General features: G+C 56.3%; 95 protein-coding genes, 4 tRNA genes and 2 pseudogenes (2 of these 101 only partly in view). 38 read left to right on the top strand and 63 right to left on the bottom strand.

What is annotated here, in order from left to right; genetic code table 11:
• Positions 1–537: pseudogene (locus ABD013_RS02810) on the bottom strand (IS5 family transposase); it reaches 435 nt to the left of the window's first position.
• A gap of 99 nt (positions 538–636) precedes the next feature.
• Positions 637–918: pseudogene (locus ABD013_RS02805) on the bottom strand (anti-phage BREX system Lon protease BrxL); the annotation flags it as partial.
• Positions 919–1,029: 111 nt separating this feature from the next.
• On the opposite strand from ABD013_RS02805, the gene ABD013_RS02800 reads away from it, so the two are divergent.
• The gene (locus ABD013_RS02800) at positions 1,030–1,422 is read left to right on the top strand and encodes a hypothetical protein (RefSeq protein WP_343801967.1); all 393 of its coding nucleotides are present in this window, start codon (positions 1,030–1,032) and stop codon (positions 1,420–1,422) included.
• A gap of 424 nt (positions 1,423–1,846) precedes the next feature.
• Here the strand turns inward: ABD013_RS02800 and ABD013_RS02795 are convergent, their stop codons facing one another.
• The 17 genes from ABD013_RS02795 to uvrB all read right to left on the bottom strand — a co-directional run bounded on the left by ABD013_RS02795 (position 1,847) and on the right by uvrB (position 25,144).
• Positions 1,847–2,701 (bottom strand): hypothetical protein, encoded by an 855-nt coding sequence (locus tag ABD013_RS02795; protein ID WP_343801964.1) that lies wholly within the window; start codon positions 2,699–2,701, stop codon positions 1,847–1,849.
• Between the two features lie 2 nt (positions 2,702–2,703).
• Entirely contained in the window at positions 2,704–4,194 is a 1,491-nt protein-coding gene (locus ABD013_RS02790) for an ATP-dependent nuclease (protein WP_343801961.1), read from the bottom strand.
• Between the two features lie 197 nt (positions 4,195–4,391).
• Positions 4,392–7,541, bottom strand: a complete 3,150-nt coding sequence (locus ABD013_RS02785; RefSeq protein ID WP_343801958.1) for a type I restriction endonuclease subunit R — start codon at positions 7,539–7,541, stop codon at positions 4,392–4,394.
• A gap of 142 nt (positions 7,542–7,683) precedes the next feature.
• Positions 7,684–9,348 (bottom strand): DUF262 domain-containing protein, encoded by a 1,665-nt coding sequence (locus ABD013_RS02780; RefSeq protein WP_343801955.1) that lies wholly within the window; start codon positions 9,346–9,348, stop codon positions 7,684–7,686.
• Between the two features lie 9 nt (positions 9,349–9,357).
• Positions 9,358–10,296 (bottom strand): GIY-YIG nuclease family protein, encoded by a 939-nt coding sequence (locus ABD013_RS02775; protein ID WP_343801952.1) that lies wholly within the window; start codon positions 10,294–10,296, stop codon positions 9,358–9,360.
• A gap of 33 nt (positions 10,297–10,329) precedes the next feature.
• Positions 10,330–11,748 (bottom strand): restriction endonuclease subunit S, encoded by a 1,419-nt coding sequence (locus ABD013_RS02770; protein ID WP_343801949.1) that lies wholly within the window; start codon positions 11,746–11,748, stop codon positions 10,330–10,332.
• Positions 11,748–13,763, bottom strand: a complete 2,016-nt coding sequence (locus ABD013_RS02765) for a type I restriction-modification system subunit M (protein ID WP_343801946.1) — start codon at positions 13,761–13,763, stop codon at positions 11,748–11,750. Before ABD013_RS02765 ends, ABD013_RS02770 begins: the two co-directional genes overlap by 1 nt.
• 231 nt (positions 13,764–13,994) lie before the next feature.
• Positions 13,995–14,071: transfer RNA gene (locus ABD013_RS02760), tRNA-Val, on the bottom strand.
• A gap of 139 nt (positions 14,072–14,210) precedes the next feature.
• The gene (locus ABD013_RS02755) at positions 14,211–14,864 is read right to left on the bottom strand and encodes a response regulator transcription factor (RefSeq protein ID WP_343801943.1); all 654 of its coding nucleotides are present in this window, start codon (positions 14,862–14,864) and stop codon (positions 14,211–14,213) included.
• Positions 14,861–16,231 carry a cache domain-containing protein gene (locus ABD013_RS02750; RefSeq protein ID WP_343801940.1) on the bottom strand — a complete coding sequence of 457 codons (1,371 nt, stop codon included), beginning with the start codon at positions 16,229–16,231 and terminating at the stop codon, positions 14,861–14,863. Before ABD013_RS02750 ends, ABD013_RS02755 begins: the two co-directional genes overlap by 4 nt.
• Positions 16,232–16,294: 63 nt before the next feature.
• Positions 16,295–17,584 (bottom strand): TRAP transporter large permease, encoded by a 1,290-nt coding sequence (locus ABD013_RS02745; protein ID WP_343801937.1) that lies wholly within the window; start codon positions 17,582–17,584, stop codon positions 16,295–16,297.
• A 14-nt stretch (positions 17,585–17,598) separates the two neighbouring features.
• Complete coding sequence (locus tag ABD013_RS02740; protein WP_343801934.1) at positions 17,599–18,135, bottom strand: TRAP transporter small permease subunit; 537 nt, start codon at positions 18,133–18,135, stop codon at positions 17,599–17,601.
• 81 nt (positions 18,136–18,216) lie between these two features.
• Positions 18,217–19,290 (bottom strand): TRAP transporter substrate-binding protein, encoded by a 1,074-nt coding sequence (locus ABD013_RS02735; protein WP_343801930.1) that lies wholly within the window; start codon positions 19,288–19,290, stop codon positions 18,217–18,219.
• A gap of 166 nt (positions 19,291–19,456) precedes the next feature.
• Positions 19,457–21,187: a sensor histidine kinase gene (locus ABD013_RS02730; RefSeq protein ID WP_343801927.1), complete on the bottom strand. Its 1,731-nt coding sequence runs from the start codon at positions 21,185–21,187 to the stop codon at positions 19,457–19,459.
• Complete coding sequence (locus ABD013_RS02725) at positions 21,177–22,322, bottom strand: substrate-binding domain-containing protein (RefSeq protein WP_343801924.1); 1,146 nt, start codon at positions 22,320–22,322, stop codon at positions 21,177–21,179. The genes ABD013_RS02730 and ABD013_RS02725 overlap by 11 nt, the downstream gene beginning before the upstream one ends.
• A 34-nt stretch (positions 22,323–22,356) precedes the next feature.
• A complete protein-coding gene (locus ABD013_RS02720) occupies positions 22,357–23,094 on the bottom strand; it encodes a sulfite exporter TauE/SafE family protein (protein WP_343801921.1) in 738 nt (245 codons plus the stop codon).
• Between the two features lie 37 nt (positions 23,095–23,131).
• Positions 23,132–25,144, bottom strand: a complete 2,013-nt coding sequence (gene uvrB / locus ABD013_RS02715) for an excinuclease ABC subunit UvrB (protein WP_343801918.1) — start codon at positions 25,142–25,144, stop codon at positions 23,132–23,134.
• A 199-nt stretch (positions 25,145–25,343) separates the two neighbouring features.
• Between uvrB and ABD013_RS02710 the strand changes: the two genes are divergently transcribed.
• The 6 genes from ABD013_RS02710 to ABD013_RS02685 all read left to right on the top strand — a co-directional run bounded on the left by ABD013_RS02710 (position 25,344) and on the right by ABD013_RS02685 (position 33,894).
• Positions 25,344–26,531: a pyridoxal phosphate-dependent aminotransferase gene (locus tag ABD013_RS02710; protein WP_343801915.1), complete on the top strand. Its 1,188-nt coding sequence runs from the start codon at positions 25,344–25,346 to the stop codon at positions 26,529–26,531.
• A 55-nt stretch (positions 26,532–26,586) separates the two neighbouring features.
• Positions 26,587–27,759: a GGDEF domain-containing protein gene (locus ABD013_RS02705; protein WP_343801912.1), complete on the top strand. Its 1,173-nt coding sequence runs from the start codon at positions 26,587–26,589 to the stop codon at positions 27,757–27,759.
• Positions 27,760–27,837: 78 nt separating this feature from the next.
• Positions 27,838–28,449, top strand: coding sequence for a TetR/AcrR family transcriptional regulator (locus ABD013_RS02700; RefSeq protein WP_343801909.1), 612 nt, complete (start codon positions 27,838–27,840; stop codon positions 28,447–28,449).
• Positions 28,450–28,467: 18 nt separating this feature from the next.
• The gene (locus ABD013_RS02695; RefSeq protein ID WP_343801906.1) at positions 28,468–29,523 is read left to right on the top strand and encodes an efflux RND transporter periplasmic adaptor subunit; all 1,056 of its coding nucleotides are present in this window, start codon (positions 28,468–28,470) and stop codon (positions 29,521–29,523) included.
• On the top strand, positions 29,520–32,576 hold the full coding sequence (locus tag ABD013_RS02690) for an efflux RND transporter permease subunit (protein ID WP_343801903.1): 3,057 nt from the start codon (positions 29,520–29,522) through the stop codon (positions 32,574–32,576). The genes ABD013_RS02695 and ABD013_RS02690 overlap by 4 nt, the downstream gene beginning before the upstream one ends.
• Positions 32,577–32,598: 22 nt before the next feature.
• Positions 32,599–33,894 carry a TolC family outer membrane protein gene (locus tag ABD013_RS02685; RefSeq protein ID WP_343801900.1) on the top strand — a complete coding sequence of 432 codons (1,296 nt, stop codon included), beginning with the start codon at positions 32,599–32,601 and terminating at the stop codon, positions 33,892–33,894.
• 60 nt (positions 33,895–33,954) lie between these two features.
• Here the strand turns inward: ABD013_RS02685 and ABD013_RS02680 are convergent, their stop codons facing one another.
• The 7 genes from ABD013_RS02680 to ABD013_RS02650 all read right to left on the bottom strand — a co-directional run bounded on the left by ABD013_RS02680 (position 33,955) and on the right by ABD013_RS02650 (position 42,247).
• The gene (locus tag ABD013_RS02680; protein WP_343801897.1) at positions 33,955–34,746 is read right to left on the bottom strand and encodes a hypothetical protein; all 792 of its coding nucleotides are present in this window, start codon (positions 34,744–34,746) and stop codon (positions 33,955–33,957) included.
• A gap of 30 nt (positions 34,747–34,776) precedes the next feature.
• Positions 34,777–35,424 carry a hypothetical protein gene (locus ABD013_RS02675; RefSeq protein WP_343801894.1) on the bottom strand — a complete coding sequence of 216 codons (648 nt, stop codon included), beginning with the start codon at positions 35,422–35,424 and terminating at the stop codon, positions 34,777–34,779.
• A gap of 21 nt (positions 35,425–35,445) precedes the next feature.
• Positions 35,446–36,012, bottom strand: a complete 567-nt coding sequence (gene dcd, locus ABD013_RS02670) for a dCTP deaminase (protein ID WP_343801891.1) — start codon at positions 36,010–36,012, stop codon at positions 35,446–35,448.
• A gap of 112 nt (positions 36,013–36,124) precedes the next feature.
• Positions 36,125–37,222 (bottom strand): iron-sulfur cluster carrier protein ApbC, encoded by a 1,098-nt coding sequence (gene apbC, locus ABD013_RS02665; RefSeq protein ID WP_343801888.1) that lies wholly within the window; start codon positions 37,220–37,222, stop codon positions 36,125–36,127.
• 66 nt (positions 37,223–37,288) lie between these two features.
• A complete protein-coding gene (locus tag ABD013_RS02660; RefSeq protein ID WP_343801885.1) occupies positions 37,289–40,753 on the bottom strand; it encodes an acyl-[ACP]--phospholipid O-acyltransferase in 3,465 nt (1,154 codons plus the stop codon).
• Positions 40,746–41,357 carry a TetR/AcrR family transcriptional regulator gene (locus tag ABD013_RS02655; RefSeq protein ID WP_343801882.1) on the bottom strand — a complete coding sequence of 204 codons (612 nt, stop codon included), beginning with the start codon at positions 41,355–41,357 and terminating at the stop codon, positions 40,746–40,748. Before ABD013_RS02655 ends, ABD013_RS02660 begins: the two co-directional genes overlap by 8 nt.
• 104 nt (positions 41,358–41,461) lie before the next feature.
• The gene (locus tag ABD013_RS02650) at positions 41,462–42,247 is read right to left on the bottom strand and encodes an EAL domain-containing protein (protein WP_343801879.1); all 786 of its coding nucleotides are present in this window, start codon (positions 42,245–42,247) and stop codon (positions 41,462–41,464) included.
• A gap of 187 nt (positions 42,248–42,434) precedes the next feature.
• Here ABD013_RS02650 and ABD013_RS02645 point away from each other — a divergent pair, with 187 nt between their 5' ends.
• The 3 genes from ABD013_RS02645 (at position 42,435) to ABD013_RS02635 (ending at position 44,787) form a co-directional block, all read left to right on the top strand.
• Complete coding sequence (locus tag ABD013_RS02645; protein ID WP_343801876.1) at positions 42,435–42,989, top strand: peptidylprolyl isomerase; 555 nt, start codon at positions 42,435–42,437, stop codon at positions 42,987–42,989.
• A gap of 185 nt (positions 42,990–43,174) precedes the next feature.
• The gene (locus tag ABD013_RS02640) at positions 43,175–44,149 is read left to right on the top strand and encodes an amidoligase family protein (protein ID WP_343801873.1); all 975 of its coding nucleotides are present in this window, start codon (positions 43,175–43,177) and stop codon (positions 44,147–44,149) included.
• Complete coding sequence (locus ABD013_RS02635; RefSeq protein ID WP_343801870.1) at positions 44,122–44,787, top strand: gamma-glutamyl-gamma-aminobutyrate hydrolase family protein; 666 nt, start codon at positions 44,122–44,124, stop codon at positions 44,785–44,787. The genes ABD013_RS02640 and ABD013_RS02635 overlap by 28 nt, the downstream gene beginning before the upstream one ends.
• 63 nt (positions 44,788–44,850) lie before the next feature.
• Here ABD013_RS02635 and paaE read toward each other — a convergent pair whose 3' ends face one another.
• From paaE to paaA, 5 genes are read right to left on the bottom strand one after another with little or no spacing between them, the layout of a single operon-like run.
• Positions 44,851–45,951: a 1,2-phenylacetyl-CoA epoxidase subunit PaaE gene (gene paaE / locus ABD013_RS02630; protein WP_343801867.1), complete on the bottom strand. Its 1,101-nt coding sequence runs from the start codon at positions 45,949–45,951 to the stop codon at positions 44,851–44,853.
• Between the two features lie 9 nt (positions 45,952–45,960).
• On the bottom strand, positions 45,961–46,500 hold the full coding sequence (gene paaD, locus ABD013_RS02625; protein WP_343801864.1) for a 1,2-phenylacetyl-CoA epoxidase subunit PaaD: 540 nt from the start codon (positions 46,498–46,500) through the stop codon (positions 45,961–45,963).
• Between the two features lie 25 nt (positions 46,501–46,525).
• Positions 46,526–47,290 (bottom strand): 1,2-phenylacetyl-CoA epoxidase subunit PaaC, encoded by a 765-nt coding sequence (gene paaC, locus ABD013_RS02620; protein ID WP_343801861.1) that lies wholly within the window; start codon positions 47,288–47,290, stop codon positions 46,526–46,528.
• 34 nt (positions 47,291–47,324) lie between these two features.
• Positions 47,325–47,618 (bottom strand): 1,2-phenylacetyl-CoA epoxidase subunit PaaB, encoded by a 294-nt coding sequence (paaB, locus tag ABD013_RS02615; RefSeq protein WP_010325399.1) that lies wholly within the window; start codon positions 47,616–47,618, stop codon positions 47,325–47,327.
• Positions 47,619–47,632: 14 nt separating this feature from the next.
• The gene (gene paaA, locus ABD013_RS02610; RefSeq protein WP_343801824.1) at positions 47,633–48,574 is read right to left on the bottom strand and encodes a 1,2-phenylacetyl-CoA epoxidase subunit PaaA; all 942 of its coding nucleotides are present in this window, start codon (positions 48,572–48,574) and stop codon (positions 47,633–47,635) included.
• A gap of 226 nt (positions 48,575–48,800) precedes the next feature.
• Here paaA and ABD013_RS02605 point away from each other — a divergent pair, with 226 nt between their 5' ends.
• On the top strand, positions 48,801–49,082 hold the full coding sequence (locus tag ABD013_RS02605; protein WP_343801822.1) for a hypothetical protein: 282 nt from the start codon (positions 48,801–48,803) through the stop codon (positions 49,080–49,082).
• Positions 49,083–49,097: 15 nt separating this feature from the next.
• Here the strand turns inward: ABD013_RS02605 and ABD013_RS02600 are convergent, their stop codons facing one another.
• The 8 genes from ABD013_RS02600 to ABD013_RS02565 all read right to left on the bottom strand — a co-directional run bounded on the left by ABD013_RS02600 (position 49,098) and on the right by ABD013_RS02565 (position 56,457).
• A complete protein-coding gene (locus ABD013_RS02600) occupies positions 49,098–49,862 on the bottom strand; it encodes a metallophosphoesterase (RefSeq protein WP_343801820.1) in 765 nt (254 codons plus the stop codon).
• Between the two features lie 187 nt (positions 49,863–50,049).
• Entirely contained in the window at positions 50,050–52,071 is a 2,022-nt protein-coding gene (locus tag ABD013_RS02595) for a methyl-accepting chemotaxis protein (protein WP_343801818.1), read from the bottom strand.
• Positions 52,072–52,394: 323 nt separating this feature from the next.
• A tRNA-Ala gene (locus ABD013_RS02590) sits at positions 52,395–52,470 on the bottom strand.
• A 28-nt stretch (positions 52,471–52,498) separates the two neighbouring features.
• A tRNA-Glu gene (locus ABD013_RS02585) sits at positions 52,499–52,574 on the bottom strand.
• Between the two features lie 21 nt (positions 52,575–52,595).
• A tRNA-Ala gene (locus tag ABD013_RS02580) sits at positions 52,596–52,671 on the bottom strand.
• A gap of 89 nt (positions 52,672–52,760) precedes the next feature.
• Complete coding sequence (gene gltX, locus ABD013_RS02575) at positions 52,761–54,245, bottom strand: glutamate--tRNA ligase (RefSeq protein WP_343801815.1); 1,485 nt, start codon at positions 54,243–54,245, stop codon at positions 52,761–52,763.
• Between the two features lie 89 nt (positions 54,246–54,334).
• A complete protein-coding gene (locus tag ABD013_RS02570) occupies positions 54,335–54,712 on the bottom strand; it encodes a diacylglycerol kinase (protein ID WP_343801812.1) in 378 nt (125 codons plus the stop codon).
• Complete coding sequence (locus ABD013_RS02565) at positions 54,709–56,457, bottom strand: sulfatase-like hydrolase/transferase (protein WP_343801809.1); 1,749 nt, start codon at positions 56,455–56,457, stop codon at positions 54,709–54,711. The genes ABD013_RS02570 and ABD013_RS02565 overlap by 4 nt, the downstream gene beginning before the upstream one ends.
• A 213-nt stretch (positions 56,458–56,670) precedes the next feature.
• Here ABD013_RS02565 and ABD013_RS02560 point away from each other — a divergent pair, with 213 nt between their 5' ends.
• Positions 56,671–57,885 carry an OprD family outer membrane porin gene (locus ABD013_RS02560; RefSeq protein WP_343801806.1) on the top strand — a complete coding sequence of 405 codons (1,215 nt, stop codon included), beginning with the start codon at positions 56,671–56,673 and terminating at the stop codon, positions 57,883–57,885.
• Positions 57,886–57,986: 101 nt separating this feature from the next.
• Here ABD013_RS02560 and zapE read toward each other — a convergent pair whose 3' ends face one another.
• The 4 genes from zapE to ABD013_RS02540 all read right to left on the bottom strand — a co-directional run bounded on the left by zapE (position 57,987) and on the right by ABD013_RS02540 (position 62,190).
• Positions 57,987–59,102, bottom strand: a complete 1,116-nt coding sequence (gene zapE / locus ABD013_RS02555) for a cell division protein ZapE (protein ID WP_343801803.1) — start codon at positions 59,100–59,102, stop codon at positions 57,987–57,989.
• Positions 59,099–59,935 (bottom strand): ion transporter, encoded by an 837-nt coding sequence (locus ABD013_RS02550; RefSeq protein ID WP_343801800.1) that lies wholly within the window; start codon positions 59,933–59,935, stop codon positions 59,099–59,101. Before ABD013_RS02550 ends, zapE begins: the two co-directional genes overlap by 4 nt.
• A gap of 71 nt (positions 59,936–60,006) precedes the next feature.
• Positions 60,007–61,875: an alkaline phosphatase D family protein gene (locus ABD013_RS02545; protein WP_343801797.1), complete on the bottom strand. Its 1,869-nt coding sequence runs from the start codon at positions 61,873–61,875 to the stop codon at positions 60,007–60,009.
• 129 nt (positions 61,876–62,004) lie between these two features.
• Positions 62,005–62,190: a hypothetical protein gene (locus ABD013_RS02540; RefSeq protein ID WP_343801794.1), complete on the bottom strand. Its 186-nt coding sequence runs from the start codon at positions 62,188–62,190 to the stop codon at positions 62,005–62,007.
• Between the two features lie 287 nt (positions 62,191–62,477).
• Here ABD013_RS02540 and ABD013_RS02535 point away from each other — a divergent pair, with 287 nt between their 5' ends.
• Positions 62,478–62,681, top strand: coding sequence for a hypothetical protein (locus tag ABD013_RS02535; protein WP_343801791.1), 204 nt, complete (start codon positions 62,478–62,480; stop codon positions 62,679–62,681).
• A 135-nt stretch (positions 62,682–62,816) separates the two neighbouring features.
• Here the strand turns inward: ABD013_RS02535 and ABD013_RS02530 are convergent, their stop codons facing one another.
• The 6 genes from ABD013_RS02530 to ABD013_RS02505 all read right to left on the bottom strand — a co-directional run bounded on the left by ABD013_RS02530 (position 62,817) and on the right by ABD013_RS02505 (position 70,561).
• Entirely contained in the window at positions 62,817–64,706 is a 1,890-nt protein-coding gene (locus ABD013_RS02530; RefSeq protein ID WP_343801788.1) for a propionyl-CoA synthetase, read from the bottom strand.
• Positions 64,707–64,792: 86 nt separating this feature from the next.
• Positions 64,793–65,707: a 3-hydroxyisobutyrate dehydrogenase gene (gene mmsB, locus ABD013_RS02525; protein ID WP_425543387.1), complete on the bottom strand. Its 915-nt coding sequence runs from the start codon at positions 65,705–65,707 to the stop codon at positions 64,793–64,795.
• Positions 65,708–65,768: 61 nt separating this feature from the next.
• A complete protein-coding gene (locus ABD013_RS02520; protein WP_343801782.1) occupies positions 65,769–66,866 on the bottom strand; it encodes an enoyl-CoA hydratase/isomerase family protein in 1,098 nt (365 codons plus the stop codon).
• Positions 66,867–67,028: 162 nt separating this feature from the next.
• Positions 67,029–67,805, bottom strand: coding sequence for an enoyl-CoA hydratase (locus ABD013_RS02515; protein WP_343801778.1), 777 nt, complete (start codon positions 67,803–67,805; stop codon positions 67,029–67,031).
• A 13-nt stretch (positions 67,806–67,818) separates the two neighbouring features.
• The gene (locus ABD013_RS02510; protein WP_343801775.1) at positions 67,819–68,973 is read right to left on the bottom strand and encodes an acyl-CoA dehydrogenase family protein; all 1,155 of its coding nucleotides are present in this window, start codon (positions 68,971–68,973) and stop codon (positions 67,819–67,821) included.
• Positions 68,974–69,067: 94 nt separating this feature from the next.
• The gene (locus ABD013_RS02505; RefSeq protein WP_343801772.1) at positions 69,068–70,561 is read right to left on the bottom strand and encodes a CoA-acylating methylmalonate-semialdehyde dehydrogenase; all 1,494 of its coding nucleotides are present in this window, start codon (positions 70,559–70,561) and stop codon (positions 69,068–69,070) included.
• A 206-nt stretch (positions 70,562–70,767) separates the two neighbouring features.
• Between ABD013_RS02505 and ABD013_RS02500 the strand changes: the two genes are divergently transcribed.
• Positions 70,768–71,673, top strand: coding sequence for an AraC family transcriptional regulator (locus tag ABD013_RS02500; protein WP_343801769.1), 906 nt, complete (start codon positions 70,768–70,770; stop codon positions 71,671–71,673).
• 66 nt (positions 71,674–71,739) lie between these two features.
• Here the strand turns inward: ABD013_RS02500 and hemH are convergent, their stop codons facing one another.
• The 6 genes from hemH to ABD013_RS02470 all read right to left on the bottom strand — a co-directional run bounded on the left by hemH (position 71,740) and on the right by ABD013_RS02470 (position 77,682).
• Positions 71,740–72,825, bottom strand: a complete 1,086-nt coding sequence (gene hemH / locus ABD013_RS02495) for a ferrochelatase (RefSeq protein WP_343801766.1) — start codon at positions 72,823–72,825, stop codon at positions 71,740–71,742.
• Positions 72,826–72,971: 146 nt separating this feature from the next.
• Positions 72,972–73,898, bottom strand: coding sequence for a branched-chain amino acid ABC transporter permease (locus ABD013_RS02490; protein ID WP_343801764.1), 927 nt, complete (start codon positions 73,896–73,898; stop codon positions 72,972–72,974).
• A gap of 10 nt (positions 73,899–73,908) precedes the next feature.
• Positions 73,909–74,796: a branched-chain amino acid ABC transporter permease gene (locus ABD013_RS02485; protein WP_343801761.1), complete on the bottom strand. Its 888-nt coding sequence runs from the start codon at positions 74,794–74,796 to the stop codon at positions 73,909–73,911.
• Between the two features lie 108 nt (positions 74,797–74,904).
• A complete protein-coding gene (locus ABD013_RS02480; protein ID WP_343801757.1) occupies positions 74,905–76,104 on the bottom strand; it encodes an ABC transporter substrate-binding protein in 1,200 nt (399 codons plus the stop codon).
• A 49-nt stretch (positions 76,105–76,153) separates the two neighbouring features.
• Positions 76,154–76,864: an ABC transporter ATP-binding protein gene (locus ABD013_RS02475; RefSeq protein ID WP_343801754.1), complete on the bottom strand. Its 711-nt coding sequence runs from the start codon at positions 76,862–76,864 to the stop codon at positions 76,154–76,156.
• On the bottom strand, positions 76,861–77,682 hold the full coding sequence (locus ABD013_RS02470; protein WP_343801751.1) for an ABC transporter ATP-binding protein: 822 nt from the start codon (positions 77,680–77,682) through the stop codon (positions 76,861–76,863). The genes ABD013_RS02475 and ABD013_RS02470 overlap by 4 nt, the downstream gene beginning before the upstream one ends.
• A 320-nt stretch (positions 77,683–78,002) precedes the next feature.
• Between ABD013_RS02470 and ABD013_RS02465 the strand changes: the two genes are divergently transcribed.
• The 12 genes from ABD013_RS02465 to ABD013_RS02410 all read left to right on the top strand — a co-directional run bounded on the left by ABD013_RS02465 (position 78,003) and on the right by ABD013_RS02410 (position 89,565).
• Positions 78,003–78,407 carry a MerR family transcriptional regulator gene (locus ABD013_RS02465; RefSeq protein WP_343801748.1) on the top strand — a complete coding sequence of 135 codons (405 nt, stop codon included), beginning with the start codon at positions 78,003–78,005 and terminating at the stop codon, positions 78,405–78,407.
• Positions 78,408–78,449: 42 nt separating this feature from the next.
• Positions 78,450–79,616 carry an isovaleryl-CoA dehydrogenase gene (locus tag ABD013_RS02460; protein ID WP_343801745.1) on the top strand — a complete coding sequence of 389 codons (1,167 nt, stop codon included), beginning with the start codon at positions 78,450–78,452 and terminating at the stop codon, positions 79,614–79,616.
• Between the two features lie 56 nt (positions 79,617–79,672).
• A complete protein-coding gene (locus ABD013_RS02455) occupies positions 79,673–81,283 on the top strand; it encodes a carboxyl transferase domain-containing protein (RefSeq protein WP_343801742.1) in 1,611 nt (536 codons plus the stop codon).
• Positions 81,284–81,319: 36 nt separating this feature from the next.
• Entirely contained in the window at positions 81,320–82,120 is an 801-nt protein-coding gene (locus tag ABD013_RS02450) for an enoyl-CoA hydratase/isomerase family protein (protein WP_343801739.1), read from the top strand.
• Between the two features lie 6 nt (positions 82,121–82,126).
• On the top strand, positions 82,127–82,255 hold the full coding sequence (locus ABD013_RS02445; RefSeq protein WP_343801737.1) for a hypothetical protein: 129 nt from the start codon (positions 82,127–82,129) through the stop codon (positions 82,253–82,255).
• Complete coding sequence (locus tag ABD013_RS02440; RefSeq protein WP_343801734.1) at positions 82,248–84,242, top strand: acetyl/propionyl/methylcrotonyl-CoA carboxylase subunit alpha; 1,995 nt, start codon at positions 82,248–82,250, stop codon at positions 84,240–84,242. The genes ABD013_RS02445 and ABD013_RS02440 overlap by 8 nt, the downstream gene beginning before the upstream one ends.
• A complete protein-coding gene (locus ABD013_RS02435; RefSeq protein ID WP_343801731.1) occupies positions 84,242–85,150 on the top strand; it encodes a hydroxymethylglutaryl-CoA lyase in 909 nt (302 codons plus the stop codon). Before ABD013_RS02440 ends, ABD013_RS02435 begins: the two co-directional genes overlap by 1 nt.
• A 49-nt stretch (positions 85,151–85,199) precedes the next feature.
• On the top strand, positions 85,200–85,778 hold the full coding sequence (locus ABD013_RS02430; protein WP_343801728.1) for a peroxidase-related enzyme: 579 nt from the start codon (positions 85,200–85,202) through the stop codon (positions 85,776–85,778).
• Positions 85,779–85,836: 58 nt separating this feature from the next.
• Complete coding sequence (locus ABD013_RS02425) at positions 85,837–87,525, top strand: AMP-binding protein (RefSeq protein ID WP_343801725.1); 1,689 nt, start codon at positions 85,837–85,839, stop codon at positions 87,523–87,525.
• Between the two features lie 54 nt (positions 87,526–87,579).
• Entirely contained in the window at positions 87,580–88,392 is an 813-nt protein-coding gene (locus ABD013_RS02420; RefSeq protein ID WP_343801722.1) for a class I SAM-dependent methyltransferase, read from the top strand.
• Positions 88,393–88,637: 245 nt separating this feature from the next.
• Positions 88,638–89,216, top strand: a complete 579-nt coding sequence (locus tag ABD013_RS02415; protein ID WP_343801719.1) for a hypothetical protein — start codon at positions 88,638–88,640, stop codon at positions 89,214–89,216.
• 145 nt (positions 89,217–89,361) lie between these two features.
• Positions 89,362–89,565 (top strand): hypothetical protein, encoded by a 204-nt coding sequence (locus ABD013_RS02410; protein ID WP_343801716.1) that lies wholly within the window; start codon positions 89,362–89,364, stop codon positions 89,563–89,565.
• Between the two features lie 128 nt (positions 89,566–89,693).
• Here ABD013_RS02410 and ABD013_RS02405 read toward each other — a convergent pair whose 3' ends face one another.
• Positions 89,694–90,677, bottom strand: a complete 984-nt coding sequence (locus ABD013_RS02405; RefSeq protein ID WP_343801713.1) for an OmpA family protein — start codon at positions 90,675–90,677, stop codon at positions 89,694–89,696.
• Between the two features lie 158 nt (positions 90,678–90,835).
• On the opposite strand from ABD013_RS02405, the gene atpD reads away from it, so the two are divergent.
• The 11 genes from atpD (at position 90,836) to cspE (ending at position 102,291) form a co-directional block, all read left to right on the top strand.
• A complete protein-coding gene (atpD, locus tag ABD013_RS02400) occupies positions 90,836–92,257 on the top strand; it encodes a F0F1 ATP synthase subunit beta (protein WP_343801710.1) in 1,422 nt (473 codons plus the stop codon).
• Positions 92,254–92,664: a F0F1 ATP synthase subunit delta/epsilon gene (locus ABD013_RS02395; RefSeq protein WP_343801707.1), complete on the top strand. Its 411-nt coding sequence runs from the start codon at positions 92,254–92,256 to the stop codon at positions 92,662–92,664. The genes atpD and ABD013_RS02395 overlap by 4 nt, the downstream gene beginning before the upstream one ends.
• Before the next feature lie 2 nt (positions 92,665–92,666).
• Positions 92,667–92,954, top strand: coding sequence for an AtpZ/AtpI family protein (locus ABD013_RS02390; protein ID WP_343801704.1), 288 nt, complete (start codon positions 92,667–92,669; stop codon positions 92,952–92,954).
• Positions 92,947–93,660, top strand: a complete 714-nt coding sequence (locus tag ABD013_RS02385) for a F0F1 ATP synthase subunit A (RefSeq protein WP_343801701.1) — start codon at positions 92,947–92,949, stop codon at positions 93,658–93,660. The genes ABD013_RS02390 and ABD013_RS02385 overlap by 8 nt, the downstream gene beginning before the upstream one ends.
• A complete protein-coding gene (gene atpE, locus ABD013_RS02380; protein WP_425543378.1) occupies positions 93,653–93,928 on the top strand; it encodes an ATP synthase F0 subunit C in 276 nt (91 codons plus the stop codon). Before ABD013_RS02385 ends, atpE begins: the two co-directional genes overlap by 8 nt.
• A gap of 16 nt (positions 93,929–93,944) precedes the next feature.
• Entirely contained in the window at positions 93,945–94,691 is a 747-nt protein-coding gene (locus ABD013_RS02375; RefSeq protein ID WP_343801698.1) for a F0F1 ATP synthase subunit delta, read from the top strand.
• Entirely contained in the window at positions 94,681–96,180 is a 1,500-nt protein-coding gene (locus ABD013_RS02370) for a F0F1 ATP synthase subunit alpha (protein ID WP_343801695.1), read from the top strand. Before ABD013_RS02375 ends, ABD013_RS02370 begins: the two co-directional genes overlap by 11 nt.
• Positions 96,177–97,022 carry a F0F1 ATP synthase subunit gamma gene (locus ABD013_RS02365; protein WP_343801692.1) on the top strand — a complete coding sequence of 282 codons (846 nt, stop codon included), beginning with the start codon at positions 96,177–96,179 and terminating at the stop codon, positions 97,020–97,022. Before ABD013_RS02370 ends, ABD013_RS02365 begins: the two co-directional genes overlap by 4 nt.
• A 661-nt stretch (positions 97,023–97,683) precedes the next feature.
• The gene (gene nhaA / locus ABD013_RS02360; protein ID WP_343801689.1) at positions 97,684–99,033 is read left to right on the top strand and encodes a Na+/H+ antiporter NhaA; all 1,350 of its coding nucleotides are present in this window, start codon (positions 97,684–97,686) and stop codon (positions 99,031–99,033) included.
• A gap of 270 nt (positions 99,034–99,303) precedes the next feature.
• Entirely contained in the window at positions 99,304–101,589 is a 2,286-nt protein-coding gene (gene ptsP, locus ABD013_RS02355) for a phosphoenolpyruvate--protein phosphotransferase (RefSeq protein ID WP_343801686.1), read from the top strand.
• A 492-nt stretch (positions 101,590–102,081) separates the two neighbouring features.
• The gene (gene cspE / locus ABD013_RS02350) at positions 102,082–102,291 is read left to right on the top strand and encodes a transcription antiterminator/RNA stability regulator CspE (protein ID WP_343801683.1); all 210 of its coding nucleotides are present in this window, start codon (positions 102,082–102,084) and stop codon (positions 102,289–102,291) included.
• Positions 102,292–102,822: 531 nt separating this feature from the next.
• On the opposite strand, the gene fabV is transcribed toward cspE, so the two are convergent.
• Positions 102,823–104,019, bottom strand: a complete 1,197-nt coding sequence (gene fabV / locus ABD013_RS02345) for an enoyl-ACP reductase FabV (RefSeq protein ID WP_343801680.1) — start codon at positions 104,017–104,019, stop codon at positions 102,823–102,825.
• Positions 104,020–104,119: 100 nt separating this feature from the next.
• Positions 104,120–104,803 (bottom strand): TetR/AcrR family transcriptional regulator, encoded by a 684-nt coding sequence (locus tag ABD013_RS02340; RefSeq protein ID WP_343801677.1) that lies wholly within the window; start codon positions 104,801–104,803, stop codon positions 104,120–104,122.
• Between the two features lie 172 nt (positions 104,804–104,975).
• Here ABD013_RS02340 and ABD013_RS02335 point away from each other — a divergent pair, with 172 nt between their 5' ends.
• Positions 104,976–106,190, top strand: a complete 1,215-nt coding sequence (locus tag ABD013_RS02335; RefSeq protein WP_343801674.1) for a multidrug effflux MFS transporter — start codon at positions 104,976–104,978, stop codon at positions 106,188–106,190.
• On the opposite strand, the gene pbpC is transcribed toward ABD013_RS02335, so the two are convergent.
• The 5 genes from pbpC to ABD013_RS02310 form a co-directional block, all read right to left on the bottom strand.
• Positions 106,159–108,468, bottom strand: coding sequence for a penicillin-binding protein 1C (pbpC, locus tag ABD013_RS02330; protein ID WP_343801671.1), 2,310 nt, complete (start codon positions 108,466–108,468; stop codon positions 106,159–106,161). The two genes, ABD013_RS02335 and pbpC, sit on opposite strands and share 32 nt — an antisense overlap.
• 24 nt (positions 108,469–108,492) lie before the next feature.
• Positions 108,493–113,382 carry an alpha-2-macroglobulin family protein gene (locus tag ABD013_RS02325; RefSeq protein ID WP_343801668.1) on the bottom strand — a complete coding sequence of 1,630 codons (4,890 nt, stop codon included), beginning with the start codon at positions 113,380–113,382 and terminating at the stop codon, positions 108,493–108,495.
• 88 nt (positions 113,383–113,470) lie between these two features.
• Positions 113,471–114,685 carry a YbfB/YjiJ family MFS transporter gene (locus tag ABD013_RS02320; protein WP_343801666.1) on the bottom strand — a complete coding sequence of 405 codons (1,215 nt, stop codon included), beginning with the start codon at positions 114,683–114,685 and terminating at the stop codon, positions 113,471–113,473.
• 101 nt (positions 114,686–114,786) lie between these two features.
• Positions 114,787–115,194: a MarR family winged helix-turn-helix transcriptional regulator gene (locus tag ABD013_RS02315; RefSeq protein ID WP_343801664.1), complete on the bottom strand. Its 408-nt coding sequence runs from the start codon at positions 115,192–115,194 to the stop codon at positions 114,787–114,789.
• Positions 115,195–115,280: 86 nt separating this feature from the next.
• Positions 115,281–115,343, bottom strand: the final stretch of a protein-coding gene (locus ABD013_RS02310; RefSeq protein WP_343801662.1) for an acyl-CoA dehydrogenase C-terminal domain-containing protein. It continues 1,716 nt past the right edge of the window; 63 of the gene's 1,779 nt are visible here — the last part of the coding sequence; its start codon lies off the right edge, out of view — the gene reads right to left on this strand; the stop codon is at positions 115,281–115,283.

The raw sequence follows: 115,343 nt of genomic DNA, 5'->3' as shown, positions 1-115,343 counted from the left end.
GAGCTTTCAAGCCGAAATGCCACTGATTGCCTTTTTTGGTCTGATGCATCTCCGGATCACGCTCGCCCGTTTTGTTCTTGGTAGAGCTGGGGGCTTCGATGATAGTGGCCTCAACCAGTGAGCCCTCTTTCAGAAGGACACCGGCCTCAGACAGCCATTGGTTCACCTCTTTAAAAACCTGTCGGGCCAGATCGTGGCGTTCGAGCAAGTGCCGGAACTTCACAATGGTGGTGTGATCGGGGATGGCTTTATCCAGTGACAAGCCTGCAAATAGCCGTATTGAAGCAATCTCGTACAGTGCATCTTCCATGGCTGGATCACTGAGGTTATACCACTGCTGCATGCAGTGAATCCACAGCATAGTAGACAACGGATATGGCCGGCGGCCGTTGCCAGCTTTGGGGTAGTGAAGCTCAATAACAGCTTCAAGACGCGCCCATGGGATCAGCTAGTCCATTCGGCCTTGAACTTTTCCTTGCGGGTCTGGCGGCGCTTGTTGCTGAATTCGCTGTCCGCGGATGTAAGTTGCTGATCCATCCTATGCGTCCTCGACCATGTGCAGCCAGCATTATCCCATGTGGCGGACTTGATCACACCTTCCCTAAACAGGAGGAGTCCATATACAAAGCGGACACTGACGAAATCGATCAGTTTGGCCGCGCCCTTCTTATAGGCGCGAGCCTTGAACAGCTCCTTTTCACCGGCATGTACCGTGCGGGAGGCCAGCTGGCGCTGAACAATTTCCAGGCCCTCTTCGATCTCCTCGGGATGGGTGGAAGCACAGTAACGCCCCAGCATAAACTCGACCACATAGGTCGGCACCGGAAACTGGCGGGCAAAGGTCCGCACCAGATCCTTGCGCACGATGTAGCCTTCAAAAACCTCTGCGGCCTTGTTATCCAGAGCATCCAGTTCCACGTATCTCTCTCCCAGTCTTATTCGTCACCGACCCGTGTCGGCTTTTTCGCCAGCACGTTGCCGCTTTCATCCAGCAGCACTAGTACCCAAAGTCAGGTGGCCAGATTCACTATGCCACTACACCTGCTTCTGATGGACTTCGCTCTTCGCTATCTTGCTCAATACGGGGTTACCGCTGAGCTGTTACCCGACAACCGGGTCAGGTTGACTCCACTTAGTGCCGTTAGCGATGACGTGGTTCGTTTCATGGGGGCATGGAAGCCCCAAGTAGTCCATGAGCTCATCAACCACGATCCGTTACATGATCTTTCACTATTGCCAGAAGACCGGCAGTTCATTGATGCTGTGCTGGTTGGTAAAGGACATCAGGCACGTATAGCGGCACTCGAGGAATACCGGAGACGTTGGATCACTGGCGCTGCGGAGTATGGCCTCAAATCCCATGAAAGAGATAACGCAGGCCGGTATGCGGCGAATACTTGGTTGAGAAACTTACTGCATTAAATAAACAACTCTATAAATTTTACTGTTATGGTTATACCACAAGTTATCCAGGAACTGTCTTACCAAGTATACACTCCAGACCTTAGGTGAGGCATCAATGGCTTGATTAGATCAGTATTTACTGAGTTTCATACTCACAGTATGGCTTGCAATAGACTTTGCTATCTATCACTCATCATCACGCTTATAAAATCATACCCTTGTAGTCAGAACAAAGCCTGAACTGATCTACTTCGAGGTGGGCGTGGACTTTGCTCCCGGACTATATTTTCTCTCTGCTATATCAAATAATCACTCTGAATATCCGTTAAAATCGTAGATTCAACCCAATGCATTCATAAATGCATGCGCCAGGTGAATACTATCACTGTATAGTGAACACTAAAAACAAATAAATTTCACACATAATTCTAATCAATATGGTTTATATTCTTTTAAACTTCATATATCCGCCAGAACAATACCAATCATTTTTATACAAAGCTTCATAGAGAGCAGTTTTCCAATGATTCATATCATTTTGGCGCTCTGAATCATATCGATCCCATAATAATCTTTTTATTTTATTTCTTTCATTTATGCGCTTTAATTGACCTACTATACCAGATAGCTCTTGTGCAGATAGAATACAATAAAGCTTATTAAGATTAAAAACTTCGAAGTTTTTTATAACTCTCTTTTCTAAATCAACATAAAGACTATCATTTATTTTAACAAAGAAGTTAATACTTGGCGCATCACCCTCTTTGACAGTAGCATATAACCAGCGCACTGCATCAAAGTCGTCATAATAAGGATGAAAAAGCTGTTCGTCTGCCTTGTTAGAAAATTGATTACCTTTAACCGTGTTACAAGCCTCACAGCAACCTACCAAGTTATTTGGAATAATAGCATATGTAGTATAATTTGATTTAGGAAGGTAATGATCCAGCGTAGCAACTGGCCTGTTGTTACAAAAAGGACACAAATCAATATCAGGTAAGCTTTTTAGCTCATCATATATATTTCTCCCCCTCCCTCTGACTATATGATTTTCATATAAATCTATGATTTCTTTATTCATTATCTTGCATGTCGGAAATTCATCATGATTTTCTATCATATATAAAATGGAAAGATATCCGTACAATCTATATATTTTATTAATTGCCCTAAAAAAACATTCCGATTCTTCAATTCTATACTTTCTATTAAATGACCTTTTATCATCCCTTATTAATTTAAATTCTTCATAAAGATCATCAAAAATATCATTCCGTGGTTTTTTAACAGACTTCATTGTCAGAAATCCTTATCATCAAGTGCGTAATAGATTGACATTGCTTCAGAGCCTAGTTTCGACTTTAATCTACTACTAACCATAATATCCAAGTTATCTTCTACGAATTTATAAAATCCACTTTTCTCAACTTCTAAACCAAATACATCCCTAGTTAAAGTACCAACATTTTCACCAAATGTTTCCATCGTCGGTCGGTGGGCTTTTATTATGCTACCATGCCTTTTAAGTCGCCATACACAGTTCATTGGTACTTCTTGAAGTATGACAGGAGAATGCGTTGCGCAGATTGCTATAGCATTCACAGAGCTTAATAAATCTGATAGAGATCTAATAAATGCTGATAGCAAAGGTGGATGTAGATGTGTTTCCGGCTCATCTATTAAAACCAAAGTAGACTTTTCAATTTTTCTTATTAGCCCAACCATCATGAGAAGAACAATAAAATGTCCACTACTCAATTCATTTAGCAATTTTCTTGCTTTACTTATATCTATATTTTCATTAACACCAGGACTATTCATAATACCCATCAAATCTTCCCGATATTTATTAAATATTTGATCCGAACTCAAAAAATATAAGGCTCGTTCAATTTTGTATTTTTTACCAGAAACAACACATGCCTCAAGGTCTTTTATAAAAACCTCTCTTATTTCTTCATTGGTAAGTAAGGAAGAGGAATTACCTCCTAGCGATACAGGCTTCTTTAAACCTATATAAGTATATCTACACCTTTTTGCTTCTATAGTATCTTCAGCTAGTGGTAAAAATGAATCCAATGCACTAAAAGAAATTGTTATAACTCCTGAGAATATATCTAAATTACCTTTTTCGTCATATATGCTTAAATCATATCCTTCCTGCTCTAACAATATTTTAGAAATGGAATCTATTAAATAACTTTTACCAACACCATTACTTCCTATCAAAACATGAATATTAGTTGGAATAATACTATTTTCTTCACTACCAAAACTCATCTTTAGATTATTTTTTTTGCTCTCGATATAAAATTCAAAATTCTCCTTTTCTTTCTCCCCAAAAAAACTGAAATAAACATTTCTCATATTTTCTTTTATGGATTTCTCACTTACAAATCTTGTTAGCGATGTTACAAATACATTTTCCTTATTAATAGCGCCTATTAATTCTTTTTTATACACAAGGTCATTTAATGCTGAAAGGATTTTCCCGGAGAGATCACCAGGCAAGTTTCTTATAGCGTTATAATATTCTTCATCTTGACCTAAAGAAAAAAACATTCCCCCCAAACTTTCAAAATTTTGCTCAAGGCTATCTCTTGTTGCGCTTGGACTAATCTGTCCTTTATACGCAATTTTCACAGCACCAATTTCATATCGATTAGATTCTTTATCAAAAACAATCAGATTAAATAAAGTTTCAAACCCGAAGTCATCCCAGTTATTTATCACAAGGTGCGCTGAGTTTTTACCACTATCAGGAAAGTACCGCTCTAAGAAAAATCGCATAATATTAATATAAACCTATAGTTCTAATGTTTTTTAAAAAGAGAATCAAAATATCTAGAAAAGTAAAAATAAATCGTTATATATTTAACCCCACACTAAAAAAGAACCGCGCTCGCAAACCTCGCATTAGTTAAATATGCCAGAAGTACCTTACATCGCCTCAACAGTTCCAGCCTGTATGGGAACAAGGTGGGCAGCTATACCGCCCCACCCTCTCCACCAAACAGCTGCCTGCGCAGCAACTCCAGAACCATCCTTTGAGTTGCACGTGCCAAGTCAGGGCTATTCAGATAGTCAATGGACATGTCCTGTTGCACATCCATACGCTCAATCACTGCAGCATCCATTGCCTTGGGAAAATCACCGTTCATTACGGCATCATCAGAATTGTGACGAAGCTGATCGACTACGTTTTCATTTTCGCTGATCTTGCTTACCATGCCCTGCAGCCAATCCAGCTTGTCGCCTTCAGTAGTTTCATTCCCGTACAGCTCGTTCATCTTCTCCAGAATCTGCGACAGCAGGTCCTTCTCGGGTTCTTTGGGCTTGCCTGTGCCAAGGCCAGTGATACCAGTCAGGTATTTGCCTTCACCGTCTTTAAGCTTCAGGTCCTGAGTGCGCTTTTCCCGCAGGTTGTAGTGGCTCATCACGACGGCAGAGAGGTCGATCTCGTCCTCTTCGATCACTTCCTGGCGCAGCAGCGGCAGCAGGTGTCGGCAGTAGACGTTGAGCTGTTCCAGTGCAGGGTCCTCGAACGGTGTGATCTGGCTGACGAACTCATAGAAACGGATATAGCTGTTCACGTCCTTCTTGAACAGGTCCAGGCCGTCGCGGTTTTCTTCGGCGGCTTTAACACATCGTTCCGCATTGGCCCGCTCGGTGTCAGTGCCCGACTGTTTGAAGCGTTTCAGCTGGGTGCGAGCATCGCGTAGCACTTCGTTGGCATGTCGGTAGCGCTGGACGAAACGGTCCACTGCTGGCTTGATGTATCCGGTAAGCGCTTCTGCACCGCGTTTGGGATCGAAATAGGCATCCGCAAAGGCTTCCACCTCATGCCACTGAATAATGGTGCTGTCGGTCAGCTTGTGCTGCAAATCGTAGACCAGGTTCGGGTCTGAAGTCTGATCAATCTCGGCGGTTTCGTAGTATTTCTGAAACTCCTCCAAAACCTCAGCTGGTTCATTGACGAAGTCCAACACGTAGGTGGTGCCCTTGCCCGGATAGGTACGATTAAGCCGTGATAAGGTCTGAATACAATCCACACCGATCAGCTTCTTGTCTACGTACATGGCGCAAAGCTTGGGTTGGTCGAATCCGGTCTGGAACTTGTTCGCCACCAGCATCACCTGGTAATCGTCGGTGTCGAAAGCCTTTCGCATGTCACGCCCCATGAGGTTAGGATTCATGTTGCGCTCAGTGAATGGTTCTGGGCCGCTCTCCAGGTCATTCACTTCGCCAGAGAACGCCACCATTGCTTCAATACGTTGATAGCCCTTCTCACGCACGTATTTGTCAAACGCCAGCTTGTAACGCACTGCTTCCATGCGACTTGATGTCACCACCATCGCCTTGGCTTCACCCGCCAGCAGGTGCTTTACGTTTTCTCGGAAGTGCTCAATGATTACCTGCACTTTCTGACCGATGTTATGCGGGTGCAGGCGTACCCACCGTGACAGGCGGGTTTTGGCCTTCCTGCTGTCCACCTCTTGATCGGCTTCCTGCTGCATCGCCAGTCGATAGGCTAGCGAATAGCTGGTGTAGTTGCGTAGCACATCGAGGATAAAACCTTCTTCGATTGCTTGGCGCATAGAGTATACGTGAAAGGCTTGCGGCGGATTTTCTTTACTGATCGGAAGAGTCAGGTCATCAGGGCGTCCGAACAACTCCAAAGTCTTGGCTTTCGGCGTGGCGGTGAAAGCGAAGTAGCTAATCTTGTCGGAACCCCCACGGGCGGCCAACGTCGCGTTCATCACATCCTCGGCGGATAACTCCTCGTCATCCTTCAACTGCTCAGCCATCAGCACTTCACGCAGCTGGCGCGCTGTGCTGCCGGTCTGGCTGGAATGAGCCTCGTCTGCAATAACAGCAAAGGTACGATCCTTTAACCCGGTGCTTTCTTGTATCGCCTTTAGCACGTAGGGGAAGGTCTGGATAGTGACGATGATGATTGGCGTACCCCGGCTAAGAGCCTCGGCCAGCTGGGCTGACTTGCTGCCGTCGCCTTCTTCACGATTGATACGGCTGACGACACCGGACTTGTGCTCGAACTGGGAGATAGTTTCCTGCAACTGGCTATCCAGCACGGTACGATCAGTAATGACGATGACCGAATTGAATACCTTGTTACCCTCTACATTGCACAGGCTGGAGGCTTGATGCGCCAGCCAGGCAATGGAATTAGACTTGCCGGAGCCTGCCGAATGCTGGACCAAGTACTTTTCTCCGGTGCCTTCATCGCGCACCGCCCCAAGCAGCTTTTGCACCACCGCCCACTGGTGATAGCGCGGGAATATCATCGTTTCCTTGGTCTTGATATGCCCCAGCTCGTCGAATACCTCTTTCGACTCCAAATGCACATAGCGGTGTAAGATCTTGAGCCAGTTATCGGGCTGGAATACCTCGTTCCACAGGTACTCTGTAGCATAGCCTTCAGCTGGTTGATCGTTACCAGCACCACCGGCCGCCGTGCCCCGGTTGAACGGCAGGAAGAAGGTGTCTTTGCCAGCCAGCTTGGTGGTCATCGCCACCTCGAACTGGTTTACTGCAAAATGCACCAGCGCCCCGCGCTTGAACTTCAGCAGCGGCTCATCCTTGCCGTTGGTCTTGGGTTTGCGGTCGTAACGGTACTGCTTCTTGGCGTTTTCCAGGCTCTGCTTAAAGCACGACTTCAGCTCCAGTGTGGCAACCGGCAGGCCGTTGACGAACAGCGTCAGATCAATTCGACCATCATAGCCGTACGGGCTGTAGATCAGTTCCGGCACTACACGTAAGCGGTTGGCAGCATAGCGCTGGCTCAACTCCGGGTTGAGGGTGTTGTCCGGCTTGAAGGTGGCGACCTTGAGGCGCACGCCTCGGTCCTCAATCTGGTTACGCAGCAGCCAGAGTGTGCCACGACGATTCAGGCTGCGCTCGGCCGCCCGCAGCAGGTACTCTTCGGGTTTATTGCCATAGATCTTGCAGAACTTGGCCCAGGCATCCGGCTGGGTCTCCTGCACATAGGCGATCAGATCTTCCGGGTAGAGCGCACGGTCGCGGTCGTACTGGCCCGACTGGCCCACACGCCAGCCCTGTCGCCCCAGGGCGGCTATAATATCGTTCTGAAATGCCAGTTCGCGGCTGTCGGCCATGACGGTTCCTCTTCCATGTATCTGTTGTTGGTAACGCGGGATGCGCCTGCTGGCTGCTGTTGAAACAGGCACACCCTTCACACAGTGCCATTCAGGTTAAGCGCTCACTCCGAGTTCAGATGCGCTTCATAGCACGCGTGGATCAATGAAGTTTCCACACATAGTCTGCCACTTTGGCCAAGGCTTTCTGCCTTTGCTCTATCTGTTTGATGCCCCAGGCAGCATGTTTGGGCAGCTTCCGCGTCAGTTTGATTTTTGAACCTTTATAGAGATCGATCTTTTCCTTGAACACACGGTTGGACGCTGAAATATTAAGCTTTCCACCCAGCAGCGTCAGGTTACCCCACCGATTGACATAGAGTTCGTGCTGCTCAAGGTCATCGCCTAATTCATCGCGCCATTCGCTCGACAAGGTCTGCGGCATAATGTGCTCAATATGAACCCGCTGCGTGTTTTGTAACGTCTTTTCTTCGGGCTCCAGGTAGTTTTCCAGCCCTCGGAAAATGTAATTGACGATGTAATGGCGCCCCATCGTTTGATGCTGAAAGGCAATCCGAAACTCTTCGCTGGTTGGGGAAGCCGCCTGAAGCGTTTGGATCGCATCGTTCAAGCCCTCCTCACCTCGGGTAGCAAGGGCTTTCGCCGCATTGTGGTACACCCGCTCCAACTCTTTCGAGTCCTTGCTGCAGATTGTGCTGTATCGGAATGTAAGCACCTCGCACAGCCTAGCGAAATCCCTGAGCTGATCGGCCTTCAGTACCGGTGATGCAGCCAAAAGTGCTGAATAACACATGGTTGCCCGCAGGGTATTCAGGTTCTGATAGACCTCCCGCACACCGGCGTTGGAAACAAGCTCCGGTTTCACAAACTGGCCGTAGAACCGAGACATCTGCTTGAGGTCTTTGATCAGCTTTTTAATACCATGCGATGTCAGCTCTTTCTTGAAGAGTGTGAACACATCGTCTTTCTGTACTTTGGCATAGCTGGTGAGTAGGTAGTGACGCAGGAAGCGAGTGATGTCACCACCCTCAAGGTTATTGATGATGGTATCCCAGTCCTCGGCCAGTGTTTCTACCGACTCATTGACCTTGGCCGCTGCCGCCAACAGATGGTTTTTCAGCAGATCGCCCGCTGATAGTGCCAACCCTCGGTCATTAAGGGTCTCAAAAATGATGAACGCATTGGCAATATCCGGTACGTCAATCACGACAAATTGCAGGCCGGTCATGATTTTATGCTCAAGACACTCAAGCTCCTGCACCGGATTATGAGCTAGCTCCAGGTGCTTCGTAAGATAACCCGCTAGACGCTCACGATTGTCTATCAAGTTGCGGTTACGATTGAGTTCATGGCTATCCAGCTCAGCAACAGATGCCCAGTTGCGACGAGATGGACTGTCTGGAGCATGCAAAACAAAGTCAGTAAAGACACGCAGATTTGAGTTGCCTGACCGGAACTTAAACCGCATATCAGGCGCAGCATAAGAGTTCTCCAAGAACATCTGCACACGGCCTACCAACTCAGGCTTCAAAGCCTGGTACTGATCGCGAATAAGCGCCAGCAGCAGCACAATGCTGGTCAGTCGTTGCTGTCCGTCAATCACTTCCGGCCGTTGTTCATCTGGCGAACATAGCACTACTGAACCCATGAAGTGGCTTGAATCTAATGTATCGGTAATATCGTGCCAGAGTTCATCGATCTGTTCCGACTCCCACGCATAAGGACGCTGATAAGGCGGGATAGTCAGTTGACGGTCGGGGACGCCAAGCAATTTCTTAAGATTAGTTTGATCAACTTTGATATTCATCTGACTTCCTTAAACGTTGTCTGTATCGATGTTGTCGTACTCTTCATCCACCTGTGCAGCCTGCCAGTCACCATAGGTTTGGCCTGTCGCTGCTACCTTCCACTCTGCACGACCATTTGCTCTTCGTCCTGCAATTACTGCAGCAGCAGCACTTGGCGCGGAAAACCCGTAGTCCTGTGAAAATACTCTGAGTCCTGATGAATCTAGTTGTAGCACTCCGTCTTCACACAACTGCTCATGCAGGTTTCTGTAACCATGTGCATCACCCGTCCATTTCGCCTTGGCATGAGACCCAGCCAGAACAACAAATTCCCCGTCCATTTCTTGAGCCTTGGAATAAAGGTTGTACTTTGGCAGTCTCAACTCAAACACAGGTGAGGCATCTGGCTTACCAGCTGAAGGCACCTCTGATTTGGCCTTAGTCGCAGGCTCGCGAAGGAAGTCAAACCCCAACACCGGCAGGATGGTGCGGATTTGCTCGATGAAGAACGCCATATCAGCCTGATCGGCTTCCGGCAGGTTGATATATTCGTGGGCGGTGCCGTTTTTCAGGCCGCAGCGGCCGGAAGCAGTGGCCAGTGCGATCAGCTGGCTTTCCAGATACTTCACATGGGCCTTGGTCAGGTTCTGGTCCTTGCTGGTGATCAAGCAGACCCGTTCCCAGAAGTCCTTGCCGCCTTTCTCTTCTGGCTGGTTGTGCTGCTTGAGTCGCTTAGCGACATCATCGGACTCGCCAATATAGACCAGCGGCCGGGCGGTGTTGTCCGGGTCAGGCCCGACCAGGAAGTAGATGCCGGTGCGACTACACTCCGGGCGCTTGACCAGCTCCGACAGGCGGGTACGCGGGCCGGTCAACGCATGACCAGTCCAGTTCATGATCTCGGCGGTCAGTAACCCGTTGGGGCTGCCATCGACCAAAAATAGGCGAATGCTGCGTCCTTGCGTCATGGTGATTCCTATACTCGGTATTCGGCGGATTGCTCAGGCCATAGGCAGATCGGGTTCGGCGGCTTGAGTACTGGTGCTTGGCTGCCAGTTGCGCACATCAATCTTGCCGGTGACGGCAGCGGAAATCAGGGCGGTGCGGCGCTCTTGAATTAACTTGATTGCTAATTCAGCTCTTTCAATAAGGTGTGTCAATCGGTCTTGGCTTTTTCTGATATAAGAAACTATCTGTGACTGCTCTCTCAACGGCGGGATAGTTATAAGCCACGACTTTATGTGGCCCTGTGACACTTTAGCCATTGTCATGCTAGATCCCCTAGCATCAACTTCAATTTGCATCCTGCCATAGTTCGAAAGTAGCCAGAAGCAGACGTAACTATTTTCGACCATGTTGGTAGTAATCAATCGATAAACCAGATCACACATCATGGTTGGGTTGCGAGGCTCCTGCTCAACAATGCATGAGTCCGCAACAAGAGATGGAGTATTGGCTCTTGTGACCAACAGATCACCAAGTTTTACCTTAAAGCGCGGCTCATAGTCAGCGAAGGAGTCCAAGGTTTTGGACTCGACTTCTATGAAGCGGCCTTTCTTTACAGAGCTAATTTTCAGTACACCATACTCCCCTGTCTCAGGGGAGCGGTTTTGTGCAACGGGGCTAGCACCTTGCTCTATTTTTGCCAGAACTCTTTGTATAGGAAGTACCTGCCAGTGCTCTGGCACCTGCCCCAGCCACTCGACGCCAGAGTCTTTCATCGGCACATTGGGATCAAGGCCCTTGGTGACGGCATGGGAGATCACCGCCTGCCGCTTCTCCTTCAGCAATTCGATCAGCCGCTGCTGCTTTTCGATCAACCGGTCGATACGGGCGGTTTCGTGGTCGAGGAAGGCGGCGATGGTGCGTTGTTCTATATGGGTAGGTAAAACAAGAAAGACATTTTTCAGAATTTCTTGAGTGATGCTAAATACCTTCACTCCTTTGACAGCAAGCCTAATCTGGTTTCTGCTTTCGGGAGTGTCGAAGGCATACGCCAGATATCGGGGGTAGTGCTGTCCTTTGGGCCTCAGGATGACAGTATGGTAACCAGCAAAAAGCTGTCCTTCGCCGACAAACTGAGTGAAGTTTCCGGCACCATCAATGTCTTCTGAAGTATCAGCGAAAACAAAGTCTCCTGGGGACAACAAAGAGCGGGAGGAGTCGCTGAGATAATTACTGCTGACGCACTTCAAGACATGCCGGTTTGGATCAACCTCAAACGCGTACTTAGAGTGCACCTCACCATAGCTCACACATGCAACACCGGTATCTTCAAGATTTGCTTTTGTGATGTTGAGCCCACGGCCAAAAGTAAAAAGATAGTTAACTCTCTGAGTTGACCAATGAATTGGGATCGCGTTGAAGCTACTGATTCCCGAGTCAGCGTACTCTGGATACGCCTGATACTTCCCCTCCATCAGCTATGTACCTCCGCCAAAAGTTCCATGATCTCCCGGCTGACCTTGTCCAGGTCAGCGTCGATCTCTCCCAGTGAGCGTGGTGGCTGGTATTGGTAGAAATAGCGGTTGAACGGGATCTCGTAGCCGACGATGCCCACCTGGCCATCCTTCTCATCGCATTTGCTCTCGTCGATCCAGGCTTCCGGCACATGGGGTAGCACTTCGCGGGTAAAATAGTCGTGGATATCTTCGCCCAGCGGCACGTTTTCGTTATCGCGCAGGTCCGGGTTGGGCTCTGGCTGACCTTTGGTCTTGCAGACTTCCGCTTCGTCGCCCTGTTCGCCGATATGCCTGCACAGCAGTTTGAATACGGGCGCGGGTAGTTTGGTATCGCCCAGCAGGGTGGTGAGCTGTTTCTTGAATGTAGTGCGGGAGAGCAGCCTGTCCTCTGCAAACTGGCTCAACGCATCCAGGATAGCGCTTTGCAGGCCCCCATCCAGCTTGGCCCACGCTTTGTCGGCCTGCAAGGCGACGATGCGCTCTTCATCGTGGGGGTAGAAGGCCAGTTTCAGCGGGCGCTCTACAGTGATGCGGCGGTAGCCGAAATCGGTGGTGTCGAACACCTTGGCGACGCCAGAAGCTTCCAGCTCAGCGCTGTCGTAACGACTATACAGGCCGACGATCTTTTCCAGCGCATCTTCACTGAGCTGCTTGCGCTTGGAGCCCAGCGACTTGCGCATGGGTATGTGCAGGTCGCTGGCGTTGATCAGCAGCACTTTGCCCTTGCGCTCAACAGGTTTGTGGTTGGACAACACCCAGATATAGGTGGCAATGCCAGTGTTGTAGAACATATCCGTGGGTAGCGCGACGATGGTATCGAGCAAGTCCTGTTCCAGGATGTAGCGACGAATCTCGCTCTCACCACTGCCAGCCCCACCGGTAAACAGCGGCGAGCCGTTGAGGATAATGCCGATACGGCCACCGGGACTGGTCTCGGTCTTAGGTGCCATCTTGCTGATCAAATGCAACAGGAACAGTAGCGAGCCATCGGAGACACGTGGCAACCCTGGCCCAAAGCGGCCGTTGTAGCCCTGCAGTTTGTTCTCGTCCTTGATCACCTTCTCCACCTTCTTCCAGTCCACGCCGAACGGTGGGTTGGAGAGGCAATAGTCGAAGGTTTCACCGCGCAGTTGGTCGTTGGAGAGGGTGTTGCCCAGCTTGATGTTGTCGATTTCCTGCCCCTTGATCAGCATGTCCGCCTTGCAGATGGCGTAGGACTCAGGGTTCAGTTCCTGACCGAAGGTCTTGAGGCTGGCGCGTTCATTCAGCTCCAGCAGATACTCCATGCCGCTAGAGAGGAAGCCGCCCGTTCCCGCCGTCGGGTCATAGATGGTCTTGATGATGCCCGGCTTGGTCAGCGCATCGTCATCAGCGGTGAACACCAGTGAGGTGGTCAAGCGCACGATGTCACGCGGGGTGAAGTGCTCACCGGCGGTCTCGTTGGAGCTTTCCGCAAAGCGACGGATCAGGTCCTCGAATACCAGCCCCATCTCGTAGTTGCTCACCGCTTCCGGTGACAAGTCGAAGTGCTCGAACTCCTGCACCACACGGTAAAGCAGGTCGGCTTCATCCAGTTTGCCCAGACTGCTTTCGAAGTTGAAGTGTTCGAAGATCTCCCGCGCCTCCTTGGAGAAAGCACGCACGTAGCTGTCCAGGTTGTCGAAGATGTGAGTCTCGCCCAAGTGGGCCAAGTCCAGCTGGGACGTGTTGTAGAACGCCTGACCAGAGGCGTTGAGCAATACCTTGTGCCGTGCTTCATCCGGCATCGCCTTGCTGCTTTCTGCCAGCGCCAGCACCTTGTCCTTGGAGGGTGCCAGCACGCACTCCAGACGACGTAGAACGGTGAATGGCAAGATGATGCGGCCATACTGGGATTGCTTGAAGTCGCCGCGCAACAGATCGGCCACTGACCAGATCAGTCCAGCCAGAGAGGAGATATTCGAATTCATGGAAAGCGGTTTCTCAGACAACATACATACATCCTTGTTGATGATGAGACCGGACAGCCTTGGCCCGATAGTTTCAACTGTAGCAGGATGCCATCATAACAGACGCAGCCAACGCTTCACGTCAGCCTGGAATGATGCATTTGAAATAATAAGAGAAAAGCAGTCGAATCTGCTGACTTATTGCTGACTTTTAAAAGCACAAACAAAAACAGCCACCCGGCTTAACCCGTAAGTGGCTGTTTCTGCTGTAGAATTTGGTAGGACTAACTGGATTCGAACCAGCGACCCCCACCATGTCAAGGTGGTGCTCTAACCAACTGAGCTATAGTCCTTCGATGTGCTGCGTATTATATAGATGAACTTTCGGCGTGCAAGCCTTTTTTCAAATTTTCTCGTTCTTTTTCATAAGGATGCAACAACTGAGCAGTGACTGATCAATCCCGCTCAAGAAACGACCAGGTATTACTCCTTTTATGACAGCTGGACCAGATTGTGCTCAATCGCATACCGTGTCAGGCCCGCTGCAGTGTGAATATCAAGCTTGGCTTTGATGTTCTGACGATGGGTTTCCACGGTACGTACCGAAATACCCAGCACCCGTGCAATCTCCTTGTTGTTATGTCCTTCAGCCAACAGCTTGAGCACAGTCTGTTCGCGCTGTGTCAGTTGGGTATCCTGACGCCCCTCGGCCTTACCTGGCTGGTCGAAACTGCTGAACAGGGTCTGGGACGCACTTGCGCTGAAGTAGGTGCCACCGTGGTAAACCGTCTCTACTGCCTTCACCATTTCAGCCGCGGAAACGTCCTTAAGGATGTAGCCTTTGGCACCCGCCTGGATCAGCTGGACCATGTATTCCCGGTTGTCATGCATGCTGAGAATCAGTACACGGATATTCGGCGATTCCTGACTGAGAATGCGTGTTGCCTCCAGCCCGTTCATCACTGGCATGGAGATATCCATCAGCACTACGTCCGGTTGCAATTGCTGGCTGAGCGTAATCGCCTCCTGACCGTTGCCACCGCGACCAACCACATCAATATCACCTTCGTCTTCCAGGCGCGCCTGAATGCCATCGATAACGAGGGGGTGATCATCCACCAGTAATACGCGTATCCGTTGTGTCATTCATTCATGCCTTTTTGCTGCAGTGACAAACCTACCAACAGGGTAGCACCCTGCCCCGGCTTCGACAGCAGGCGGAACTCGCCGCCCAGCAACTCGACCCGCTCTCGCATGTTGCGCAAGCCAATGCCTTCAAACCGCTCCAGCACTTCGGTATCGAAGCCACAACCATTATCCTGCAGGCGCAGCCAGAGCATACCCGATTGGCCCCAGAGGCTCAGTTTCAACAGGCTGGCATCCGCATGGCGCTCGACGTTGGTCAGCCCTTCCTGAACCAGGCGGTAGATGGTGATTTCCACATCTTCCGGCAGCACCGCAACCGGCAGGCGGATATCCACCTTAAGACGGATTCCGGTGCGCTCTTCGAAGCGACTGAGCAACCCTTGCAAGGCCGCTTGCAACCCCAGATCATCCAGCAAGGTCGGACGCAGGTCGTGCGAGATACGACGCACTTCCTGAATCGCTTCATTCAGCACTTCGTAACCTTTATCCAGATCCTCCAGGCCACTGTCGTCCCCGTTCTTCAACTTGCGTTTGGCCAGCTCAATCCGATACAGCACCGACACCATCAGCTGATTAATGCCATCATGCAGTTCACGTGAAAAACGCCGGCGATCGGCGACGTTAGCCAGCACCGAACGGTGTGCCAGCAGACGCAGCCTACTGTCGGCCATTCGATTTTCATGCAGATTGATCGCAATACCCACCAATACGACCAGCACCACGGCGACCGACATGATTACCAGCACGGTGAAAAAGGTGTTGCGGATATTGCGCGTTACCTGGCCCCGAATCTTGGTCACTTCGCGGCTGATATCATCCAGGTAAAGCCCCGTACCCAGCATCCAGTTCCACTTGGGCAGCAGCACGACATAGCTGAGTTTGTCGATCTGCTCCTGCCTGGATGGCTTGCGCCACAAATAACGATGATAGCCCCCTCCCTGCTTCGCCTGTTCCAGCAGGTTTCGGATCACATAATCGCCACGACTATCTTGCAGATCATACAGGTAGCGCCCGACCAGTTCGGGTTCGGTGGGGTGAACCAGGTTGGTCCCATCCAGCGTGTAGACGAAAAAATAGCCGTCCTTCTCCTGACCGAAAGTCATGTCGGTGAGTATTTTCTTCACCTCAGCCTGTGCCTGCTCATCATCAGCACCGGCGTTATTGACGATATGTGCAATAGAAGTCAACGCTATGCTGACATAGTTTTCCAGCTCACGCCTTTTCGACGCCAGCAGGTGCTCTTCGAACAGCTGGATCTCGTCCTCCGATAACTGGCGCGCTTGGTTTAGACCGATCCAGGTTACCGCCGAGGTCACCAGCATCATCGGAATGAGGGAGAGGAGCAGAATTTTGAACTTGAGCGGCATATTGCTGCACCCGCTTCAGCAAAAGCAAGAAAGCCCCATGCGAACACATGGGGCTATATGAGTTTAAACCAGTCCGTAGAGTTCTGGGAACAGCAGAATCGAGATGACGATCAGGACCTGCAGCAGGATGAAGGGAATGACACCCTTATAGATATCCAGCGTACGTACCTGAGGCGGCGCCACGCCTTTCAGGTAGAACAGACTGAAGCCAAATGGCGGGGTCAGGAAGCTTGTCTGCAGGTTCATCGCAATCAGGATGGCGAACCACACCGGCGCAATACCGAGCACATCAGCCGCCGGCAGCAGGATCGGCACGATGATGAAGCTGATCTCGACAAAGTCGATAAAGAAGCCCAGGATCATGATTGCCAGCATCGACAGCAGCAGGAAACCCATAGCCCCACCCGGCAGGTTGGACAGGTAATGCTCCACCACTTCTTCGCCACCGGTGTAGCTGAACGCCATGGAGAACGCCGTGGCACCCAGCAGGATAGCAAACACCATCGCCGTCACCTTCACCGTTTCGGTCGCGGCATCAAACACCATTTTCCAGCTGAACTGGCGGTAGATCAGCGCCAGGAAAAGCGCTCCCACACCACCCAGTGCAGACGATTCAGTCGGTGTTGCGATACCGGCAAAGATGGAGCCCAATACCACCAGAATCAACGCCAGCGGCGGAATGATCGCCTTCAGCGCCTTGAACACCTGCTGTTTGCGCGTACCGTCATTCGGGTCCATCGGCAACGCCGGCGCAGCTTCAGGCTTCAGGTAGGTGTAGATCAGGATATAGATCACATAGGCGCCAATCAGGATGGCGCCCGGCAGAATCGCTGCCTGGAACAGGTCACCAACCGGAATGCCCATGACATCACCCAGAATGATCAGGATGATTGAAGGCGGAATGATCTGACCCAGGGTGCCGGATGCGCAGATGGTGCCGCAGGCCAGCTTCTTGTCGTAGTTGTATTTGAGCATCACCGGCAGCGAGATCAGCCCCATCGCCACCACGGAAGCGCCTACTACACCGGTCGAAGCCGCCAGCAACGCACCCACCAGCACGGTGGAAATGGCCAGACCGCCACGCACACCACCAAAAAGCTTGCCCATGGACTCGAGCAACTGCTCGGCCAGGCGGGTTTTCTGCAGCACGATACCCATGAATACGAACAGCGGCACCGCCATCAGCACCGTGTTTTCCATGATGCTCTGGATGCGGAATGGCATGAACGCGAACATGTCTGGACCTTCAGCATAAACGCCAAACCAGAGCGCCACCCCGCCGAAGATAAAGGCCACCGGGAAGCCGATCAACAGCATCACCAGGGCCACGAAAAACATTGTAATACCGATCATCGTGAAGTCCTTCCTCAGTGCTGGGTCGGGATATAGTCATCGCTCTTGTGATGACCGTTCAGGGTATTGATCGCCCGCAGCAACAACCCCACACCACTGATGAAGGTGCAGAAGAAGGCAAAGGGAATCACAGCCTTGATCACCCAGCGATAGGGCAGACCACCCGGGTCACCCGACCCCTCGCCAAGCTCGAACGACTCGCGCGCAAAGTCTACGCCATACCAGGCCACCAGCAGGCAGAACGGAAACAGCAGCGTCAGGGCGCCGAAGAGATCGATCCAGGCTTTCTTTTTCAGGCTCAGACCTTCATAGATAAGGTCGACGCGCACATGACCGCCGGCTCTCAGCGTGAAGGGCACACCGAGCATGAACATGGCAGCAAACAGGTGCCATTCCATCTCCTGCATGGCGATGGAAACATCGTTGAACAGGTAGCGCGTGATAACGTCGTAGAAGACGTTGAACAGCATCAACACGAATAGCACAGCAGAGATCTTGCCCAGCCAGTCTGAGAAAGCGTTGATCGTCTGCTCAAGGCGTAACAGAAACATGTGGAGTCCTCGCGGATAGGGACTGCAGACAAATCGTCTGGCGGTTGAACGGGGCCCGCCTAGCCGGGCCCCGGAACAGGCTTACTCGAAGCTGTTCAGGTAAGCGCGGTCAGCAATGTCGGTCCACTGACGCACAACCCCCATGTACTCGGCCTGGGAATCAAGGATTTCCTTGGCCAGCTCATCGTTGGCAGCATGCTCAGCCAGCAGATCGTCGTTAGCCTTGCGCAGCGCCGCCAGAACTTCCGGCGGGAAGGACTTGACCTGTACGTTCGGGAACTCGGCCTTCATGGTGGCCCAGTTCTGACCAGACTCATGATGGGACTTGACCGTCATGTCATAGGCTGCCACACGCATGGCCGATTTCAGGATTTCCTGCAGGTCGCCCGGCAGCTTGTCGAAGGTGCGCTTGTTAACCAGGAACTGCAGCTCTGTACCCGGCTCATGCCAGCCGGTGTAGTAGTAAGGTGCGATCTTGTGGAAACCCATGCGCAGGTCCATGGACGGACCCACCCACTCGAGGGCATCGATGGTGCGACGCTCCAGCGAGGTATACAGCTCACCCGGCGGGATGTTGGTCGGGTTGGCGCCCAGCTTGGCCAGTACTTCACCGGCAAAGCCTGGAATACGCATTTTCAGACCCTGCAGATCCTCAACCGTGTTGATCTCTTTCTGGAACCACCCCCCCATCTGTACGCCGGTGTTGCCGCCCGGGAAAGACATGAGGTTGAATGGCTCATATACCTTCTGCATCAGCTCCATACCACCACCGTAGTAGAACCAGCCGTACTGCTCGGTTGCAGTCATGCCGAAGGGCATAGTAGTGAAGTACAGGGTATTGGGAACTTTGCCCTTCCAGTAATAGGAAGCCGAATGGCCCATGTCATACTGGCCGGCACGCACCATGTCGAACACGCCAAACGCGGACTTGTGCTTGTTGGCTGTGTCGATGCGGATTTCCAGGCGGCCATTGGACATCTTGTTGGCCAGGTCGGCCATGCGGCGGGCAGGCTCACTGAATACGCCGAAGTTGGTCGGCCAGGTTTCAGCCAGCTTCAATTTGTAGACTTTCTCGGCCGCTTGAGCCGGGCTGATCAATACAGCTGCGCAGGCTGCAGCCGCCATGATTTTACGAGCAAAGGTCAGTTTAAACATTGTTTTTATCTATCCTCTGTTGTCGTTCTGACCGGCACATCGGACATGTCACCGGTAGTGGACAGTATCGACACGACAGAGTAATAAAAACATTCGAAATACCCCGCAAACGCCTGCAGAGACTACGCAGACGATGCAGGCAATAACCGCAATTCTCTCAGCAATATTACGTAGAAGCCAGCACCTCGCCGGACACTTCATTGTCATAGGCGTAGCAGGCCGGGATGAACAACTCGACACGCACCCCTTCATCGGAGCTGATGCTCAACTCCGCATGCATGTGCTCGGCACGCTCACGTATCCCCAGCAGACCGAAGCCCCCCGTTCGGCTCGCGGAAGCCCCTCCTAACCCCTCGCCATCGTCTTCGATGATCATGCGCAAACCGCTGTTTTCATCCGTCAGCTTGACCAGCACATAGGTCCCACCAGCATGCTTGATCACGTTGGAAAGTGCCTCTTGGGCAATACGGTAGAGATTCGACATCAACTCCTTCTGCAGTGGTCGGGACTGGTCAATATCAAACTCGACCGCATAATCCAGCTGCTCCAGTATCTTGACCGCTGGCAGCGACATCAGACTGACCCCCAGACCGAAATCATTCAGTTCAAAGGGCCGCAGCATGCGAATACGGTTGTAGACGGTATCGTAGATGGTGTTAACCAGCTCAATCGCCTGTTCAAGATTATCCGGCGAAGGATCTCCCTTCTGCAGCTCTTCGCGATGCAACTGCAGATTCATCTTCACCGCCACCAGCAGTTGTGCCATATCATCATGAAGCTCATTGGACAGACGCAGACGCTCCCGCTCCTGCGCCTGAATCAGGTGTTGCAGGATCTGACGTTTCTCTGCGTTATTCTGTGACAGCTGAAGATTAAGCCCTTCCAGCTCATCCTCCCGCGCTTTCAAACAATTGACGATACTGACAACCTCTTCGCCGATCTGGTTGAACTCGCGAATGCAGATCTGCGGCCAGCGTGTATTGCGGTTACGGTTCGCCAGGCGGGTAAAGGTGATCAACTGCTGCAACTGACGATCGACCGCAGCTGACAGCAACAGGGCCATACCCAACGAAACCACCAGCGCCAGCAGACAGCCGTAGGCCAGCGTTTCGATCAGCACTTCACGCAACTGGACCTGGGCCAGATCCGTGGAAATCAGACCAATGCGGATTTCGCCTCCCAAAGGCGTTGCCTGCTGCGAGAAGGCGATCCTTCCCCCCTGCAGCAGCTCCACGTCCTCACTAACTCTGTCCAGCTTCGCCAGCGCCTTCTCGCCACTGAACAGCCCAAGCATCTGCAGGCCATCGGCCGGCATCAGCAACTGGTTGAGCAGGTATCGGTTGCCTTTCAAGCGAAGACCAACCATTAACTGGCCAACGATCTTGCCGCTGCTCTTCAAATCCAGTGGCTCGGAGTATACGGCCAGCCACTCACCATCAATCTGCACCTGGCGCCAGCCATAAGTAGTGAAATGGGCTCTGTTCTGCACCAGTTTTTCACAGGGTAAAATACTCAGTTCCGGGACATAGCTACGTGACAGGGAACAGCTCTGATCCTCGAACATAGCTGCCGCCACAAAATCATAATGGATATTCTCATAGCCCTCCTCCCAGTGCGTAAGGCTTGTGTTGAAACTCAACTGGTCACCGGCATACAGAGCCTCGACACGCTCAGCACTGGCCGAGATGGCGTGCGCTTCCTCTTCCACCAGCTGGAAATATTCATTCAGACGCTGCAGATAGCGCGCGGCAAGCGCACTGTTATAGCCTTCCGCCTGGCGTTCGATCACCGCTCTGGACTCGAAGAAAGCACTGCCCACAAAGACCGCCAGAAAGACCAGTGAAGACGCCAGTGTCAGCAAAAAGGTCAGGACCTTGAATCTTGGTTTACTGAGCACTTTCGCCTCCAGAATAACGGTGCGCGTGTGCCTCGTAGCGGCGAATCTCGTCCTCCGACATCTGGTCATCCAGCACGACAAAGCGGCCTGAATATACTCGGGGCACCGGCTGGCCCAGGAGTTCACGCCGGATCGCTTCCGCAATGGCCATGCCGGCTTCATCACTCAGTCGCATCAACACGATCGGCAAATGGCCTGCGCGTAACTGCTCAATCTCTTCCGGTCCGCCGCCCCAGCCGTTGACCATTACGTCGTTGCGCTGCAGCTGCTGCAGCGCATCCAGGGTCCCCAGCGCCACATCCGTCGAGCACGCGTAGATATAGTCCAGTTCAGGGTGCTCTCGCAGCATGCGTAATGCAGCACTACGCCCCCCTTCACGACTGGAGTCGGAATAGTAGCTGCTGCGCAGCTGGTGCTCAGCGGGCAGCGCCTGAATGAAGCCTGAGCCTCGCATCTGACTGACCAGCCCTTTACTGCGAAACAGCACGCCGTAATTTGCATCAGGGAAGCGCCTCGCGAAGTGGTATGCCAGCAGGCGCGCGCCTTCGGTGTGGTCAAAGCCAACGTACATAAGCGGCTGGCGTTTTTCCCAGGCTTTTAACGGCGTAGTAATGTTCTGCAGAATCAGGCGGGTGTCGGTATTCTGAATCAGCCGCTCAACGAGCTGTTTCTGACGGGGCGAGTCCAGCGTATAGATGAGGTAATCCGGCTGCCAGTTGAGCAGTTCACGAATCTGGCGAATCTGTTCACCCAGCTGGGTATTGGGGCTGGTGTAGCGTGTTTCCAGCTGGTATTCGATCCCCAGGTCGGCCAAACGGCCGGTCAACGCCTTTTCACTGTCCGACCAGTAACTGGACGCCTGCAGGCCGGGATAGACCTGAGCAATGCGCACCGGACGCTGCTGAATGCCGGCCGGCAGCAGCACTGGCTCTTCCCGCACCGCTTGCCCCAGCTCTGCCAGCCATGGAAGTTGCTCCGGGTAGCGATCATAGTACTGATCAAGCGTCCAGTAATCGCCTGCTCCGGCCGCCTGTACCGGGATGCCGGCTACAGCCACCAGAAGCAGGACAAACAGCCATAATTGGCCCAATAGCGTCCATCCGAATGGACGTACTCCCTGTATTGCTCTTTGCATCCTTAAATACCGGTTCCCTGTTCGTTTCTATCCATTAAGCACGAGCAAAAAAGATCGCTGTCATGACCAGGCCCACGAGGACCACGAACGCCTTGACCCACTTTGCGGGCAAACGCCGTGACAGCGCGGCTCCCTGATAACCACCCAGAGTAGCCGCCAGCATCATCACCACCGCTTCCGGCCATAGCACTTTACCTGCAATAGCAAAGGCCAGCACTGAGATCAGCGAAATGACAAACGAAATCCAGTTTTTCAGGCCGTTCATCAGCAGCATATTGCTCATGCCCGCTGCGGCAAACATCGCCAGCAACATGATTCCCAGCCCACCATTAAAATAGCCGCCATAGACGGCAACGGCAAACAGACCAGGCAACAGTGGCAACGGATTTTCACTTGTGCGAATCCGCGCCAACAACTGCTGACCAAAGGCAAACATCAGCGTCGCCAACAGCAAGAGCGCCGGCACCACCTGCGAAAACAGTTCGGCCGGCGTCACCAGCAGTAACAGCCCCCCGCAGAGACCACCTGCCAGCCCAACCAGCGACATTTGCAGATGCTGCCGTCGACTCAACTCACGCAATTCACGACGAAAGCCTGCCGCCCCTCCCAGATAGCCGGGCAACACGGCCACAGCACTGGTGGCATTGGCCGTAATCGGCGGCACACCGGCCCACACCAGCGCAGGAAAGGTCAGGAAAGACCCTCCGCCGGCGATGGCATTCAGTACACCGGCAAGATACCCGGCCACCACCAGCACACTCCACTCCAGCATCAACAACTCCTTGATCCTTGTTCGTCAGTGACCGAGCTCAGCCACTGTGCTTGAGCCGCTCAAGCTCATCCCGATAGGCCGCCGCCTTTTCGAACTCCAGGTTCTTGGCCGCTTCATACATTTTATCTTCCAGCCGGCTCATCGCCTTGACCAGTTCGGCTGGCGAAAGCGCCGCGGCATCGACACTATACTCCGCTGTTGGCTCGGCCACCTTGCGTGCGGCACCCCGTCCCTTACGGCCCGGTACCTGCTGAGCGCCTTCCATGATGTCCGCTACTGACTTGCGAATGCCACGCGGTGTGATGCCATGTTCCGCATTGAACGCCATCTGTTTTTCCCGGCGGCGTTGGGTCTCATCCAGTGCACGCTGCATGGAGCCGGTAATGCGGTCGGCATAGAGAATAGCCCGGCCGTTGACGTTACGCGCCGCACGCCCAATGGTCTGGATCATCGACGTATCCGAGCGCAGAAAGCCCTCCTTGTCGGCATCCAGGATCGCCACCAGCGCCACTTCCGGCATGTCGATCCCTTCACGCAGCAGGTTGATCCCCACCAGCACGTCGAACTCGCCGATACGAAGGTCGCGTATGATCTCCACTCGCTCCACGGTGTCGATATCGGAGTGCAGGTAACGCACCCGCACATTGTGTTCAGCCAGATACTCGGTCAGATCCTCGGCCATGCGTTTGGTCAACACCGTCACGACCACACGCTCCTTGCGTGCCGCCACCCGGTTGATCTCTTCCAGCAGGTCGTCCACCTGCGTACTGGCCGGGCGAATTTCGACGACGGGGTCGACCAGGCCGGTCGGCCGCACCACCTGCTCGACGATCTGCTGAGCATGCTCACCTTCATACTTGCCCGGTGTCGCCGACACGAAGATCATCTGCGGTGAGATGCGCTCCCACTCCTCGAATTTCATCGGCCGGTTATCCAGTGCCGAGGGCAGCCGGAAACCGTATTCGACCAAGGTTTCCTTGCGCGAACGGTCTCCCTTGTACATGGCCCCGATCTGCGGCACGGTCACGTGAGACTCATCGATCACCAGCAGCGCATTGTCGGGCAGGTAATCGAACAGCGTCGGTGGTGCGGAGCCAGGATCACGTCCGGACAGATAGCGTGAGTAGTTCTCGATGCCCGAGCAATAGCCCAGTTCCAGAATCATCTCGATATCATACAGGGTGCGTTGTTCCAGCCGCTGCGCCTCAACCAGTTTATTGTTATCCCGGAGCTGTTTCAGGCGTTCGCGCAGCTCCTCCTTGATATGTTCGGTGGCTTCCAGCAGGGTCTCGCGCGGAGTTACATAGTGGGTTTTCGGATAAATGGTGGCGCGCGGCACCTTGCGCAGCACTTCGCCGGTGAGCGGGTCGAACCAGGCAATCTGGTCAACTTCATCACCAAACAGCTCGATGCGGATCGCCTCTTTTTCCGATTCCGCCGGGAACACATCGATGACGTCGCCGCGCACCCGGTAGGTGCCGCGGTGGAATTCGATATCGTTACGGGTGTACTGCAATTCAGCCAGACGACGCAACAGGTCGCGCTGGTCGATCATATCGCCCCGGTCCAGATGCAGCATCATCGACAGGTAGGACTGAGGGTCACCGAGGCCATAGATCGCCGACACGGTGGCCACGATGATGGCGTCATCCCTTTCCAGCAGTGCCTTGGTGGCGGAGAGACGCATCTGCTCGATATGGTCGTTGATCGAGGCATCCTTCTCGATAAAAGTGTCCGAGGCCGGCACATAGGCTTCCGGCTGGTAGTAGTCGTAGTAGGACACGAAGTACTCCACCGCATTATCGGGGAAGAACTCGCGAAACTCGCCGTACAACTGGGCCGCCAGCGTCTTGTTGTGCGCCATGATGATGGTAGGGCGCTGCACGGCCGCCACTACGTTAGCGATGGTGAAGGTCTTGCCCGAGCCGGTCACACCGAGCAGCGTCTGTGCCGCAAGGCCAGATTCCAAACCGTCCACCAGTGTTTCGATCGCCACCGGCTGATCCCCGGCCGGGGCAAATGCCGACTGTACCCTGAACCTCTGCTTCATCACTCCACCACTGTCATCGAGAACCGCGCATTATACCCCGTCACCGGCTCAGCAATAAATTGTTCCACCCTTGCACCTGACGTTTGGCATAGGCTTTTTTTAACATAGAGGCATTCAGACCCGATCATTTATGCTGTATGCTCATCCGGCTATATGCATTGATGGATACCTTGCACCGATTTATAGAGAGGACCGAGGCTTGGACGTGCAACTTTCCAACCGCGTGAACAGCATTAAACCTTCCCCCACCCTGGCAGTGACCAACCGTGCTGCCGAGCTGCGTGCCGAAGGCAATGACATTATCGGCCTGGGTGCCGGCGAACCTGATTTCGACACCCCCGAGCACATCAAGGCCGCGGCCACTAAAGCCATTCAGGACGGTTTCACCAAATACACCGCTGTAGATGGCACACCGGCGCTGAAAAAGGCGATTATCGCCAAGTTCGAGCGTGAGAACGGCTTCAAGTATGAAGCCAACCAGATTCTGGTCTCCAGTGGCGGCAAACAGAGCTTCTTCAACCTGTCTCTGGCCCTGCTCAATCCGGGCGACGAAGTGGTCATTCCGGCTCCGTACTGGGTGTCCTATCCGGACATGGTTCTGGTCGCCGAAGGCAAGCCGGTGATTATCACCACCACCCAGGAACAGCGCTTCAAAATCACTCCGGAACAGCTGGACGCCGCCATTACTGACAAGACCCGTCTTGTCGTTTTGAACAGCCCGTCCAACCCGTCTGGTGTCGCTTACACCCTGGAAGAGCTGAAAGCCCTGGGTGAAGTTCTGAAGCAGTACCCGAATGTACTGGTCGCTACCGACGACATGTACGAGCACATCCTGTTCACCGAGCAGCCGTTCTGCAATATCCTGAACGCCTGCCCGGAACTGTATGAGCGTACTATTGTGCTGAACGGCGTTTCCAAGGCCTACTCCATGACTGGCTGGCGTATCGGATACGCGGCTGGCCCGGCCAAGCTGATCGGTGCGATGAAGAAGATCCAGTCCCAGAGTACTTCCAACCCGAACTCCATCGCTCAGGTTGCCGCCCAGGCTGCACTGGACGGTCCTCAGGACTGCGTCGAGATGATGGTCAGCGCGTTCAAGCAACGTCATGACTTTGTCGTCGCTGCACTGAACGAGATTGAAGGCGTGGACTGCATTGAAGCGGATGGCACCTTCTACGCCTTCCCGAGCTTCCAGACCGTGATCGATGCACGCCCGGACTTCGAGGATGATATCGCCCTGGCCGAATTCCTGCTGCAGGAAGCCGGCGTTGCACTGGTCCCAGGCTCTGCCTTTGGTGCCCCCGGCAACATGCGTCTCTCCTTTGCCACCAGCCTCAACGTGCTGGAATCGGCAATCAGTCGCATCAAGGCGGCACTCGAGAAGTAACCCCTACGCCCCGGCCCGACCGGGGCGTTTTCTTTCCGCCACAGACACTCCATCAATGAAAACCCGCGCCCTGACCCAACTGCTTGCCACCACCTCCGCACCCGCTTTGCTACTCAAGGAAAGCAGTGTCCAGTGGAGCAATGAAGCCTTTAACGAACTGCCCAAATCCGACCGCCACCAGGTAGAGCACTGGGGGCGTGAGAGTTCAGATGAGCTTCTGGTGTGTGCAGGCACCCTGTTTGAGCGCCTGATCGCCGGCGACCACACCCTGGTAATCGCCAGCGGCCACCGAGCCGTGGCACAACAGCGCCAGCTGATGCAGGCACTCATACCACAGCTGCAAAGTGGCGCCAGCCCCTTCTTCGCCCTGCCGCAGATCCTGAGTCAGCTGCTGGGGTGGCAGTCGGCCGCCGCCTGTACCACACTTAATACGCACCAGCTCACCCTGGTCGGGCACTGGCATGACCGCCAACAGCAGCCACCACAAACACTTGACCTGAACACCAGCCTGGCCGCTTCACTCTACACCGACCATGCCGGTGCCACTCAGGTACAGGAATGGAGCCAGCCCACCCGGGATCCTCTGCTACCGGAGCGGGGCATCTGGCTGGGCCAGCGTGTTGAAGATGCCGATGGCAACATGATCGGCCACCTTGCCGTCTGGGACACCGAACCCCAAAGCAGCCTTGCCGACAGCATCCACCTGCTTCAGCTGTGTGCCGACCTGGTTGGCGCCTGGCTGCCCCCAAAACCTGCCGATGACGACAACAAAACTTTTGCTGCCGACTCGCTGACCCACCTGCCACAGCGGGATGCACTGGATGCTGCACTTGAGCACATCGAGCAAAATCATCCCGAGCATGACTACCTGCTCGCCCTGATTGATATCGATGGCCTCTCCCGCATCAATGCCGAACTCGGCCAGCAGGAAGGTGATCGCGTACTCTGCACCTTTGCTGACAAGCTGCGCCACGTCTGCCGCCCTGATGACAGGGTTTTCCGCTTTGGCGGCGATGAGTTTGTGATGCTGATGCCGGCAGGCAAACAACCGCCCCCGCTGCTGAAGCGCCTGGGGCAGATCAATCGCAGCATGGCTGAACAGTTGGGCCACCCGTTCCAGGCCAGCGCCGGCACCGCTCTGATGACTGAAGTCAATGGCAGCAGTGACGAACTGATGCTGCTCGCCGACAGTCGTTTGCAGCAGTCCAAGAAACAGGGCGCTGCCTGAAAACTGCTTAATATAATATTGAACCGATCATTCCAATGGGGCAGAATACCTCCTTTCTGGAATGAACGGTTCAATTTAATGAGCAGAGGCAGACCTCCCACGCACAGCCGCGAATCTCTGCTGGAGATTGGCAACTCCCTGTTCCAGTTACATGGCTATCACGGCACCAGCCTGAGCATGATTCTGGAAGCCTGCAGTGTCTCCCGCGGATCCTTCTACAATTATTTCGGCGGCAAAGAATCTTATGCCATCGAAGTGATCGAACATTACCAGGTCCTCGAAATGGACTGCTGGCAGGAAGAGTTCGACCAGCTCGAAGGCTCCCATGCTGACAAGATGAAGATCATGATGCATCGGCTGATAGAAGAGTTCAGCCTGACTAACGAGCGGATTGGCGGACTGCTGGCCAATTTGTCCGGCGAAATGGCCCTGGCGTCTGACAGCTTCCGAACCGCCATTCGAAATGCCATCAGTCGGGTAATCTGCGCCATCACCGATGACATTGTCATCTGCCAGCAGGAAGGCACTGTCAGAACCGACCTGCCGGCCAAAGAACTGGCCCAGCTGATCTGGGATTACTGGCAAGGCGCCGTCCTGCGCATGAAAACCGAAAACAGTCGCGAACCACTCTACCAGGCGGTAGAGATGCTCTGGCAGCACCTGCTGCCACCCAATAAAAATCAACTCTAAGCCCCCTAAGAGCCCAACATGAAAAAAGGAATTCTCGTTCTCTGCATTGCCAGCCTGCTCTCCAGCAGCCTGCCCATCAGGGCAGAGGAAGGCAAACCTGCGGGCCTGCCCGCTGAAGTCGTACGTGTGCAACCATCACTGCTGGAACAGTCACTGACAGCGGTCGGTGTCTTGCAGGCCAACGAATCGGTCATGATCCGCCCTGAACAAAGCGGTCGCATCAGCGAGATCCTGTTCAAGGAAGGTGAACAGATCAGCGCCGGCAGCCCCATGTTCAAACTGGACACAGCCCTTTACGATGCAGCCCTGGCACAGGCGCAGGCACGCGCCCGTCTCAGCCAACTGGAATATGAGCGCGCCGCCAGCCTGCTGGAAAAGCGGGTCGGCTCCCGTACCGAGCGCGATACCAAGCTGGCGCAGTTGCGCGTGGATGAAGCTGAAGTAGCACTGGCCCGAACACGACTGGAAAAAATGACCGTTCGCGCCCCCTTCTCTGGTACAACAGGGTTACGACTGGTCAGTCCGGGTGACTTTGTCAGCATCGGCCAGGACCTTGTCGAGCTGACCGACTCCTCCAGCCTGAAAGTTGAATTCAGCATCCCCGAGCGCCATCTGCAACAGTTGCGTAACGGGCAAACACTCAGCCTCAGTATCGACGCGCTCGGTGAGCAGGAATTCCAGGGTGAAATCTATGCCATATCGCCCAGTGCCGACCCCGGTAGCCACAACATCAGTGTGCGCGCCCGAGTACCCAACACGGAAGGCCTGATGCGCCCGGGCCTCTTCGCACGCATTACCATTGCAACAGCACGTGATGAACAGGCCCTGGTCGTACCCGAGCAGTCCCTGATTCTGCAAGGTAAGCAAACCCTGATCATGCAGGTCAATGACACCAACCAGGTTGAACTTGTCCCGGTCACCACCGGCAGCCGTCGCTATGGTGAGGTTCAGATTTTGTCAGGTCTCAAGCCTGGGGCCGTGGTCGTCACGGCCGGTCACATGAAGCTGCACCCCGGCATGCCAGTGACACCCGTATTCCCTCAACCGGTGGCCGCTGAGGGTAATGGCGCATGATCCTGTCCGACATCAGCATCAAGCGCCCGGTTCTGGCCAGCGTGATGAGCCTGCTCATCCTGCTGGTGGGTCTGATCGCCTATGACCGCCTCAGCGTGCGCGAATACCCCAAGATTGACGTGCCCGTTGTTTCCGTGGAAACGGTGTACCCGGGCGCCAGCGCCTCAATCATCGAATCACAGGTTACCAAGATCATCGAGGACTCTCTGTCCGGCATTGAAGGCATCGACTTTATCAGCTCGATCAGCCGATCGGAAAAAAGCCAGATCTCGGTGACCTTCCGCCTGGAGCAGGACCCGGATGACGCCGCCAACGAGGTGCGTGACCGCGTCGGCCGTGTTCGTGGCCAGTTGCCGGACGACATTGAAGAGCCGGTAGTCGCCAAGTCCGAGGCCGATGCCCAGCCAATCATCTGGATTGCACTTTCGTCCGACAGTCACAGCACCATGGAAGTCACCGACTATGCGGAAAACCGGGTCAAGGATCCGTTGCAGACCGTACCCGGCGTCGCCAGTGTGATGGTTGTAGGCGAACGCCGTTATGCCATGCGTATCTGGCTGGACCCGCAGAAGATGGCCGCTTACCAGGTGGTACCTCAGGATATAGAATCTGCCTTGAGCGCCCAGAACGTTGAAATCCCGGCCGGCCGCATCGAGAGCCGCGAGCGGGAATTCACCGTGCTGGCCCAGACCGACCTGAACACGGTGTCTGAGTTTGAGCGAATCATTATCCGCAATGACAAGGGCTATCCGGTGCGCATTCAGGATGTGGCCCGGGTTGAAATCGCCCCTGCCTCCGAGCGCAATATCGCTCGCTTCAACGGCGACAACGCCGTCGCCCTGGGCGTGATCAAACAGTCCACCGCCAACCCTCTGGATGTATCCAGCGGGGTACGTGAAATGCTGGCACAGATCGAGCAGAACCTGCCCCCCGGCATGCATGCCAAGGTCGGCTACGATTCTTCCCTGTTCATCGAAGAATCGATCGATTCAGTATTCACGACTCTGTGGCAGGCCGGCGTACTGGTGGTGTTGGTGATCTTCTTCTTCCTGCGCAACCTCAAGGCCACACTGATCCCGGTAGTGACCATCCCGCTGTCACTGATCGGCGCCTTCGCCATGATGCTGCTGATGGATTTTTCCATCAACACCCTGACCCTGCTGGCACTGGTACTGGCGATCGGACTGGTGGTCGATGATGCCATCGTCATGCTGGAAAACATTTATCGCCACGTGGAAGCCGGTCTGGACCCCATTCAGGCAGCCTTCAAGGGCGCACGCGAAATCGGCTTCGCCGTTATCGCCACTACGGCAACACTGGTAGCCGTGTTCGTCCCGGTCGCCTTCTCCACCGGGCGCACCGGCAAGCTATTCACCGAGTTTGCGCTGACACTGGCCGGGGCCGTGGTCGTTTCCACCTTCATCGCCCTGTCGTTGTCACCGATGCTGAGCTCGCGCCTGCTGCATCACGAAAAGCGCCATAGCGCCATTTTCAACCTGATCGAAGGCTGGCTCAACGGACTCAGCTCACTCTACCAGCGCCTGCTGAGCAAGGTGCTGCGCTCACGACTGCTGGCCGTTGTCCTGCTCGGCATCAGTGCTGGCGGTGCCGCCTATTTCTACCAGCAACTGCCACAGGAGCTGGCACCAACCGAAGACCGCGGCACCATCATGACCTTCTCCATCTCGCCGGAAGGATCGTCCGTTGACTACGTCGACCGCTATGCACGCCAGGTTGAAGGGATCGTCGGCCAGGTCCCTGAAGGAGTGCACTTCTTCGGTGTCGTCGGCTTCCCCAGCGAAACCAACTCACTCACCTTCCTGCGCCTTGAGGACTGGGAGCAGCGCGAACGCAAGCAACAGGCCATCACCGACGACCTGACGCCGCAACTCTATGGCGGTGTGATCGGCAACATGAGCTTCGCCATGAACCCACCGTCTCTGGGTCAAAGCATCATTTCCCGGCCGGTGGAATTCATCATCAAAACTACGGCGGACTATGAGCAACTGGCCGTCATCACTGACAAGATGCTGGCTAAAATGACCGAGAATCCGGGACTGGCGCAGCCTGATACCGATCTCAAGCTCAACAAGCCGGAACTGCTGGTTACCCTGAACCGCGACAAGGTCTCCGATGTCGGCATCGACGTGAATACCATTGGTCGTACGCTGGAAACCTTCATGGCGGGTCGCGAACTGACGCGATACAAGCAGCAGGGCGAGCAATACGATGTCATCCTGCAGATCGAGGACCGCTATCGCCAGGTACCGGGAGATCTCACCAGCGCTTACGTTCGCGGCGACAACGGCGACATGATCCAGCTGGCCAACCTGGTGTCTGTTGAAGAAAGTATTACTGCGAAAGAGCTGAATCACTTCGACAAACTAAAGGCAGTCAAGATCCAGGCCATGCTGGCACCGGGCTACAGCCTGGGCGAGGCACTCACATTCATGGAACAAAGCCTCAAGGAGGTCGCCCCGGATGCGCTCTTCGACTACGCCGGCCAGTCCCGCGAGTTTAAGGAGTCCAGCAACACCCTGCAGATGACCTTCGGCCTGGCGCTGATTTTTATCTTCCTGGTGCTTGCCGCCCAGTTCGAGAGCTTCAAGAACCCACTGATCATCATGCTGTCAGTCCCCCCCGCCCTGGCGGGTGCCCTCATAGCCCTGCATTTCAGCGGAGGCTCACTGAGCATCTACAGCCAGATCGGTCTGATTACACTGGTCGGGCTGGTAACCAAACACGGCATTCTCATTATCGAGTTTGCCAACCAGCTACAGGACCGTGGCACCGCACTGAGCGACGCCATTGTTGAAGCAGCCGCCCTTCGTTTGCGCCCAATCTTGATGACCACAGGCGCAACCGTGCTGGGCGCTCTGCCGCTCGCAATGGCATTCGGTGCCGGCGCCGAGTCACGCCAGCAAATCGGCTGGGTCATTGTCGGCGGCATGCTGCTCGGCACTCTTTTGACCCTTTTTGTGATCCCAACAGTCTACAGTTACTTAGGGAAACGTAACTTCCGTCAGGTCGAGCCTGATCCTGCACATCGATAGAGGAAGCACGCACGTGAAACAGATGAAGAAACGATTGGTCCCACTGCTGATTGCTGGCGCCATGGCCAGCTCAACGGTTCAGGCAGGCGCGCTGGCAGACCTTTACCAGCTGGCACTGGACAACGACCCTCAACTGAAGTCAGCGGAAGCTTCCTATCTGGCGGGTCAGGAAGCCGTCCCTCAGGGGCGCGCAGGCCTGCTGCCGCAGATCAACGCCGGTGGCAGCTATACCCAGGCCGACAGCGGCGCCCTGAACCAGGAAGCCGGCGATCGCGCCTGGCAGGTATCACTGGTACAGCCGGTGTTTGATACCACCAAATGGTTCACCTTCCAGAAGAGCAAGGTGATCAGTGAACAGGCCAAACTTCAGTTCGACCTGGCCCAGCAACAGCTGATCCAGCGCACCGTGGACGCCTATCTGGGTGTACTGCGTGCCATGAGCGCCCTCGAAACCGCCCAGGCCCAGGAACGTGCACTGCAGCGCCGCCTGGACCAGGTCAACGCCCAGTTCGATGTCGGCCTGATCGCCATCACCGATGTGCAGGAAGCCCAGGCCTCCTTCGATAATGCCGTGGTTCAGCGCATCGATGCCGAAGGCGCCCTGGCCAACAGCTACGAGGCGCTGGAGCGTCTGGCAGGCCAGTCACTCAACCAGGTCGACCCACTGCGCGAGGACTACCCTATCGAAGCCCTTTCCCCTGCCGATCCCAGCGCCTGGCTGGAAAAGGCACGCAACGGCAACCTGGCACTCAAGCTAAGTGAACTCGGTGTGGAAACCAGCCGTCGCGATAGCCAGATTGCCCGTTCAGGCCACCACCCCAAGGTTAATCTGGAGGCGGCATACGGCTACAGCGAGTCCGAGTTCCAGCGTCTGGATTGGGATGAAGGCAGCCAGGTTGCCCTGACATTAAGCGTACCGATCTTCTCCGGTGGCGCCACCAGCTCTCGTGTCCGCGAAGCGGAACAGGGTCTCTACGCAGCCCAGTACAACCGTGAAGACCAGTATCGCGCCGTTACCGAGCAGACTCGCTCACTGCTGCGCGATCTGCAGACCAGCGTACAGAGTGTGAAGGCGCGCCTGCAGAGCATCAAGTCCCGCGAGACTGCGCTGCGCGCAACTGAAGAAGGCTTCAATGTCGGCACCCGCAACGTGGTCGATGTACTGCAGGCAGAGCAGGCGCTATACCAGGCTCGCCTGGATTATGCGACCGCCCGCCTCAATCACGTCTCCACGCTGTTCCGCTTCAAGCTGCAGCTTGGCACACTGAGTCCGGAAGACCTGCTGGCACTGGATGAATGGCTGCAGGCCGCCTCCTGATACAGGAAAATCGCACAAAAAAGGCTGACAACTGTCAGCCTTTTTCGTTACCAAGCCCGCTCAGTGAACGATCGGACCATCCTCTTCCGAATCCGACAGAATTGGCTGACCGCTGCTGTCCAGCGCCAAAGCACCCTGCTCGTGCGCCAGCTCAAGCAGCTGCTGCAGCAGCATTTCGGTCAGATGGGCACTGACGATCAGCCCTGCGGGTGGATCACCCTCAAACAGCTCCTCATCTACGAGGCCATCCGCCCTCAACCCGAGCAACAGCGGATTTTCGACAATCAGGGGCGCCAGATCTTCCGGAGCAAAGACGACGTAATCGGACGATACCTGGAGTGCCAACTGATAGGCATCGTGCGCAGCTTCCGACAGCTGCTTGAGATAGGCTTTTTCGGCCGCGTTGAACAGCAGGCTTAATTGACTGGCACCAGCCTGCTGGAGGTTGGGACCATCGACATCACTGTAATCGATGCTTTTGACAGCCGGTACGTTATCCAGCTCCCAGGCATCGACCATGATGCGATCCTCGGAATCCACTTCCAGCCACTGGCGATTAACCGCTACCACCAGCAGACCTTCAAGCGCTGCCGCACATATATTGCTGGTTACAATCACGCCAACACTGGGGTTTTCCATCTCGGCAGGATCTTCCACCAGCTCGCTGGCGCGGGCCGACAACAACTTGGGGTCATCCGCAATCAAACTGGCCAGATCAACAGGCGACAAGGTCAGCATCTGCTGACATACCCGGTGCGCCGTGAGGTAAGGCTCGCTCTGGCCGTTATCCTGCATCCGACGTACATATTCCTGACGAACCCGATCCATCAGATCAGCCAACTGCTGACTCATGCGTGCCTCCGCGTCCGGCCTGGCGGCCGGTCAGTGAATGGTAATGCCTACTGGCTGGACATCATCCCTAAGACGGTCAAACGCCATACGTAGCTGTTGCAACGGAATCAGACCGAAATCCACCGGATCGGCCGGCAGTTCGCACCAGTCCAGCGCCCACACTCTCGTCATCAGCTCATATTCGCCGATCAGGGCATCGAGGAAGATCATCACCGCTTCCACACGCGGATCCATTTCCAGGATTTTCGGCGCATCCTTCAGGTAGATGGCCAGCTGCATCTTGCCGTTGATCACGCGCAACGAGCACCAGAAGTCTTCAATCTCACAAAGCTCTTCGCCCATGTTGACGCAGGACGGGATGGGGTCATAGCGGTGGTTGAAGGCACGAAAACTGATGCCACTCAACTCCGGTGCGGCCCCTACCACACTCAGTACCGAGTGGATTGACTCAGGATAGCCGTCGCAGCCGAAGATCATTTCCACCGGCCCCTCTTCGTGCTCACGCTCGAAATGGAAAGTCAGGTTACGGTCGATCTTCTGCAGGCTGTCGCGGTAGGTATTCAACAGGCTTTCGGCATCGAACTGCATCTCCTGCTGACTCTGCAGCAGCTGTTCAAGCGTACGTTCGATCTGTTGCCAGAACGCCTGGATCCGTTTCAGATCAGGTTTGGAATTCATGCACACCCAGTATCAAAAGAATCAGGTTCGCGGGACGACAACGCCGGTCTGACCCTGGTATTTGCCGTTACGATCCTTGTATGAAGTCTCGCAGATATCATCGGCGCCGAGGAACAGCATCTGGGCCACACCTTCGTTGGCGTAGATCCGCGCCGGCAGCGGCGTGGTATTGGAGAACTCCAGGGTCACGTGCCCTTCCCATTCAGGTTCAAGCGGGGTGACGTTGACGATGATGCCGCAACGGGCATAGGTACTCTTGCCAAGGCAGATGGTCAGCACATCACGCGGAATGCGGAAGTACTCGACAGTACGGGCCAGTGCAAAGGAGTTGGGCGGGATGATACAAACATCAGACTGAACATCAACAAAACTGCCTTCATCGAAACTTTTCGGGTCAACGATGGAAGAATTGATGTTGGTAAAGATCTTGAACTCATCGGCGCAGCGTACATCGTAGCCATAGCTCGATGTACCGTAGGACACGATCGGCTGATCGTTGACCCGACGTACCTGACCGGCCTCGAACGGCTCGATCATTCCATGCTTGTCCGCCATCTGACGAATCCAGCGATCTGACTTGATACCCATAACACCCTATTACCTGAAAAGAAGTTCAGCAAATCAACGGAGCATTCTACCCGTTTTGCACAAAAAAAACCGCCCCGGCTTGCACCGGGGCGGAAAATTTCATCTCGCTGTACTAATCGATTTCGACCGCGATGTTCGGCACGAAGTTCCCGCCCTGTGAATTTTTTTCTGCCAATGCTGCACTCACCCGGCGTGCAATGGCTTTGTAGCGCTGCGCATGGGCGCTTTCGGGATCAGCAATCACTGTCGGCTTGCCGGCATCGGTCTGTTCACGGATCGTCAGCGCCAGCGGCAACTGACCAAGCAGCTCGGTCTCGTACTGATCAGCAATACGCTCGCCACCATTAGCACCGAACAGCGCCTCTTCATGACCACAGTTACTGCAGATATGCACGCTCATGTTCTCGACAATGCCCAACACCGGGATGTCGACCTTGCGGAACATCTCGATCCCTTTTTTGGCATCAAGCAGGGCAATATCCTGCGGCGTGGTCACGATAACCGCCGCGCTGACCGGAACCCGCTGGGCGAGGGTCAGCTGGATGTCGCCCGTACCCGGGGGCATATCGATCAACAGGTAGTCCAGATCCTGCCACAGCGTCTGATTCAGCAGCTGCTGCATGGCACCGCTGACCATGGGGCCACGCCAGACCATCGGCGTGTTTTCATCGACCAGATAGCTCATCGACATCGACTGAAGTCCATGACGTACTATCGGTTTGAAATACTTTTCTTCGGCAGTTTCCGGGCGCTCTCCTTCGGCTACCCCCAGCATCATGCCCTGACTGGGGCCATAAATATCCGCATCCAGGATGCCGACACGCGCGCCTTCGGCCGCCAGCGCCAGTGCCAGATTGACCGTGGTGGTGGATTTGCCGACCCCGCCCTTGCCCGATGCAACGGCAATGATGTTCTTCACGCCCGCCAGACCCGGCAGTTTTTTCGGGCCAGGGTGGGCTTCCACCTGCTGCGTGATCCCGATCTCAACCTGACGCTCAGCTGCCAGAGGCTGAACCTGTTCGCTCAGCGCCTGGCGCAAAGCCTGATGGCGACTGGCGCAGACATGCTTCAACTGAAGCTGGACACAGATGCGATGCTCTTCGATCTCGATCTGCTGCACAGCACCGGCCGCCAGCAGCGACTGTTTAAGATCAGGGTCGACATAGGCATCGATCGCCGCTTCGATCTGCGCTTGGGTAATTGCTGTCACTCGCCCTCCTCAACTGCCGGCACCCCGGCAATAACCAACTGAAATACTCGGATATTATGCATTATTTCACGCTACCAGTTCCAGCGCCAGCCGCTTGGCGCCCGCCAGGTCGGTCTTGCCACTGCCCAGAATCGGAATCTGTTCCACCTGGAACACATCTGCCGGACGATGCAGTGGCAGCATATCAGCCTTACGCAGTCGAACCGAAACGGCATCCGCGTCCTCTTCCACCAGCAGCACGATACGCTCCCCCTTTCTGGCATCAGGCACTGCCACTGCGGCCAACGCCTGCTCCTCATACCCCAAAGCCTCACGCAGGGATGTTTCCACCGCCGCCAGCGAAATCATCTCACCGCCTACCTTGGCAAAACGGGAATAGCGATCGACGATGGTCAGGAAGCCATCCACATCGAGATGCCCCTTGTCACCGGTCTTGTACCAACGCAGACCGTCCTGCTCGATCACCACTTCGGCCGTCTTGTCAGGATTATTCAGATACCCTTTCATGATCTGACTGCCCCCGAGCAGAATCAGGCCGTCCTCACCCACTGGAAGTTGCTCAAGGGTATCGGGATTTACAATGCGAAACATGGAGCCCGGCAACGCCATCCCTACAGTCCCCTGACGCTCGCCGACCTGTACATTCCACCAGCGCGTATCCAGGTAATCTGGCAAATTGACACTGGCCACCGGAGTGGTCTCGGTACAACCATAACCCTCAAGTACCGGCACCTTGAACCGCCCTTCAAAGCCGCTCTTGATGCTCGGTGACAGTTTTTCCGCTCCTGCCACGACCACACGCAAGCTTTCCAGCATCAGCGGATGCAGTCGCTTGTTGCGCATGTAGATGCCCAGGAAGGTACTGGTACCACACAGTATGGTGGCGCGGTAACGGGCAGCAGCCTTGCCAATGTTGGCCGCATCGGTCGGGTCGGGATGACATACCAGCGGTATCCCCTCTACCAACGGCAACATGCAGGTGACCGTCAGGCCAAATGCGTGAAACAGGGGCAAGGTTGCGAGGATACAGTCATCGTTCTGCACATTGAGCACGGCCGCGATCTGCTTAAGGTTGGCCATCATGTTGCGGTGGCTCAGCATCACCCCCTTGGGCGCCCCCTCACTGCCGGATGAAAACAGGATGGCTGCGGTATCATCCAGACTTGAGTGGCCACCATAGACCCATTGCAATACCGAACGTGGCGTCAGCACTACCTGTGCCAGCGTCACAACAGACTCCAGCTTGCCAATCTTCTCCTTCACCTCTTCCAGCTTGATTACCGTTACACTCTGTAACAGCTGCTCCAGCTTCGCCCCACGCTGCTCCAGCTTGTTCAGAAAACGCTCGGAGGTAACCAGCGTTTTCACTTCAGCCTGCTCAATGGCACTGAGCAACGCACTCTCGGGGGCGGTGTAATTGAGATTGACCACCGTTTTACCCGCCATCAGGGCTGCCATATTGGCGATCGCGCCACCGGCTACAGTGGGCAGCAGCAGACCAACATTCTGCTCCTTGATACCCCGCATGCGACGGCTGAACAGAATACAGGCGGTCAACAAGCGGCGATGGTTCAGCACCGGACCATTGAGATCGGTCAGCGCCCAGTCAGTCGGTGCCGCCTTGGCCGTACGAATAAACGCAGCCGGCAGTGTCTCCAGCGTATCCGTATACTCGTTCCAGGCCCGTACGGAGAGTTCTGCCACCTTCTGCTTGACCACTTCTGCCTTGCTGTCCAGCGCAATCGACTCACCAAAGGAAACAATCACATCACGCTTCATGCCGCCTCCTTCTGAGTTCTGCAAGCGCTCACTGGAGCGCGAAAAACGACTGCCCCACAGGCCTCTCAGGTAAAATGGCAGAATATGGGCTTCAGGAACGGGCTCTTCATCACCCGGGTTCGCAATCCGCTCAAAGCCGCGCTTGAATTCGCCCAGCTGACCGCTGTAGCTGATCGCTCCTTCCGGGAACAGGCAGACTAATTCGCCTCGCGCCAACAACTTACGAACCTTTTGCAGTGCACTGCGACTGGCACCGGCCGAGATCGGAATGACGCCGTAGAGATCCAGGAACCAGCGCAGATACCAGCGTTCGTAGATGGAACGTTCCATGACAAAGTAGATATGGCGCGGGCACGCCATCTGCAGCATCGCCCAGTCCAGCCAACTGATATGATTGCCCAGTAACAGGGCTCCTTGGCCACTGGCCGGCAGATGTTCGAATCCCAGCACCTTCAAGTTGTAGCGGCGGCGTACCAGTGCCGAAACCAGCAGTCGAATCAGGGCCTGTGGCAGCAGCAAAATCGCGTAAACAGCACCGGCTATGCCGATAACACCCAACCCCCAGAGCAACGTCTTTGATGGGATGGACGCGGTGGCACTGACCACGGTCAGCACCAGGAAGCCGAGCATCGCGACATTCTGGATGAAATTGTTCCCGGCCAGCACTCGCCCCAGACGCGATTCCGGCGCGTTGAACTGGACCAGTGAATTGAGCGGAATGGTCATCAAGGAACCCGAGACCCCGATCAGCAGGAAAGCGCCGGCGCTCAGCCAGATGCTATCCAGCGTTGGCAGCATCATCAACCCAAGCGCCACCCCGGCAGCGCCCACCGGAATCAGCCCGGCATTGATATAGTGGCGTGAAAGACGTGCTGCCAGCACCGAACCGATCATGATGCCGATACCGGCCAATGCCATAACCGTCTGGATGACAAACGTATTACTTTGCCCCAGATGTTCCTCGGCATAGGCCGGAAACACCGCGAGCATCACCTGACTCACCGACCAGAAAAGTGCCAGACCGATGATCGACAGCAGGATCACCTTGGGCTCACCCAGTGCGCGCAGATTACGCTTCAGGCTGCGCCCGGTCAGATAGTCCTGCATATCAAATCGCTGGGCAGTGTCCGTTTCACTGAGTGCCGGCAAGCGATAAGAGAGCATCACTTCAAATACTGCACCCGCTACCAGTAACCAGCCCAGCGGTGCAATCTTGATCAGGATATCGTTGGAGTTCATGACCTCCAGCGCTGCGATGCGCCATTCAAACAGTGCCGAAAAAGCCACGATACCGCTAAGGATCGCGACCATCGTGGTCGCCTGAATCCAGCCGTTACCTTCGCTGATCCGCTCAATGCCCACCAACTCTCTGATGAAGCCGTATTTCGCCGGGGAGTAGAGCGCACTCTGCACTGCAAGGATGAAGGTCAGCACAAACGCAGGAATGAACCACCCCTGGTAATAACAGAAGGTGATCGCCAACGTGATCACAACCGCGCTCCAGGCCGAAATTTTCATCACTCTGTGCTTGGGGTACTTGTCAGATACAAACCCAGCAGGAGTAAACAGCAGGATAAACGGTAACAGGATGAGGCCATTAACGATGGCGGTGAGCAAGATCTGAGTGTCGCCATCGTAAACCTTGAACAGAGTGTTCTGGATGGTGATCTTGTGGCCCAGATCGACAAAGGCATTGATAAAGGCAATGGCTACAAACGCCAAAAAGCCCCGCACTCTGATCAGCTCAAGCATTATTATCCCCCTCTGCCAACCAGCCTTTGATGAAATGATGAACCAGCTGTTGCAGCATCAGCTCCGCTGACCGGGCCTGATCCAGAAAGAGTTTTTGCCGCAGTGCCAACACTGCTACTCCATGAACACCGCTCCATAGGGTTCGTGCCGTCAGCATACATTCACTGCGGCTCATGTCCTGCTTAAGTGCCTGCAGACAGGCTTCCACCCTCGCAAAAAGAGAGTCAATACGCTCACTGAGCCATTGCGGCGCTTCAACCTCACTGGTGGTGCCATGTTCAAACAGCAATGCCCAGCGCTGCGGATTGCGATGGGCGAAATCCAGATAGCCTCGTCCATAAGCCAAAAGCCGTTGTGCAGGATCGGCGACGTTGATCCCATCCAGCTCGGTCAGCAACTGCGTCAAGGTACGCGCGTTCAGCTGCCAGCAGAGATCATCCAGGTTGGTGAAAACGGTATACAGAGAACCTGCCGAGTAACCAATCTCGGAGGCCACACGACGTGCGCTAAGTGACTTCAAGCCCTCCTGCTGCAACAGTTTTTCTGCTGCGGCCAGCGCCATCTCACGCAACTCCTCTTTGGAGTGGTCATTGCGTCTTGCCATTTTTGAACCCTTAATGAACACTGTTCAATTGATATTTGAATACTAGTGCGACCGCCTGACAGGGTCAAACAATATTTGAACGCTGTTTAATTAATCAACGGAAATCACCGCCAAGACAGTGGAATACTGACTTCGGGCAGAGTCTCAAAGCCGGGATGCGCCAGCAGGTAACCCTGCATCAGGCGTACGCCTTTGGATCTCAAATAATGGAACTCCTGCTCCGTTTCGATACCTTCTGCCAGCAGCGCGATGTTCAAGCGCTGGCAAATATTCAGCAAGCCGTCCACGATTACTTGCTTGACCTCCGAACGATCGATATCCCGCACCAGCTCCATATCCAGCTTGAGAACGTCCGGGATGAACCCGGCAAGCAAATTCAGTCCCGCATGACCCGCACCAAAATCATCCAGCGCGGTCGTAAAACCCTGGGAATGGTAATACTGAAAAATACTGGTCAAGTGCGATGTATCGTGCACACGCTCCGACTCCGTGATTTCAAACATGATCTGCTCCACCGGCAAACCGAACGCTTCAGCAGCCCTCAAGGTGCTGCGAATGCAGTGCTCAGGTGAATAGACGGCGTTGGGCAGAAAATTGATGCTCAGCTTCTGCTGTAACCCCAATCGAGCGGCAAGCTCAATCGCCTTGACCCGGCAGGCCTGATCAAAGGCATAGCGGTTCTCGTCATTGACCTGTGCCAGTACTTGCCCTGCACCAGCACCGTCCAATCCGCGTACCAAAGCTTCGTAGGCATAGACTTCACCGGAGGCGACATCAACAATCGGCTGGAAAGCAAAGGTAAAATCAAAATCAAGCGGTGTCTTGCATCCTTGACAGCCTTCAACCACGGGCTGAGTGGCAATCAGTTCCATAATGATTTTTTCCGGCATAAACACTCCGCTTCACACGCACTGAACACTGGATGGACAAATAGACTTCGACACCGTGCCCAACTGCATTAGACTCAGTGGCAGAGTCACGGCTGTCACGGCACTGAAAGAACCTGTTATGCATCGCTACAGACGTTCAGACTAGCACAGCAGACGCCAAACAATGACACATGTTTACGGAGTGAATATGCTGAAGCCCTTTGCCATCGCGCTGGCACTTACCCCCCCCCTCGCCCTTGCCGAACCGGTTCAGGTCAACCTGAGTACCAGCGCCGGTGAAATCCAGCTCGAACTGGATACTGACAAAGCCCCGGTGACGGTTGCCAATTTCATCAGTTACGTACAAAAGGGCCATTATAACGGCCTGATTTTTCACCGTGTGATCCCCGGCTTCATGATTCAGGGCGGCGGTTTCACCCCCGAAATGCAGCAACTGGACACAGATGCGCCGATCAAACACGAGTCAGACAACGGCCTGAGCAACCTGCGCGGAACCATTGCGATGGCTCGCACCCAGAACCCAAACAGCGCCACCTCCCAGTTTTTCATCAATACCGTCGACAACCGTCGCCTTGATGGCATGCCAGGTCGCCCCGGGTACACAGTATTCGGCAAGGTGACCAGCGGTATGGACGTGGTAGATACGATCAGCAAGGTGCCTACCGACAGCCACGGCCGTCACCGGGATGTCCCGGTAACGGCCGTTGTTATCAACAAAGCGAGCATTGTCAATCCCGAGTGACGGCTTGTCAGTCGCCAGGTGCCTGAGTTCATGATTTTGGCGCGCCTCGATTATGGACTCGGGATGAACATCCAGACCATGCCGTCTACCCTTAACCTGATAGCTTTCGTCATCATGTCGCATCAAGCAGCTAATCTGCATGATGCAACGTATTTCACCTTGAAGCCTTAATTTCGGGAGGTGTAATGAGCCGTTTCCGAAAGCCATTGAAACAGGTACGACTGGACGGCAAACAACGACGGGTTGGTTTTGAACTGGAATTTACCGGCCTTACGTTCGCCCAGGCAAGACAGCACGTTCGACAAGTACTTAAAGGTACTGAAAAGGCAAAGTCTCCGGTCGAGATATCATTTGAGACCGAGCTGGGAGAGTTTAACCTTGAGCTTGATTGGGCGTTGCTCAAACAGGTTTCCAAGGAATATGCCGATGTGGACCCCACCCCCGACTGGCTGGAAGGTCTGAGCCGTGCTGCAGCACTGGTTGTTCCGATTGAACTGGTATGCCCACCTATCGCGCTTGACCGACTCGAGTCCCTCGATCCAGTCATCGATGCCCTGCGTGGTGCTGGCGCTCAAGGCACTGAAGATTCATTCATCGCAGCACTGGGTGTGCATATTAATGCCGAGCTGCCCGATACCGGCCCCACTACCATCCAGTCATACCTCAAGGCATATAGCCTGCTGCAATGGTGGCTGGTGGATGCCCATAACGTAAACATTGCTCGCAAGGTCTCTCCTTATGTAGATCTGTATCCGGAAAAATATATTGACCAACTGCTGAGCCAACAGCATGCCGAAATAGACGACATTTTCGACCTTTATCTTGCTTACAACGCCACACGCAACCGAGCGCTAGACCTTTTGCCTTTACTGTCACACATCGACAATCAACGCGTTCAGAACCAGGCAAATGATGATCGCATCAAGCCCCGCCCAGCGTTGCACTATCGACTTCCCAACTGCGAGATTGAACGCAGGGACTGGAGCCTGGCTGCCGAGTGGAATAACTGGTGGGTTGTCGAACAGCTCTCGGGGGATACCGACGCAATAACGGAGTTGTCCCAGCGCTGGCTCTCCATGTCGCGACCACTACTAGGGGTCAATCGTAACGAGTGGGTAAAAGGAGTCGATCAATGGTTGCACGCACACGGGTGGCAGTAACCGGTAGCAGTCGTCGCTGGTCGCCTTCCTGGTGGTGCACCAGACTTGCCCTCAGACTCACTGGCGCCGAGGCCGTTCGCGTAAGTGTCAGACATAATGTTGCGAAGGACACCATCGATGCACTGGTCGTGGGTGGCGGCGATGACATCAGCCCCGAGCATTATGGCGGCGATTTGGAAGCCCCGGTCAGGACCGACCCTGAACGCGACGCACTTGAAATTCAGTGGATCAGACATGCACTGGAAGCCAAGCTGCCGATGCTGGGTATTTGTCGCGGCGCACAATTGATCAACGTTGTGCTTGGCGGTCATTTACACCAGGACCTGCACCAACTGCGCAAGCGAACCTATAACAGGCCCGGCCTGTTACCCACCAAACAGGTACAGCTTGAGCCTCAGAGCCGAATGGCTCGGGTATGCAAACGTGAACACCTGCGTGTAAACAGCCTGCATCATCAAGCGGTAAGCTCCACGGGCCAGGGCCTGCGAATTGTGGGGCGGGACCTTGATAACATTGCACAGGGGTTCGAATCCGAAAAAAACGACATTATGGGCGTACAGTGGCACCCGGAGTACCTGCTTTATCTACCGGCGCAACTCAGACTTTTTCGCTGGCTGGTAACGGCTGCACACAGGTAATGGGAGAAATACAAAAAAGCCCTGCATCTGCAGGGCTTTTTTTGGCACAAGGAAAGAATGCAATCAGTTGCGCTGGTCGAAGTCCAGTACAACCTCGTCGCTGATCGGGTGTGCCTGACAGCTGAGCACGTAACCGGCTTCGATTTCGTGCGGCTCCAGACCGTGGGAGATATCCATCTCCACTTCGCCCTTGATCAGTTTGCACTTACAGGTGGAGCAGACACCGCCCTTACAGGAGTACGGCAGGTCCATACCCACATCCATACCGGCATCCAGAATGTTCTGACCGACGGTTGCCAGATCAAACATGACAGAGCGACCATCAGCAATGACGGTTACCTTGCTCATTTTGTTTTCGCCGTACTGAGCCACACGCGCCTGGGCTTTTTCCAGAGTCGCCTGAGCATCAGCAGAAGAGCTGGCAAAGAGTTCGTAGTGGATCTGGTCATCGCTCAGGCCTTCCATACGGAAACCGCGAGACACTTCTGTCATCATCGCTTCAGGACCACAGATGAACGCTTCATCGGTGCTCTTGATGTCGATCAGACCTGCTTTCTGCAGCGCGTAGCCCTTCTTGTTGTCGATACGACCATTGAGAAGATCAGCACCCTGGTCTTCATAGTCCATGATGTTGATCCACTGGAAGCGATCCATGTAACGGTTCTTGACGAAGTTCAGCTCGTCTTTGAACATCACGGTGTTGGAACGCTGGTTACCATAAATCAGGGTTACCTTGCTGTTCGGTTCGATATCCAGCACGGATTTCATGATGGAGATCATCGGCGTGATGCCGGAACCGGCTGCGATGCACATGTAGTTCTTGGCATTGCTCGGGTTCAGCTCGGTGTAGAAGCTGCCCTGCGGCGGCATCACTTCGATATCAACACCCGGCTTGAAGTTGTCGTTGGCGTAGTTGGAGAACTTGCCGCCATCGACACGCTTGATACCCACACGCATCTTGCCATCGGTCACACCGGAGCAGATGGAGTAAGAGCGACGTACATCTTCACCATCGATCATGGCACGCAGGGTCAGGAACTGGCCCTGGATGAACTTGAACTTCTCGGTTAGCTCTTCCGGTACAGCAAAGGTCACGCTGATGGCCGAATCGGTTTCCGGCTGCACATCGGCAATCTTCAGCGTGTAGAAATTGGTGTCAGACATCGCTTCACCTTATATTTTTTTGAAATAGTCGAAAGGCTCATTGCAGTCATTGCACTGAAACAGCGCCTTGCAGGCGGTGGAGCCAAACTCACTGATCCTGCGGGTATTACGTGATCCGCAATGCGGACACTGGGCGTGAGCATCTGGCGTCAGGCCATCTTCGTCCAGGTCAGCATCTTCAGGCGGCGCTATACCGTAGTTGCGCAGCTTGCGCCTCCCTTCCGGCGACATCCACTCGGAGCTCCAGGCCGGCGACAGCTTGGTTTTCACCTCGACATCGTCATAGCCGCTGGCCTTGAGTGCCGCGATGACATCATCGGTGATGGTATTCATCGCAGGGCAGCCCGAGTAGGTCGGCGTGATAGTGACCACAACACGATCACCGTCACGCTCGACATCACGCAAGATCCCCAGATCCCAAATGCTCAGCACCGGCACTTCAGGATCCTTGACTTGATCGAGCAGGTCCCAAAGCTCCTTTACCTCAGCGGCGTTGCGCTGCTGGAGGCGCTGGTACTGCTCTTCTGGCATCAGTGAGATTTCATTCATGATTCTTAATCCTGGTAGCCTTGGCTTACCACTGGCAACCCGGGTAAGAGCGGTGCACGATCTGCATCTCGGTCAGCATGTGACCCAGATTTTCAGTGTGGTAACCGGTACGGCCACCGCGCACAGCCCAACCATCTTCAGGTACAGTCAGGGTCGCTTCGGTCAGGATTTCGCTGACCATCTTGTGCCATGCATCACGCAGCTTGGACACGTCCACGGCAATACCGGCGTCAGCCAGCATCTGCTCGGTTTCGTCCATATCAAACATCTCATGGGTATAACCCCAGAGTGCGTCGACCGCTTTCTGCGTACGCTTGTGACTTTCTTCAGTACCATCACCCAGACGCAGTACCCATTCACGGCTGCGACGCAGGTGGTATTTGGTTTCCTTGATGCCCTTGGCTGCGATGGCAGACAGGGTTTCATCCTTGGACTGCAGCAGCTCAGGCAGCACCAGGGTGTAGTACACGTCGGCGAACAGCTGGCGTACCTGTGAGTAGGCGAAATCACCTTTCGGCATTTCCATCAGCAGCAGGTTACGGTATTCGCGATCGCTACGCATGTAAGCGAAGTCATCTTCGGTACGACCGTCATTGGCCAGCTCGGCTGCATAGGTGTAGAACATGCGAGCACGACCGATGTAGTCCAGCGCCACGTTACCGTAGGCGATGTCTTCCTCCAGGAAAGGACCATAGCTGACCCATTCAGAGATACGGTGACCCAGCACTACAGAGTCGTCACCCAGACGGGTCGCGTATTCCAGCGTTGCCGCTTTGATTGCATCACTCATTACTTGTCTCCTCAATCTATCCCGTTAAAACCAATTACATGTTGTTAACGGGATCAGGCAGGACGTAATAAGTCGCATGGCGGTACGGCTTGTCGTCATTCGGATCGTAGAAGCAATCCGCATCGTCTTCCTGAGACGCACAGATATCGCTGGACTTCACAACCCACAGGCTGACGCCTTCGCTACGACGGGTGTAGCAGTCACGAGCGTATTCCAGCGCCTGTTCGTGATCTTCGGCGTGCAGGCTTCCGACATGCTTGTGGTCCAGACCGCGCTTGGAACGCACGAATACTTCAAACAGTTCCAGTTTTTCAGTTGGCTTAGTCATTATCAGGTCCCCTCTTACGCCGCATTCTGCGCTTTCTTAGCGCGTTTCTTTTCGTTGTATGCCGCAATGGCGTCACGCACCCATTCGCCCTCGTCGTGAGCGGCAATATGGTGCTCGATACGTTGACGGTTGCAGTGACCGTTACCGTTGATCACGCTCCAGAACTCGTCCCAGTTCAGGTCGCTGCTGTCATAGTGGCCACGCTCTTCGTTCCACTGCAGGTTCTTGTCCGGGTGTTCCAGACCCAGTACTTCGATCTGCTTGACGGTCTGGTCAACAAACTTCTGACGCAGGTCGTCGTTGGTTTCACGCTTGATCTTCCACTCCATTGATTTCTGCGAGTGAGCAGAGGCAGAGTCGTGCGGACCGAACATCATCAGTGCCGGCCAGTAGAAACGGTTCAGCGCGTCCTGAGCCATTTCCTTCTGTTCCGGAGAACCGTGAGCCAGTGCCAGCATGGCTTCATAACCCTGGCGCTGATGGAAGCTTTCTTCCTTACAGATACGGATCATGCCGCGAGAGTACGGACCGTAGGAGGTACGCTGCAGGGATACCTGGTTAACGATGGCAGCGCCATCAACCAGCCAGCCAATAGCGGCAACGTCAGCCCAGGTCAGGGTCGGGTAGTTGAAGATAGACGAGTACTTCGCCTTGCCGGTCTGCAACTGCTCGATCATCTCGGAACGGGAAATGCCCAGAGTTTCACAGGCGCTGTACAGGTAGAGGCCGTGACCAGCTTCATCCTGAACCTTGGACAGCAGAACCGCCTTGCGACGCAGGGACGGAGCACGGGTGATCCAGTTGCCTTCCGGCTGCATGCCAATCACTTCAGAGTGGGCGTGCTGAGAGATCTGACGGATCAGGTTCTTGCGGTAATCAGCCGGCATCCAGTCCTTGGGTTCGATCTTCTCTTCCGCTGCGATCTTGCGCATGAAATTTTGTTCTTCGGGCGTCATTGTTCTGCTCTCCGATCTTATGTTTCTTACTTTCGCACTGTGTAACTCATTCTTGCCAATCAGAGTACTTTTTGTATCGCACCAGCCATCCAGCCCCACCAATCGAATCCGGACCTGCTGGCCATACCACAAGATAGACACACCAGTACGCGATAGAGTAAATGTACACCATCTCTTTCGATTAATGATACACAATTTTAAAAATAAATTTCAATAAGTGTATCACATGATGAATTTGACCTACCTCAATCTATTCAGTCTAGTCCACCTGCGCGATTGCGGGCAGGCACATAATCTAAAGACCAGCTCAGCCACATCTGTAGCCATGACGGATCGCCGACACACTTTGTTTCGCACCCTCATCAAGGGCAACGCAGCGACCGAAGCCTGGCAATCAAAGACGGGGCATACAGGAAATAAGCAGGAACGATCGGCCGAGCGGAATGACAGCCCAACGGAACAAATGATGACAGGAAAAAGATCAGCAAATGATCAGGTGCAACGCTGATCGACTGGCCAGACTTCAGGCAGGCAGCGTATAACCGGCCTCAGGCACCTGAAAAAGCTCGTCTACCGACAAGGCGGTGATACGTGGATGGGGCACTGTCTCACTGGTTTTGTAGCGGCTGTCGAACAGCGCAGCACCGGTATCGATATAAACACCGTTGCCGCGTCGAATGATCTCCGGCACGATGACATGACCATGCACGCAGAGATCAACACCCTCAATGCAGCGAGCAAAACCGGGGGACTTGACCGGACGCTCCCACAAAATGTAGTCGCGCAGCGCCTCTTCGTGCGACAACCTCAACTGCAGATCCAGCCAGCTTGCATCAGGCAAAGTACTGTGTGAAATCGCCAGCTTTCGGCCATCGACGAGACTCAATTCAATCACCCAGGGCATACTGGCAGACAAGGATTCAGCCAGGGCTCGAACCTGAGGATTACGGGCAAAGAAGTGTTCAGGCCCTGCCCCCAGCCAGGATCGGCCGCCATAGGCCATCCAGGCATCCACATCCACACTGCCGGGCTCGGCCAGCCAATTGAACAGGATTTGCTCATGGTTGCCACGCACGGCATGAAACCAGAGTTGCCGCGTCAGCTCCAAGCAGGCAACCGAGTCAGGCCCTCGGTTGATCAGATCCCCGACTGAAAACAGACGATCCACGGCGGGGTCAAAACAGACCGCATCCAGCTCCGCCTGCAAGGGTTTGAACCATCCATGAATATCACCGACGACGAAATCTCGCCCCTGAAAATTGGCAGTCAGATGCTCGACAACCTGCATTCCATGCTCCTTCCTGTTTCTGCTGATGAAGCCTCAATACCCGTGCCACGATCAGCCCGGGCTAACGAGATCAGTGATACAACACTTTACTGCTTCATCATAATCGAAGATCGACTCAGTGCCGACCTTCCAGATTCAAGCAAGGAACGGGGACAACCGCCAATTTAACAGCCCGCGGCGCCATGAATCACACCTTGAAGTTGCTGACCACCGCCTTTAAACGCTCGGTTTGCCGTGCCATCTGCTGACAGGCATCCACCGTGCTTTTTGCGCCTTCGGCCGTCTGACTGCCTGCCTGGCTGATGGAGCTGATATTGCGCTCAATTTCACTGGCGACCATGGTTTGCTCTTCACCCGCAGATGCGATCTGGGCATTGAACTCAACGATACGTGAAACCGCTTCTGCTATATGCTCAAGGGTACGCCCAACCTCTGACGAGTTGGCAACCGCATGCCCTACCTTGTCATGACTGACTTCCATCGCCCTGACTGCAGCACCAACACCGGACTGCAGCTGGGTGATCATCGACTCAATCTCGGAGGTCGATGCCTGGGTTCGCTGCGCAAGGGTGCGCACTTCATCAGCCACCACTGCAAAACCACGCCCCTGTTCGCCAGCCCTGGCCGCCTCTATGGCTGCATTCAGCGCCAACAGGTTAGTCTGTTCGGCAACACCCTTAATCACATCAAGCACCCGGGTGATGTTGTCACTCTCCTTGACCAACGTGCGAATCGTCACCATTGAATGGTCAATATCCTGTGACAGCTGCTCAATATCCACGAGCATTGCCGATACCAACTGACGCCCCTGAACAGTCTGCTGATCCACATCGCTGGACTCCTGTGAAGCAACCTGTGTTTTGTTTGCAACTTCCTGTGCACTTCCCACCATCTGATTGATCGCCGTTGCCACCTGGTCAGTCTCCCGTCGCTGCGACTCAACAGAAAGACTGCCGCGCTGAGCAATACCGTCAACAACTTCCGCCTGCTCTGCTACAGAGCTGACCGTATTGGTCACCTGGGTCAGCAAACTGCGCATCTGATCGATCATCTGATTGAAGTGACTGGCCAATGAACCCATCTCATCCCTGCTGTCGATTTTAACGCGACCGGTCATATCACCTTTGGCAACGGCTTCAGCGGCCGCCAGAATGGCGCTGATGCTATGACGCACGGATGAGCTCAATCCCAACAGCAAATAGTTGGTTATGAAAAACACGGCCACAACAGCCGCCAACAGGAGAAAGTAGCGACGTCCCTGCGCCTCATGTCGCAGCTGGAACTGCTGTTCAACATAGCCCAGCGAAGCATCCATAAACTGATGAATCTGCTGACTGGCCCTTGTCTGCTGCGCGAAATATTGCTGCCAGTCGTGATCGAGACTTTCATCAATCAGAAGCTCGCTTTCGAAGCGTTGTGCATCCTGATCCAGTTGGGTCATTGCCGTCTCGACTGCCGAGACAACGCCCTCGCCATAGACCTTTCGAGCCGCCAATACGGGCTGCAGAATATCCCCCAGACGCTTCTGATCATTGATCAACTGATCCATTACTCGATTAAGGACTTCCATCAACGTCGAATTGATTCTGCCTGCCCGGACGGCCGTGGTAGAAAAGCTTCGCCTCTGCCCCTGGTGTTCCAGCACCGACTCCATCGCATCCAGAACCACCTTCATCAACAGAAAGTTGTGCGGATTTCTGTCCTGATATAGCCCAGTCTGGTAACTCAGCACGCGCACCAGGCTCCAGCTCTCCAGCACCAGCTTGTTTTTTATCATGAATATTGCATCGAGGTCCCCGCCAGACGATCCAGGGTTACGTTGCGCCAATGCGCGCAGCTGCTCAATCACCTGACCCATTCTGCCATCTTGATCAAGCCCGGATACCTTGGTCTCCAGCAACTCCAGCCTGGCTATAAAATCCGCCTGCAAGCGGCGTATTTGCGGTTCAATATCAGATGCTGCACTACTTACAACCCCAAGATCTCGAATGTCATCTGCCATCAGGGTCAGCGCGAGCGCGTCACGCAACACAGCCACCCCTTCAAGCTGGACTTCCGTGGCACGCTGCTGGGTACCAATTTCACTGAGCTGCAGATAGGCAAGCCACAGTATAGGCACCAGAAACAGGACATTGATCAGGACAAATTTATAGAGGTAGTTCAAGCGGTTCATCAGCTTGACCGCCGGCGAAAGGAGTAGGCTCAACATATAGGATCCAGATTATTCTTTTTGTTTGCTTGGCCTTTGTGATGCAGGCGCAGGTGGCAGGAAAAACCCCGAACCACAACGCAACACTGCCCAACACGCTATTCTGGCCAACCACCCAGACTCACAGCCAGAACCAATAGAGCCAAAAAAAAGACAAATCCGGACAGATGATGTCCTCAGACAGGAACACAAACGAACTTTCGGAATAGCCCGGTACAGGCCTACCCTGATGCAGAGCTGAATAAATCTAAGACTTGGAGGTTTTTAAATGCGACATTCTCTGGAAGAGTCTTCCAAAGAATCATATAAAGAGGAGTAAGAATTGGTGGAGCCTAGCGGGATCGAACCGCTGACCTCAACACTGCCAGTGTTGCGCTCTCCCAGCTGAGCTAAGGCCCCACACGGGTCAGGCAAAGCCTGATAGGGATGGCGTCCCATAGGGGGTTCGAACCCCTGTTACCGCCGTGAAAGGGCGGTGTCCTAGGCCACTAGACGAATGGGACGCAGTGGTTCGTGACGGGTTTTGGTGGAGCCTAGCGGGATCGAACCGCTGACCTCAACACTGCCAGTGTTGCGCTCTCCCAGCTGAGCTAAGGCCCCTTCGTCACAGGACGGGGCGTATATTAATGGCCCCCTCCCGTGCTGTCAAACACTTTTTGCAGTTTTCTTACAAAAAATGTTTAGACGAATCATGCGGTTAGCGCACGATACTCCTTCTCGAGACGCTTGGTCTCTTTCTTTGAAGGTGAGCCAACGACTTCCAGCGCGTGGCGCAGACGAGCACGACTCATGTCCGGACCCAGGATCGACATGGCATCCACAACAGAGACGCTTTGAGAGGTTCCTGCAATGGCAACGAACAGCGGGAACAGGAAGTCACGGATCTTGATTTCCAGACCATCGGCCAGGCCTTTCAGCTCTGCAAAGAGGCTATCCCGGTCCCACTTGGTCTGCTGATCCATGTGCCAAACGGTGAACTGAAGCACGCGACGAATCTCATCCATCTCCAGTTTCTTGTGCTCAAAGTCCGCTTCAGTGATCGACAGCATACCGCTGAGGAAGAAACCGGCCAGTGGTGCAACATCAGAGAACCGCTCCACACGCGGCTGGATCAGCGGCACGATCTGCATCAGGTATTCCGGGTTCAGTGCCCACTTCTGGATCTGCGCCGCGAACTGTTCCGGTGACAGCTCTTCACGGATCCAAAGGCCGTTCAGCCAGCTCAGTTTCTCCTGGTCGAAGACCGGGCCACCCAAGGAGACACGCTGGATATCGAAATTGGCGAACATCTCATCGCGATTGAACTTCTCGCGTTCGTCCGGCATGGACCAGCCCATGCGACCCAGGTAGTTCAGCAGTGCTTCCGGCAGGTAGCCCATGCGCTGGTAGTACAGGATGCTGGTCGGGTTCTTGCGCTTGGACAGCTTGGACTTGTCCGGGTTACGCAGCAGCGGCATATGGCACAGCTGCGGCATGTCCCAGCCAAAGTACTGGTACAGCAGCTTGTGCTTGGGTGCCGAGTTGATCCACTCTTCACCACGGATCACGTGGGTGATCTTCATCAGATGGTCATCGACCACGTTGGCCAGGTGGTAGGTCGGCATGCCATCGGACTTCAGCAGGATCTGGGCATCGACCTGGCCCCAGTCCAGTTCGATCGGACCGCGCAACATGTCATCGATGACGCAGACGCCCTCTTCCGGTACCTTCATGCGCACGACATAGGGCATGCCCGCCGCCATGCGACGCTCGATTTCTGCCTGCGGCAGCTCGAGGTCGCTCTGCTTCAGCGCAGTATGCTTGCCTTCGGCACGGCGACTTTCACGCAGCTCGTCCAGCTCTTCGGCAGTACGGAAGCACAGGAACGCCGTGCCCTCTTCCACCAAGCGCATGGCGAAGTCCTTGTACATGTCCTTGCGCTCGCTCTGGCGATAAGGGCCGTAATCACCACCAATATCGGGGCCTTCATCCCATTCCAGACCCAACCAACGCAGCGAATCCAGGATCGCCTGTTCCGACTCGTCGGTGCTGCGAGTCTGGTCGGTATCCTCGATACGCAAAATGAATTGACCGCCATGTTGACGGGCGAAAGCGAGGTTGAACAGTGCGATGTAGGCGGTGCCGACATGCGGATCACCGGTGGGAGACGGCGCTACACGGGTACGAACAGTCATGATTTCCTGTACTCGGTCCTGTTGTGGTTGAGTAAAAAGAAGGGATTATAGCCTGTGAGCGTGGGTGGCGGCCATGCCACCCACTTGCCTCAAACGACAAAGAAGTTGTCGTACAGAATACCGCCCCAGACCAGGGCAGTAATGAACAACGCGAAGAGCACCGCCGCCGAGCCCAGGTCTTTGGCCAGGCCGGCAAGCGTATTGAACTCAGTGCCGGCCCGATCCACAACGGCCTCAATGGCGGTATTGATCAGCTCCATGATAAGCACCAGCAACAGAGTACTGATCAACAACCCCAGCTGAAGCCCTGATTGAGCAATCCAGAAGGCTCCGGGCAACATCGCCAGGGCCGCCCAGCTTTCGTAACGAAACGCCGGTTCATTGCGGTATGCGGCCCTGATCCCTTTGATCGAGTAACGTGTTGCGTGATAGAACCGGGCCAGACCGGTCGTTTTGGTTACGATCACTCTATTCCCTCTTGTCGCTCGAGGCGACGGTCAAAAATGGCACGATAGTCAGCATCCAGCTCTGTATAGGGGATCACTGTTTCACCATCAGCCAGACGCACATTACGACGCTCAAAATCTACTTCATACAGACTGCGATCCGGGAAGATCAGCGCTGCACGGGGGTCATTGTGCAATGTTTTCATGAACGCGGTCACGACGCGCAGACGATCGTCGGGAATCGGCTGCAGCAGGCTCATACCGTCAATCGGGGAGACCGGCTCGACCTGCATCAGCTCCAGCATGGTGGCAAATATATCCGCCTGGGAGACAGGAGCCTGCTCCTGCGCCCTTATGATTTCAAATGCTGACTCCGGTGGAAATACCAACAGCGAATTATGCGTTACTTCATCCATGAAATCGCCATGGAAGGCACCACCCTTGCCAGTTACATGTTCACCATGGTCCGACGAATAGAAGATCCAGGCATCCGGAGCCTGGGCACGTACTGCCTGCAACAGCTCGCTCAGCACCAGGTCGGTATACCATACCGTATTGTCATAGGCGTTAATGCTGTTCGGGTTTTCCTCCGGCAGAAACTGCTTCATCTCGGCCGGAACCTGACGCGAGAAGGGCGTATGACTGCCACTCATCTGCACCACTAACATAAAGGGCGCTGCTCCCCCTTGCTGGCGGTGCAACCAGGGCTTGACTCCCTTTTCCAGCACGACACGGTCATCAGCCCCTACCGACACGCTGACATCAGGGCTGAAATTCACGCCCTGCTCAAAATGATCCATATCCTGATCGACAAATATTTTATCGACGTTACGCCACTGAAAATCCTGTGCCGTAATCAAAGCCGTGTTGTAGCCGGCACTTTTGGCATAATTGAAAATTGTCGGCACACTGTAGATGACCCCATTGGGATCGATACCCTGCAGACCGGTCATCATGTAGGGCACTGAACAGAGCGTGCGCGGCCCGATGCTGACCGCATTTTTCAGTGCCACAACCTGATTACTCTGCTCAAGGCGCACAAGATTCGGCGTAGTTTCACGCGGATAGCCATAGATCTGCATGTGATCAACATTGAGCGACTCGCCGATCACCATCACCATGGAGGGTGCCTTATCGGCAGCTTGCTCACGATAGGTCAGCTCCGGCTTGGGAGGGTAATCCTCACGGTTATAGTTGAATTCCACCGCACTGATCAGGTTGCCCGCATAGGCGATCGGCGCCAGCTGAAAGTGGGGTGCTCCATACCAGTTCAGCGTCACCAGCAGGAAGATGGCGGTACCCAGCCCCCCTTTGGTCCAGCGCAACCAGCGACGCGGCGACGCCGGCTGATGCATCACCCAGCAGAGCATACTACTCGCCAGCACTGCGGCGATCGCCGGGCGCAGCTTTTCGCCATGCTCCAGCCACAGCTCTACGGTCATCAGCGGATCGCCCACGAAAAACCGGAAATCAAAAACGGTGACGAACTTTCGATAGATGCCAAAGTAGGCACTCTGGGCAAAGTAAGCCGCTGCACACACGACCAGCAGTCCCATGGCAATCTTGCGATGACGCTCCCAATAACCACGCAAATTGAACAACAAAGCCCAAAACACAAAGGCACTCAGGGCAAAGTTAACCCAGAAGCGCTTGCCCCGAAAATTATCCAGTACCCAACTGAAATCACGTACCAGAAACAGATCCATGGTCAGAAAGGAAGCGAGCACCAATAAAAGGATGCCCGATTGACGGAGTGTTGCTTTCAAAACGCCAGCCCTGATGATCAAAAAAATGACTGCGAATTATAACGACTTCGCCAAGCTCGAGTAAGCACTGTCATATTAAGGTTACGTTTTGATGATTATTGGTTTGAGGATCCATGACTCTTTGACTACAATCCGCCCCGTTTTAGCATACTGCTACATGTACACTACGAGCCTGCCATTACTAAAGCAGGCCCAATTGGAGCTGTCCCTTTTATGAAATCCCTGTACAAGGCCCCTCTGGCCCTGGCCATCGCGGCCGGTACTCTGGCCGCAACCCCGGCTGTTTTTGCTGCCAACGAGCCGAGCCTGAATATCAACCTGCGTACTCTGTACTTCAACCGTGATATCCGTGAGGGTGGTGAGAACCAGATCGCTGCGTCCCAGGCTGTACGCGCTGATTATGCTTCTCCGTTCTACAACGACTTCATCGGCTTCGACGCTTCCATTTTCGGCGCGCTGAAACTGGACGGCCGTGATGACGATCAGGGCAGCCGTGTACTGAACAACGACGGCAACGACACCGACAGCTACGCCAAGCTGGGTCAGGCGTACGTCAAACTTAAACTGGCTGAGAACACCGAACTGCGCGCTGGCCGCATGGTTCTGGCAACTCCGCTGCTGCAGGACGACGATGCCCGCTCTACTCCGAGCTCTACTCAGGCAGTCAAGCTGGACACCAACATCGCTGGCGCTAACCTGTACGCTATCTACAGCGACCGCGCTGTCGACGTAAACGGCACCAAGTTCAACAAGTACAAAGCGGCTAACGGTGAAGACTACGACCTGTACCTGATCGGCGGCGGTTACACCTTCGCCAACGGCCTGAGCGTACATGCCGCCCACGGCGTAGCTGACGACTACCTGCGTCAGACCTACCTGAACGCCTCCTATCCGATTAAACTGGCCAACGGCGACAGCGTACTGATTGACGCTTACTACTACGACGGCTCCGATGACGGTGACCTGTACGGTAGCGACTATGATTCCAACCTGTTCAACCTGGCTGGTCGCTACACCACTGGTGACCTGAGCTTGACCCTGTCCTACCAGAACATCGGCGGCGACAACGGTTACGACTATTTCTGGGGCGGTGAAGACAGCAACGTGCTGATGGTATGGAACTCCGTACAGTACCTGGATTTCAACAGCGATGACGAGCAGTCCCTGCAGGTCCGTGCCGACTACAATGTCGCAGCTGTTCCGGGCTTGAGCCTGATGGCACGCCACACTGAAGCCTGGGATATCGATGCTGGTATCGAAGACGACCTGGAAGAGCGCGAAACAGATCTGGAAGCGAAATATGTCTTCCAGGGTGGAACCTTCGAAGGACTTTCCCTGCGAGCCCGCGTAGCTCACGTTGAGAGCGAGCAGTTCGACAACGTAGACGAGTTCCGCCTGATCGCCAACTACGGCTTCAGCGCACTCTGATCGACTAATTCCATTAAGCGATCAAGACAACGGGTCCTTCGGGGCCCGTTTTGCTTTTGCCCGTTCACCTGCCCTTCTCGATCGGCTGGCAGACCCCTCCCTCAAAACGCGCCACCCCCAAAACGGTTCAACTGCATCTCCCGCAGCCGACTCAGCGTCCGCCGAAACGCAAAACTGAGATAACCTTCAGGATAGAGCTCTTCCATCGGCACTTCCGCTTCGATCCAGAGTGGCACACCACGGTCATAGCATTCGTCTACCAGCGCAATAAAGCGGCGCACACCGTTATCCCGAGCCGTAAGACTGGGCAACTTGCGGTCACCTGCCGCGACTTGCCGGGCGGCATCCTCGGTACCTCGTGCGATAGCGGCCAGATGCCGTTCACAAGTCAATACCGGTACATCTGTCAGCAGTACATGGCCGAAGCGGTCACAAAGCTCGATGTATTCGGCAGCTGCCAGGGGAGCTTCACACAGCTGGTCGTAGGTACACCAGATCTGGTGCGCATCATGCTGCAAGCTATCCACCTGACGGTTATTTAGTCTCACGGGCCCGCTTTTAACCGGTCCATTCAGCTGATCTCTGAAAACAGCTGCCAGCGGAGAGCTGGTTTCACTTTTTAGCCAATAACGTTGCCGTACTTCACCCGGATGCAGGCGATGATCCTGCTCACCATCAAGGGCAATGACGTTCATCTGCGCCTGAATCGCATCGATAGCAGGCTGCAGCCGGTCACGATTATGCCCTTCCGAGTACAATTGATCCGGTGGCTGATTGGATGTCAGCACCAGCACCACGTCCTGATCGAACAGGCGCTGCACCAGCCCGCCCAAAACCACGGCATCACCGATATCGTTGACGAAGAATTCATCCAGGCAGAGCACTCGTACTTCCGATGCCAGCTCTTTTGCCAAGACAGTGAGGGGATCCGGCGTTCCACTCAGGCGAAACAGCCGTTGATGAATATCCCGCATGAAGTGGTGATAATGTTGACGCCGAGAGGCACACTTCAGATCGGACTGAAACAGGTCCATCAGCCAGGTCTTGCCGCGCCCCACCCGGCCCCACATGTAGAGCCCTGCCACATCGCGCCGTCCCTGCTGCAGCGCCTCGAAACAGCCTTGCAGCAGATCAACAGCACGTTCCTGTGCAGGATCAGGGACAAATCGGCCCTTTAACGCCTGCTGGTAACGCTCGATCGGCCCCTTCTGACTCATGACTTCGACTCTTTCCCTTGCTCCAACTGACGCTCGATCCTATTGAGCTGTTCGCTCATCAATACCATCTGCTCTCGCATCCAGTGAACCTCGGCGGCCTCACCCTGCCCAGACTCCAGCTGTTCTGCCGCGCTCTCCTTCTGCATCACATCCAGCACGATACCGATCATCATATTGAGGAACACGAAGGCGGTGAGGAAGATAAAGGTCAGGTAGTAAATCCAGCTATAGGGGTAATCGTCCATAGTGGCATACATGACATCGGTCCAGTCTTCGAAGGTTGCGACGCGGAACAAGGTCAGCAGGGCGATGCTGATATTGCCCCACAGGACCGGATCAACGCCGTTGAACATGAAACTGCCGATGGCGGCATAGATATAGAAGATAATGAACATCAGCAGCGCCACGTAGCCCATGCGCGGGATCGACTTGACCAGCGCTGCCAGCAGCACACGCAGTTCGGGAATCATCGACACCAGTCGCAATACACGGAATACACGCAGCAGCCGTGCGACCAGCACCATCTCCGAGTCGTTGATCGGCACCAGGCTGGCCACTACGATGATGAAGTCGAAGACGTTCCAGCCACTACGGAAGAAGTTGAGCAGGCGCTTCTCCGCCGCCATGCGCACGATGATTTCGAACAGGAAAAACAGGGTGACACTCAGATCCAGCCAGTACAGTAGCTGGTCAAAACGGGAGGACTCTTCGTAGGTTTTGGCGCCGATCAGCAGGGCTGAAGCGATGATCACGCCGATCACAAAAGTTTCAAAAATCTTGTTGGCGCGCAGACGCTCCAGATTGTCCTGCAGGCGATTCCAGTAGAGCTTCATGGTGAGTTTTTCTCCGCAACTCGTACGCTGTGGGGGATACTATCGGCGGCGGATTATACGCCACCCCCCGCCTAGCCCCAATGCTCCTCTTCGTCACTCAGATCGAAGCGCACGTCTCGACCATTGGCACCCAGCTGCCACACCTCTTCCGGCTCGCCGTCATCGGCAAAGCGGACCAGTCCTATGCCGGCATTATTCACCAGTCGACAACCTTCGGCAGCGCCTTCAGGTTTGCGGGGGGAAACTTTCATCAGACGGCGACGAGTAAACCAGTTCAACGGCGAAGCCGGCGCGTAGAGCCAGCGATTAAGCCGGTCAAAGATTATCAATAGCCGTCGCGGAAATTCGTTTTTCAGGCCACTACTGGTGATCTGCCAGATTTTCGGCCCACCCTTGCGGAAGCGGATCTCAATATCGTAGACAAAGGAGTAATGCACATCCCCGGACAGGACGACAAAGTGTTCTGGCGTCCGGGTGTGGCGGAAAATATTGAGCATCACGTTGGCCGCGCCGGGATGCGCCATCCAGTTTTCTGCATCCACCATCAGCGGCTGGCCACAGGCGGTAAACAGCTTCTGGATCGCTTCGATCAGTTTGACGCCAAAGATGGGCGCCGGTGACACCAGAATTACAGCCTTGCGATCCAACAACTGCTGCTGCAATTCGGTCAGCGCCTCCCAGTCCATCAGGCCAGAGGGACTGGCCAGATTGCGCTCAGCACGCCAGCGACGGGTGCGGGTATCCAGCACCAGTACACCAGGATCAACCGGAATCAGGTAATCCCAGCGCTGGAACGCGAACAGCTCGCTGATCAGCGTTCCGTGATCGTCCTCTCGACGCGTATCGAGCCAACGCTCTGCATATTCTCCCAGATGCTTGCGAATCTTGTTCGGCTCATTGCCACTGCCCTGACAGAGCAGGTAGCCAATCATCGCATTACCAATGATCTGGCGTGAAAACGGATGCCCGTAGGCTGACACTTCCCAGGTTGCCGACAGGTTCCAGTCATCGGTCACATCATGATCATCAAAGATCATGTAGGTCGGCAGGTGTGCCATAACCCTTCTCACCTGCGGCAGCTGAGCCCTGAAGCCCAGTACCGCATCCAGCTCTGCGTCATACAGTGCTGCGTGATGTGAGGACAGCGGCGGTGGCGTCAGATCAATCCCCTGCCATGCCAAGGGTGACCAGGCCAGGCAATAACTGGCGATCACCTCGGCAAAGGTGATCAGATGATTGTGTGCTGAATCACTGGTAAAAATCGGCTTGCGCACCCCGGCAAAGAAACGCTCTCGGACATTCTGGCTCAGCTGATCCTTCGGCAGCAGCTGTTCACGCTGATAGTAGCAGTACGGGCTACGACGCAGCTCAACACCACTTGAGGCACCGCCCCCCTGCAACGTTTCATCCCAGAGCCCCAGGCGGTCGCTGAGATGATGTGCCGCCCTGAGCATGGGACCGGCCACATCATCGGCATAGAGCTGATCGCCACTGAGCATCAGCACCGCGGGTAGCTCCTCTGGCGACTCAAGATGCTGCTCCACCCAGCTGTCGGCACGGGCCAGCCCATCCTTCGACGGGTGGTGTGGCTTGCGGCAGGAACCATGCAGCATTGACTTCAGTTGTGGCTGAATTACGAAGCCGGGCAGCAACTCTCCCGGATACAGCAGGGCCGCACCCCACTCGGCAATCGAACACCAGCCGCTGCTCCCTGCTTGCCGAATACGCAGGTCATACTCGATCCGCTCGCCCGTGGGCAGGCTCGTCGCCAACTGGATATTCAACAGGCAGATCCAGGCATGATCACCTGCCTGCAGTGACCAGCACTCCTCCTCCGTGAGAACACGATCCAGGCAGGTCGACTGCCGTGACTGCAGGCACAGTGAAAACTGCAACGGCTCGGTGGTCAGACACCAAAAAGTGACTTCATCGGGGGTCATCCGGCGCAGGATGGGGCCAACAAGAACAGGAGGCAAAGTGTACGTGTGTGAAGAGGGTGCGGATAAGGCCATGATTCAGGGGGCGGCCGGATAAGTACTATCCGGCCAGGTTCTCCAAATAGGGTAATCTCAGTGCAGAGGCTCCTCGTATTTTTTACGGATCGCCATTAAAGCAGGCTGAATATCCAGCGGGGCATAGTTCATGGCCTGCTCAAACAGATCCTTGTTTTCTTCCGATAGCCGTTCCTCTTCGCTCATCGCCGATAGCTGGCGCATTGCCTCGATAAATTTGGGGTGGGGTGTGCTTTGGCTCATGGAATGCCCTCCTCAATGGATACAGATCGGAATTGCTCTGCTCACTGCCTATTGTGCCTGCCGACACCGCCAAGAACCAGCCTTTAGCGCTAACAAGGCCAGATCCCGTGCCAGATCAGCTTTTAGTCAATTCTCCCGCAGAACAGCTTTAAGCGCATTGCTGCCAGAAACTCTGGCCGGACTGGCCTGAAGGACTCCCTTCGCGCGAGGCCTGCGCCCTGTTAAGTGATGCGCTGAGTCATATCGGTACCTTCAAGGAGGTTAACCTGACGCCCGATGGCGAGGCCGTGCAGATTCGTATCAAGGGATGTGAGTTCAATCACCTGGGACAGGTCGAATCATCCCCGGTTGGGCAACGCTCGATCTGCTTTTTCGGCTTTGGCTTGATCGAGAAGTCTCTCGAGCGGTTGACCGGTCGCCAGTTCCGCGTGGAACTGCTGCATCATGATGCTGACGAAGATTGCTGTCACGAAATCGCTCGTTTGCGATAAGCGATCGCCCCGCACACAAACCCTGGGGCATAAAAAAGAGGGAATTGCTTCCCTCAAGTCCGAGAGACCTTCCGAGGAAGGTTTTACTACAACGAAACACAACGGATAGACGGGGGAGTGACCTCCCCCGGTAGATCAGGCGACACCCACCTCACGGATCTTTTCTTCGATCTCGGGCAGGATGCTTTCATCATCGATGGTGGAAGGCATCTTGTACTCTTCACTGGCAGCGATCTTGCGCAGGATGGCACGCAAAATCTTGCCGGAGCGAGTCTTGGGCAGACGCTGCACCACAACGGCACGACGGAAGCAGGCCAGCGCTCCAACCTGATCACGCACCATGGCAACCAGCTCCTGCTCCAGCTGAGCCTCCTCGATTTCGACACCCGCCTTGAGCACGATAAGACCAACCGGCACCTGGCCTTTCAGCGAGTCAACGATACCGATGACGGCGCATTCGGCCACCGCGGCATGGGCCGACACTACCTCTTCCATTTCACCGGTGGAGAGACGGTGTCCGGAGACGTTGATCACATCGTCGGTTCGACCGGTAATGTAGACATAGTTGTCCTCATCCTTAAAGCCGCCATCACCGGTGTGGTAGAAGCCCGGGAAAGCGGTCAGGTAGGAACTGACAAAACGATCATTGTTGTTCCAGATGCTCCAGGCCACGCCCGGCGGCAACGGCAGCTTGATGCAGATGTTGCCGGCCTCACCCGCCGCAACCGGCTCGCCATCGCCATCCAGCACCTGGATGTCATAGCCCGGGATCGGCTTGTTGGTAGAGCCCAGACGCGGCTCGGACGGATTGTCCCAGCCCATCATCGGCGCCGTTACCGGCCAGCCGGTTTCGGTTTGCCACCAGTGGTCGACCACCGGCACCTGCAGCAGGTCATGCAGCCAGTGGTAGGTGGAGGAGTCCAGCTTCTCACCCGCAACGAAGATCCAGCGCAGGCTACTCAGATCGTAATTTTTCGCCAGGGCACCTTCGGCGTCTTCCTTGCGCACGGCACGGAAGGCGGTCGGCGCACAGAACATGGAATTGACCTTGTACTCTTCGATGATGCGCCAGAAGGCACCAGCATCCGGGGTTTTGATCGGCTTGCCTTCATAGAAGATGGCGCTGCAGCCGCCCATCAACGGGCCATAGACGATAAAGGAGTGACCGACGACCCAACCGATATCGGAGGCACCCCACCAGACATCGCCCGCTTCCATGCCGTAGACATTGTTCAGCGCGTATCGCAGCGCCACGGCATAGCCACCGTTGTCACGCACGATACCCTTGGGCTGACCGGTCGTACCCGAGGTGTACAGGATATACAGCGGATCAGAACCTTTCACCGGCACGCAATCAGCAGGCTCAACACCTTCCTGAGCCTGGTACCAGTCCAGATCACGGGACGGGTCCATTTCGGCCTTGAGCATCGGGCGCTGGCACACAAGCGTATGTGGCGGCGTATGCGAGGCCAGCTCAACCGCCTTGTCGACCAGTGGCTTGTAGGCAATTTTCTTGTCGAATTCGATACCACAGGATGCGGTCAGGATCACTTTCGGCTTGGCATCGTCGATACGGATCGCCAGCTCGTTCGGCGCGAAGCCACCGAATACGACTGAGTGCACCGCACCCAGGCGAGCACAGGCCAGCATGGCCACGGCCGCTTCGGGAATCATCGGCATGTAGATAACGACGGTATCACCCTTCTCCACGCCCAGGTTGCGCAGCGTGCCGGCGAAGCGGCTGACACGCTCCTTGAGGTCACTGAAGGTGATCGCTTCCTTGGTATCGGTAACAGGGGAATCATAATACAGGGCGACCTGATCACCACGGCCCTGCTCGACCTGATGGTCGACCGCCAGATAACAGGTGTTGAGCTCACCGTCGGCATACCAGCTATGGGTACCCCAATCGGTGGTGGTCAGAATATTTTGCGGTTCCTTGTACCAGGCGATGTTTTTGGCCTGCTCGGCCCAGTAGGTGTCCGGGTTCTCGATTGATGCCCGGTACTGCTCGTTGTAATCCATGCTCCACCTCGTTTTATTCTTGTTATACGTGGGCGGCACCCGCAGATACCGCCCCAAGGTCCGGCTATTGTTTCACCAGGCCGGTATTATTCAGCGTCCTGATACAGCTTGATCAGGCTTGAGAAGTCCAGACCACCGTTACCGGCAGACTTGTGCAGGTTGAACAACGCACGTGCGGCCGAGCCCATCGGCGTTGCGGCAGCGCTCTGCTGGCTCACTTCCATGGCCAGCCCCAAATCCTTGAACATCAGGTCAACCTGGAAACCGCCCTGGTAGTCACGCGATGCCGGTACACCGTCCATCACGCCCGGTACCGGGTTGTACACCTGCAGCGCCCAGTTGTTGCCGGAGCTCTGCTTCATGATATCGGACAGCACCGCCGGATCCAGACCGTTCTTGACGCCCATGTTCAGTGCTTCACAGGTACCGGCCATCAGAATGCCCAGCAGCATATTGTTACAGACCTTGGCGATCTGGCCCGCACCGTGGTCACCGGCATGGAAGATGTTCTTGCCCATATTGTCCAGCACCGGCTTGGCCAGCTCGAACTGCGCATCGGAGCCACCAACGATAAATGTCAGCGTGCCGGCCTGGGCACCGCCAACACCACCAGAAACCGGTGCATCGATGAAGCCGATGCCTTTCTCGGCACCTGCCGCGGCAACACGGCGTGCGGTTTCGGCATCGATGGTAGAGCAGTCGATCACCAGGGTGTGCTTCTCAACCAGATCGAACAGCGGCTGATCACCACTGACATAAAGACCTTCCACATGCTTGCCGGCAGGCAGCATGGAGATCACAAAATCAACACCGGTCGCTGCCTGCTGGGCGCTGTCCGCAATCTGACAACCCTGCTCTGCAGCGATTTCCAGCGCCTTGGAGGAAAGGTCGAAGGCTTTGACGGTATGACCGGCCTTGGCCAGGTTGGCGGCCATCGGCCCACCCATGTTACCCAGACCGATAAATGCGATTGTTGCCATGATGTTATTCCTTGTTCTTATTCTGTTATTCGGTTGGCCGCGGACCTCTCGGCCCGCAGCAGCTAAGGATTAAGGATACGGATCAGAGGTCCGCCAGCGGGTGGGTCTGCCAGGGTGACTCGTACATGCCTTCCAGGAACTTCGGATCCACCTCATCAATGGACGCAAAGGTCCACTGCGGCTGACCATCCTTGTCGATCAGCAACGCACGCACCCCTTCCTGAAGCTCACGGTGACGGCAGCACTGCACCGACAGAATCAGTTCCTGCTGGAACACTTCCTTCAGTGACATGTGACGGCAGCGGCGCAGTTGCGCGTGGATCATCTTCAGTGACAGCGGACTGCCATGACTGATCGCCTTCTGCGCCCGCTTGACCCACTTGTCGTCAGACTCCACCGCCAGCAGTGCTTCCACCATCTCCTCGACGGAGTCATGGTCAGTCACTTCACGAATCAGGTCCTCATGGGCGCGAATCGGCGCAGGCATCTCATCGAAAGCAGCGCGGCATTCATCTTCCAGCTCACGCAGCACACGGCTGACGACACCACCGGCATCCTCACCCCAATGCTCATTCTGCAGCCGCTCCAGCATGCCCTCACGCATGTCGGTGGTCAGGGCACGATCCGCCAGACCAAGGAAAAGCGCATCAGCGGCGTTGATCGGGTTACCGGTCAGGCCCAGAAACAGACCTGTGCCACCGGGCATGCGGTTGAGGAACCAGCTGCCACCCACATCCGGGTACAGACCGATGGTCACTTCCGGCATCGCAAGATGTGAGGTTTCGGTCACCACACGGTGGCTGCAGCCGTTCATCAGCCCCATGCCGCCGCCCATTACAATGCCACTGGCCCAGCAGATAACCGGCTTGGGGTAGGTGTGCAGGGTGTAGTCGAGGCGGTATTCACGAGTGAAGAACTGCTCAGGAAACTCGAGATCGTCGGCCGCCATCGACTTGTACAGGTTGACGATATCGCCACCGGCACAGAACGCCTTGTCACCGACGCTGTCGAGCAGCACCGCAACCACATTGGCATCATCTCGCCACTCATCCAGCTTCGGCTGAATCAAGTCGACCATTTCCAGTGTCAGCGCGTTCAGTGACTTTTCCGCATTGAGGCGGATCTCACCGATGATCTGACCATCCTTTGTCGCGTGTTCGGTAAAGAGTACACAGCTCATATTCGGACTCCCGATGCTTGGCAGGCTGTTGAAAATCTATCTACGTTGCCGAATGCGGCGTTAAAAACAGGCTCAAAATGCTCATTTAGTCCACTAAACTCCGCTTTTTCACCTGTTTTTTCCTTGCCTCGGCTACCTCGATAACGTTTTTCAAAACCCTGCTTAGCGGTTCTTCCATTCAGCCTTGCGCTTCTCGAGGAAGGCATTGACCCCTTCACGCTGATCTTCGGTGTGGAACAGATCCACGAAGAGTTCGCGCTCGATGATGTAGCCCTGATCCAGCGGACGGCTGCGGCCGGACTGAATCAGCTTCTTGCAGGCAGCGACCGCAGACGGGCTCTGCTCGCCAACCTGTTCCGCCAGCTGCAGAGCGCGCTCCAGTGACTGTCCCTGCTCAACCACTTCCTCGACCAGACCGATCTCCAGTGCCTTGTCGGCTTTGATACGCTCGCCGCACAGGATCATCTTCTTGGCCCAACCTTCACCGACCAGCCAGGTCAGGTTCTGCGTACCGCCCGCGCAGGGCAGCAGACCCACTTTCGCTTCCGGCAGCGCCATCTGCGCCTGAGCTTCAGCCACACGCAGATCACAGGCCAGCGCCACTTCCAGGCCTCCGCCCATGGCAAAACCGTTGATCGCCGCAACTGACACGCCACGGAAGCGGCTCAGGGTTTCGAAGGCCTCGCCGAACAGGCGCGCCATATCACCCGCGACGGCACGGTCGCCATCGGCAAACAGCTTGAGATCAGCACCGGCGGAGAAGAACTTCTCGCCCTCACCGTTCAGCACCAGGCTCCAGATATCACGGTCTTCGTTCAGTTCGCCCACAATGCGGGTCAGTGCCTTGAGGCTATCCGCGGTCCAGGTGTTGGCCGGCGGGTTGTTCATGGTCAACAGCGCCACATGGCCACGCTTTTCTACTCGAATCGGTTCAGACATTTCCCTGCTCTCCTTATAGCTCGGCTGCACCTTCCGCCAGAACACGGCGGGAGATGATCAAACGCATGACTTCATTGGTACCTTCCAGAATACGGTGTACGCGGGTATCGCGCAGGTAACGCTCCATCGGATATTCCTTGATGTAGCCGTTGCCACCGTAGAGCTGCAGTGCTTCGTCACAGATGTTGTAACACACATCGGTGGCAAAACGCTTGGCCATGGCACAGTACGTCGTCGCGTCCGGGTGGCCGTTATCCAGCTTGCTGGCAGCAAGGCGCACCATCTGTCGGGCAGCAACCAGCTCGGTCTGCATGTCGGCAAGACGGAACTGCAGCGCCTGGAAATCAGCCAGGCGCTTGCCGAACTGCTTGCGCTCCAGCATGTATTCACGAGCCTTGTTCAGCGCCTGTTGAGCAGTACCCACGGAGCAGGTGGCGATATTGATACGGCCACCGTCCAACCCCTTCATGGCGATCTTGAAGCCTTCGCCTTCCTGCGCCAGCAGGTTTGCGGCAGGTACACGCACGTCTTCAAAGGTGATCATGCGAGTCGGCTGGCAGTTCCAGCCCATCTTGTCTTCCTTGCGTCCGTAGCTGATGCCTTCACTCTTGGCATCGATGGCAAAGGCAGAGATACCGGAGGCCCCTTCTCCACCGGTACGCGCCATCACCACCAGCACGTCGGTGCTACCGGCGCCGGAGATGAAGATTTTGCTGCCATTGAGGACATAGTGATCACCCTCAAGTCGAGCGGTTGTTTTCAGAGAGGCCGCATCGGAGCCGGCATTGGGCTCAGTCAGGCAGTAGGAGCCCAGCAGCTGACCGCTGGCCAAGCCTTCGCCCCATTGCTCAATGACGGCAGGACCACCAAAGCTGGATACCATCCAGCTCACCATATTGTGGATGGTGATATACGCGGTGGTGGAGGTGCAGCCCATCGAGAGCTGCTCGAAAATGATGCTGGCATCCAGGCGACTCAGGCCCAGACCACCCACCTCTTCCGGCGTGTACAGACCGCAAAAGCCCAGTTCACCGGCCTTTCGCAGCACATCAACCGGGAAGATCGCTTCCAGATCCCACTCACCAGCATGGGGTTCCAGCTCATTCTGTGCGAACGCTCGTGCCATATCGGCAAAAGCGATCTGATCTTCGTTCAGTTCAAAATCCATTCCATACCTCGGACGCACTCTGTTTATTGTTATGGTCATGGCAGCCAGATCAACCGATCGCGTACTGCCATGACTCCGTTATTGCAACAGCGTGTTATTTCAACTGGATGGTCATGTTCGGGCCGGAGGCGATGTCATCCTCGAACCAGCGTGCCGTCACGGTCTTGGTCTCGGTGTAGAACTTGATCGCCTGCTTGCCGTAGGCATGCTGGTCACCGTAGAACGACTTGCGCCAGCCGGTGAAGGAGAACATCGGCAGCGGCACCGGTACCGGTACGTTGATGCCCACCTGACCCACCTTGATCTCGTGCTGGTACTTGCGAGCCGCCGCACCGGAAGAGGTAAAGATGGACGTACCGTTACCGTACGGGTTCTCGTTGATCAGCGCGATCGCCTCTTCAATGGTATCTACTTCCAGTGCGATCAGTACCGGGCCAAAGATCTCTTCCTGGTAGATCGACATATCGCGGGAAACATTGCGGAACATGGTCGGGCCAACCCAGTTGCCGTCCGGGTAGCCTTCAACGACACACTCGGTGCCATCCAGGATGCAGTCCGCACCCGCGTCCTTGCCTTCCTGAATCAGGCGCAGTACGCGCTCTTTTGCCTGCGGGTTGATCAGCGGACCGTAGCCGGCTTCGGGATCGTTCCAGGCACCCGGACGCACCTTGGCCAGAGCATCACGTACTTCCGGGATCCACTCGCGGGATTCACCGACGAAGACCGCGACGGAGATCGCCATGCAACGCTGACCACCGGCACCGACAGACGCACCGGCGATGTTGTTGATCACCTGGTTCTTGGACGCATCCGGCATCACTACCATGTGGTTCTTGGCACCGGCAAAGGCCTGAACACGCTTCATGTGGTCGGTACCGGTGCGGTAGATGTGCTCGCCGACGTTGACAGAACCCACGAAGGAGATCGCCGGAGTATCCTTATGTGTCAGCAGCTGGTTAACCACATCCTTGGTGCCGTGCAGTACCTGCAGTACACCTTCAGGGGCACCGGCTTCCTTGAACAGCTCGGCCAGACGCATCGGCGTCAGCGGATCCTGCTCGGACGGCTTAAGTACGAAGGTGTTACCGCAGGCGATCGCCATCGGGAACATCCACAGCGGGATCATCGCCGGGAAGTTGAACGGGGTGATACCGACACACACGCCCAGCGGCTGAGTGATGCTGTAGCAATCGATCTTGCGCGCCACGTTTTCGACGGTTTCACCCATGCTCAGGGATGCAATGTTGCAGGCATGCTCGACCACTTCGATACCCCGCCACACATCACCCTTGGCGTCTTCGAAAGTCTTGCCGGTTTCCTGCGCCAGCAGCTCAGCCAGTTCATCGTGATGTTCTTTCAGCAGGTGCTGATAGCGCAGCATCAGACGGGCACGGTCGCCAATGGAGGTTTCCTTCCAGGTTTCGAAGGCTTCCTTGGCGGATTCAATTGCGCGCTCAACCTCTTCCGGAGTCGCGCAGGGTACCTGAGCCAGAACTTCCTGAGTGGCCGGGTTGGTTACCGGCAGCCACTGGCTGGTTTCGCTCTGGACAAATTCGCCACCGATCATGAGCGGTACATGCTGAGTCATTCGTTTCACCTTCACTGTCGTCAATTTTTGTTGTTATGCGTTTTAGCCACGGGAGCTGTTCGTTTACGTCAACGTAATTTGCATGACCATTTTGTAACATAGCCCCTGCAGGCTCAGGATTGATAATGTTGCTGACATGATGGACTATATTGCTGTCAACTAAGGGTTTTCGCCAAGGTCTAACATACCAAGGTCTAACAGATTCAATGAGCTCTCCTTCAAGCTGGCCATTGCCGCCAGAAAGCATCCGTTTCGTCCTTCCCAGACGCATGGTCTCCCAGCTGGCCGAACACCCGTTGAGCGAGCAGCTCTACCCGCTGGGGATCGGCTACTACCAGCTGGCCCGAGGTCACGAAATGCGACGGGAGCAACACGACGATTTTCTGCTGATCTACTGCCTGGAAGGCAGCGGGCGTGTCGAATTTGGAACCCGGGGGAAGCGGCGCATCATCAGGCCTGGTGACCTTCTGGTGCTGCCCAGAGGGACACCCCATCACTACTGGACGGACCATAAAGATCCGTGGAGTATCTACTGGATCCACTTCGATGGTTCACTGAGCCAGACCTTCGTCGATCAGTTGGCCATCGACCCTCAATCACCGCTGCTGAGCCTGGGCATTCACTCCCGCCTGGTAGCGGATTTCGAAGCGGTGCTGGATATGCGACAGGCACGTCACCACCTGGGCTCCTACCTGCACAGTGCTAATCAGTTGCGACAGTTAATGACACATATTGCGCTACTGAGACCCCTGGCCAAACTGCAGCAAGATGAGGCACTGGATCTGGAGAAGGTGCATAGTCTGATGCAGGCGCGCCTGCATGAACAACTGGATGTAGAAACGCTGGCAGCAGCCGTTAGCCTGTCGAAATATCACTTTATCAAGAAATACAAGACGCTGACCGGCACTACACCGATCAACCACTTCATCCAGCTGAAAATCGAGCGTGCCTGCCATCTGCTCGATGTGACCAACAAGGGGATCAAGGAGATTGCCTGGGCCGTGGGCTATGAAGATGCCTATTACTTCTCGCGCATCTTCCGCAAAATGATGGGAATTTCACCCACCCAGTACCGCGAAATCCGACTGGGTGGTTCCTCCTACCGAAGCTGATTAAAGACAGCCACCTGCCTTTTCAGCTTCTTTCCGGCAGATACCAGCGAGTGGAAGCAGGGACTGTTATTGCTTGGCACCCTGAGCCTGAGCACGTGAGAGACACTGCTCGGAAGACGAGGCTGCAGTGACCTCCCAGCCCTGCAGATTCTGCAAAATCAGTTTTTCCAGCACATCAATATGCACAGGGTCGGCATTAAGGGCCGGGATATATTCATAACGGTCACCACCGGCCTCGAGGAAATAGTCACGGTTTTCCTGGCCGATCTCCTCGATGGTTTCCAGACAGTCGGCTGAGAAGCCCGGGCAGATCACCTGCACCGACTTCACCCCCTGTTCCGGCAATCCTTTCAGCGTCTCATCGGTATAGGGTTTGAGCCACTCCTCACGACCGAAACGGGACTGGAAAGTCGTCATCCACTCCCCTTCTTTGAGCCCAAGACGCTCGGCCAGCAGGCGACTGGTCTTGTGACATTCGCAGAAGTAGGGATCCCCCTGCAGCAGGTAACGCTTGGGCACGCCATGGTAGGACATGATCAGACGATCGGCCCGACCATGCGAGTGCCAATGACGCTCGACTGAGGCTGCCAGGGCTGCCAAGTAGTCCGGGTAGTCATGATAATGATTGACCATGCGCAGCTCGGGCAACCAGCGGCGCTGACGGAAATCCTCGGCAACAGCGTCAAAGGTGGACGCCGTGGTCGCACCCGAATACTGCGGATACAGCGGCAACACCAGCAGACGACGCACACCGGCCTGCTGCATGCGGTCAATAACACTGGTGATAGACGGATTACCGTAGCGCATGGCGAACTCTACCATCACACGATCACCAAATCGGGCCTGAAGGCGCTCACGCAGCTGTTCTGTCTGCGCTTGAGTATGCACCATCAGCGGAGAACCCGCATCGGTCCAGACCTCACGGTAGGCGGCCGCCGAGCGACGTGGACGAATATTAAGGATAATACCGTTCAGAATGCACCACCAGATCGGGCGCGGTACTTCGACCACCCGCGGATCCCAGAGAAACTCTTTCAGATAACGGCGCAGCGCCGACGGAGTCGGCTCATCGGGCGTACCCAGATTGGTAATCAGCACACCGGTCAGGTCTTGCTGATTGTGCTTGAAATCGTCTACCCCTCGAAATGCCATTATCACTCCTTATCCTGGCCGGCAAATGATGCCCAGTGGGCGCATCCTAGTCGATACGGAGACAAGGGCCAAGCGGTTCAACGGCCATAACCAAAAAACGCCCGCCGGGGGCATCTCCGGCAGGCGAATGGCTCGACGATAAATTTTTAGTTGAAGTTGCGTTTCCAGACCTTCTGCAGCTCACCTACGATACCGCTGCGGAACGCCAGTACACAGATGACGAAGATGAAGCCCATGATGATGTGGATGTAGTTACCCAGCTCACCACCGGACAGATAGTTCTGCATGGTGACGATCACACCGGCACCGACCACCGGTCCAAAGATGGTACCTACACCACCAACCAGGGTCATCAGTACCACCTCACCGGACATATGCCAGTGCACGTCAGTCAGCGACGCCAGCTGGAATACCAGTGTCTTGGTGGAACCGGCCAGACCCGCCAGTGCAGCCGAGATGGTAAACGCCACCCACTTGTAGTCGTTGACGTTGTAGCCCAGCGAAGTCGCACGAGCCTCATTCTCACGGATCGCCTTCAGTACCTGGCCGAAGGGCGAGTGAATGGTGCGGTGTACCAGCCAGAAACCGAACAGGAAGATCGCCAGTACGAAGTAGTACATGTTCATGTTGTCAGAAAGATCGATCAGGCCGAACAGGTTGCCGCGCGGCACCCCCTGCATGCCATCCTCACCGCCGGTAAACGGCGCCTGCAGGTAGATGAAGAACACCAGCTGCGACAGTGCCAGAGTTACCATGGCGAAATAAATACCCTCACGCTTCACCGACAGCTTGCCGTAGAGCGCACCCAACGCACCAGCGGTCACCGTGCCCAGCAGAATTGCCAGCTCGGGTGTCAGGCCGGAGTTCATCATCAGCCAGCCGGTAACATAACCACCGGTGCCCAGGAAAGCGGCGTGACCGAAGGACAGCAGCCCCACGTAGCCCAACATCAGGTTGAAAGCGCAGGCGAACAGCGCGAAGCAGAGCAGTTTAGCCAGGAACACCGGATACAGGAAGAAAGGTGCCACTACAGCCAGAAGGAGCAGAGCAATATAGAGTTTATTGATTTTCATAATGTCCCCCTCAGGCTTCCTTGCCGAACAGACCTGCCGGCTTGAGCAGCAGAACAATTACCATCACCAGGAAGATCACTGTGTTGGAGGCTTCCGGGTAGAAATATTTGGTCAGGCCTTCGATAATGCCCATACCGAGACCGGTCAGGATGGCACCACCGATTGAACCCATGCCGCCTATAACGACGATGGCGAAGACCACGATCAGCAGATTGGAACCCATATCCGGGGATACGGAGTAGATCGGGGCAGCCAGCACACCGGCCAGACCTGCAAGACCGACACCAAAACCGAAGGTCAGGGTCACGATCAGTGGCACGTTGATACCGAAGGCCTGCATCAGCTGCGGGTTTTCAGTACCGGCACGCAGATAGGCGCCCAGCTTGGTCTTCTCGATCATCCACCAAGTCAGGCCGCAGACAATTACAGAAGCAACGATGATCCATGCACGGTAGTCCGGCAAGTACATGAACGGCAGCTTGGTACCACCGCGCAGCGCCTCAGGAATCGAGTAAGACTGACCTGAAGAGCCGTAAAGATGAGTGAAAAAGCCCTGTACAATCAAGGCCAGACCAAAGGTCAGCAGCAGGCTGTACAGGTGGTCTTCATTCGCAATGGGACGAATCAGGTAACGCTCCATCAGCACGCCGACGAAGCCGACAGCAAGCGGCACTACTACCAATGCAGCCCAATAGTTGATCCCCATGTAGTTCAGCGCCAGCCAGGCTGCAAAAGCCCCCAGCATGTACATGGCACCCTGCGCGAAGTTGATGATCTTCAACAGGCCGAAAATGATCGCCAAGCCCAGACTGAGCAGTGCGTAGAAAGATCCATTGATCAATCCGACCAGCAGCTGGCCGAACAAACCAAACAGGTTTATACCAAGAAAAGTCGCCATAGCCTTGTCCCATTCACGCCGCTTAATGCCTAATTTCGGCAGTCGTTAGCCGCACCGCTGCCGATTACCGGCAGCAGCGGGCTTGTTAAAGCGGTTTAACTCTTATTGTTATTTAAAGTCGCACTCAGGCAGCATCGGCGCGAACGCCTGATCACCCGGGATTACGCTGACAACCTTGAAGATATCGTTGCTGTCGCGACGCTCTTCAGGCTTTTTGATCTCGACGTAGTACATATCATGAACCATGCGGCCGTCGGCACGCAGGGTGGCGTTACGAGCGAAGAAGTCGTCCGGCTTCATTTCCTTCATCTTCTTCATGACCGCATCGGACTCATCGGTACCGGCGGCTTCGATCGCCTTCAGGTAGTGCATGGTCATGGAGTAGGCACCGGCATGGCCCATCGCCGGGATGTTGCCGTGACGTTCCATGAAGCGTTTGCTCCACTCGCGCGTCTGCTCATCCAGATCCCAATAGAAGCCTGTGGTGGTACGCATGCCACCCGCTACCGCCGGGTCCATCGCCTGAGCGTTCGGTGTGAACACCAGCAGACCGGCCACATCCATCATCTGAGTCAAACCGAATTCGGATGCTGCTTTCAGTGAGTTCACGGTGTCGTTACCGGCGTTGGCCAGAGCCACTACGTCAGCACCTGAAGACTGTGCCTGGAGGATGTAGGAAGAGAAGTCCGTGGTACCCAGCGGCGCACGTGCTGCACCAACCACTTCACCGCCGTTTTCGTTAATCACCTTGGACGCTACGCCTTCCAGCGCATGACCAAAGGCATAGTCAGCGGTGATGAAGAACCATTTTTTCTTGCCGGATTCTACCATCGGCTTAACGGTACCGTTAGCCAATGCCACAACGTTGTAGGTCCAGTGCACGTTGTACGGTGAGCAGGCCTTGGTGGTGAACGCATTGGAGGCCGACGTCGAGATCAGCGCGATCTTCTTGGCATCGGTCAGCACCTTGGTTGCAGCACCGGTCACGGCTGAAGACACCAGACCACCGACCGCATCAACCTGCTCATCCTCGACCCATTTGCGCACGATCGCGGAGCCCACGTCCGGCTTCAGCTGGTCATCAGCGCTGACCACCTCAATCGGCGCACCCAGCACCTTACCGCCGAAGTCCTCAACCGCCATCTCGATGGCAGTCACACAACCCGGACCACAGACGTCGGCGTAGGTACCGCCCATGTCCGCCAGCACACCGATCTTGACCTTGCCATCAGAGACATTAGCCAGGGCAGCGGTAGAAGCAAAAGCAGCAACGGAAGCAGCCAGCAGGGTTTTCTTCATCATTTTCATCGATACTCTCCTGTCGAGCATTTTTATTGTTATTTCTCAAGCAAGGACGTTAGACGCCCAGATAGGTGTTCAGGAGCTCCGTCTTGGCTTCAAGCTCATTGGCATGAATCTCCTCGACGATATGACCGTGTTCCATGACGTAATGACGGTCAGCGATGGGGGCAGCAAAACGGAAGTTCTGCTCCACCAGCAGGATGGTCAAGCCACGCTCCTTCAGCTTGACCAGAACCTCGCCCAGTTTCTGCACGATAACCGGAGCCAGGCCTTCAGTAATTTCGTCCAGCAGCAGGATATTGGCACCCGAGCGCAGGATCCGCGCCAACGCCAGCATCTGCTGTTCACCACCGGACAGCCGTGTTCCCTGGCTGTAACGACGCTCATAGAGGTTGGGGAACATCTCGTATAGTTCTTCCACACTCATGCCGTCGGAACGTACCGAGGGGGGCAGCAACAGGTTTTCCTCAACATTGAGGCTGGAAAAGATTCCGCGCTCTTCGGGGCAGTAACCCAGCCCCAGGTGCGCGATCTTGTGTGCCGGCATACCGATGGTTTCGTTGCCGTTGATATTGATGGAGCCGGTGCGACGTCCCACCATGTTCATGATGGCACGCAGGGTGGTGGAACGACCGGCGCCGTTACGGCCCAGCAGTGTCACCAGCTCTCCCTGCATCACATTCATGTCGATGCCATGCAGGATATGGGATTCTCCATAGAAAGCATGCAAGTCATCAATACGCAGTTTTTCGCGATGTGTACTCATGCTTCAATCTCCTCCTTGCGCGCAGCTTCGGCAGCCGCTTCCGCATTGATCCTGTCCTGCTCCTCACTTGCCGCGGTACCCATGTAGGCTTCACGCACGCGGGGGTCGGCCGATACGGTGGCGTAATCGCCCTCGGTCAGGATGGCGCCACGCTGCAGAACCGTGATCCGGTCGGCCAGCTTGGACACCACATGGAGGTTATGCTCGACCATCAGAATGGTACGATTTTCCGAAACCTTCTTGATCAGATCCGCTACCAGGCCCACATCTTCATGCCCCATCCCCTGCGTTGGCTCGTCGAGCAACATCAGCTCGGGCTCCAGCGCCAGGGTGGTGGCGATCTCCAGTGCACGCTTGCGACCGTAGGACAGATCAACTGTCTGCGCATCGGCAAACTCGGCCAGACCGACAGAGTCCAGCAGTTCGACCGCACGGTCATTCAGCTTATTGAGCACTGACTGAGGGCGCCAGAAATGGAAACTGTTGCCCTCTTTGCGCTGCAGCGCAATGCGGACATTCTCCAGCACCGACAGATGCGGAAAGACAGCAGAGATCTGAAAGGATCGAACCACACCGGCACGAGCAATGGCGGCGGGCTTCATGGCAGTGATATCCTTGCCGTTGAACAGGATCTGACCCTCGGTAGGCGTCAGGAACTTGGTCAACAGGTTGAATACTGTTGTTTTGCCGGCCCCGTTAGGACCGATCAGGGCGTGTATATGGCCGCGCGTCACCTGAAGGTTAACATCGTCGACCGCGGTGAAACCCTTGAACGCTTTTACAAGGTTGCGGGTTTCGAGAACATAGTCTGCACTCATGTGTAAACCAAGCCTCTTGTTGTTTTTATGCTGGCTTTTCGCACTTGGCGTCGAATTAGTACCTTCATGTACATCCACGTACATTTGCTAAGGCATGGACAAAAACTAGCAATTTACCTTAGGGGAATACAATTACTACTTTGGTCTAACACCCTTACTCCCCCCCGCCACAAATCAATCAAAATTCCTTTATTTTCAAATAATTAACCAAAAAAAAACTTTTTTTGCACGGTTAAAAAAAGCACAAGTGACACTTTACGTTAACGTAAACTTCATTTAGCCTCGTTAAAAACGATTACACGACAGGATTGCAAAGGCACATGAGCAACACCTATTCCATCAGTGAACTCTCGGCCGAGTTCGACGTGACCACCCGCAGCATCCGCTTTTATGAGGATCAGGGACTGCTGCATCCGTCACGCCGCGGCCAGACCCGAGTCTACAGCAGCCAGGATCGGGTGAGACTGAAACTGATCCTGCGCGGCAAGCGCCTGGGGTTCTCACTGGCCGAAACGAAAGAGCTGTTCGACCTCTGGGATGAAACCCTGCACGGCAGCGAAAAGCAGTTGCACCTGTTGCTGAAAACGATCAACCGCAAGCGCGCCGAACTGGAGCAGCAACTGAAAGACATCGCCATGTTGCAGTTGGAGCTCGACAACGCTGAAGCACGCTGCCTGGATGCAATGAAAGAACTCGAAGATAAAAAACAGACGACTGTCGACTGAGCCCCCGAGGCGAGCGGCACAATAACAATAAAGGTGGACTACATGATCTCTGCATACTCTGAACTGAACTTCGGATTGGGCGATACCATCGACATGCTGCGCGAGCAGGTCAACAGCTTTGCAGCACAGGAGATTGCACCCCGTGCGGAAGCGATCGACCAGGAAAATGCCTTCCCGAATGACCTCTGGCAAAAATTCGGCGACATGGGTCTGCTGGGCATTACGGTCAAGGAACAGTGGGGTGGCGTTGAAATGGGCTACCTGGCTCACGTCATCGCCATGGAAGAGATCAGCCGTGCTTCTGCTTCCGTGGGTCTGTCCTACGGCGCCCATTCCAACCTCTGTGTGAACCAGATTCACCGCAACGGTAATGACGAACAGCGCGCCAAGTACCTGCCCAAGCTGATCAGCGGCGAACATATCGGTGCACTGGCGATGTCCGAACCCAATGCCGGTTCCGACGTTGTTTCCATGAAGCTGACCGCACGCGATGCCGGCGACCACTATGTGTTGAACGGCAACAAGATGTGGATCACCAACGGTCCTGACGCCAATGTCTATGTCATCTACGCCAAGACCGAACCGGCTGCTGGCCCGAAAGGCATCACCGCTTTCATCGTCGAACGCGATACCGAAGGCTTCACTCAGGCACAGAAACTGGACAAGCTGGGCATGCGCGGCTCCAACACCTGTGAGCTGGTGTTCCAGGACGCCAAGGTGCCCAAGGAGAACATCCTCGGCGAACTGAACGGTGGTGTGAAAGTCCTGATGAGCGGTCTCGACTACGAGCGTCTGGTGCTGTCAGGCGGCCCGCTGGGCATCATGCAGGCGGCGATGGATATTGTTGTTCCTTATATTCGCGACCGTAAGCAGTTCGGTCAGTCCATTGGTGAGTTCGAATTGGTACAGGGCAAGGTTGCCGACATGTACACCCAGATGAACGCTGCCAAGTCCTACGTCTACATGGCTGCCATGGCCGCAGACCGCGGTGAAACCAGCCGTAAGGATGCTGCCGGAGCTATCCTCTACTCCGCCGAAATGGCAACCAAGATCGCGCTGGATGCGATCCAGCTGCTCGGCGGTAACGGCTACATCAACGAATTCCCCACCGGTCGACTGCTGCGTGATGCCAAGCTGTACGAAATCGGCGCCGGCACCTCTGAGATCCGCCGCATGCTGATCGGCCGCGAGCTGTTCCTCAACAAATAAGAATAATTGAACGTTCCCGGGCAGTACTGCTGCCCGGCGCAGCGAGGAGCCCTTCGATGACTCAACTGCATAGCAAAGTAAATCCGCGCTCGGACGAGTTCCGTGCCAACCAGGACGCCATGGAAGCCGCCGTCGGTGACCTGCGTGACAAGGTCGCCCAGATTGAGCAAGGCGGTGGCCCCAAGTATCAGGAACGCCACCTGTCTCGTGGCAAGCTGCTGCCGCGCGAGCGTATCAACGCCCTGATCGATGAAGGTTCTCCCTTCCTCGAGCTGTCTCAGATGGCTGCTTATAACGTGTACGGCGAGGATGTACCCGCTGCCGGTATTATCACCGGTATTGGCCGCGTCAACGGCGTTGAGTGCATGATCGTGGCCAACGATGCCACCGTAAAAGGCGGCTCCTACTATCCGATCACCGTGAAGAAGCACCTGCGTGCCCAGGAGATCGCCGAGCAGAACCACCTGCCCTGCATCTATCTGGTAGATTCCGGTGGTGCCAACCTGCCACGCCAGGATGATGTCTTCCCGGATCGTGACCACTTCGGTCGCATCTTCTTCAACCAGGCGCGCATGTCATCCAAGGGCATTCCACAGATTGCCGTGGTCATGGGTCTGTGTACGGCTGGCGGTGCTTACGTTCCAGCCATGGCCGACGAATCGATCATCGTACGCAACCAGGGCACCATCTTCCTGGCCGGTCCGCCGCTGGTAAAAGCCGCCACCGGTGAAGTGGTCAGCGCCGAAGATCTGGGTGGCGCCGATGTGCACTGCAAGGTGTCCGGCGTGGCGGACCATTATGCCGAGAACGACCAGCATGCTCTGCAGATCGCCCGCGACTGCGTGAAAAACCTGAACCATCGCAAGCAGCTGAACGATCTCAACCTGCGCAAGCCGGAAGCCCCACTCTACTCTGCCGACGAGCTATACGGCATTGTCGGTACCGATCTGCGCAAGCCGTTCGATGTACGTGAAGTCATTGCCCGTATCGTCGACGGCTCTGAATTCGACGAATTCAAGAAGTATTACGGCACCACGCTGGTCACCGGCTTTGCCCATATCCATGGCTACCCGGTCGGCATCGTCGCCAACAACGGCATTCTGTTTGCGGACTCCGCACAAAAAGGCGCCCACTTCATCGAGCTGTGCTGCCAGCGCAAGATCCCGCTGCTGTTCCTGCAGAACATCACCGGCTTCATGGTGGGCCAGAAGGCCGAGTCCGAAGGTATCGCCAAGCACGGCGCCAAGATGGTAACCGCCGTTGCCTGTGCCAATGTGCCCAAACTGACCGTCCTGATCGGTGGCAGCTTCGGCGCCGGCAACTACGGCATGTGTGGTCGCGCCTACAGCCCCAACTTCCTGTGGATGTGGCCCAACGCTCGCATCTCTGTCATGGGTGGCGAACAGGCCGCCGGCGTACTGGCGACCGTCAAGCGTGACGGTATGGAACGTGCCGGTGAAGAATGGCCGGCCGACGAAGAGAAAGCCTTCAAACAGCCGATCATCGACACCTATGAACATCAGGGTCACCCGTACTACGCCAGTGCCCGCCTCTGGGATGACGGCGTCATCGACCCTGCCCAGACCCGCGATGTCATCGGCATGGGGCTATCAGCTGCTCTGAACAAACCGATCGACGAGACCCGCTTCGGCGTCTTCCGCATGTAAGCCAGCGTTTGCAAAGACAGGTATAAGGAAAGCGCTATGGAAAATAACAATAACACCGTGCTGCTGGAGATCTCCGCCGAAGGCGTCGCCACGCTGACGCTGAACCGGCCGGAGGTCCACAACGCCTTTGACGACAGCATCATCGCAGCACTGATCGAGGCCCTGGAAGCCACCGACCGCAACCCGGACGTGCGTGTTCTGGTATTGCGCTCCAACGGTCGCAACTTCTCTGCCGGGGCTGACCTTGGCTGGATGAAGCGGATGGCGCAGAACAGCCATCAGGAAAACCTTGAAGATGCCGGTCAGCTGGCCCGTCTGATGGAAGTACTGAACAACCACAGCAAACCGACCATCGGACTGGTACAGGGTGCCGCCTACGGTGGCGCCGTTGGCCTCGCCGCCTGCTGCGATATCGTCATTGCCACCGAACAGAGCCAGTTCTGCCTGAGCGAAGTGAAGATCGGCCTGATTCCGGCCGTGATCAGCCCCTACGTGGTCCGCGCCCTGGGAGAACGCCTGTCACGCCGCTACTTCCTGACCGCCGAGCCGTTCAGCGCCAAGATCGCCGCTGACGCCGGTCTGGTGCACGAAGTGGTACCGGACGCCGACCTGCTCGATGAAGCCTGCAAGCGTTTCATCAATACGCTGCGCCGCAACAGCCCTCAGGCGATGAACGCCGCCAAAGAGCTCATTTTTGCCGTCAGCCAGAAACCCATTGAACAGTCGGTCATTGATGACACGGCCCGCCGCATAGCGGATATCCGTGTCAGCGAAGAAGGTCAGGAAGGGCTCAGCGCCTTTCTGGGCAAGCGCACACCGAACTGGATCGAGGAATAATTTGCCATGTTTAATAAAATCCTTATTGCGAACCGTGGCGACCAGTTGCATCAGCAACTGGCGGCGAAGCCAAATTGCATGCCGATGCGCGCAGCGCATGCAGGCGATCTCGACACGGAGACCTCCCATGTTTAATAAAATCCTTATTGCGAACCGTGGCGAGATCGCCTGCCGAGTGATCCAGACTGCCCACCGTCTGGGTATCCGTTGCGTCGCGGTGTATTCCGAAGCAGACCGCCACGCCCGTCACGTGGCGATGGCCGATGAAGCCTTCCTGCTGGGCCCTGCCGCCAGCAGCGAAAGCTACCTGCGTGCCGACAAGATCATCGAAGTGGCCAAAGCCAGTGGTGCTCAGGCGATTCACCCGGGTTACGGCTTCCTGTCCGAGAACACCGATTTCGCCAAGGCCTGTGAAGCCAACGACATCGTATTCATCGGCCCGCCCGCCTCGGCCATTGCCTCCATGGGTTCCAAGTCCGCCGCCAAGGCGATCATGCAGGATGCCGGCGTGCCGCTGGTACCGGGTTACCACGGCGACGACCAGTCCCCTGAACTGCTGCGTGCCGAGGCCGAGAAATGTGGCTTCCCGCTGCTGCTGAAAGCGGTCGCCGGTGGTGGCGGCAAGGGTATGCGTGTCGTGGAAGCGATGTCCGAGTTTGACGAGGCACTGGCCGCCGCCCAGCGCGAAGCCAAAAACGCTTTCGGCAACCCGGATATGCTGATCGAGAAATATCTGACCCAGCCGCGTCATGTGGAGATTCAGGTCTTCTGTGACAACATGGGTAACGGTGTTTATCTGGCCGAACGTGACTGCTCTGTACAGCGCCGTCACCAGAAGGTGATCGAGGAAGCCCCGGCGCCGGGCCTGAGCGACGAAACCCGCAAGGCCATGGGTGAAGCCGCCGTACGTGCTGCCCAGGCGATCGACTATGTCGGTGCCGGCACCGTCGAATTCCTCTACGACGTGGATGGTTCTTTCTACTTCATGGAGATGAACACCCGTCTACAGGTGGAACACCCGGTCACCGAGATGATCACCGGTCAGGACCTGGTCGAGTGGCAGCTGCGCATCGCCAACGGTGAGGCCCTGCCGCTGCAACAGGATCAGATCCGCCTGCGTGGTCATGCACTGGAAGCCCGTATCTATGCTGAAGATCCGGACAACGACTTCCTGCCGGCCACCGGCACCCTGCGCTACCTGCGTACCCCGGACGAAAATGCCCATGTCCGTGTCGACACCGGCGTGGTGGAAGGTGACGAAGTCAGCATCCACTACGATCCGATGATCGCCAAGCTGATCGTCTGGGACGACAACCGCGAACGTGCCATCAACCGCATGGTGCAGGCACTCGAGGAATACCGCATCAGCGGCGTGAAGACCAACATCCGCTTCCTGCATGCACTGGCTGATGCAGCGCCCTTCCGGAACGAGGAGCTGGACACCGGTTTCATCGGCAAGCATGAAGACCTGCTGTTCCCGCCGGCCCAGCTGGACGAGAATCTGGGGCTGGTGCTGAGCGCCTGCTTCTTCCTGCTGCGCAGCAAGGCTGAACAGACGTTGCCGGCAGACCCCTTCTCACCGTTCGCCCGCCAGAACAGCTGGCGTCTGAACTCTCAGTACGCCCGTCCGATGACCTTGCTCAGCGACGATGTACAGCATCAGCTCAGCATTCTGGAGCAGGACGATCACTACGAGATCCGTATCGGCGACAGCTGCTATGACGTCCGCGCCAAGCTCGAAGACGACCGGCTGCAGGCCACTGTCAACGGCCACCGCTTCAGCATCTGTGGCGATCTGCATCAGGACCAGGTCGTGCTGTTCCATGAAGGCGAGACCTTCCACTGTGCCCAGCACCGTGAGCAGTATGGTCTGGAAGACCAAGCCAGCGAAGGCGGCCTGCAGGCCCCGATGAACGGTTCTGTTGTGGCGGTACTGGTTAAGGCCGGCGACGTGGTTGAGGCAGGTCAGACACTGGTAATCATGGAAGCGATGAAGATGGAACACTCCATCAAGGCACCGGCCGCCGGTACCGTGAGCGAGATATTCTTCGCCGAAGGTGATCTGGTCTCTGAAGGCGCCGAGCTGATCGCCATCGAAATGGACTCAGAGGAGGCCGCCTGATGGCTTTTCCGCAACAGGTACGGATCGTCGAGGTCGGTCCACGCGATGGCCTGCAGAACGAGCCAGGGCCGATCATCCCCACCGAGACCAAGGTGACGTTGATCAACCGCCTGGCGGAAGCGGGCGTCCGCCATATCGAAGCGGCCAGCTTCGTCTCGCCCAAATGGGTGCCGCAGATGGGCGATGCCACAGCCGTCATGGCCGGCATCGACCGCCGCGCCGGTGTCACCTACTCCGCCCTGACACCGAACGTGAAAGGGCTGGAGGGGGCCATCGCTGCCAAGGCATCGGAGGTCGCCGTGTTCAGCGCGGCATCCGAGGCGTTCACGCAGAAGAACATCAACTGCAGCATCGCCGAAAGCCTGGAACGATTCGTACCGCTGATCGAACAGGCTCGAGATGCCGGTATTCGTGTGCGTGGGTATGTCTCCACCGTGCTGGGCTGCCCCTACCAGGGTGAGATTGATCCGGCCCAGGTCGCCGCGGTCAGCCGTGAACTGATCGACATGGGCTGCTACGAGGTGTCGCTGGGCGACACTATCGGCACCGGTACCCCACTGAAGGCGAAAAAGATGCTGGAAGTCGTCGCAAAAGAGGTCGCGATGGATCGACTGGCGGCGCACTTCCATGATACCTATGGTCAGGCGCTGGCGAACCTCTACGCCGTACTTGAGGAAGGGATCGCGGTGATCGACAGCTCCACCGCCGGCCTGGGTGGCTGCCCCTATGCCAAGGGCGCCTCCGGCAACGTTGCCACGGAGGACGTGCTCTACCTGCTGCAGGGCTTGGGCATCGAGACCGGTATCGACCTGCAGGCAGTCGTTGATACCGGCCACTGGATCACCCGCGAGCTGGGCCGCCACAACGGCTCCAAGGTCGCACTGGCACTGGGTGAATGCCGCCGTTGAGCTGCCGCGCCCGCGTTAATACAAAATAACGATAAAAAGGGTATTAAGGATGTCACAGCCCGATCATGTTACTGCTCTGGAGCTACCGATTCCCGAGCGCCATCAACTGCCTGCCGATGTGCAGAAATACTTCGGCAAGTGTGACGAGAAACTGGGCCTGGTTCCCAACGTACTCAAGGCATACAGCCAGAACATGGCGCAGTTCGAGGTGTTCACCCGCTTCTATAACGAACTGATGTTCGGTGAAAGCGAACTGACCCCACTGGAGCGAGAGATGATCGCGGTCGTCGTGTCATCTGAAAACCACTGCTACTACTGCCTCACTGCGCACGGTGCCGCCGTGCGTGAATATTCCGAAGACCCGGCACTGGGCGAACTGATGGTGATGAACTATCGCGTCGCTGAACTGGACCCGCGCCAGCGCGCCATGCTCGATTTCGCCCATAAACTGACCGTCAGCCCGGCCAAAATCAGCGAAGACGACCGCCAGAGCCTGCGCGATGTCGGCTTCAGCGAGCGAGGCATCTGGGATATTGCCAACATTGCCGGCTTCTACAACATGACCAACCGCGTGGCCAGCGCGGTCGATATGCAACCGAACCCCGAATACCACGGACGTTTTCGTTAAGGTTAGCTGAGCAGCCTTTCATCTGACCGGATAACAACAAAAAATCGGAGTCATAACGATGAGCAAATCTTTTCCTAGCTACACCAGCAGCACCGCCGACAAACCGCTTCTCGGCATGACCATCGGCGACAAGTTCGACGAGATCGCCAACCAGCATGCAGACAACGATGCCCTGATCGTGCTGCACCAGAACATTCACTGGACCTACCGTGAGCTGCAGCAGCAGGTCAACCAGTGTGCCCGTGCGCTGATGGCGTTGGGCGTGCGCAAGGGTGACCGCGTCGGCGTCTGGTCGCCGAACTGCTCCGAGTGGACCGTGTCCCAGTTCGCCACCGCCAAGATCGGTGCCATCCTGGTCAACATCAACCCGGCCTATCGTACCCACGAACTGGAATACGCCCTGAACCAGTCAGGCGCCCGTTTCCTGATCACCGCCGACAGCTTCAAGACCTCTGATTACCGCGGCATGCTCTACGAACTGGCACCAGAGCTGAAAGCCAGTGCAGAAGGTAAACTCAAGTCACAAAAACTGCCGGAGCTGGAGTGCGTCATCAACCTGTCCAGCGAGAAACACGCCGGCATGTGGCGTTGGGCCGACATGATGGAGCAGGCAGGACAGGTCAGCGAACAGGATCTGGCCGATCTGCAAGCCACCCTGCAGTTCGACGAGCCAATCAATATCCAGTACACGTCGGGCACTACCGGCTTCCCCAAAGGGGCCACCCTGTCACACAACAACATCCTCAACAATGGCTTCTTCGTTGCAGAAAGCATGGGCTTTACCAGTGAAGACCGCCTGGTCATCCCGGTGCCGCTGTACCACTGCTTTGGCATGGTGATGGGTAACCTTGGCTGCATCACCCATGGCGCCACCATGATCTACCCGGATGAGGGTTTCGAGCCGACCGCCGTACTCAAGGCCGTTCACTCACAGAAGGCTACCGCCCTCTACGGCGTACCGACCATGTTCATCGCCGAGCTGGATCACCCGGAATTCGACAGCTTCGACCTCTCCACCCTGCGTACCGGCATCATGGCGGGCTCCATCTGCCCCACCGAGGTGATGAAGCAGGTGATCAACAAGATGAACATGAAAGAGGTTCAGATCGCCTACGGCATGACCGAAACCAGCCCGGTTTCCACCCAGACCGGTGCCAACGACAGCATCGAAAAGCGCGTTTCCACCGTGGGCCGCACCCAGCCACACCTGGAGAGCAAGATCGTCGATCCTGGTACCGGCCGAATCGTACCGCGCGGTGAAATCGGTGAACTCTGCACCCGCGGCTACAGCGTGATGCTGAAGTACTGGAACAACGAGAAAGCCACCGAAGAAGCGATCGATGAAGCCGGCTGGATGCACACTGGTGACCTGGCCACCATGGATGACGAGGGCTACATCCAGATCGTCGGCCGCATCAAGGACATGGTCATTCGCGGTGGCGAAAACGTCTACCCGAAAGAGATCGAAGAGTTCCTCTACACCCACCCGGCGGTGTCCGAAGTTCAGGTGACCGGTGTGCCGGACAAAAAGTATGGCGAGGAGCTGATCGCGTGGATCAAGCTGCATCCGGAAGCCGATGATGTGACCGGTGACGACCTGCGCGAGTTCTGCAAAGGCAAGATCACGCACTTCAAGATTCCGCGCTACTTCAAGTTTGTCGACGCCTTCCCGATGACGGTGACCGGCAAGATTCAGAAGTTTAAAATGCGTGAAATCTCCATCGAAGAACTGGGTCTGGACGACTGATCCAGCCTGAGTAAAGGAGCCTGCAACGCCGGCCTCGTGCCGGCGTTTTTGCTTATGAATATCCACCAGCACTACGAACAACAGCTCGATACCGACGCAGTTATCTCACGGGTTCAGCAACATTACCCCGACGGCGCCGGCCTTTATCAACTGGCGCCGCTGGACCAGCTGCACATCGGCGGCATCAAGGCCTCCGAACGCCTGTTACGCCATCTGGATCCGAGTCGCCATATGCAGGTACTGGATATCGGTGCGGGTGCCGGTGGCCTTATGCGTCAGGCCGCTACACTGGGTATCCGCATGATCGGGCTGGATATCACCCACGACCTGAACCGGCTCAACCAGGGGCTGAACAACTGTTTCTCAGAACCGGTGGGCAATGTGATTCTGACGGGCGATGCTCACCATCTGCCCTTTGCCGACAGCAGCATCGATCTGGTGCTGTTTCAGCACAGCTTTCTGAACATGCCCGACGACCGTCAGGTATTGCGGGAATGCCGACGCGTGCTCAAGCCTGGCGGACAGCTGATCATGCATGAGGTGGTACTGGGCCCCAACGCCGGCGCCATGCGTTTTCCCGTTCCCTGGGCAGAAGATGCCAGGCACTCCCACCTGCTGAGCCAGCAGGTTCTGGCGGCTCGGCTGCAGGAAGCCGGTTTCGGTTCCATCGAGATTGAGGACTGGAGTGACGACGCCCTCGCCTGGCGTCGCCGTCAGCTGAACAAGGAGCAAGCGGGCACCCCGGCCAAAGCTCCTCTGTCACCGGCCCTGGTACTGGGCAAGCGCTTCAAAGCCATGGGCGAGAACCTGGTCCTCAACCTGGAAAATGGCGCCATTCGTGTGGTGGAAGTGACTGCCCTTCGCTGAGGAGGTTCGTCATCACCGCATAGCCTATTTCGAAGAATGCATATGCAAAACCAGCAACTTCTGGATTTAGCCCTGCTGAACACACACTATAGTGAAAAGCGAATCATGTCGGCAGAGGCAAAACGTCGCTTTATGGATCCGGGTCTCGCCCCCCTTCTTCCGGCCAACGGCAACGCGACGTCCTGACTGTTCCCGAGGCTACAAGGCCTTACCATTGCCTCTGCCCTTGGTGAGGGAGACAGGCTTTGAGACCAGGCATCCTTGATCGCTATGAACAAGACTCCGCTGGCAACATCATTATTGATGTTGCAGCCGCACGTATCGAAGTGTTGTACAACGACTTCGACAAAAGCGCCCCCTACATTCGCCGGGACCTCGATGAGAACCTGGCGGACTACCTGATCGAATGTGCTCGTGAACTTGGCCAGGCTTCCTTCCTGATCCGTTTCACCTTCGATTATCCTCCAAACGAGCCTGGTTGCACGCGCATCCAGCACAGCCTGAACACCTACTTTGCCTACCTTGCCGACAGCGAGCTCCACAACATCCTGCAACTGTTCCGGCGCTCGCTGATTCTTTTCGTCACCGGACTCTGCATCCTTGTCACCTCTGTTTGGCTCAACCTTCACCTGGAAGCAGAGCCGTCCATAATCGCTGATGTTTTTGCCGAAGGACTCACTATTGCCGCATGGGTATCACTATGGGAATCGTTAGCCATTGTCATGGTCGAGTGGTTTCCTCATCGTAAAAACGTTGTGCTCTACCGCCGCCTGTCAGATTCCAGGCTTCTTTTCCGCTCCACCGCCGATAGCCTTAACGGTTAGCCAGTGCCTTTTCTGTGAATCAACATTAGCGGAGGAACCGATTCCAAGAGGGCGCGAATCAGCGCAGTACAGATCTGGAATTCTGGACGCCATACACCATACTTCGTTCAACAGCCCGGAAAACGATGAGTCAGGAGGTTTACTCATGTCCCGAACCATTACCGTGTCCAATGACGTTTACGCGGCCATTGTTGCCAGGCGGCAGCGCAAGGATGAATCCGAAAATGCGATTCTCAGTCGAATCCTGCTGACGGCTGGCAATGCCGAAGAAATCCACGCGCATGCGCATCAGGATACGGATGACGCACACCTGATACTGGATAGCGACATGGATCATGTAACTGAATAAATAACGAAGTCGCCGAGTTAATGCTGCTGGCCCAGCACTTGGCCGCCTGGCTTTAGGTGTTCGGTCAGTGTATTTGATGATGCTCGGAAAATACCCCGAGCATCATCAGACAGACCAGAGTATTGAGATCAGTCCGCCAGCACCAGTTCAACCCGGCGATTCTCACTGCGACCCGCATCGGTCGCATTGCTCTGCACCGGACTCACTGGACCAACACCCACCGGCACCAGGCGCTTGGGGTCGACCCCGTGTTCGTTAACCAGGGTACTGGCCACCGTTGTGGCACGACCTTCGCTGAGCTTCATATTGAAGTTGAAGTCACCCTGACTATCGGTATGGCCCACCACATAAAACGACTGTGCAGGGTTCTGCTTCAGGTAGTCGGCGATAGTAGCCACTACGTCAGCAGATTCTGCCTTCAGGGTCGCCTTGGCGGTGTCGAAGAGCACACCGTCCAGTTCTACCTTGCCGGTTTCGGCTATCGCCTTGCTCATACCGTCGAGGTTGATACTGATACGCTCATCATTGAGAGATTCGATCTCTCCCAGATCCAGGATTGCTCGGGTCGGGAATCTGCCTCCGCTGGTCTGGGCGACCAGCAGCGAAGCATAGACTTCCTTACCCTGAACATCCGCCTTGCCTGACCAGTAAAAATACTGGTGTCGGGTGCCATGAAGGTTGGGCGCATCCAGACCCTTATCGCGCCCTTGACGTGCAGGATTTCCATACCAATAGAGTTTATTTACGAATTTCCCGCCACACTCATCATCATTGCGACAGGTGAAAATCGGTGTAAAACCGGCCTTGGCAAAAGCTTTTTCATAATTCCGGAAGATTTGCAGAGCTGAAAACTTGCGATCATTGGCTTCATAGCCCAGCGACGTGACCTTGCCTTCGAGTCGCAATACCGGTGGCAATTCCGCACCGGACTCGCGTGGTCCTGTCGCTACCAGGAATTCATCATATTCACTGGCGTAATAGCTTTGGATGTAGGTATCGGGAAAGCGGGAGATCAGCGAGTGGTCTGCAGATCCTCTGACATCGTTTTGTGCCGCCAAAGCAGGCAACGCAATCAAAGAACTCAGAACCAATGGGGGCAGTTGCTTAAGCACTTCTAAAACTCCTTATTCAGTTTATGCATAAAGCGGACTCTATTATGGTTATTTTCGCCCGGAGCGACACCCTCTAATTGTCACCCCGACAACTTTACTGCCCCCGCCCAGCCTCCACGGATGTTCTATGCTGAATTGAAGTTTGGAGAAACAGTGCGATGCAGGCTATCCAGGACACAGCTAATCCGGCACCAGGCGCAGTCGTTTCCACTACCGCCCCCATCGGCAGTATCGCCGAGGTTCACGGCCCAGTGGTGGTGATTCGTTGCGATCAACTGCCCCCGTTACGCCAGGCACTCTGCGCCCGCTTCGACCACGAAGCCTACCTGTTCGAAGTGCATCAGCATCTGGACACACAGCATGTGCGCGCCATCACCCTGCACCGCACCGCCGGTCTTCACCGCGGCCTGGCAGTGTATGACACCGGTGCTCCACTGCATGTCCCGGTTACGCCCGACTGCCTGGGGCGACTGCTCAACATCTTCGGCGAACCACTGGATGACCTGCCACCACTGAGTACCGAGCAATGGCGCAACATCCATACGCCGCCCCCGTCACTGTTTGAAGCGGTCGGCAGTGGCAACCTGCTGGCAACCGGTATCAAGGTAATCGATCTGCTCTGCCCGTTCATTCGCGGCGGCAAAACCGGTCTCTTCGGTGGCGCAGGCGTCGGCAAGACCGTGTTGGTAATGGAGTTCATGCACGCGGTCGCTACCCTGCACAAGGGAGCCTCGGTGTTTGCCGGTGTCGGCGAGCGTATCCGTGAGGCACACGAACTCTGGCACGAGATGCAAACCGCCGGCGTTATGGACCGCACCCTGATGATGTTTGGCCAGATGGACGAATCACCCGGGGTGCGCTTTCGCATCGGCCTGGCGGCATTAACCTACGCGGAGTACCTGCGTGACACCCTGAGCAAGGAAGTACTGTTCGTTATGGACAACGTCTTCCGCTTCGTCCAGGCCGGCAGTGAGATCTCCAGCCTGCTTGGCCGCATGCCTGCCACCGTTGGTTATCAGCCGACCCTGATCACCGAAGTCGCCGAACTCCAGGACCGCATTCTCTCGACCCGCGACGGAGCCATCACCTCGGTGCAGGCCGTATACGTGCCGGCCGATGACATGGGCGATCCTGCGGTGAACGCCATCCTCAGCCACCTGGACTCCACCGTGGTACTGTCCCGTTCCCAGGCCGGCAAGGGGATCTACCCGGCCGTGGAGCCACTGCAGTCAACCAGCCGCCTGATGGATCGTCATACCCTGGGCGACCGCCACTACGTCGTGGCTGAAGGCGTACGCGAACACCTGGCCCGTTACCATGAGCTGGAAGATATTATCGCCATGCTGGGACTTGAGGAGCTGTCGGCGGAGGACCGGCGCATCGTGCAACGAGCACGCAAGCTGCAGCGCTATCTGACCCAGCCGTTTCGGGTGACTGCCTCTCATACCGGCGTTGCCGGTGTTAGCGTTCCGCTGAAAACCACGCTCGACGACTGCGAAGCCTTTCTGCTGGGCCAGTACGACGACATCCCCGAGCAGCAGTGTTACATGCGCGGCAGCATGCAGGTGCCCGGCAAATGAATGCGTTCACTCTGCAACTGCTGGCGGCTGATCAACAGCACAGGATAGAGGGGGTCACCTCCTTCGTCGGGGAAGACGGCTCCGGCAGTTTCGGTATTCTGGCCGGACACCCGCGTCTGATGACGTCACTTGTATTCGGCCTGGCCCGCTTCCGCTGCGGCAGCGATCCCTGGCAATACCTGGCGGTACCGGGCGCACTGCTCTACTTCGTCGACAACCAGTTACAGATCTGCACTCGACGTTACCTGATCGACACGGATTATGAGCACATCTCTGTCCTGCTCCAGCAGCAGCTGGTGGCGGAAGAGGAGCGCATGCGCTCGCTGAAAAACAGCGTCCGGCAGATGGAGGACAAGATTCTGCGCCGTCTCTGGGAACTGGGCCGTCAGGGCCGGGAGGTCAACTGAAGGTGGCTACCCGTGATGACAACCAGCTGCGCAAGCAGGTCGAACAGCAGGCACGGCGATTGAAAAAGGCGGAACGCGAGCGCCCCACGCTACTGGCACAAACATTCTTCATCGGCCGGCTTGGACTGGTGCTGGTAATTCCGGTCGTCGCCGGTGCCTACCTCGGGCGCTGGCTGGACAGTCTTTCCAGCGGCTATTCGACCCGCTGGACGATCAGCCTGATCCTGATCGGGCTGGTGTGCGGCGGCTTCAACATCTATCTGACCATCAAGGGCAGCGGCAATGACTGACGGCGAGATGTTTGCGCAGGTGGTATTCCAGCTGGGTCCGGTGGAGATCAGCAATACAGTGCTGACCACCTGGGGCATCCTGACCCTGCTGGTTGGCGCCAGTTACTGGCTCAGCCACCACCTGCAGCAGGAGAAACCGGGCCGGATTCAGGTCTTGGCGGAAGGCGTCTGCATCGCGATTGAGGATGCTATTCGCGCCGTCGCCCCCAACCATGTACAGTTGCTGTTTCCGTTTATTGCCACCCTGTGGATTTTTCTGGTGGTCGCCAACCTGGTCGGTCTGATCCCCGGCCTGCATTCGCCAACTCGTGACCTGTCCGTCACCTCCTCGCTGGCGATCATCGTGTTCCTGTCAGTGCACTGGTACGGCGTCCGCGACCAGGGACTGAAGCAATATCTGTGGCACTACCTGAGCCCCACACCCTTCCTGTTGCCGTTCCATATCATCAGCGAGATCTCCCGCACCATCGCTCTGGCCGTGCGTCTGTTCGGCAACATCATGAGCCTTGAGATGGCGGCGCTGCTGATTCTGATCGTCGCTGGTTTCCTGGCCCCCATTCCCTTGCTAATGCTGCACATTATTGAAGCTCTGGTGCAGGCCTACATTTTCGGCATGCTGGCCCTGATCTACGTGGCCGGCGGCATGCAAACCCAGCAACTGCGCCAAAAACACCATCAACAGCAGAAGGATCCCTCCCGTGAATGACATCACCTGGTTCACGATCGCCTCTACCGTGTTCACCGCCCTGGCCATCGGCATTGGGGTACTTGGGCCGGCCCTGGCCATGGGGCGCGCCATCAGCAGTGCCCTCGATGCCCTGGCACGCCAGCCCGAAGCCGAGAAATCAATCATGCGTACCCTGTTCATCGGGCTTGCAATGATCGAGTCACTGGCGATCTATGTGCTGGTCGTGGTGCTGATCATCCTGTTCCGCAACCCACTGCTCGAATATCTGTTGCTGACCGCGTCCTGACCGAGTTGAGGCTGCCATGGAACTGAACTGGTCCACCTTTCTGCTGGAGATGCTCAACTTCGCCGTGCTGGTCTGGCTGCTGGCGCATTTCCTCTACAAACCACTGCAGTCCGTTATTTCACGACGCCAGCAAGAGGTCACCGACCGGCTGGCAGAAGCCGCCGAGCGTGAGCAGCAGGCCGAAGCGCAACAGGCACAGCTCGACAACCGGCTCCATGAGTGGGAGCAGGAGCGTCAGCTGGCCCATGAGCAACTGCAGCAGGAACTGGCCGTGGAGCGCAGCCGCAAGGAACAGGCTTTGCGACAGCAACTGGAGCTGGAACGCCAGCGCGACGAGGTACTGCAGCAACGCCATCGCCAGACCCAGAGTCACCAGTTGGAGCGTCAGGCCCTGCAACAGGGAGCCCGCTTTGCGGGCCGAATTCTGTCCAGCTGCGCCGATGCCAACCTGGAAGCCCGGTTGATCGAACTGTTGCTCGACGGCCTGCCCAAGCTCCCCGAAGAACAGCTGCTGGAGATGCGCCAGCAGGTGGCAGAAGAGGATCTTCGTCCCGGCATCACCACGGCCTTCGAACTTCAGCCGACACAACATGAGAACATTGAAAAGGCCCTGCAAACCCTGCTGCAACACCCGGTCAGCTGCCGCTTCGAGCGAAATCCAGACCTTATTGCGGGGATCAGGATCACCCTAGGGCCCTGGGTGATGCAGGCAAGCCTGCAGGACGAGCTGATCAGCCTGGCGGAGTTTGCCCATGAGCAGTGACCTGAAACGCGATGCCACAAGCCTGCTGCAGCGCCAGGCACAGTGGCTCGACCACCATCAGTTGCAACCGCGTATCACCGAGTGCGGCCAAGTAGTCTCCGTTGGTGATGGCATCGCCTGGATCTCGGGCCTGCCCACCGCCGCCATTGACGACCTGCTTAGCTTTGCCGACGGCAGCCAGGCACTTGTGTTCGACCTCAACCAGAAACTGATCGGCGCCATCCTGCTGCATGCCACCGAACGACTCACCGCCGGCACCGAAGTCAGCCTGGCCAATCTCAAGCTGAGCCTCCCGGTTGGCCCGGCAATGGTCGGGCGAGTGATTGATCCGCTGGGCCTGCCACTGGACGGCGAAGAGGTGCCGGAAGCCGAGCTTTGGCAGCCTCTGGAATGTCCATCCGCTACGATCACCGCCCGCGACTTTGTGCATCACCCGCTCTACACCGGCAACCGCATCATCGACACCCTGATCCCGATCGGCCGTGGCCAACGTCAGTTGCTGATCGGCGACGAAGGGCTGGGACGCAGCTCGCTGGCACTGGACACCCTTATCTACCAAAAGGATCAGGATGTGCTCTGCATCTACGTGATGATCGGTCAGCGCCGCTCCAATGTCATCGACAACATCGAGCTGCTGCGTCGTTACGGTGCCCTCGACTACACCACCGTGATCGTGGCCGAAGGCAGCGCTCTTCCCGGCCTGCAGCATCTGGCGCCTTTTGCCGGCTGTGCACTGGCTGAATACTGGATGCATCAGGGACGCCATACGCTGGTGATTTACGATGACCTGTCCACCCACGCCAAGACCTACCGTGAACTCTCGCTGCTGCTGCGTCGGCCGCCGGGTCGCGAGGCCTACCCCGGCGACATCTTCTCGGTACACGCCCGCCTGCTGGAGCGGGCTACCTGTCTGAGTGCAGCCCAGGGCGGTGGTAGCATGACCGCACTGCCGATCGTCGAAACCAACCAGGGCGAAATAGAGGCCTATATCCCCACCAACCTGATCTCGATCACTGATGGTCAGGTCTATCTGGATGCAGCCCTGTTCAGCGGCGGTTTTCGCCCGGCGATCGATATCGGCAAGTCGGTCTCCCGTATTGGTGGCAACGCTCAACACCCGGCGATCAAACATGAAGCCGGCCGCATGAAACTGGATTACCTGCAGTTTCTCGAGCTGGAAGTATTCACCCGCTTCGGCTCACGGCTTGAAGCCTCGATGGAAAAGGCAATCCGCCGGGGACGTGTGTTGCGCGAGATACTGAAACAGGAGCGCCTGGCACCGGAGCCGATCCGGTTCCAGCTGGCCTGGATGATCGCATTCAACGAAGGAATGCTGGATGAGATCGAGCCCGACCGGATCAGCCCCCTGCTGCTCAAGCTGTCACAGAGGCTGCAATCAGCCGATGAACTTGAGCTGGATAGCCCACGCGAGCAGTGGCAACACCAGGTTGCTGACTGGGTCCATCAGGCCGAGGCAAGCGACTCATGACACACAGGCATGCACTGGAACAGCGGCGAACGCAACTGAGCGAGGCCCAGGAGATCATGGAGTCGATGAAATCGCTGGCCTTCATGGAGGTGCGTAAACTGGAGCAGCGCGCGACCATGCAACGAGCACTGGTCGATACGCTGGAACAGGTCGCGGCGGACTTTCTGCATTTCTATCCCGATTTCCATGCCTGGGCACCTCCTGAAGCAACCATCTACCTGCTGCTGGGTTCCGAGCGGGGCTTCAGCGGCGCGTTCAACGGGCGCCTGCTTGAACAGCTGGCCGATGAGCCGGGTGCCGAGCAGGCTCGACTGATCGTCTGCGGCCACAAACTGCACAGTCGTCTGAAGGATGACCCACGCCTGCTGGCCAGTCTGGACGGCCCTTCGGTTCAGGATGAGGTACAGGGGTTTCTGCTAAACCTGCTGGAGAGGATCAGCCAGGAACAACGAAAGAGCGCCCTGACCATCAAGATGATCAGCCACGACCCGGCCGTCGAGCAGGTCAGGGTCGAATACCTGCTGCCCCCCTTTCAAACGCTTTTAAACACTGAACGATCTGACCTGACTCCCCCGCTGCTGAACCTGCCGCCAAGGGCGTTCTACGCCGAACTGGTCGATCACTATCTGCTGGCCAGCCTGAACGAAAAGGTATGCAGCTCGCTACAGGCCGAAAACCACTACCGCATGCTGCACCTCGACGGCGCCGTGCGTTATCTGCAGGACCGCCTCGACCGGATGCGACTGAAGAGCAACCAGCTGCGCAAGGAGGAGATCACCGAGGAGATTGAGGTAATTTTGCTCAGTGCCGATTCGGTTCGTCCGGGTAACGATACCGTATAGGTGCACTCTTCCAAGACCTGAATCTACACTTTTAGACTATTTACATTTCAGGGTTGGAATGACCTCATGACTCTATGTCAGTCTATCCATCGGCTTTTGCCTGGACTGAATAGTCCAGGTCGACAGTATCGGAAGCGCGCCTGTTGAAGCACTGTACTTACGGTGTTGGCCCAGAGCAGAACAATCAACTCCAAAACGGGCAATCACTACCCATGGATTAGTTGATAGGTGGTCGAACAACGGCAAGGACCTCCACCTCTGTTTTGCTATTGAAGTGCTACAAGCGAAATGCTCCAGTACCCAACACTTCAACATAGCACACTCAGGCCAGCTCGCTGGCCCAAAACCCGATATCCCTTTCGCTGTCTATTCTGTGCATCCCGGTGATCATGGCTTCTTGCAAACGAACTGCTGACCGACAACATCGCTGTTGTATTCCAGTCGTGCAGCCAGGCCGGCTGCACGACCGGGGAATTGTCTATAGTAGTACTATGTCAAACACTCTCGAATCGACCCTATCAGCGGAGGAGCCTCTGCCGAGGTTGGGATGATCTACAACGGGAGGGGATCATCGGGCTTGTCCTATTGATTGGAGGTGAAACCATGCCCAATCGCGCCCTGGTACACAGCACCGACCTCGCGTACTTCTTGAGTGCCGCCCATGGCCGATGACCAAGAGCCTAAGGCGCCGTTTACTCGACTGCCCTCGGCCTATATCGATCGACTGATACCACCAATCGCCCGTTTCCTGCACATCGAGGCCGCCGGCGGTGCCGTGCTGCTGCTATTCACGGCGGCAGCGCTGATTCTGTCCAACTCGGACTGGGCCCATCCTTTTCTAGAGGTCTGGGAGACCGAAATCGGACTTCATTTCGGTGAATTCGAGTTTGTGCGATCGCTGAAGGAGTGGATCAACGACGGCCTGATGACGCTGTTTTTCTTCCTCGTCGCGCTGGAGCTCAAACGTGAACTGGTATTGGGCGAGTTGAGCAAGCCACGCATGGCCGCGCTATCCTTCGCGGCTGCCGCAGGTGGCATGCTCGTGCCGGCATTATTATACCTTGCGCTGCAATGGGGCCAGCCCGGGGTGGCGGGCTGGGGCACGGTGATGGCAACGGACACGGCCTTTGTCATCGGTTGCCTGGCGCTACTGGGATCGCGCATTCCTCCAAGCCTGCGTCTGTTCATGCTTTCATTGGCGATCGTCGACGATATTGGGGCCATTCTTGTCGTCGCGATTGGCTACAGCCATGAGCTTTCCTGGGGCGCACTGGCGCTGGCAGCGGTCAGCATTGCGGCTATTCGGGCAATGGCGAGCTTAGGTTTTCGTGGCTTTCCTCTCTATTTTATCGGGGGCGCTCTAGTCTGGTTGCTGGTGGATGCATCCGGTATTCACGCCACCATTACGGGTGTCATTCTTGGGCTGATGACGCCGGCACGCCGCTGGGTCAGCGACGAACGTCTGTATGCCATACTGAGCCAGGTCGTCGCGCACCCGGCCGAAGAGCTTGGAAGCGGCGATACTCGGCACCGGCAATCATTGCTGACGGCAGAAATCGCTGCGCGCGAAACGCTGTCACCGGTCGAAAGGCTGGAGATGGCGCTGCACCCTTGGGTCGTTTTTGCCATTTTGCCGCTGTTTGCTTTAGCCAATGCCGGTCTGTCATTGTCGTTCGACGAATTGGACGGCTCCATCAGTGTGGCCGTGTTTTTCGGCTTTGCGCTCGGCAAACCCATAGGCATTATGATGTTCAGCTGGCTGGCTGTGCGCACCGGTCTTGCGACCCGGCCGCCGGACCTCAGCTGGAGACTGCTGGCCGGCGGTGGGCTGCTCGCCGGGATTGGTTTCACGATGGCACTGTTCATAGCCAACTTGGCCTTTGATTTGAGCCAGATTGACAGTGCCAAACTGGGCATTCTTCTGGCCTCGGTCGTATCCGCGACTGCGGGTATCGCACTGTTGCTTCCACTTCCCAAGGATGAGCATCGTCCCCGAACAAAGCGCAGCTAAGACGTTGCGCACTGGCCCGTCGCACTGCACTTGGTCCAGATACGCGTATCGACCCGGATCGCAGCCACAGCATGACAGGTCCGGTGCTCAGGTATAGACTGAAAAATGAACCGTGATCACAGAAGCGACAGAACATCGGCCTGGACTTTACGGCTTTACCACTCATTTCCCCAACGGCGGGAATCTCTGCCTCCGTGCGGCCTTGTCTGAGCCGCTGAATCGCTCCAGGCTGTTCGACCTGATATCGAACTCGCCCCCTTGGAGGAGACTATGATTCGAGAATCGGCATCGCGTCCGTCAGCACCCCTGACGACGCGATTGGATGACATAGTCCAAAGCCTCGGGGCTGCCTCAAACCTCGACCACGCCCTGCAAGGTATCGTCAAAAGCGTGCGCGATCTATTCCGCGTCGACATCTGCTTGCTCTATCTGTCAGACCCTGCACGGCTGGATGTGCAGCAACTGATGGCTTGGGAGGGGCTCGGAGATCATGCCGCCCCACCCGCATTCGCCGACACGCTGGCCAACCTCGTGGCTGAGCGTTCAGAACCGGTTAACCTCCGTGATAGCAAGACATTGCCGGCCCACCAGGATGCCACTAGCCACGTGTATCTCGGCGTCCCCATCATGCATTTGGGAGCGCTGTTGGGCGTACTGATTGTGCAACAAACGGCGCAATCCCAGTTCAGCGAATACGAGCAGGCATCGCTGGCTACCCTGGCGGCGCAAATCGCAGGTGGCATCCAACTGGCCAAGGCCCGCAGCAGCATCAATGCCCGTGTTTCCGGCGACATGCCGGCAGCCCCTTTTTTCGAGGGCGTCATCGGTGCACCGGGTATCGCCGCCGGTACTGCACATGTCATCTACGCCAGGTCAGAGCTTGCCCAGATTCCGAATCGTGATGTAACCGATATCGACTCCGAAATCGCGGTCTTTCAGGCGGCTGTCAGCCGGGTTGCTGGCGAACTCGACCGGATAGCCGAGGAACAGGGAGGAATGCTAACGGCGGAAGACCGGACTCTGTTTCGCGCCTACGCCATGATTGCCCGCAGTGATGAATTGGTCACCAGCACACTGGCCGGCATCCGTAACGGCAACTGGGCACCCGGTGCTCTTCGCGATAGCATCCAGGAGCATGCTCGCTACTTCGAGGCTATGGAGGATCCCTATTTCAGGGAAAGAGCCGATGACATTCGCGATATCGGTCGCGCCCTGCTCAACGAGCTGCAAACGCTTCAACCGATTGATGAGCACTATCCCGCACGTACCATACTCGTCGGTGAGGACCTTAGCCCACTGGATCTGGCCGCCGTTAAGGGCACGCGCTTGGTTGCGGTGATCTCGGGACACGGTTCAAGGCTGTCACACCTGGCAATTCTTGCGCGCTCCATGGGTATCCCGGCAGTAATGGGTCTTGCCGACACTCTCCCTCTCACCAATCTTCACGGTAAGTCGCTGATTGTAGACGGCTATAAGGGACGGCTTTACATCGAACCTGACGTCAGCTTGAAACGGCAATATCGGAGCCTTGCTGCGCGCGAACGTAGACTTTCAAAGAGGCTCCGTCATCTTCGCGACCAAACTGCACAAACCCCCGATGGCTTCAGAATCCCGCTCTATACCAACGCGGGCCTGTTGTCTGATCTTAATCCTTCGCTTGCAGCAGGTTCCGAAGGCATCGGCCTCTACCGTACTGAATATCCCTTCATGGTACGCGACAGCTTCCCCACTGAAGAGGAGCAGTACACCCTTTACCGAAAGGTACTTCAGACCTTTCATCCTCGCCCCGTAACACTGCGGACGCTGGATATTGGCGGCGACAAGCCGCTGGCCTACTTCCCGGTACAGGAAACGAATCCATTCCTCGGCTGGCGCGGCATTCGCATTTCGCTCGATCATCCCGAGATGTTTCTGACCCAGATCCGGGCCATGCTCAGAGCGAGCAGCGGGTTGAACAACCTGAGTCTGTTGTTACCGATGATCAGCCGGGTCGAAGACCTGGACGAGGGTTTGATACTTATACGACGTGCTTATCAGCAGCTGGAGCAGGAAGGGCTGAGTATTACGAGGCCTCTTCTGGGAGCAATGATTGAGGTGCCATCCGCTGTCTATCAGGCCGAGGCATTGGCCAGGCGGGTGGATTTTCTCTCGGTCGGGACCAATGATCTGATTCAGTACCTGCTTGCGGTCGACCGCAACAATGAGCGTGTCGCACGCTGGTTCGATGCACTGCATCCCGCCGTGATTCAGGCATTACTTCGCATAATCCGGGCCGGCAGGCGAAACGGCACCCCGGTCAGTGTCTGCGGCGAGGCGGCCGGCGATCCTGCCGTGGCACTGCTCCTGGTCGGTATGGGTGTCAGCAGTCTAAGCCTGAGCGCCGGAGACCTGCCGCGAATCAAGTGGGCTATCCACTCTTTCAGCCGGCAACGAGCCAGAACCCTGCTGCGGCAATCGCTGAAACTGGAGCAGGCCAGTGCCATACGCTCCCTTCTGACACAGGCACTCGTCGACGCTGGTCTTGACGCTTTGGTTCATCCGGGCAATCTCGACTGATAAAGGCTGCGGCCGTTACCTGCCTTTGGGTAGTGAGGCTCAATCACTAATTCAAATCGAGCTCGAGAATCAGCTTTTCCATACGACCGTGACACTTTTCCTTGCGTTCTTGGCCCCGGTTTACGAGTTAAATCACTGTCAGTGAAGCAGTGATGGTAATTCATCGGGGGAGCTCAGCACTCAAGAGCACGAAGCTTCTCATGCCGAGGGGCTTGTTCGTAGGATACCTAACCAGTTGAAAAGACTATGTTTTAAAAATGACGACAGTCTTTTATTCAAAAAAACCAAATAAAGCTATCACTGGGATAATAATAAGCGTACTATGAATTTGCTTGAGAGTAAGACCTGCATTTATGCGCCTTTTCGACGTCCTGCCTAATCGTATGTACCTCGTTTTGTTTTCATAAGTCCTTGTATTATTAAGAGCATTATCCGAACCTGTTCAGCATTTTGCTGCAGTGTTCGAACATTTTTTTGAACGAGAATACTATTATGTCTACTACTACTGGCACCGTTAAATGGTTCAACGAAACTAAAGGCTTCGGCTTTATCGAACAGAAGAACGGTGGTCCGGACGTTTTCGCCCATTTCAGTGCGATTTCGGGTTCAGGCTTCAAAACCCTTACTGAAGGCCAAGAAGTTCAGTTCTCTGTTACTCATGGCCAGAAAGGTCCTCAGGCTGAAAACATATCCGCGATCTAAACCTCGAGTTTAGTAACCGATTAAAAACGGACCCTTGAGGTCCGTTTTTTGTTTCTCTGGAAAGCGGGCTGAATTGAGAAAGATGCTATCCCGAGCAGCTGTTGCTTTTTTAATAATGAATCAATATTTTATAAAACGCCAATCACCTGCCGTTGCGGATTGCCCTTCAGTTCAACCCCTATTTACTTCATTATTGATTCACTTATCGGTCGCCTTTTCGGATGTATTAACGCAGCAGTGCTGCACTTTAATATCCAATTATCGGCTTTAATCACCCAACCATATTACTGAGGTTCATCCGGATGATTAGCGGAATGAGATCTGCACCCACCTCAATGTTATTCAAAAAGGAGCCCATCCTGGGCTTGCCAGTCAGTTGCGTCAAGAGGCATACCGAAGCCGTTTCGGGTCATATTACCGCAAAGCTCCGATCCCCTCTTACGACCGCTCTGTGCGCAACGCGGGCGCCCTTAAACGAAAAAGCCCCGCGCGGCTAAACACCGGGCGGGGCTTATCAGCTGTGAAACGAGCTTAGATATCGATCACGTCGAACTGCACTTCCGGGTTCACGTCGGCTTCGTAGTCAACGCCGTCGATACCGAAACCGAACAGCTTCAGGAACTCGTCCTTGTACAGCTGGTAGTCGGTTACATCGAACAGGTTCTCGCTGGTCACCTGCGGCCAGAGGTCACGGCAGGCTTTCTGCACATCATCACGCAGCTCCCAGTCGTCCATACGGAAGCGGTTGCCATCGTCCATCTCGGCAGTGGTGCCATACAGACCCGTCTTGAACAGGCGGTGCACCTGCTCCATGCAACCCTCGTGAATGCCCTGCTCGCGCATCACCTTGAACACCATGGACAGGTACAGCGGCATCACCGGAATGGCGGAGCTGGCCTGAGTGACCACGGACTTCAGTACTGCCACGTTGGCCTGGCCATTGTGGGCACCGGACAGCTTGCCGTTCAGCTCACTGGCTGCGCGGTCCAGATCCTGCTTGGCCTTGCCCAGCGCACCGTGCCAGTAGATCGGCCAGGTGATATCGGTACCGATGTAGCTGTAGGCCACGGTCTTGCAGCCTTCGGCCAGCACACCGGCCTCTTCCAGCGCATTGACCCAGAGTTCCCAGTCTTCACCGCCCATGACGGTCACAGTGTTGGCCACTTCTTCTTCCGTTGCCGGTTCGATCTCGGCTTCGGTGATCACGTCCTTGTTGGTGTCGATCGCGGTGGAGCGGTAGGGCTCGCCGATCGGCTTCAGCGCGGAGCGCACCACTTCACCGGTTTCCGGCATTTTGCGCACCGGGGAGGCCAGCGAGTAGACCACCAAGTCCACCTGACCCAGGTCTTCCTTGATCAGATCGATGGTTTTCTGTTTGGCTTCATGGGAGAAGGCATCGCCGTTCAGGCTCTTGGCGTACAGGCCCGCTTCCTTGGCGCACTTGTCGAAGGCAGCTGCGTTGTACCAGCCAGCCGTACCCGGCTTACGCTCGGTACCCGGTTTTTCGAAGAAGACACCGATGGTGGCGGCATCGCTGCCGAAAGCGGCGGCAATGCGTGAAGACAGACCGTAACCACTGGATGCGCCGATCACCAGCACGCGCTTGGGACCGTTTTCGATCTTGCCCTGGGCCTGGGTGTATGCGATCTGTTCACGGACATTGGCTTCACAGCCAACAGGATGCGTGGTCGTACAGATAAAGCCACGAATTTTCGGTTTGATAATCATATTCGATTCGGTGCCATCATTATGTTCAGGTACAAAATTGCTGCCTAAGATACCGTATTTGCGGGCCGGACAACAGCACCCACCCGGTGACAGCCCTTGTTTAGCGGGCAATAGCGCCATACAGGAACAAGTCGACCGCCTGATCAACCGCCTTGTTACGCTCATCATCGCTGATCGACATGCCCATCAGTGCCCGCAGCTGGAAGTTGCCCTTGACCATCTCCAGGAACTGGAACGCGGCCATCTCGGTATCCCTGATCTGCATAACACCCTGTTCAACCTGTTGTTGCAGATAGGCACTGAGCTTTTCATTGATCCGCTTAGGACCCTGAGTATAGAACAGCGACTGGATATGCTCGCGCTCGCTGCTGCAGTCCATGCTGACCAGCCGGTAGAGCCCCACCGCTTCAGGACTCAGCACCCGCTCCAGCAGCAGGTGTCCATAGCGCTTGAGAGCCTGATCGGGCGAATCGCCGCGTTTGGCGGCACATTCCACCGCTTCAAAAGCGGCGAACACCCGGTTGGAGGTTTGCGTCATCATCGCCTCGAACAACCCGAGCTTGTTGCCGAACAGGCGATAGAGAGTACTTAGCGAGCCACCGGCCCGGCACATGATCTCGTTGATACTGGCGTTGTCGTAACCCTGCTCCAGAAAGACTTCATGGGCAGCATCGAGGATTCTTTTCTGTCGCTCGAGTCCCTTGGGCGTCAGGCCGCAGGGTTTGGCATTGGCTTCTGGTTGCACGTTATTCATCAGCTTATCTGCATCTTTAACTGCACTCATTATATCAGCGTCACCTGACGATTATATCGGCTTGCATCAATGCAACAGCCATATTAATGTAACGTAAATTACATTACACTCAAATCAAGCTTTACTTGAGCACTCCGACCCTTCCAAGTTTTTCCGGTGCGGCTGACAGCAGCTCCATTGACCATGCATACGAGGCGTAGCCATGACCGCTAAACAGATTCCCATACCAGGCCTGATACTGATGCTGGCCGGTCTCACGGCTCTCGGCCCTCTGTCAACGGATGCCTATCTGCCAGCCATTCCGACCATTGCCACCGAACTTGGCATTTCCATTCATCAGGTGGAGCTGTCGGTGAGCCTGTTCCTGGCCGGTTTTGCCTGCGGTCAGCTTACCGGCGGTCCTTTCTCGGACCGCTTTGGCCGACGTCGGGCCATTTTCAGCGGCTTGAGCCTGTTCTTTCTTGGTGCCATCGCGGCCATGCTGGCCAACTCAATCGAGACACTGCTGGCCGCACGCATTCTGCAGGGCTTCGGTGGTGGCATGAGTGTCGTCAACTCCGCTGCGGTTATCCGCGACCGCCACTCCGGGCGCGACAGTGCCCAGGCGATGAGTCGCATGGCCAGCATTCTGATGACCGCGCCCCTGCTGGCACCGGTATTGGGCACCGTATTACTGGAAGTCGCCAACTGGCGCGCGATCTTTCTCTTCCTGGCAGCCTATGCGCTACTGATGCTGCTGGTACTGACACTGCGCCTGCCCGAAACCCGTCAGCCTCACGATGGCCCCCTGCCCAGCCCGTTGCGCAGCTACCTGGCTGTTTTGAAACACCGAACGGCCCTCGGATATCTATTCTCGGTGGCGTTCAGCTATGCCGGTTTGTTCGCCTTTATCACCGGCTCTTCAGGCAGTTACATCCACTACTACGGTGCTTCTCCAAGTCTGTACACGGTGCTTTTCGGCCTCAATATCCTGACCCTGCTGGCCTGTAATCAGCTCAATATCCGCCTGCTGCATCGGTTCAGTGCCCAGCAATTGTTGCAGAGCGCCCAACGTATCCAGCTACTGACCGCCAGTCTTATGTTGCTGGCCTTTACGCTAACGGGTGCACCGCTCTGGCTTGTCGTCGGTCTGATCATGCTGTATATCGGCGTGCAAGGCTTCGTCGTCGCCAACGGCATGGCGGGCGTCAGCGAATTTTTCCCGCGTACCGCCGCCACTGCTACCGCTCTGCTCGGTGCCAGCGGTTTTGCCGCAGGCGCACTGGCCGGATCGGTCGTAGGGCTGCTTGGCGATGGTACGCCGCTGCCAATGATCGTGGTGATGTTTGGTGTCAGCCTGGTGGGTAACCTGCTGGGAGCTTGGCTGCTGCCCAGTCGCAGTCATGCTATTCGCCAGTGTCCGAGCGCTGAAAGCTGAACTCGATGGAATCGGTATTGCCACTGGCGTCTACGACACTGAGGCGGTAATCCCCGCTGTCATGCAGTGTCAGGGCGAGCCCCTGTCCAGGCTGTTCGGGCAGGGGCTCGGCATTGAGGTACCAATTCAGCCCACCCTGTGCACCCCGTGCCCGCAGATCAACCTCCAGCGCTGTGCGCCCCGGTGGCAACTGCAGATGACTGCCCGCCTCGATACCGATAATGCGAAGACTCTCCGCAGTGGACCGCAAACGACTGCAACTGTTCGCAGCAGTCGGCAGGCGCTCGTCACGACGCCACTCCGGTTTGAGCCAGGGTTCGGCCTGTAGCGGCCAGAGCGCGATCTTCTGCTGTTCCAGTTTTTGCCCCTCTGCCCTGCAACCCGGCGCTACCCTCAGTCCTGTCTCGGCATCCTGCCAAATCGCACGCAGCAAGGCGGGTTGCAGCAAATCCGGTGCCTGCGGCAGTGTGGGTGGCGCCGTGTTATCCAGCAGCCAGGCCTGATGCCGTTGCAGGCAGTTGCCGGCATGATTGTGCGACTGTGATTCCAATGTGCCCAGCGGCCAGCAGACAGTCTGGCGACTGACACTGGCCGGCTGCGTCAACGACTGACTCGATTCGGGCAGCAGCTCATGCACCCGGAACAGCAGGGGAGCAGCGGCCTGACGCCCATAACGGCCGGGGCTTGGGCTGCCATCCGGACGCCCCACCCAGACACCAATTGTCCACTCTGGCGACACACCCAGCGCCCAGGCATCGCGATAGCCGTAGCTGGTACCGGTCTTCCAGGCCAGGCGCCAGGGTGTTTCGCTGACCTGACCCAGCGCCCGCCAGGGGTTCTGCGCCAGCATGCGCCAACTGATCCAGGCGGCACCCGGGCTCATCAGCCAGCGATCAGGGTCCGGCTGCTGTGGTTGCAGGCGCACTGCCCCGGCCTGCCCTTTCCGTGCCAGCGCGGTATAGGTCCCCACCAGCGATTCCAGAGTACTGCCCACACCACCGAGAACCACCGAAGCGTTCGGTTGGCGTACCCCTTCTCCTTGCAGCTCCAGCCCTGCGTTCTGCAAGCCGGCAACAAAGCTGTCCGCGCCCAGGTGCTCCAACAGCTGCACCACCGGCAGGTTGAGTGAGCGCTGCAGGGATTCCATGACTGTCACAGGTCCGCTGAAGCCGCCGGTAAAATTGTGCGGCCGATAGCGCAGTCCATATCGTGGAGTATCGAGCAACAACGAATGGGAATGAATTAATCCCCTATCCAGCGCCATGCCATAGGCAAAGGGCTTCAGCGTGGAACCCGGCGAGCGGATGGCCGAGGTCATATCCACATGCCCCTGACTGGCCGGGTCACCAAAACGGGCGCTGCCCACATAACCCCGCACCGCCCGGTCGCGGTTGCGCACTACCATCACCGCCAGCGACTGGCGCTCGTCCAGCCGTGCGCTATAGCTCTCCACCAGTGACTGCAGTTGCCGCTGCAAGCCGGCATCGATCAGGGTAGGCAGTTCGGTGCAGCTCGGGCAGACCTGTCGCAGGCGCCGCGCCAGCAAAGGGGCCAGCAATGGAGGTTCCGGCGGCAAGGCGGCCACGGGCTCGCGCAGCGCCGCCTCCACCCGCGCCTGCGACCAGAGCCCCAGCGCCTGCATCCGCTGCAGCACCTTGTCACGTGCACGGCGAGCACGCTGCGGATAACGGTCCGGACGCCAGTCACTGGGCCGCTGCGGCAGTACCGCCAGCAACGCGGCTTCGGCATCGCTGAGCTGCAACGCGGGCTTGCCGAAATAGTGCCGTGAGGCCGACTCAACTCCAGACAGCATGCCGCCGAACGGGGCCAGGTTGAGATAAAGGTTGAGAATCTCGTCCTTGCTGTAGTGCCACTCCAGCTGCAGGGTGCGCAGGGCCTGACGCAGCTTGCCGGTCAGTGTGCGCGGATAGGGATCGAGCATGCCGGCAACCTGCATGCTCAGGGTTGAACCGCCGGAGACCACTTCGCCGGCATTCAGGTTCTGCCAGGCAGCCCGCAGGATGGACAGGAGGTTGATCCCGGGGTGGTAGTAGAAGGCTCGGTCTTCATAGCCCAACAGCACCTCGCGGTAGACCGGCGCCACCTGCTCAAGGGCTATCGGATAACGCCAGGTCTGGTCAGGCGAGAGAAAGGCACGCAGCAGCTCGCCGTCCTCCGCCAACACCCGCGTGGCAGGCGCTGGCGGAGCCGGCAACGGAAACACTCGATCCAGTCCCCAGGCCAGCACCACCAGCAGGACTGGTGGCAGTAACCACAACCAGCGTTTTCCTGTCATCCCGGGTTAGCGTGCCCGGATGATCAGCGTTCCGCTGTCGCCACCCAGGTGGCGCAGCTCCGGCCGGTACATCGACTCGGCAAAGCTGGGCGGCACCCGGTACTCACCCGGTGTCACCGCGCGAGCGAGATAGAACAGGCGCGCCCGGCCCCAGTCCAGTTTCACTGCAGCCACATAGCGATCATCGCGGAACTCCTGATGACGCAGATCAACCAGCGACATCAGCTCGGTGATACTCTCCTCACCGATTTTAAGTTCTGACATCTCCAGACTGGTGGCCAGATTCTGGTTCTCCAGCTCCAGCCCCGCCGGCAGCAGATCGACAACCAATGCATCGGGGATCGACTCTTCACTGCGCAGATCCAGCTCGACCAGCACCTGATCACCAGTCTTGAGCTGGCTCAGTTCGAGCGGTTGGCCATCGGCATCATAGTAGTGACGCTCAACGCTCAGCCCCTGGCTGTACGCGGCCGGAGGCTGATCCGTGTAGCCCTGCAGACGCAGGTTAAGCCAGGATGTGCTTTCCCCCGAGTTCTGAATGCTGAGCCCTTCCAGCAACGACTCGCCGGCCAGTGTGAAACGACGCTCGCTGTCATTGACCGCCAGCTGCAATGCCCCTTCGATCTCAAGCTGCATGGCACCACCGCTGTTCTGACTCAGCGCCTGACCGGCCAGGAAGAGCGCATTGCGTTCCTGAGTGCTGAACCAGTTTCTTCCGACGATGGACGCCTGCAGCGGCTCAAGCAGCGGCAGCCACTGAGCTTCCGGCTGTCCCGCTTCCAGCAGCCAGAACAGCGCCAGTGCTCGATCACGCACCAGGCTGCCGTAATCAGTGCGCAGGAAGGTATCCCGGTTCATGCCCAGCAGCCCACGCTGCAGCGCCTTGCCGGCACGATCTGCATCGCCGGCACTCTGCAACGCCAGGCCCAGCTGAATCATTGCCAACGATGTGGACTCTTCCGCACGGTGGTCAAGCAGGTTGCGCAGCTCCGCCAGCGGCGCCTGCCCAATGCGGGCCAGCACCTGTGCCGCATAGGCACGCACGGCAAAGCGGGAGCGGCTGTCATGCAAAAGCTCGCCATTGATGCGGCTCGGGTTGCGCAGATAGCGGCTGGTCTGTTCCAGTGCCTGCTTCAACGCCGGCTCGGAAACCGCATAGCCCGCCTCACGCGCCCGCAACAGAAAGTCAGTGATATACACCGTCAGCCAGGGTTCCTCGGGGCTGTCATTGCTCCACAGGCCGAAACTGCCGTTGTTGCGCTGCATGCCAAACAGGCGACGGATCGCCAGCTCAACAGCGGCACGGCGCTTGGCAGGTGCTTCCCCTTCCAGTCCCAGAGTGGCCAACAGGTCCGGGGTCACGTAGAGCTGGGCAAAAACACCACTGGTAGTCTGCTCGGCACAGCCGTACGGATAGGCACGCAATTCGCTGAAGTGACGCGCCACATTCAGCGGCGGACGGTTTGCCAGGCTAAGCTGCGCATTCAGCGTCTGTGGTAACAGGCCCTGCAGCGCATTGCCCTTGAGTTCGAAAGTATCACCCGGCTGGACCGGCTGCTGCCAGCTCAGCGACTGGGCCGGCCACGCCGGCCGCACACCCAGCGTCCACTGGCGCTCAATATCCGGCTCTCCGTCAATGCCGCTGACCTTCAAGGACAGGGGAACGGCACCAAACTGCTGGCCGGCGGTTGCCTGCAATGCAAGCGTGATACGGGCGCCTGCCGCCAGCTCGACGCTCTGCTGCCAGCGATCTGCGCGGCCATCAAGACGCATACCCAGTCCTGCCATCAGCTCCACCTGCAGCATCTGCGTCTGCTCGGTTCGGTTATGCAGGTCCAGCGTCAGTCGAGTGCTGTCACCCGGCGACAGGAAGCGTGCCCGGTTCAGCTCAGCGGCCACCGGGGCCACGATCTGCAGCTCTCGATCCGCCGAACCCAGCATATCCTCGGAGAACGCCAGTGCCATCAATCGAACCTTGCCATTGAACGCCGGCAGATCCAGCGGAATACGGGCACGCCCTTCGCTGTCTACCGCCAGAGCGCCGGAGAACAGCGACAGTATCTGCACATCGGTCGGCGGCTGGGCACCACCACGGCTCAGGTCGGCATCACCACCAAAACGCAGCCGGGCCATCGCCCCCGCTTCAGCATCGATCAGGTCGGAATAGTTATCACGCACCTCGACCGGGTAGGCGCCGGGGTCGAAGAACCAGGCCAGAGGGTCGGGTGTATCGAAATCGGTAATCGACAGCACACCTACGTCGACGGCAGCCAATGTGACCTGCACTTGGTCCGGCAACGGCTGACCGTTGCGACGGCTGACCTTGAGCGGCACTTCGATCCGCTGCTCCGGGCGCACCTGTTCAGGCAATGCCTCGAACGCGATCTCCAGCGCATGCTCCTCGGTTGCCAGGGGGACTGGCTCGATACCCAGCATGCGCATCGGCAAACTGCCCTTGTCGGCGTCACCCGGTTGCAGCAACAGGACACTCAGGTAGAGGTTCTGCTGCATCCATTCGGGTTTCAACGTCAGTGACAACTCCTTACCCTCAGCCGGGATCTGCACCGCTTCACGATGCAGCAAGCGATCCGACTCCAGCAGCAGATACCCCTTGCCTGCCGCCGGCGGACGCACCTGCACCTTGAGTTGGTCACCCGCGGCGTAAGTCTGCTGATTGAGGCTCAGACCGATACGATCCGGACGTCCTGCCATCAACAGCGCATCCGGGTCCCAGCCGGCGCGGAAACGGTAGGCCGATACCATCCCGGTCTGCGGGTCCTTGAGCTCCACCCGATAATAGCCCCACTCCACCGGCAGGCTGACCTCGACACGCCCGCTTTCGGCCAGACTCAGCTCGCGCTGCTCGACGGGATAATGGCGTTCGGTGTAGTGACTCTGCCAGCCTTCGGCATCGCTCCAGCTCCAGTGGTAATCTCGGCGTTCACGGATCAGGCTCAACTGCAGCGATTCTGCTGGCAGGCGTGTCTCGCCATCGGTGAGCACCAGCTCGAATGCAGCGCTGCTTTCATAATCCACCTGATCATTGGCGAACAGAGGACGAATCCCCGGCAGACGCTCGGCCGGTATGACCACCGATGCTGCACGCCGCGTCACCGGACGACCGCCGGAATCCAGCAAGCTTGCATAGGTCTGCAGGCGCAGCGGACTGGTCAGCTCTTGCCAGTAAGATTCAACCAGGATTTCGCCACGACCTTCGGCATCCAACTGGATTTCAGCCAGATCCTCGCGCCGCTCCAGAGCCTGGTCATTGGGATGACCAAACCAGTAATCCTTGAAGGCCGGGAAGGGGTGCGGTTCCAGCCGAGCCAGCAGCTGTGATTGCAGGCGGGCATCCGCTGCCGGTGCGCCATAGAGGTAATCGCCCTGCACTTTGACTCGGAAATCTGCCTCAGGCGCCAAGGTTTCGGTTGTCTCCAGGTTGAGCGACATGCGCTCGGGCAGGAAAGATTCAACCTGCACGGCATATTCCCGCTGGCTGCCATCGGGCAGCACCAGCTGCCAGTGCCATTCACCGGTGGGGGCATCTGCCGGCAGCTGCAGTTCCGCCTCGTAGTAGTTCAACGACTGAGGTTCGATGCGCTGGCTGGCCACGATCCGACCATCTGGCTGAACCAGTTGTGACTTGAGGGTGATGCCCGGCACCGCCTCGCCGCGGTCAGAGCGCAGCAGTGCGCTGAACACCAGCGTTTCGCCGGGGCGATAAAGATCACGTGGGCTGTAGATGAACACTTCCTGCGGCAGGCGGGTCGGCCCCGTTACCGGGAACTCAGCCAGATCCAGCGCCGGACCGGACAGGCGCAGCAGGGAGGTCTCCGGGCCTTTCTGCAACAGCAAAAGTGGCGCCGAAGTCAGCGAGCCCGATTCCAGCTGGTCGGCCAAGAGGCCAGCACGCCCCTCTCGGTCGGTTGCGGCTTTCGCCAGCGAATGTCCTTTTTCATCGAGTAACGTCAGCTGTACTCCGGCCAGCGGGTCCGCCCCTGACAGGGTATTCACCTGCACCTGCAGCTGATCCTTGTACAATCTCACCTGAGCACCCAGGTCGGTCACCGCAAACCAGGTCGCAGGATAACGGTAGCTGATATTGCCGGCTTCACGCATCACCGCCAGATAGACGCCACTCTGACTCAACGCCTCGACATCATGAATCGGCAGGTATCGCGTGGCACGGGTGTTGGCATCCAGCTCCAGATCAAAGCGGCCGGACCAGGTCAGCTCCACCCGGTCCAGATAGCGTTCGGCATCCCAGCTGCTCAACTGAGTCGCCTGACCAAAACGGGCCAGGAAATCGACAAGGCCGGCCTGAGGGATACGGTAGAAGTCCACGTCCACCTGTTCCACATTGACCGCCATCACCGGCAGTCCCTGACGCAGACGATGCGCCAGCAGGTTGCCACGCCCGGCAAAGCCCAGTGCCGACTGCAGCGCCGGCGTCTCGATCACCACGCTGGACAGGTTGGCCAGGGTGCTGCCGTTGGCGGCAATCAGCCCCGGGCGCACGCGAACACGGTAGTTCTGCTCGGGTTCAAGCCCGGTGAAATAGAGCACCTTGCCCCGCTTGTCCGCGACCCAGCCGCCCTGCAGCACCTCACCGGTATCGGTCTCGATCATCAGCCAGGGATCAAACGGCTGGTCCAGCGCCACCGGGGTAGACAGCGTCACTGCGGCGGCCTGGCGCCCCTGCCAGGTCTGCACACTGATATCCTGAACCCTGAGCGTAACCTGGGCCGAGGCGTTCTGGCTGACACTCTCAGTCGCTGTTTCCGGTTGTTGCGAAGAAGGCGTGGCGGGTACATCCGGCGGGGTATCATCAGAACACCCTGCCAACAGGGAGCCCAACAGCATTGGGAGGATAAGCGAGCGCTTAAGAGAGGGCATGATCAACTCCATTGCCATGACGGCGGGTCGAATCACGCCCTGAGCGCCAATCCAACCCTATCCTTGAAACTTTAGTAGCATGATGCCGTCACGGCTTGCCGGTGACAAGCCGGTTGCTCTGATCCAGCTCAGCTGCGGTCATGTCGGTGACTTTCAGGATCATAATCAGCCCCGCCCCCAGCAACACGAAGCCACCGGCCAGCCAGAGGCCCAGGTTGTAGTTGCCACTCTGTTCCGCCAGCATCCCGGTCAGTGCCGGTGCCACGATCTGGGCTACGCCGTAGGACAGGGTCATCTTGCCCATCAGTTTGGCGGGCTTGGTCGGGTAAAGACGACCGGCCATGGTCAACACCAGGCTGACACAGCCAATGAACGTGCCACCGTAGAGCACAGCACTTAACAGAACCGCCGCCAGGCTGTCACTGAAAGTTGGCATGACAATCCCGATCACCTGGACCAGGTATGCCAGCAGCAGAGCCCCCAGATAGCCCATTCGCCGTGCGATCAGATCCCAGACCATCACCGCCGGTGCCGCCGCCAGACCGACGACCAGGAAGACCAGTTGCCCCATGCCGGCCAGTGCAGGCTCACGCTCAACGATGGCGACAATGAAAGTCGCGCTGATCACATAACCATAGCCGGCACAAAAATAGGCCGCCATCATCAGCCAGAGGAAACGCGCGCCCGGGGGCTGATCGATCATCGCCTGGCCACCATGGGTGACGGTTGTTGTTTCCGGCGGAGGCAGCCAGCGCCAGGCGGGTATTGCCAGCAGCACACCCAGAACACCAAACCAGAGCCATTGATCCGCCCAGCTCAGGCTAAGGCGCAACATGACCTCCACCACGATGGCGGCAAATATGATGCCCAACCCAACACCGGCAAAATGGATACCCAGCTCACCGCGGTGATGATGGCGGATCAGCCAGTTCAGGATCAGGCCGGAGGCGATCAGCATGGAACCGGCGCTGCTCAGTCCGGACAGAAAACGCAGCAATGACCAGAGCAGCATGTTCTCGGTCATCGCCATGCCCGCCGTGGTCACTACTGCCATCACCAGACCGATACGATAAAGTCTGTCTTTGAATTGCAGATCACTCAGTGATGCTGCCAACAGGGCACCACACATGTAACCGCCATAGTTGATGGCCGCCAGCCAGCCGCCTTCAGCATCACCGATCCAGGTCTGATCCTGCATCACCGGTAGCAAGGGGGTATAGGAAAATCGGGCGATCCCGATACAAAGAATCTGGCTGAAGATACCGGCAAAGAGTACCTTCAAGCGCTGCGCCTGATCCGACATCGTGGGTTCCTTATCGTTATTAATCCACTCTTGGAAGGCTCCAAGCCGATCTCAAAGGTACCCGAAGATTTATTTCGTACACAAGCTTTTTTGCGAGTGCGTTAGGGCAGCGCCTTCAGCAGTTGTTGCAGCTGCTGCAGCTCTGCATCAGAAAGGTTGGCACGGTAGGTAGTGTTGGCTTCCGCCATGCGTTGATAGACCTGGGCCGCCAGCGCTCGGCCAGGCTCGGTCAGGGATACGCGAATGGCACGACCATCTTCACGGCAGGGTGTGCGCTGCAACAACTCATCTCGTTCAAGCCGGTCCAGCACACCACTGAGCGTGGCACTGTCGAGACAGGTTTTCTTGACCAGACAGGCCGCGGGAACGCAATCCTGCTCGTACAGCACATTGAGCACCATCGCCTGGACACCGGTGATACCGAACTCACATACGGCCTGCTTCCAGTAACGGGAAGCGTGACGAGCAGCAGTGGTCAGATGGAAAAAGAGGCAGTCGTCGAATTGCATAAAAAACAATGCCCGGTAGCAATCAAGTTACCGGGCATTGTGCATCAGAGCCCCCTCCTGTTCCAGTCAGGGGCGAAGTGTGCGGCTTACTGCCAGGCGCTGGCGAACAGCTCTTCCGGCAATGCCATGATGGACTGGCTGCCATCATT

The organism is Marinobacterium maritimum, assembly GCF_039523155.1.
Lineage (GTDB): Bacteria > Pseudomonadota > Gammaproteobacteria > Pseudomonadales > Balneatricaceae > Marinobacterium > Marinobacterium maritimum.
This window is presented reverse-complemented; position numbering and strand designations above follow the sequence as displayed.

Excerpts from the sequence above, each read along its gene's own strand:
- ABD013_RS02515 (WP_343801778.1), bottom strand. The coding sequence starts at position 67,805 with ATGTCTGAACCGATTCGAGTAGAAAAGCGTGGCCATGTGGCGCTGTTG.
- ABD013_RS02435 (WP_343801731.1), top strand. The coding sequence starts at position 84,242 with ATGGCTTTTCCGCAACAGGTACGGATCGTCGAGGTCGGTCCACGCGAT.
- nhaA (WP_343801689.1), top strand. The coding sequence starts at position 97,684 with ATGGCCGATGACCAAGAGCCTAAGGCGCCGTTTACTCGACTGCCCTCG.
- ABD013_RS02735 (WP_343801930.1), bottom strand. The coding sequence starts at position 19,290 with ATGTTTAAACTGACCTTTGCTCGTAAAATCATGGCGGCTGCAGCCTGC.
- ABD013_RS02395 (WP_343801707.1), top strand. The coding sequence starts at position 92,254 with ATGAATGCGTTCACTCTGCAACTGCTGGCGGCTGATCAACAGCACAGG.
- ABD013_RS02385 (WP_343801701.1), top strand. The coding sequence starts at position 92,947 with ATGACTGACGGCGAGATGTTTGCGCAGGTGGTATTCCAGCTGGGTCCG.
- ABD013_RS02365 (WP_343801692.1), top strand. The coding sequence starts at position 96,177 with ATGACACACAGGCATGCACTGGAACAGCGGCGAACGCAACTGAGCGAG.
- ABD013_RS02325 (WP_343801668.1), bottom strand. The coding sequence starts at position 113,382 with ATGCCCTCTCTTAAGCGCTCGCTTATCCTCCCAATGCTGTTGGGCTCC.
- ABD013_RS02740 (WP_343801934.1), bottom strand. The coding sequence starts at position 18,135 with ATGTTTCTGTTACGCCTTGAGCAGACGATCAACGCTTTCTCAGACTGG.
- ABD013_RS02545 (WP_343801797.1), bottom strand. The coding sequence starts at position 61,875 with ATGACCCCCGATGAAGTCACTTTTTGGTGTCTGACCACCGAGCCGTTG.
- ABD013_RS02605 (WP_343801822.1), top strand. The coding sequence starts at position 48,801 with ATGATGAATTTGACCTACCTCAATCTATTCAGTCTAGTCCACCTGCGC.
- ABD013_RS02755 (WP_343801943.1), bottom strand. The coding sequence starts at position 14,864 with ATGACACAACGGATACGCGTATTACTGGTGGATGATCACCCCCTCGTT.
- ABD013_RS02470 (WP_343801751.1), bottom strand. The coding sequence starts at position 77,682 with ATGAGTGCAGACTATGTTCTCGAAACCCGCAACCTTGTAAAAGCGTTC.
- ABD013_RS02450 (WP_343801739.1), top strand. The coding sequence starts at position 81,320 with ATGGAAAATAACAATAACACCGTGCTGCTGGAGATCTCCGCCGAAGGC.
- ABD013_RS02690 (WP_343801903.1), top strand. The coding sequence starts at position 29,520 with ATGATCCTGTCCGACATCAGCATCAAGCGCCCGGTTCTGGCCAGCGTG.
- cspE (WP_343801683.1), top strand. The coding sequence starts at position 102,082 with ATGTCTACTACTACTGGCACCGTTAAATGGTTCAACGAAACTAAAGGC.
- ABD013_RS02595 (WP_343801818.1), bottom strand. The coding sequence starts at position 52,071 with ATGTTGAGCCTACTCCTTTCGCCGGCGGTCAAGCTGATGAACCGCTTG.
- ABD013_RS02490 (WP_343801764.1), bottom strand. The coding sequence starts at position 73,898 with ATGAAAATCAATAAACTCTATATTGCTCTGCTCCTTCTGGCTGTAGTG.
- ABD013_RS02645 (WP_343801876.1), top strand. The coding sequence starts at position 42,435 with ATGCTGAAGCCCTTTGCCATCGCGCTGGCACTTACCCCCCCCCTCGCC.
- ABD013_RS02510 (WP_343801775.1), bottom strand. The coding sequence starts at position 68,973 with ATGGATTTTGAACTGAACGAAGATCAGATCGCTTTTGCCGATATGGCA.
- paaA (WP_343801824.1), bottom strand. The coding sequence starts at position 48,574 with ATGACGCCCGAAGAACAAAATTTCATGCGCAAGATCGCAGCGGAAGAG.
- uvrB (WP_343801918.1), bottom strand. The coding sequence starts at position 25,144 with ATGAAGCAGAGGTTCAGGGTACAGTCGGCATTTGCCCCGGCCGGGGAT.
- hemH (WP_343801766.1), bottom strand. The coding sequence starts at position 72,825 with ATGGCATTTCGAGGGGTAGACGATTTCAAGCACAATCAGCAAGACCTG.
- ABD013_RS02695 (WP_343801906.1), top strand. The coding sequence starts at position 28,468 with ATGAAAAAAGGAATTCTCGTTCTCTGCATTGCCAGCCTGCTCTCCAGC.
- dcd (WP_343801891.1), bottom strand. The coding sequence starts at position 36,012 with ATGGGTATCAAGTCAGATCGCTGGATTCGTCAGATGGCGGACAAGCAT.
- paaE (WP_343801867.1), bottom strand. The coding sequence starts at position 45,951 with ATGTCTGACACCAATTTCTACACGCTGAAGATTGCCGATGTGCAGCCG.
- ABD013_RS02530 (WP_343801788.1), bottom strand. The coding sequence starts at position 64,706 with ATGGATTACAACGAGCAGTACCGGGCATCAATCGAGAACCCGGACACC.
- ABD013_RS02600 (WP_343801820.1), bottom strand. The coding sequence starts at position 49,862 with ATGCAGGTTGTCGAGCATCTGACTGCCAATTTTCAGGGGCGAGATTTC.
- ABD013_RS02335 (WP_343801674.1), top strand. The coding sequence starts at position 104,976 with ATGACCGCTAAACAGATTCCCATACCAGGCCTGATACTGATGCTGGCC.
- paaC (WP_343801861.1), bottom strand. The coding sequence starts at position 47,290 with ATGAGTGATGCAATCAAAGCGGCAACGCTGGAATACGCGACCCGTCTG.
- ABD013_RS02505 (WP_343801772.1), bottom strand. The coding sequence starts at position 70,561 with ATGACTCAGCATGTACCGCTCATGATCGGTGGCGAATTTGTCCAGAGC.
- ABD013_RS02430 (WP_343801728.1), top strand. The coding sequence starts at position 85,200 with ATGTCACAGCCCGATCATGTTACTGCTCTGGAGCTACCGATTCCCGAG.
- ABD013_RS02725 (WP_343801924.1), bottom strand. The coding sequence starts at position 22,322 with ATGCAAAGAGCAATACAGGGAGTACGTCCATTCGGATGGACGCTATTG.
- ABD013_RS02705 (WP_343801912.1), top strand. The coding sequence starts at position 26,587 with ATGAAAACCCGCGCCCTGACCCAACTGCTTGCCACCACCTCCGCACCC.
- paaB (WP_010325399.1), bottom strand. The coding sequence starts at position 47,618 with ATGACTAAGCCAACTGAAAAACTGGAACTGTTTGAAGTATTCGTGCGT.
- ABD013_RS02720 (WP_343801921.1), bottom strand. The coding sequence starts at position 23,094 with ATGCTGGAGTGGAGTGTGCTGGTGGTGGCCGGGTATCTTGCCGGTGTA.
- ABD013_RS02410 (WP_343801716.1), top strand. The coding sequence starts at position 89,362 with ATGTCCCGAACCATTACCGTGTCCAATGACGTTTACGCGGCCATTGTT.
- ABD013_RS02655 (WP_343801882.1), bottom strand. The coding sequence starts at position 41,357 with ATGGCAAGACGCAATGACCACTCCAAAGAGGAGTTGCGTGAGATGGCG.
- ABD013_RS02750 (WP_343801940.1), bottom strand. The coding sequence starts at position 16,231 with ATGCCGCTCAAGTTCAAAATTCTGCTCCTCTCCCTCATTCCGATGATG.
- zapE (WP_343801803.1), bottom strand. The coding sequence starts at position 59,102 with ATGAGTCAGAAGGGGCCGATCGAGCGTTACCAGCAGGCGTTAAAGGGC.
- atpD (WP_343801710.1), top strand. The coding sequence starts at position 90,836 with ATGCAGGCTATCCAGGACACAGCTAATCCGGCACCAGGCGCAGTCGTT.
- ABD013_RS02700 (WP_343801909.1), top strand. The coding sequence starts at position 27,838 with ATGAGCAGAGGCAGACCTCCCACGCACAGCCGCGAATCTCTGCTGGAG.
- ABD013_RS02520 (WP_343801782.1), bottom strand. The coding sequence starts at position 66,866 with ATGAGCTGTGTACTCTTTACCGAACACGCGACAAAGGATGGTCAGATC.
- ABD013_RS02680 (WP_343801897.1), bottom strand. The coding sequence starts at position 34,746 with ATGAGTCAGCAGTTGGCTGATCTGATGGATCGGGTTCGTCAGGAATAT.
- ABD013_RS02465 (WP_343801748.1), top strand. The coding sequence starts at position 78,003 with ATGAGCAACACCTATTCCATCAGTGAACTCTCGGCCGAGTTCGACGTG.
- ABD013_RS02480 (WP_343801757.1), bottom strand. The coding sequence starts at position 76,104 with ATGAAAATGATGAAGAAAACCCTGCTGGCTGCTTCCGTTGCTGCTTTT.
- ABD013_RS02775 (WP_343801952.1), bottom strand. The coding sequence starts at position 10,296 with ATGACGCAAGGACGCAGCATTCGCCTATTTTTGGTCGATGGCAGCCCC.
- ABD013_RS02770 (WP_343801949.1), bottom strand. The coding sequence starts at position 11,748 with ATGGAGGGGAAGTATCAGGCGTATCCAGAGTACGCTGACTCGGGAATC.
- ABD013_RS02795 (WP_343801964.1), bottom strand. The coding sequence starts at position 2,701 with ATGAAGTCTGTTAAAAAACCACGGAATGATATTTTTGATGATCTTTAT.
- ABD013_RS02640 (WP_343801873.1), top strand. The coding sequence starts at position 43,175 with ATGAGCCGTTTCCGAAAGCCATTGAAACAGGTACGACTGGACGGCAAA.
- ABD013_RS02500 (WP_343801769.1), top strand. The coding sequence starts at position 70,768 with ATGAGCTCTCCTTCAAGCTGGCCATTGCCGCCAGAAAGCATCCGTTTC.
- ABD013_RS02780 (WP_343801955.1), bottom strand. The coding sequence starts at position 9,348 with ATGAATATCAAAGTTGATCAAACTAATCTTAAGAAATTGCTTGGCGTC.
- ABD013_RS02560 (WP_343801806.1), top strand. The coding sequence starts at position 56,671 with ATGAAATCCCTGTACAAGGCCCCTCTGGCCCTGGCCATCGCGGCCGGT.
- ABD013_RS02650 (WP_343801879.1), bottom strand. The coding sequence starts at position 42,247 with ATGCCGGAAAAAATCATTATGGAACTGATTGCCACTCAGCCCGTGGTT.
- ABD013_RS02635 (WP_343801870.1), top strand. The coding sequence starts at position 44,122 with ATGGTTGCACGCACACGGGTGGCAGTAACCGGTAGCAGTCGTCGCTGG.
- ABD013_RS02785 (WP_343801958.1), bottom strand. The coding sequence starts at position 7,541 with ATGGCCGACAGCCGCGAACTGGCATTTCAGAACGATATTATAGCCGCC.
- ABD013_RS02375 (WP_343801698.1), top strand. The coding sequence starts at position 93,945 with ATGGAACTGAACTGGTCCACCTTTCTGCTGGAGATGCTCAACTTCGCC.
- ABD013_RS02790 (WP_343801961.1), bottom strand. The coding sequence starts at position 4,194 with ATGCGATTTTTCTTAGAGCGGTACTTTCCTGATAGTGGTAAAAACTCA.
- gltX (WP_343801815.1), bottom strand. The coding sequence starts at position 54,245 with ATGACTGTTCGTACCCGTGTAGCGCCGTCTCCCACCGGTGATCCGCAT.
- ABD013_RS02745 (WP_343801937.1), bottom strand. The coding sequence starts at position 17,584 with ATGATCGGTATTACAATGTTTTTCGTGGCCCTGGTGATGCTGTTGATC.
- ABD013_RS02660 (WP_343801885.1), bottom strand. The coding sequence starts at position 40,753 with ATGCTTGAGCTGATCAGAGTGCGGGGCTTTTTGGCGTTTGTAGCCATT.
- ABD013_RS02420 (WP_343801722.1), top strand. The coding sequence starts at position 87,580 with ATGAATATCCACCAGCACTACGAACAACAGCTCGATACCGACGCAGTT.
- ABD013_RS02340 (WP_343801677.1), bottom strand. The coding sequence starts at position 104,803 with ATGAGTGCAGTTAAAGATGCAGATAAGCTGATGAATAACGTGCAACCA.
- ABD013_RS02800 (WP_343801967.1), top strand. The coding sequence starts at position 1,030 with ATGCCACTACACCTGCTTCTGATGGACTTCGCTCTTCGCTATCTTGCT.
- fabV (WP_343801680.1), bottom strand. The coding sequence starts at position 104,019 with ATGATTATCAAACCGAAAATTCGTGGCTTTATCTGTACGACCACGCAT.
- ABD013_RS02550 (WP_343801800.1), bottom strand. The coding sequence starts at position 59,935 with ATGAAGCTCTACTGGAATCGCCTGCAGGACAATCTGGAGCGTCTGCGC.
- ABD013_RS02675 (WP_343801894.1), bottom strand. The coding sequence starts at position 35,424 with ATGAATTCCAAACCTGATCTGAAACGGATCCAGGCGTTCTGGCAACAG.
- ABD013_RS02445 (WP_343801737.1), top strand. The coding sequence starts at position 82,127 with ATGTTTAATAAAATCCTTATTGCGAACCGTGGCGACCAGTTGCATCAG.
- ABD013_RS02540 (WP_343801794.1), bottom strand. The coding sequence starts at position 62,190 with ATGAGCCAAAGCACACCCCACCCCAAATTTATCGAGGCAATGCGCCAG.
- ABD013_RS02440 (WP_343801734.1), top strand. The coding sequence starts at position 82,248 with ATGTTTAATAAAATCCTTATTGCGAACCGTGGCGAGATCGCCTGCCGA.
- ptsP (WP_343801686.1), top strand. The coding sequence starts at position 99,304 with ATGATTCGAGAATCGGCATCGCGTCCGTCAGCACCCCTGACGACGCGA.
- ABD013_RS02460 (WP_343801745.1), top strand. The coding sequence starts at position 78,450 with ATGATCTCTGCATACTCTGAACTGAACTTCGGATTGGGCGATACCATC.
- ABD013_RS02425 (WP_343801725.1), top strand. The coding sequence starts at position 85,837 with ATGAGCAAATCTTTTCCTAGCTACACCAGCAGCACCGCCGACAAACCG.
- ABD013_RS02370 (WP_343801695.1), top strand. The coding sequence starts at position 94,681 with ATGAGCAGTGACCTGAAACGCGATGCCACAAGCCTGCTGCAGCGCCAG.
- ABD013_RS02765 (WP_343801946.1), bottom strand. The coding sequence starts at position 13,763 with ATGTTGTCTGAGAAACCGCTTTCCATGAATTCGAATATCTCCTCTCTG.
- ABD013_RS02455 (WP_343801742.1), top strand. The coding sequence starts at position 79,673 with ATGACTCAACTGCATAGCAAAGTAAATCCGCGCTCGGACGAGTTCCGT.
- paaD (WP_343801864.1), bottom strand. The coding sequence starts at position 46,500 with ATGAATGAAATCTCACTGATGCCAGAAGAGCAGTACCAGCGCCTCCAG.
- ABD013_RS02320 (WP_343801666.1), bottom strand. The coding sequence starts at position 114,685 with ATGTCGGATCAGGCGCAGCGCTTGAAGGTACTCTTTGCCGGTATCTTC.
- ABD013_RS02475 (WP_343801754.1), bottom strand. The coding sequence starts at position 76,864 with ATGAGTACACATCGCGAAAAACTGCGTATTGATGACTTGCATGCTTTC.
- ABD013_RS02485 (WP_343801761.1), bottom strand. The coding sequence starts at position 74,796 with ATGGCGACTTTTCTTGGTATAAACCTGTTTGGTTTGTTCGGCCAGCTG.
- ABD013_RS02685 (WP_343801900.1), top strand. The coding sequence starts at position 32,599 with ATGAAGAAACGATTGGTCCCACTGCTGATTGCTGGCGCCATGGCCAGC.
- ABD013_RS02315 (WP_343801664.1), bottom strand. The coding sequence starts at position 115,194 with ATGCAATTCGACGACTGCCTCTTTTTCCATCTGACCACTGCTGCTCGT.